The sequence below is a fragment of the Halanaerobium saccharolyticum genome (genome assembly GCF_004362045.1).
Taxonomy (GTDB): Bacteria; Bacillota; Halanaerobiia; order Halanaerobiales; family Halanaerobiaceae; genus Halanaerobium; species Halanaerobium saccharolyticum_C.
This window is the reverse complement of sequence record NZ_SNWX01000009.1, coordinates 1,083-98,587: the sequence shown is the minus strand read 5'-3', so window position 1 is coordinate 98,587 and position 97,505 is coordinate 1,083. Positions and strand designations below refer to the sequence as shown.

Annotated in this window: 89 protein-coding genes, 1 pseudogene and 1 riboswitch; of the genes and pseudogenes, 72 read left to right on the top strand and 18 right to left on the bottom strand. The window is 36.0% G+C overall.

Translation table 11 applies throughout. The annotated features are described in order from the left end of the window. Positions 1-119 precede the first annotated feature (119 nt). From DFR79_RS07575 to rplI, 11 genes are all read left to right on the top strand, one after another. Complete coding sequence (locus DFR79_RS07575) at positions 120-299, top strand: DUF951 domain-containing protein (RefSeq protein WP_133514902.1); 180 nt, start codon at positions 120-122, stop codon at positions 297-299. A gap of 23 nt (positions 300-322) precedes the next feature. Further along, positions 323-1,414, top strand: coding sequence for a redox-regulated ATPase YchF (gene ychF, locus DFR79_RS07570; protein WP_133514901.1), 1,092 nt, complete (start codon positions 323-325; stop codon positions 1,412-1,414). A gap of 407 nt (positions 1,415-1,821) precedes the next feature. After that, positions 1,822-2,325 (top strand): phosphatase PAP2 family protein, encoded by a 504-nt coding sequence (locus tag DFR79_RS07565; RefSeq protein ID WP_133514900.1) that lies wholly within the window; start codon positions 1,822-1,824, stop codon positions 2,323-2,325. A gap of 43 nt (positions 2,326-2,368) precedes the next feature. Next, complete coding sequence (locus DFR79_RS07560; protein ID WP_208107512.1) at positions 2,369-3,664, top strand: AAA family ATPase; 1,296 nt, start codon at positions 2,369-2,371, stop codon at positions 3,662-3,664. Further along, on the top strand, positions 3,645-3,944 hold the full coding sequence (locus DFR79_RS16235; protein WP_208107511.1) for a PD-(D/E)XK nuclease domain-containing protein: 300 nt from the start codon (positions 3,645-3,647) through the stop codon (positions 3,942-3,944). Before DFR79_RS07560 ends, DFR79_RS16235 begins: the two co-directional genes overlap by 20 nt. A 194-nt stretch (positions 3,945-4,138) precedes the next feature. Further along, positions 4,139-4,438, top strand: coding sequence for a 30S ribosomal protein S6 (gene rpsF, locus DFR79_RS07555; protein ID WP_133514899.1), 300 nt, complete (start codon positions 4,139-4,141; stop codon positions 4,436-4,438). Between the two features lie 24 nt (positions 4,439-4,462). Continuing rightward, complete coding sequence (locus DFR79_RS07550) at positions 4,463-4,945, top strand: single-stranded DNA-binding protein (protein ID WP_133514898.1); 483 nt, start codon at positions 4,463-4,465, stop codon at positions 4,943-4,945. Positions 4,946-5,653: 708 nt separating this feature from the next. Beyond that, the gene (gene ltrA / locus DFR79_RS07545; protein ID WP_133514897.1) at positions 5,654-7,498 is read left to right on the top strand and encodes a group II intron reverse transcriptase/maturase; all 1,845 of its coding nucleotides are present in this window, start codon (positions 5,654-5,656) and stop codon (positions 7,496-7,498) included. A 115-nt stretch (positions 7,499-7,613) separates the two neighbouring features. Continuing rightward, the gene (rpsR, locus tag DFR79_RS07540; RefSeq protein WP_005489213.1) at positions 7,614-7,829 is read left to right on the top strand and encodes a 30S ribosomal protein S18; all 216 of its coding nucleotides are present in this window, start codon (positions 7,614-7,616) and stop codon (positions 7,827-7,829) included. A 90-nt stretch (positions 7,830-7,919) separates the two neighbouring features. Then, on the top strand, positions 7,920-8,804 hold the full coding sequence (locus DFR79_RS07535; RefSeq protein WP_133514896.1) for a DUF2232 domain-containing protein: 885 nt from the start codon (positions 7,920-7,922) through the stop codon (positions 8,802-8,804). 23 nt (positions 8,805-8,827) lie between these two features. Beyond that, positions 8,828-9,271 carry a 50S ribosomal protein L9 gene (gene rplI, locus DFR79_RS07530; RefSeq protein ID WP_133514895.1) on the top strand — a complete coding sequence of 148 codons (444 nt, stop codon included), beginning with the start codon at positions 8,828-8,830 and terminating at the stop codon, positions 9,269-9,271. Between the two features lie 320 nt (positions 9,272-9,591). On the opposite strand, the gene DFR79_RS07525 is transcribed toward rplI, so the two are convergent. Then, a complete protein-coding gene (locus DFR79_RS07525) occupies positions 9,592-10,827 on the bottom strand; it encodes an IS110 family transposase (RefSeq protein ID WP_166638009.1) in 1,236 nt (411 codons plus the stop codon). A 364-nt stretch (positions 10,828-11,191) separates the two neighbouring features. Here DFR79_RS07525 and uxuA point away from each other — a divergent pair, with 364 nt between their 5' ends. The 9 genes from uxuA to DFR79_RS07480 all read left to right on the top strand — a co-directional run bounded on the left by uxuA (position 11,192) and on the right by DFR79_RS07480 (position 22,415). Beyond that, on the top strand, positions 11,192-12,232 hold the full coding sequence (uxuA, locus tag DFR79_RS07520) for a mannonate dehydratase (protein ID WP_133514893.1): 1,041 nt from the start codon (positions 11,192-11,194) through the stop codon (positions 12,230-12,232). Positions 12,233-12,368: 136 nt separating this feature from the next. After that, positions 12,369-13,988, top strand: coding sequence for a mannitol dehydrogenase family protein (locus tag DFR79_RS07515; RefSeq protein WP_133514892.1), 1,620 nt, complete (start codon positions 12,369-12,371; stop codon positions 13,986-13,988). A 167-nt stretch (positions 13,989-14,155) separates the two neighbouring features. Continuing rightward, entirely contained in the window at positions 14,156-14,956 is an 801-nt protein-coding gene (locus tag DFR79_RS07510) for a hypothetical protein (RefSeq protein WP_133514891.1), read from the top strand. A gap of 79 nt (positions 14,957-15,035) precedes the next feature. Beyond that, the gene (locus DFR79_RS07505) at positions 15,036-15,962 is read left to right on the top strand and encodes an AEC family transporter (RefSeq protein ID WP_133514890.1); all 927 of its coding nucleotides are present in this window, start codon (positions 15,036-15,038) and stop codon (positions 15,960-15,962) included. Positions 15,963-16,284: 322 nt separating this feature from the next. Further along, entirely contained in the window at positions 16,285-18,042 is a 1,758-nt protein-coding gene (locus tag DFR79_RS07500) for a glycoside hydrolase family 2 protein (RefSeq protein ID WP_133514889.1), read from the top strand. 119 nt (positions 18,043-18,161) lie between these two features. Further along, the gene (locus DFR79_RS07495) at positions 18,162-19,511 is read left to right on the top strand and encodes an ABC transporter substrate-binding protein (protein ID WP_133514888.1); all 1,350 of its coding nucleotides are present in this window, start codon (positions 18,162-18,164) and stop codon (positions 19,509-19,511) included. A 74-nt stretch (positions 19,512-19,585) separates the two neighbouring features. Beyond that, the gene (locus DFR79_RS07490) at positions 19,586-20,443 is read left to right on the top strand and encodes a carbohydrate ABC transporter permease (protein ID WP_133514887.1); all 858 of its coding nucleotides are present in this window, start codon (positions 19,586-19,588) and stop codon (positions 20,441-20,443) included. Positions 20,444-20,446: 3 nt separating this feature from the next. Beyond that, entirely contained in the window at positions 20,447-21,250 is an 804-nt protein-coding gene (locus DFR79_RS07485) for a carbohydrate ABC transporter permease (protein ID WP_133514886.1), read from the top strand. Positions 21,251-21,398: 148 nt separating this feature from the next. Next, the gene (locus DFR79_RS07480; protein WP_133514885.1) at positions 21,399-22,415 is read left to right on the top strand and encodes a LacI family DNA-binding transcriptional regulator; all 1,017 of its coding nucleotides are present in this window, start codon (positions 21,399-21,401) and stop codon (positions 22,413-22,415) included. A 119-nt stretch (positions 22,416-22,534) separates the two neighbouring features. Here DFR79_RS07480 and DFR79_RS07475 read toward each other — a convergent pair whose 3' ends face one another. The 4 genes from DFR79_RS07475 to DFR79_RS07460 all read right to left on the bottom strand — a co-directional run bounded on the left by DFR79_RS07475 (position 22,535) and on the right by DFR79_RS07460 (position 26,464). Then, entirely contained in the window at positions 22,535-23,290 is a 756-nt protein-coding gene (locus tag DFR79_RS07475; RefSeq protein ID WP_133514884.1) for a sugar phosphate isomerase/epimerase family protein, read from the bottom strand. Continuing rightward, complete coding sequence (locus DFR79_RS07470) at positions 23,287-24,312, bottom strand: Gfo/Idh/MocA family protein (protein WP_133514883.1); 1,026 nt, start codon at positions 24,310-24,312, stop codon at positions 23,287-23,289. Before DFR79_RS07470 ends, DFR79_RS07475 begins: the two co-directional genes overlap by 4 nt. A gap of 78 nt (positions 24,313-24,390) precedes the next feature. Further along, complete coding sequence (locus DFR79_RS07465; RefSeq protein ID WP_133514882.1) at positions 24,391-25,548, bottom strand: Gfo/Idh/MocA family protein; 1,158 nt, start codon at positions 25,546-25,548, stop codon at positions 24,391-24,393. After that, the gene (locus tag DFR79_RS07460) at positions 25,535-26,464 is read right to left on the bottom strand and encodes a sugar phosphate isomerase/epimerase family protein (protein ID WP_133514881.1); all 930 of its coding nucleotides are present in this window, start codon (positions 26,462-26,464) and stop codon (positions 25,535-25,537) included. The genes DFR79_RS07465 and DFR79_RS07460 overlap by 14 nt, the downstream gene beginning before the upstream one ends. A 160-nt stretch (positions 26,465-26,624) precedes the next feature. On the opposite strand from DFR79_RS07460, the gene DFR79_RS07455 reads away from it, so the two are divergent. The 13 genes from DFR79_RS07455 (at position 26,625) to DFR79_RS07395 (ending at position 37,810) form a co-directional block, all read left to right on the top strand. Continuing rightward, entirely contained in the window at positions 26,625-27,479 is an 855-nt protein-coding gene (locus DFR79_RS07455) for an AraC family transcriptional regulator (protein ID WP_133514880.1), read from the top strand. Positions 27,480-27,573: 94 nt separating this feature from the next. After that, entirely contained in the window at positions 27,574-28,035 is a 462-nt protein-coding gene (locus DFR79_RS07450) for a universal stress protein (protein ID WP_133514879.1), read from the top strand. A 261-nt stretch (positions 28,036-28,296) separates the two neighbouring features. Next, the gene (locus DFR79_RS07445) at positions 28,297-29,310 is read left to right on the top strand and encodes a cation diffusion facilitator family transporter (protein ID WP_133514878.1); all 1,014 of its coding nucleotides are present in this window, start codon (positions 28,297-28,299) and stop codon (positions 29,308-29,310) included. A gap of 112 nt (positions 29,311-29,422) precedes the next feature. Beyond that, a complete protein-coding gene (locus DFR79_RS07440) occupies positions 29,423-30,406 on the top strand; it encodes a Gfo/Idh/MocA family protein (RefSeq protein WP_133514877.1) in 984 nt (327 codons plus the stop codon). Positions 30,407-30,608: 202 nt separating this feature from the next. Next, positions 30,609-31,247, top strand: coding sequence for a TetR/AcrR family transcriptional regulator (locus DFR79_RS07435; RefSeq protein ID WP_133514876.1), 639 nt, complete (start codon positions 30,609-30,611; stop codon positions 31,245-31,247). Next, on the top strand, positions 31,234-31,923 hold the full coding sequence (locus tag DFR79_RS07430) for an ABC transporter ATP-binding protein (RefSeq protein ID WP_133514875.1): 690 nt from the start codon (positions 31,234-31,236) through the stop codon (positions 31,921-31,923). Before DFR79_RS07435 ends, DFR79_RS07430 begins: the two co-directional genes overlap by 14 nt. A 2-nt stretch (positions 31,924-31,925) precedes the next feature. Continuing rightward, entirely contained in the window at positions 31,926-33,161 is a 1,236-nt protein-coding gene (locus DFR79_RS07425) for an ABC transporter permease (protein WP_133514874.1), read from the top strand. A gap of 13 nt (positions 33,162-33,174) precedes the next feature. Continuing rightward, entirely contained in the window at positions 33,175-34,425 is a 1,251-nt protein-coding gene (locus DFR79_RS07420) for an ABC transporter permease (RefSeq protein ID WP_133514873.1), read from the top strand. 30 nt (positions 34,426-34,455) lie between these two features. Continuing rightward, positions 34,456-35,244, top strand: coding sequence for an outer membrane lipoprotein-sorting protein (locus DFR79_RS07415; RefSeq protein ID WP_243727737.1), 789 nt, complete (start codon positions 34,456-34,458; stop codon positions 35,242-35,244). 39 nt (positions 35,245-35,283) lie between these two features. Then, positions 35,284-36,372 (top strand): porin, encoded by a 1,089-nt coding sequence (locus tag DFR79_RS07410; RefSeq protein WP_133514872.1) that lies wholly within the window; start codon positions 35,284-35,286, stop codon positions 36,370-36,372. A gap of 223 nt (positions 36,373-36,595) precedes the next feature. After that, on the top strand, positions 36,596-37,003 hold the full coding sequence (gene mntA / locus DFR79_RS07405; protein WP_166638007.1) for a type VII toxin-antitoxin system MntA family adenylyltransferase antitoxin: 408 nt from the start codon (positions 36,596-36,598) through the stop codon (positions 37,001-37,003). After that, positions 36,996-37,412, top strand: a complete 417-nt coding sequence (gene hepT / locus DFR79_RS07400; RefSeq protein WP_133514870.1) for a type VII toxin-antitoxin system HepT family RNase toxin — start codon at positions 36,996-36,998, stop codon at positions 37,410-37,412. Before mntA (DFR79_RS07405) ends, hepT (DFR79_RS07400) begins: the two co-directional genes overlap by 8 nt. A gap of 80 nt (positions 37,413-37,492) precedes the next feature. Beyond that, a complete protein-coding gene (locus tag DFR79_RS07395) occupies positions 37,493-37,810 on the top strand; it encodes a PspC domain-containing protein (protein ID WP_133514869.1) in 318 nt (105 codons plus the stop codon). 18 nt (positions 37,811-37,828) lie between these two features. Here the strand turns inward: DFR79_RS07395 and hepT (DFR79_RS07390) are convergent, their stop codons facing one another. The 6 genes from hepT (DFR79_RS07390) to DFR79_RS07365 form a co-directional block, all read right to left on the bottom strand. Further along, the gene (gene hepT, locus DFR79_RS07390) at positions 37,829-38,266 is read right to left on the bottom strand and encodes a type VII toxin-antitoxin system HepT family RNase toxin (RefSeq protein ID WP_133514868.1); all 438 of its coding nucleotides are present in this window, start codon (positions 38,264-38,266) and stop codon (positions 37,829-37,831) included. Continuing rightward, positions 38,229-38,672 carry a type VII toxin-antitoxin system MntA family adenylyltransferase antitoxin gene (gene mntA, locus DFR79_RS07385; RefSeq protein WP_133514867.1) on the bottom strand — a complete coding sequence of 148 codons (444 nt, stop codon included), beginning with the start codon at positions 38,670-38,672 and terminating at the stop codon, positions 38,229-38,231. The genes hepT (DFR79_RS07390) and mntA (DFR79_RS07385) overlap by 38 nt, the downstream gene beginning before the upstream one ends. A 151-nt stretch (positions 38,673-38,823) precedes the next feature. Next, positions 38,824-39,018, bottom strand: a complete 195-nt coding sequence (locus DFR79_RS07380) for a hypothetical protein (RefSeq protein ID WP_133514866.1) — start codon at positions 39,016-39,018, stop codon at positions 38,824-38,826. Next, the gene (locus DFR79_RS07375) at positions 39,011-40,393 is read right to left on the bottom strand and encodes a replicative DNA helicase (protein WP_133514865.1); all 1,383 of its coding nucleotides are present in this window, start codon (positions 40,391-40,393) and stop codon (positions 39,011-39,013) included. Before DFR79_RS07375 ends, DFR79_RS07380 begins: the two co-directional genes overlap by 8 nt. A gap of 2 nt (positions 40,394-40,395) precedes the next feature. Further along, entirely contained in the window at positions 40,396-41,418 is a 1,023-nt protein-coding gene (locus tag DFR79_RS07370) for an ATP-binding protein (protein WP_133514864.1), read from the bottom strand. Positions 41,419-41,573: 155 nt separating this feature from the next. After that, on the bottom strand, positions 41,574-42,695 hold the full coding sequence (locus tag DFR79_RS07365; protein ID WP_133514863.1) for a DnaD domain protein: 1,122 nt from the start codon (positions 42,693-42,695) through the stop codon (positions 41,574-41,576). Positions 42,696-43,002: 307 nt separating this feature from the next. Between DFR79_RS07365 and purB the strand changes: the two genes are divergently transcribed. From purB to DFR79_RS07330, 7 genes are all read left to right on the top strand, one after another. Beyond that, positions 43,003-44,298: an adenylosuccinate lyase gene (gene purB / locus DFR79_RS07360; protein WP_133514862.1), complete on the top strand. Its 1,296-nt coding sequence runs from the start codon at positions 43,003-43,005 to the stop codon at positions 44,296-44,298. A 283-nt stretch (positions 44,299-44,581) separates the two neighbouring features. Continuing rightward, the gene (locus tag DFR79_RS07355) at positions 44,582-45,853 is read left to right on the top strand and encodes an adenylosuccinate synthase (protein WP_133514861.1); all 1,272 of its coding nucleotides are present in this window, start codon (positions 44,582-44,584) and stop codon (positions 45,851-45,853) included. Between the two features lie 23 nt (positions 45,854-45,876). Further along, positions 45,877-47,169: a phosphoribosylamine--glycine ligase gene (purD, locus tag DFR79_RS07350; protein WP_133514860.1), complete on the top strand. Its 1,293-nt coding sequence runs from the start codon at positions 45,877-45,879 to the stop codon at positions 47,167-47,169. A 188-nt stretch (positions 47,170-47,357) separates the two neighbouring features. Continuing rightward, the gene (gene cysE, locus DFR79_RS07345) at positions 47,358-48,014 is read left to right on the top strand and encodes a serine O-acetyltransferase (protein ID WP_133514859.1); all 657 of its coding nucleotides are present in this window, start codon (positions 47,358-47,360) and stop codon (positions 48,012-48,014) included. Positions 48,015-48,177: 163 nt separating this feature from the next. After that, positions 48,178-48,387, top strand: a complete 210-nt coding sequence (locus DFR79_RS07340; RefSeq protein WP_166638006.1) for a hypothetical protein — start codon at positions 48,178-48,180, stop codon at positions 48,385-48,387. 301 nt (positions 48,388-48,688) lie between these two features. Further along, positions 48,689-51,856: an alpha-mannosidase gene (locus DFR79_RS07335; protein WP_133514857.1), complete on the top strand. Its 3,168-nt coding sequence runs from the start codon at positions 48,689-48,691 to the stop codon at positions 51,854-51,856. A gap of 91 nt (positions 51,857-51,947) precedes the next feature. Further along, positions 51,948-53,066: an aldo/keto reductase gene (locus DFR79_RS07330; RefSeq protein ID WP_133514856.1), complete on the top strand. Its 1,119-nt coding sequence runs from the start codon at positions 51,948-51,950 to the stop codon at positions 53,064-53,066. Between the two features lie 112 nt (positions 53,067-53,178). Here the strand turns inward: DFR79_RS07330 and DFR79_RS07325 are convergent, their stop codons facing one another. Next, positions 53,179-54,282, bottom strand: coding sequence for a DUF362 domain-containing protein (locus DFR79_RS07325; protein ID WP_133514855.1), 1,104 nt, complete (start codon positions 54,280-54,282; stop codon positions 53,179-53,181). Positions 54,283-54,555: 273 nt separating this feature from the next. Further along, on the bottom strand, positions 54,556-55,467 hold the full coding sequence (cysK, locus tag DFR79_RS07320; protein WP_133514854.1) for a cysteine synthase A: 912 nt from the start codon (positions 55,465-55,467) through the stop codon (positions 54,556-54,558). 302 nt (positions 55,468-55,769) lie between these two features. Between cysK and DFR79_RS07315 the strand changes: the two genes are divergently transcribed. From DFR79_RS07315 to DFR79_RS07305, 3 genes are all read left to right on the top strand, one after another. Further along, positions 55,770-56,111 (top strand): phage holin family protein, encoded by a 342-nt coding sequence (locus tag DFR79_RS07315; protein ID WP_133514853.1) that lies wholly within the window; start codon positions 55,770-55,772, stop codon positions 56,109-56,111. Between the two features lie 48 nt (positions 56,112-56,159). Then, on the top strand, positions 56,160-56,792 hold the full coding sequence (locus DFR79_RS07310) for a hypothetical protein (RefSeq protein ID WP_133514852.1): 633 nt from the start codon (positions 56,160-56,162) through the stop codon (positions 56,790-56,792). Positions 56,793-56,922: 130 nt separating this feature from the next. Next, positions 56,923-57,747, top strand: a complete 825-nt coding sequence (locus tag DFR79_RS07305; RefSeq protein ID WP_133514851.1) for a YveK family protein — start codon at positions 56,923-56,925, stop codon at positions 57,745-57,747. A gap of 126 nt (positions 57,748-57,873) precedes the next feature. Here DFR79_RS07305 and DFR79_RS07300 read toward each other — a convergent pair whose 3' ends face one another. Beyond that, the gene (locus tag DFR79_RS07300; protein WP_133514850.1) at positions 57,874-59,133 is read right to left on the bottom strand and encodes a glutamate--cysteine ligase; all 1,260 of its coding nucleotides are present in this window, start codon (positions 59,131-59,133) and stop codon (positions 57,874-57,876) included. 280 nt (positions 59,134-59,413) lie between these two features. On the opposite strand from DFR79_RS07300, the gene DFR79_RS07295 reads away from it, so the two are divergent. Then, positions 59,414-60,580 (top strand): nucleotide sugar dehydrogenase, encoded by a 1,167-nt coding sequence (locus DFR79_RS07295; protein ID WP_133514849.1) that lies wholly within the window; start codon positions 59,414-59,416, stop codon positions 60,578-60,580. Positions 60,581-60,641: 61 nt separating this feature from the next. On the opposite strand, the gene DFR79_RS07290 is transcribed toward DFR79_RS07295, so the two are convergent. Both DFR79_RS07290 and DFR79_RS07285 read right to left on the bottom strand, forming a co-directional pair. Beyond that, positions 60,642-61,121, bottom strand: a complete 480-nt coding sequence (locus DFR79_RS07290; protein ID WP_133514848.1) for a hypothetical protein — start codon at positions 61,119-61,121, stop codon at positions 60,642-60,644. 37 nt (positions 61,122-61,158) lie between these two features. Next, a complete protein-coding gene (locus DFR79_RS07285; RefSeq protein ID WP_133514847.1) occupies positions 61,159-62,502 on the bottom strand; it encodes a DUF2330 domain-containing protein in 1,344 nt (447 codons plus the stop codon). Positions 62,503-62,645: 143 nt separating this feature from the next. Between DFR79_RS07285 and DFR79_RS07280 the strand changes: the two genes are divergently transcribed. From DFR79_RS07280 to DFR79_RS07200, 17 genes are all read left to right on the top strand, one after another. Beyond that, entirely contained in the window at positions 62,646-63,320 is a 675-nt protein-coding gene (locus DFR79_RS07280; protein WP_133514846.1) for a class I SAM-dependent methyltransferase, read from the top strand. Between the two features lie 175 nt (positions 63,321-63,495). After that, positions 63,496-67,026 carry a pyruvate:ferredoxin (flavodoxin) oxidoreductase gene (nifJ, locus tag DFR79_RS07275; protein WP_133514845.1) on the top strand — a complete coding sequence of 1,177 codons (3,531 nt, stop codon included), beginning with the start codon at positions 63,496-63,498 and terminating at the stop codon, positions 67,024-67,026. Positions 67,027-67,378: 352 nt separating this feature from the next. Then, positions 67,379-67,927 carry a transposase gene (locus DFR79_RS07270; RefSeq protein WP_133514844.1) on the top strand — a complete coding sequence of 183 codons (549 nt, stop codon included), beginning with the start codon at positions 67,379-67,381 and terminating at the stop codon, positions 67,925-67,927. 77 nt (positions 67,928-68,004) lie between these two features. After that, on the top strand, positions 68,005-68,433 hold the full coding sequence (locus DFR79_RS07265) for an MgtC/SapB family protein (protein ID WP_133514843.1): 429 nt from the start codon (positions 68,005-68,007) through the stop codon (positions 68,431-68,433). Positions 68,434-68,656: 223 nt separating this feature from the next. Continuing rightward, the gene (locus DFR79_RS07260) at positions 68,657-70,138 is read left to right on the top strand and encodes a glycoside hydrolase family 43 protein (RefSeq protein WP_243727736.1); all 1,482 of its coding nucleotides are present in this window, start codon (positions 68,657-68,659) and stop codon (positions 70,136-70,138) included. A gap of 61 nt (positions 70,139-70,199) precedes the next feature. Beyond that, a complete protein-coding gene (lnt, locus tag DFR79_RS07255; protein ID WP_133514842.1) occupies positions 70,200-71,585 on the top strand; it encodes an apolipoprotein N-acyltransferase in 1,386 nt (461 codons plus the stop codon). 248 nt (positions 71,586-71,833) lie between these two features. Next, positions 71,834-72,865: an HD-GYP domain-containing protein gene (locus tag DFR79_RS07250; protein ID WP_133514841.1), complete on the top strand. Its 1,032-nt coding sequence runs from the start codon at positions 71,834-71,836 to the stop codon at positions 72,863-72,865. 19 nt (positions 72,866-72,884) lie between these two features. Further along, positions 72,885-74,303, top strand: coding sequence for a cardiolipin synthase (gene cls, locus DFR79_RS07245; protein ID WP_133514840.1), 1,419 nt, complete (start codon positions 72,885-72,887; stop codon positions 74,301-74,303). Between the two features lie 69 nt (positions 74,304-74,372). Next, positions 74,373-75,527 (top strand): AfsR/SARP family transcriptional regulator, encoded by a 1,155-nt coding sequence (locus DFR79_RS07240; RefSeq protein ID WP_133514839.1) that lies wholly within the window; start codon positions 74,373-74,375, stop codon positions 75,525-75,527. 411 nt (positions 75,528-75,938) lie between these two features. Further along, positions 75,939-76,649 (top strand): hypothetical protein, encoded by a 711-nt coding sequence (locus DFR79_RS07235; RefSeq protein ID WP_133514838.1) that lies wholly within the window; start codon positions 75,939-75,941, stop codon positions 76,647-76,649. 205 nt (positions 76,650-76,854) lie between these two features. Then, complete coding sequence (locus DFR79_RS07230; RefSeq protein WP_133514837.1) at positions 76,855-77,451, top strand: hypothetical protein; 597 nt, start codon at positions 76,855-76,857, stop codon at positions 77,449-77,451. A gap of 83 nt (positions 77,452-77,534) precedes the next feature. Further along, complete coding sequence (locus DFR79_RS07225; protein WP_133514836.1) at positions 77,535-77,954, top strand: curli assembly protein CsgF; 420 nt, start codon at positions 77,535-77,537, stop codon at positions 77,952-77,954. A 62-nt stretch (positions 77,955-78,016) separates the two neighbouring features. Continuing rightward, positions 78,017-78,532: a hypothetical protein gene (locus DFR79_RS07220; RefSeq protein WP_133514835.1), complete on the top strand. Its 516-nt coding sequence runs from the start codon at positions 78,017-78,019 to the stop codon at positions 78,530-78,532. A gap of 90 nt (positions 78,533-78,622) precedes the next feature. Continuing rightward, entirely contained in the window at positions 78,623-79,441 is an 819-nt protein-coding gene (locus DFR79_RS07215; protein WP_243727735.1) for a CsgG/HfaB family protein, read from the top strand. Between the two features lie 154 nt (positions 79,442-79,595). Then, entirely contained in the window at positions 79,596-81,908 is a 2,313-nt protein-coding gene (locus DFR79_RS07210) for a sensor domain-containing diguanylate cyclase/phosphohydrolase (RefSeq protein ID WP_133514834.1), read from the top strand. 420 nt (positions 81,909-82,328) lie between these two features. After that, positions 82,329-82,529, top strand: a complete 201-nt coding sequence (locus DFR79_RS07205) for a hypothetical protein (protein ID WP_133514833.1) — start codon at positions 82,329-82,331, stop codon at positions 82,527-82,529. A 28-nt stretch (positions 82,530-82,557) separates the two neighbouring features. Beyond that, a complete protein-coding gene (locus DFR79_RS07200; RefSeq protein WP_133514832.1) occupies positions 82,558-83,178 on the top strand; it encodes an HD-GYP domain-containing protein in 621 nt (206 codons plus the stop codon). Between the two features lie 39 nt (positions 83,179-83,217). Here DFR79_RS07200 and DFR79_RS07195 read toward each other — a convergent pair whose 3' ends face one another. Next, the gene (locus tag DFR79_RS07195; protein ID WP_279512873.1) at positions 83,218-84,279 is read right to left on the bottom strand and encodes an IS3 family transposase; all 1,062 of its coding nucleotides are present in this window, start codon (positions 84,277-84,279) and stop codon (positions 83,218-83,220) included. A gap of 5 nt (positions 84,280-84,284) precedes the next feature. Next, positions 84,285-84,779 carry a transposase gene (locus DFR79_RS07190; protein ID WP_133514830.1) on the bottom strand — a complete coding sequence of 165 codons (495 nt, stop codon included), beginning with the start codon at positions 84,777-84,779 and terminating at the stop codon, positions 84,285-84,287. A 99-nt stretch (positions 84,780-84,878) separates the two neighbouring features. On the opposite strand from DFR79_RS07190, the gene DFR79_RS07185 reads away from it, so the two are divergent. The 11 genes and pseudogenes from DFR79_RS07185 to DFR79_RS16100 form a co-directional block, all read left to right on the top strand. After that, positions 84,879-85,454 carry an HD-GYP domain-containing protein gene (locus DFR79_RS07185; protein ID WP_166638005.1) on the top strand — a complete coding sequence of 192 codons (576 nt, stop codon included), beginning with the start codon at positions 84,879-84,881 and terminating at the stop codon, positions 85,452-85,454. A 141-nt stretch (positions 85,455-85,595) separates the two neighbouring features. Continuing rightward, positions 85,596-86,645 carry a CHASE4 domain-containing protein gene (locus DFR79_RS07180; RefSeq protein ID WP_133514828.1) on the top strand — a complete coding sequence of 350 codons (1,050 nt, stop codon included), beginning with the start codon at positions 85,596-85,598 and terminating at the stop codon, positions 86,643-86,645. Between the two features lie 20 nt (positions 86,646-86,665). Continuing rightward, positions 86,666-87,973 carry a putative bifunctional diguanylate cyclase/phosphodiesterase gene (locus DFR79_RS07175; protein ID WP_133514827.1) on the top strand — a complete coding sequence of 436 codons (1,308 nt, stop codon included), beginning with the start codon at positions 86,666-86,668 and terminating at the stop codon, positions 87,971-87,973. 17 nt (positions 87,974-87,990) lie between these two features. Further along, positions 87,991-88,419, top strand: coding sequence for a DUF4351 domain-containing protein (locus DFR79_RS07170; RefSeq protein WP_133514826.1), 429 nt, complete (start codon positions 87,991-87,993; stop codon positions 88,417-88,419). Between the two features lie 253 nt (positions 88,420-88,672). After that, positions 88,673-88,760, top strand: a riboswitch (cyclic di-GMP riboswitch). 227 nt (positions 88,761-88,987) lie between these two features. After that, positions 88,988-90,952, top strand: coding sequence for a methyl-accepting chemotaxis protein (locus DFR79_RS07165; RefSeq protein ID WP_133514825.1), 1,965 nt, complete (start codon positions 88,988-88,990; stop codon positions 90,950-90,952). 25 nt (positions 90,953-90,977) lie between these two features. Next, positions 90,978-93,365: a PAS domain S-box protein gene (locus DFR79_RS07160; RefSeq protein ID WP_133514824.1), complete on the top strand. Its 2,388-nt coding sequence runs from the start codon at positions 90,978-90,980 to the stop codon at positions 93,363-93,365. Between the two features lie 188 nt (positions 93,366-93,553). Then, the gene (locus tag DFR79_RS07155) at positions 93,554-94,444 is read left to right on the top strand and encodes a DUF4351 domain-containing protein (RefSeq protein WP_133514823.1); all 891 of its coding nucleotides are present in this window, start codon (positions 93,554-93,556) and stop codon (positions 94,442-94,444) included. An 89-nt stretch (positions 94,445-94,533) separates the two neighbouring features. Continuing rightward, complete coding sequence (locus DFR79_RS07150) at positions 94,534-95,139, top strand: pentapeptide repeat-containing protein (protein ID WP_166638004.1); 606 nt, start codon at positions 94,534-94,536, stop codon at positions 95,137-95,139. Between the two features lie 132 nt (positions 95,140-95,271). Continuing rightward, entirely contained in the window at positions 95,272-96,519 is a 1,248-nt protein-coding gene (locus DFR79_RS07145; RefSeq protein WP_133514821.1) for a sensor domain-containing diguanylate cyclase, read from the top strand. 46 nt (positions 96,520-96,565) lie between these two features. After that, positions 96,566-97,009, top strand: coding sequence for a DUF2975 domain-containing protein (locus DFR79_RS07140; RefSeq protein ID WP_133514820.1), 444 nt, complete (start codon positions 96,566-96,568; stop codon positions 97,007-97,009). Between the two features lie 82 nt (positions 97,010-97,091). Continuing rightward, positions 97,092-97,505 (top strand): annotated as a pseudogene (locus tag DFR79_RS16100) (hypothetical protein); the annotation flags it as partial.

Below are 97,505 nucleotides of genomic sequence, written 5' to 3'. Positions count from 1 at the left end.
AGGGGGAGGGATTCCTGCATTTAATGCAGATTTCTAACCTGACAACCATGATAACTATTAATATTTTTAAAAAAACTATTAGATTTGACGTAACGCAGAAATTTAAAGGAGGTCTTAAAATGCCAAAAGACTTTTCGGTTGGTGATCGAGTCGAGTTTAAAAAAACTCATCCCTGTGGGGGGAAGAACTGGAAAATTTTAAGAGTAGGCATGGATTTTAAAGCAAAGTGTGAGACCTGTGAACGAGTAATTATGCTTTCAAGAAATAAATTTGAAAAAAGCGTTAAGAAAAAACTTTAGTTATTAGGAAGGAAGATTAATTAATGAAAATAGGTATTGTTGGACTGCCTAATGTAGGTAAATCAACTCTTTTTAATGCATTAACAGAGGCAGGTGCTGATGCAGCAAATTATCCTTTTTGTACGATAGATCCTAACATTGGGGTTGTACCTGTACCAGATGAGAGGTTGGACTGGCTGGCTGAAAAATATCAACCAGAAAAGAAAACGCCGACAGTGATTGAATTTGTTGATATTGCTGGACTAGTAGAAGGTGCAAGCAGGGGAGAAGGACTGGGCAATAAATTTTTAGCACATATCAGAGAAGTAGATGCAATAGCCCAGGTAGTACGCTGTTTTGATGATGAAAATATAACTCATGTTGATGGTGAAATATCTCCCGATAGAGATATTGACATCATAAATACAGAATTGATGATGGCCGATCTGGCTCAGGTAGAAAAACGACTGGAAAAAGCCAGAAAACAGGCCAAAAGTGGAGACAAAGTTTATGTTAAAGAAGTATCTGCACTGGAGAAAATTGCTGGAGCTTTAGAAGAAGGTAAAAACATTCGTCAGTTAGAGCTTGCCGAAACTGGAGAACGCCTGGTTAAAGAATTACAGCTCTTAAGTGCTAAACCAATAATTTATCTGGCAAATGTAAATGAAGAGGACATAAATACCGGTCAAAATGAACTGGTCAAAGATGTAAAAACACATGCTGAGAGAGATGGAGCAAAAGTAGTAGAAATAAGTGCTAAAATCGAATCTGATATTGCTGAACTGGATGAGGACGAAAAAGAAATGTTTTTAGATGAGCTGGGGCTCAATAATTCGGGGCTGGATCGAGTAATTAAAGCCGGTTATGAATTATTAAATCTGCTTACTTTCCTGACAGCAGGGGAACAGGAATGTAGAGCCTGGACAGTAGAAAAAGGTTCCACAGCACCTGAGGCGGCTGGAAGAATTCACAGTGATATGGAAAAAGGATTTATTAGAGCAGAAATTGTTAGTTTTGAGGATTTAAAGCGGGTAGGTTCGATGGCCCAGGCCAGAGAAGAAGGGTTGTTAAGACTGGAAGGAAAAGATTATATAATGCAGGACGGAGATGTGTGTCACTTCAGGTTTAATGTCTGATCTTATTTGAGTTATAATTTACACACAATCTCCATTGACGGCTTCAATAGATAGCTGATTATTAATTATTTGAACTCCCTTCGGTCAAACAGCAAATAATTTTAACATAATCAGCTATATTTCAGCCTATTCCAATTGAAGTTGTAAATTATAACTCAAATAATCTAGTTGGTATAAAGCTTTAAACACTGATTTTTCTAATGTTTCTGTGTAATGTAGTTATATTTTGAAAAATCTTTTCGCATTTAATTTCCAAAAAAATCTACTTCGATTGAATTCATAAAATAAAGTGCTGATAATCTCTTGATAATATATTCCAAAAAAATTACTTCGATTGAATTCACAAATTAAACTACTGATAATCTCGTTTTAATATATTTCAGCCTGATCAAAGTTAGGATAAAACTATGATTAAAAAATTGGATCAAAAATTATTTTTAAAAATATATAATTTTACGCAGAAACGATCCAGGCTGGCAGCGGCAGCAGTTTTGATTACTAATTTTTCCTCTAAGTTCTTTTCAACTATCTATTTTGCTGCAGCAGTCTGGCTTATTTATACTAATGATGCAGGGCTAAAGCAGTTTGTTTTTGCTCCGGCAGTAGTGTATTCGCTGGCAAAAATCATTCCCTATCTATACAATCGAAAACGACCTTTTGCAGATTTAAAGGTCCAGAGTCTGGTTGAACAGAGAAATGATCATTCTTTTCCCAGCACTCACAGCAGCAGTTCTTTTATTATTGCACTGGCCTTTTTAAATCTTAATCTTTTAGCAGGGCTAATACTTCTTACTGCTGCTACTGCAACAGCTCTCTCCAGAGTAATGGTCGGAGTACATTATCCTCTAGATATTGTGGGAGCTGTAACAATAGCCTTTACAGTCCATTTTATAGTGATAAGTTTTGTTTAAATTTCAAATCAGCTCATGTCAAATTCCAGAAGGAGGTAGAATTTTGAAGAAAAAATTACCTGTCGGCATTGATGATTTTAAAAACATAAGAGAAGAAAACTATTATTATGTTGATAAATCACTTTTTATTAAAGAAATAATAGATGACGGAGCCCAGGTGATTCTTCTGCCTCGACCTCGCCGATTTGGAAAAACATTAAACCTGTCAATGTTAAAATATTATTTTGAAAATAATGAAGAAGATTATAGTTATTTATTTAAAAATCTAAAAATAAAGCAGACAGCGGAAGAATATCTTGCTAAACAGGGAAAATTCCCAGTAATAAATTTGACTTTTAAAGATATTAAAGAAAACAGCTGGCCCCAGGCCGAAATCAAGCTAAAAAGAATGGTAGCCCGTGAATTTAAAAGACATAAGTACCTTCTGGAGAGTGATGTTCTGGATCAATATGATAAGGAATTTTTTCAAAAGATATTATCTTTAAAAGCAGAAAATGCATTTTATGAAGAATCATTAAAAGATTTATCTGATTACTTAGCAGCCTATCATCAGGAAAAAGTTATTATCTTGATTGATGAGTATGATCAGCCTATTCAGGCGGCTTATTATAATAATTATTATGATAAAATGATAAATTTTATGAGAAATTTTTTAAGTGCAGGTTTAAAAAACAATCTTGCTCTGGAAAAGGGGATATTAACCGGTATTTTACGGGTGGCTAAAGAGAGTATTTTTTCTGGTTTAAATAATCCTGTAGTTAGTACTTTACTGGATAATGAATACAGCAAATATTTTGGTTTGCTAGAAAATGAGATTAAAGAGTTATTTAATTATTATGCTCTTGATTTTCAATTTGAAGATCTAAAAAACTGGTATAATGGGTATTATTTTGGTGAAAATATTATTTATAATCCCTGGTCAATAATTAATTGTCTCAGAAGAGAAGGCGAAATCGAGCCTTACTGGGCCAATACCAGCAGCAATGATATAATTAAAGATTTAATAATTAATAGTGAGAGTGAGGTCAAAAAAGACCTTGAAATTCTATTAAAAGGAGATACAATTAATAAAAAAATTGATGAGAATATTATTTTTTCAGAAATAGATAAAAAAGTTAATATTATCTGGAGTTTTTTGCTTTTAAGTGGGTATTTAACTTTTGTAGAAAAAGAAAGAAGAGAAATGTACCTTTATTGTGATCTGAAAATACCAAATAAGGAAATAAGATATATTTTTGAAAATATTATTACTCAATGGTTTGAAGAAAATCTCAGCAGCCAGAAATTAAATATTTTACTGAAAAGTTTATCATGCTTTTGTGCTTGGGCTTTTACTTAATTTAAAAGATAACTATCAGATTAAATCAAATAGAGAAAGTGGATTTGGGCGTTATGATATTATGATAATTCCCAGGAACAGAGAAAAGTCCGGAATTATTATCGAATTCAAAAAAATTAGTTCAAATAAAGAAGAAGCTCTGGAAAAGGCAGCAGCCGAAGCTTTAGAGCAGATAGAAAGAAAAAAATATGAGCAGGAGTTACTTAGAATTGGAGTTAAGAGGATTATAAAAGTTGCAATTGTGTTTTCTGGTAAAAAAGTTAAAATTAGAGAAGCTTAACCTGATTTTTAGTGAAAGCTTGATTGGTGTTAGTTTATTATTTTAAATTTCGACAAAAAACGACAAGTAAACGGTAGGTGTACGTAAAATAAAACTTGAATTTTAAGCTGAGAGCTGTTATAATTTAGATTGGTTAAAAATCCATGCTCTGCTAGCAGCAGGGCCATTAGTCCGTGTGGAGGAGGTGAATGTAAATGGAAGCAAGAAAAAGAGATTATGAAACAACTTTTGTACTTAAACCAGATCTTGAAGATGAAGAAAAACAAACTATCCTTCAGCGTGTAAAAGATGCTATTTCAGATCATGAAGGAGAAGTAACCGAGGTTGATGCCTGGGGTAAGAAGCAGTTAGCATATGAGATTAAAGATTATCGTTCTGGTGATTATACAATCTTAGAATTTAATGCTAAAACCACTGTAGTTAATGAGTTAGAAAGAATCTTTAAGATTATGGATGGTGTAATTCGTTATTTAGTAGTTAGAAATGATGCATAATATAAATTTAGGTGGTGAATACTCTTGTTAAATAGAATTGTTTTAATCGGCCGCCTGACACGAGATCCTGAACTTCGCTATACCAGCAATGGAACTCCAGTTTGTAATTTTACACTGGCAGTAGAAAGAAATTATACTAATCGTGATGGGGATAGAGATGTTGATTTTATCAACATTGTAACCTGGCGGGGTCTGGCGGAAAATTGTGCCCGTCATCTCGGAAAAGGTAGACTGGTTGGAGTTGATGGATCCTTACAGATTCGTAAAAGTGAAAACAACAACAGAACTTATATAAATCCTGAAGTTAACGCCGATAATGTGCGTTTTCTGGACTTCGGCAGCAGTAATAGCCGCAGTAATAATCAGGGACAGGCTCAAAAAAGTCAAAATAATAGTGATCAGCAGCAAAATAAATCTGCTCAGCAGAATAAGAAAAAGGAGCAGGACGATTTTGATGCTCAATTCGATGATAATTTTGATGCTGATGATTTTGATGTACCATTTTGAGCGAGTCGTTGCAATTTGAAAAGAATTGCCTAATATTATAACGAATATTAGAACTAAAAACTGAATCAGTCAAATGAGAGAGTAACGTCTTGAAGGGCTGTCGTTAATACTCCGAATTGCATTGATTTGATTAAGCGGATTAATGTAATAAGCTCGGTGAAGTCGGGTGAGAGTTACCGTAATTATACGAAAGTTATCTTAGTAGGATAATGTAACCTATAGCTCGGACGCCTGTAAAATTCATATGATAAGTATGTGGTAATTAGCCACTGACGAACCTCTGAAAGTACGGGTCTACAGCACGAATAACTAGAAATGGTTATCTCAGCAAAGTCTGAGGTATGTGAGGGTGAGTAAGATTAGAATGTATGAAAATCCTTATACATTTAAAGGATGTATTAAACATACAGGCTCATAGGAGGTATTTAACTGAATAATTAATTTCAGGATAAGTTTTTGGAACGATGAAAACCAACAGCATGGAGAGCTTAATATCTTTGAAGTGTAGATATGGAAAAGAATTAATTTCTATAACATATCATTATGTTGGTGATAGTGGTGGCACAGTACTGACGAAATTCTGATAATAAGGAATGGAAGGATAGCCACTAGTCATATTTTTAACTATCAGATATTTCATTTAAAATAAGGTTCTTGTAAGACTAATAGAGGCAAAAACCTTCTCGGTGGAAGGTGAATAACCGACTTATGACTGCTTTGAAAGAAGTTTGTGTAGAGAATAAGAAGAACAAATTGAAACACAATGAATATTATGGAACTCAAGAAATGTTTGATAAACTATATGAGAGAAGTAAAAAAGGTCATAAATTCAAAAATCTTTTTGAGAAAATAACTTCAAGAGAAAATATTTTATTAGCATATAGAACCATAAAAAATAATACTGGTAGTAAAACTAGTGGTTTAAATAATAAAACAATAACTGATATAGCTCAATGGAACACAGAATATATAATAGAATATGTTAGAAATAGACTAGAATATTATATTCCTCAACCAGTAAGAAGGGTTTATATACCGAAACCAGATGGTAGGAAGAGACCTTTAGGAATTCCAACCATTGAAGATCGGTTAATACAACAGTCAATAAAACAGGTTTTAGAAGCTATTTGTGAAGCTAAATTCTATAATCATAGTTATGGATTTAGACCAAATAGAAGTACCAAACATGCTATTGCAAGATGTATGAGATTAGTTAATAGGTCTAAACTGTATTTCACTGTTGATGTTGATATCAAGGGTTTCTTTGATAATGTTGATCATGGGAAATTAATGAAACAATTATGGACCATGGGAATACAAGATAAAAATCTCATATCAATTTTAGGTAGATTATTAAAAGCTGAAATTGAAGGAGAAGGTATTCCAACAAAAGGAACTCCTCAGGGTGGAATTATTTCACCCTTATTGGCCAATGTAGTTCTCAATGAACTGGATTGGTGGATTAGCAATCAGTGGGAGACATTCAAAACAGACCATAATTATAATAATGATAGTAATAAGTATAGAGCCCTTAAGAAAAGCAATATGAAACAAATGCATATTGTAAGATATGCAGATGACTTTAAAATATTTTGCAAGGATTATGAAACAGCAAGCAAAATAAAAATTGCGGTTTGTAAATGGTTGAAGGAAAGACTTAATCTTGAAGTTAGTAAAAAGAAGACTAAAATTACTAACTTAAAATCTAGTTATTCAAAATTTCTTGGAATAAAATTCAAAGTGTTTCAGAGAGCAAATAAATATATAATAAAATCTAGAATAACAAAAGAAACAAAAAGTAGATTAGCATACAAATTGAAGAAACAAATTAAGGTAATACAAAAAGAAAACACTCAAAAACAAATTGCAAAACTCAATTCAATGATTTTAGGTATGCAAAACTATTATTCAATGGCAACATTAGTTAGCCATGATTTTAGAGAAATTGCCTTTAAAGTTAATAGAGCTTTAGAAAATAGACTTTGGGCGAGTTTAAGTGAAAAAGGTAATGAGTCTAACTTATACAAAAAATTATATTCGGAATATAATTCAAAACCTTATTATGTAGCTGGATTAAGAATATTTCCGATTTCAGCTGTAAAAACAGATCCTCCTATGAACTTTTCACAGGAAATTTGCGATTACACTGTAAAAGGAAGAAAGAAAATCCATAAAAGGTTGAAAAATGTTTCACCATATATATTAAATTATTTAGTTGAGAATCCTATCAAGGGTGAAACAATTGAATATAACGATAATAGGATTTCCAGATATTCAGGACAGAATGGATGTTGTTATATTACAGGTAAACCTTTATTAATTGGAGATATTGAATGTCATCATAAAAAACCCCGCTGTAAAGGGGGGAAAGATAATTATAGAAATTTAATCTTAATTTCTAAAAACATTCATAAGTTAATCCATGCTAAAAACCAAGAAACTATTCAGAAATACTTAAATAAGGTAAATAAAATGTATTTTGATGACAAAGCCTTGAGTAAGCTAAACAAATTTCGCTCAAAAGTAGGAAATGAATGTATCAAAATAGTTTAAAAACGTGATGGAACGCCGTATGAGTAGGAAACTCTCGTGTACGGTGTGAAATGGGGGAAAAGTTGGAGATAATATCAAAAACTTACCTATCATTATAAAAAGGAGGTAAATTTTAATGCCTAGAGGTAGAAATAAGTCATGCCATTTTTGTGCAAATGAAGATAAAAAAATAGATTATAAAGACTTAAGAACTTTAAATAGATATCTTACAGATCGTGGAAAAATCATGCCGCGTCGTGTAACAGGAAATTGTTCCAAACACCAAAAATTGATTACAAAGGCAGTAAAAAGAGCTAGATCAGTTGCTTTACTGCCCTATGTAAAAGAATAAGTATTTAATTGGGGAGGCAAAATCTATGATGGCGCCTCCTTTCTTTAATAATAGCTGTCATTTTTGTCGGTAGATGAGGTGATAAATTAAATGGATATTAGAAGATATAAAGACAGTATTAGAACTCTGGCCTACATAATTTTACTGACTGCAGTAAATTATTTTATTCCGTTTTTATCGATGGCAGTTATGATACTCTGGCCGGTCCCAATAGTATATCTTGTTCAGAAAAAAGAAAGCAGTAGTGTAATTGGAGTAATTGTGATAGCTGCTTTAATAAACGGATTATTATTTGGAACTGTTATGGGTTTGATGACTGTAATTGGTTTTGGACTGGTGGGTTTTGTAATTGGTAATGTGATTAAAGAGAGAGTATCTCCTTTAAAAACGATAATTATAGCTGTGATTACAGTAATAATTTCACAGGGCCTGATATTTTATGTTTCTTCGGGAATGCTCAATTTAAATTATCAAACTCTCCTGCAGCAGGCAGTAGAGAGTTTAAGCAGCGAATTTGATCAGCAGTCTGTGGAACAGCTAATTACGGCCCAGATGAGTTTAATTAGAATGATTTTTCCAGCCCTGCTCGCTATTTCTGCAAGTATAACCGGTATTTTAAATTATTATGTTTCAGCCTGGTATTTGAGAAGAAAAGGCTTAAATATAGAATTATATAAAGCGGTCAGTAACTGGTATTTTCCCCGCTGGATAGTTTCACCTTTGATTGTGATTTCTCTTTTGTTAACTTCGAATCCGATTTTTTTGAATATCAATATTTTTATGTTTTTCCTGGCATTTCTACAGGGCTTTGCAGTTTTAATGTATTATTTGTCGCAAAAAAGCAGTTCTTTTTTACTTAAATCTTTTTTGATTTTTTTAATTTTTATTTTTCCACCTGTTCCAATTATCCTTGTTTTAATGGGATTATTGGATATGTGGTTTAATTTCAGAAAGCAGACCAATCAACCTGGTTAAAATGACTGAGGAGGTAAAAAATTATGAAAGTAGTATTAACAGAAGATGTTAAAAAATTGGGTTCTAAAGGTGATGTTGTAGAGGCAGCTGATGGTTATGCCCGCAATTATTTAATGCCGCGCGGCCTGGCAGTAGAAGCAACACAGCAGAAAATTAAAGAATTAAAAGAAAAAGAAGCAAAGAAAAATCGCCTGGAATCTGAAAAAAGAGAAGATGCTCAAAAGTTGAAATCTAAATTAGAATCAGAAAAATTTGTAATCAAAGTTAAGGCCGGAGATAACGGTAGATTATTTGGCTCAGTAAATACCAAAGATATTGCCGAAGCAGCCGCCGCTAAAGGTTATGATATTGATAAGCGGAAGCTTGAACTTGATGATTCTATTAAGTCTTTAGGTATGCATACTGTAGAAGTAAAATTATATGATGATATATCAGCTAATTTAAAGATTAATATAAAAGAAAAGTAAATAAAATATGAAGCTCAAACATTAGCTCAAGCTTATTTATGTTTGAGCTTCTTTAAATTTATTGTCTATTATATCTTTTTTTGTTTAGTTTTAAATTTATGCAGGAATTTTTAATTTGATGACGAATTAAATATATAAGAGATTAAAAGGAAAAAGATTTTTTTAATACTTTTGAAAACGCTTTCAAATTACTAAATAATCAAATAAAAGACGTCCTATGTCAAGTTAAAAATTTCCATGGTAGAAAATGGTATTGATTTTAAGCGTAAGGAGACCTAGGGATTAGATATTAGTCTTTAGAAAAATACTAAAAACTTAATTTAGCCAGCTTTATCAAGTACCTCATAGTCAATATTTTCTGGTAATCTGTAGGCAGATCTATCCCTCATCATGGCATATATGATATCAACTAAACGTCTTTCAAGACAGGTTAAGGCTACTTTCTGTGATTTACCTTCTTGAAGTTTTTTCTGGTAGTATTTGTAGGAAACAGGATTTTCAATCTTACCATGGATGCTGATACCAATTTGTTGGACTGCAAGTAAATGAAAAGCATGATTCAAATCACGACAGCCGTATTTTTTGTAACTCATATTTTTAGAAGTACCAGAACTGTGCTCCACAGGTGCCAGGCCTGCGTAACGTGCTAACTTACTGGCTGATTCAAATCTATCAATATTTTTGATATTGGAAATAAATAGTGCGGCCAGTTTAAAATCAATACCAGGCATAGTTGTCAGCTGATACTGGCTCTTTTCAACTGCTTTTTCAAGTTGACTATTGATTTTTTCAAGTGACTTAGAAAGCAATCTCAATTGCTTGATGATACCTATGATGATAGTATTTCTGGCTTCAGCATCCGCAGTTTTCTGTTTATCTTTATCTACCAGAGAAAGTATAGTAGCAGCCTTATCATTACCTATAGATTTGACCTGATCATTTAGAAAATCCTGGAGCCTGCTTTCTCCATAGTATTTAAGATCTGCGGGATGAGGGAACTTTTCATAAAAAGCCATAGAAGTTTTACCAAAGGGATCACTAAAAAATTTTTCGTATTCAGGATACTGCTGGTGAATTGTATTATGGAATCTGTTTTTAAGTTTAGTTCGTTCTTTAACTAAAGTTTGACGCTGGTTGTTTAGCTGTCTAATTGCCTTAAAATTAGCGTCATAGATAGCATCAGGAAGTTTATTGAAATCTACTATTAATACATTTGCAATGGCTTCAGCGTCAATTTCATCAGATTTATCAGGGTTTGGACTATGATGCCTTTCTCTTTTGGTTAGAGCGGGGTTAATTTCTTTAACAGTATAGCCCTGTTCTAAGAGCCACTGAGCTAGAGAATGACCGAGTCCCTGGGTATCTTCCAGTCCAAAGACCAGTTTTTTATCAGGAGATTTAGATGAATTAATATCCTGAATAAAACTCTCAAAATGGGCTGGATTATTGGGTGTTTGAATTATACCTAAATTTTCATGGAAACAGCTTAATACACAGGCAGTGTGCTGGTTTTTGTGAGTATCAACACCGACAAATACGTAGTTTAGTTGTTCCACAATGATCAGCTCCTTAGTTAGATTTATTTAAATTATCATCAGGCGTGCCCTATTGGATTAGCGTTGATTCGCAGCGTCCTATTTGACGTCTCTGATGATAGTAACAGGTGGATGGCAGTCTTTTAAAAAGCGTTACTCTGATAAGATAGACAGAGCCGCAAGGAGTGAACTAGCCCAATCCACCCATTATAAACAAATTTATAAAACAAAAAGGAACGGAGTACACAATGTTAGAGCGTTACTCTTTTAAAAGAGCCGCAATGTACTCCATCCCAGGTAAATTATATCAAAAGGCAAAATGAAGTACAAATTATTTAGTTTGATTAGTTTCTAAAATCTATAATAACACAATAGGAGTGATCTTATGAAACTATCTTTTCGCTGGTATGGTGATGATGACCCTGTAACTTTAGAACAAATCAGACAGATTCCTGGTATGGTGGGAATTGTGACAGCAATTTATGATATTCCAGCAGGAGAAGCCTGGCCTTATGAGAAAATCAAAGAATTAAATGATAAGGTTGAAGCAGCTGGACTTGAAATTACAGCTATCGAAAGTGTACCGGTACCTGAAGCAATTAAAATGGGTGTTGAGCCCCGGGACCGCTATATTGAAAACTACAAAGAAACCTTGAGAAATTTAGCGAAAGCGGGAATTGAAGTAGTAACCTATAACTTTATGCCTGTTTTTGACTGGACTCGCTCAGAGCTTGATCACAAATTGGATGATGGTTCAGAAGCTTTAATTTACAAAAAAGAAGAAGTAGACAAAATGGATCCTTTAAGTGGAGAACTTGATCTGCCCGGGTGGGATACAAGTTATACAAAAGATGAATTAAATGATTTAATGACAGCTTATCAGGAAATTGATGAGGAAGATCTCTGGGATAACCTGGAATACTTCTTAAAAGCAATCATTCCGGTAGCAGAAGAAGAAAATATCAAAATGGCAATCCATCCCGATGATCCACCATGGTCTATTTTTGGTCTGCCGCGAGTTGTAGTTGGCAAAGAAAATCTGCGCAGACTTCTAAATCTGGTTGATTCTCCAGCAAATGGACTTGATCTCTGTTCTGGTTCACTGGGAGTTAATCCTGAAAATAACATTCCGGAGATAATCAGAGAATTTGGAGATAGAATTCATTTTGCTCATGTCAGAAATGTTAAGATCACAGGAGAAGAAAGCTTTGAAGAATCAGCTCACTTGAGTGAAAAAGGTTCACTTGATATTTATGAAATAATGAAGGCCTACCATGATGTAGGTTTTGAGGGACCACTGCGTCCTGATCACGGCCGCATGATCTGGGGAGAAACAGGTAAACCGGGTTATGGACTTTATGATCGTGCTTTAGGAGCAACTTATATTAATGGTCTCTGGGAAGCAATTAAAAAAAGCAGCAAATAGCTTAAAATAAAGAATCCTCTTTTAAATTTGATAGTTTAAGTAGGGGATTCTTTTTGAAATTAGTTCAATTTATTATTGCAATTTAAGGTTATTTTAAAATTGAAATTTAAAGGAAGAAAATGAAAGGAGCTCAAAAATGCTGAAATTAAAAAAAGAAGAACTCAAAGATAAAGCTCAGTGGGAAGAAGCAGGGATTAATCCACCACAATTCGATTATCAAAATTTGATCGATAAGACAAAAGAAAATCCAGAATGGGTCCACTTTGGTGCAGGTAATATCTTTAGAGCCTTTATTGCCCGGCTGCAGCAGGAACTGCTCAACGAGGGAGAAGTAGAGACAGGTATTATAGCAGCAGAAGGCTTTGACTATGAGATTATAGATAAGGTGTATCAGCCGGCTGATAATTTAAGTCTGGTGGTTAAAATGTTTGCTGACGGCAAGTTAGAAAAAACTCTGCTGGCCAGTATTACAGAGGGTTTAAAAGCAGATTCTCAGTTTAAAGAGGACTGGCAGGAACTGAAAGAAATCTTTAGAAAACCCAGCCTGAAAATGGCCAGTTTTACTGTAACCGAAAAAGGTTATGCTCTGGATAATATGGAAGGCGAATTTTTCCCCTTTGTTCTGGAAGATTTTAAAGCTGGACCAGAAGGAAACTTAAACCACCTGATGGCCAAGGTAACAGCTTTAGCCTATGAACGTTATCAGGCAGGAAGTTATCCCTTTGCTTTTGCCAGTATGGATAACTGCTCTCATAATGGTCAGAAGCTTAAAGATGCAGTCTTAACTGTAGCGAAAAAATGGGTTGAAAACGAGCTGGTAGAAGAAGGATTTTTAGCTTATTTAAATGATGAATCCAAAGTCGGATTCCCCTGGTCAATGATTGATAAAATTACACCGGGACCGGCTCCAGATGTGCAGCAAAAACTTAAAGAATTAGGTTTTGAAAACACCGAGATTGTTAAAACAGATAAAAGTACAGAAATAGCGGCCTTCGTCAACTCAGAAGCACCGGAATATCTGGTTATCGAAGATAGTTTCCCCAATGGCAAAATACCTCTAGATAAAGTCGGGGCAATCTATACCGATCGGGATACAGTCAATCAGGTAGAGACCATGAAGGTCACAACCTGTCTTAACCCACTCCATACAGCAATGGCAGTTTACGGCTGTCTTTTAGGCCACACTTCGATTGCAGAAGAGATGGAAGATCAGGAAATCAGAGCCCTGGTAGAACAGATCGGTTACAAAGAAGGGCTGCCGGTAGTTGTAGATCCGGGAGTACTTGATCCTAAAGCTTTTATCGATGAGGTAGTAAAAGAAAGACTGGTTAATCCCTATATCCCGGATACACCACAGAGAATAGCCAAAGATACCTCACAGAAGGTAGCTATCCGTCTTGGTGAGACAATTAAATCCTATCGTGATGCTGATGACTTAGATCCGGCCGACTTAGTGGTAGTACCACTTGCTATTGCAGGCTGGTTGAGATATCTGCTGGCAGTAGATGATCAGGGCAGCAAGATGCCCTTAAGCTCAGATCCAATGTTAGATGAATTAACACCACAGCTGGAGGAAATAGAGTTTGGTAATCCAGATTCCGTGGGAGACAAGCTGCATTCTATTTTAAGCAGCGAAAAGCTGATGGGCCTGGATCTTTACGAAGTAGGACTGGGAGAAAAAATAGAAGGCTACTTTAAGGAAATGATTGCCGAAAAAGGGGCAGTCAGAGCTACTTTAAATAAATATCTGCTTTAAGCCAAATTGAACTTTTAAAAAGCCTGGTCTCTTTCCGATCAGGCTTTTTTCCATTTAATTAAGGAAGTAATTTAAATTAATTAGGCTCTCTACTTCATCTTAACAAAAATATATGGTATATTAATTTTGTAGTCTATCAAAAAAGCGTTAACTCAGAGGTGAAAATAATGGAGCAAAACATTTTAGAAATCAAAAATTTAAAGTTTGAAGAGCAGCTTAAAAATAAAGATTTTAATTTAAAAGTTCAAAAAAATAGTATTCACTCTATTTTATTTAAAAATGATCAGCTTAAAAAGCAGCTGCTGAACTTTTTAGTTGGGGAAAAGGTTGAGCCAGAGGCAGAGTTGATTTATCAGGGAACAGTTCTTAAACCCTCAGCTATTAAAAACCTTTATCAGGATCAAATATATTTACTTAATCAATATTCAGCAGTAAATCCAGACAAAGATCCGCTGGGAATTTTTAAGTTCAATAAAAAAGGAGAGGGAGAAAATAAATCAACTGTTTTTCCAGAGATGACTATAGCTGAAAATATATTTTTTGGCAGAGAACCGCTTAAAAAAATTTTATTCTTTAAATTAATAGATAATCAAAAAATGATCGAAAAAACAGCAGAATTACTGGAACTGCTGGAAGTAGAGTTATCTCCCGAACAGAAGATGTTGAAATTGAGTCCTTTAGAAAAACAGCTGGTAGAATTATTAAAAACTCTATCCTGTGGAGCCGAGATTATTTTAATTGATCAGGCTGTGATTGAGCTGCCGGCGGCGAAAAAGCAGATATTTTTCGACTTTATGCAGAAATTGAAGCAAAAAGGGATTACTATTATTTATTTTACAAAAGAAATAGAAGAAGTCTTTGCAGTTTCAGATTTTGTTAGTGTTCTAAAGGAAGGCCAAAATAAGGGAACAAGAAAAGTTTCGGAGATAGAATATAATGAGCTGGCTCTACTTTTGATGGGGAGATAGTGGATTATTAGAAAAAATTAAAGCAAATTTTATAATTCAGATAAATTTGAATTTGAGAAAGAAAAAAGGAGTTTATTTAATGACAGATTTTTATCCAGTTTTAGAGCAGTTATTATTAATGATAGTTTTAATAGCCCTGGGATATTATTTAAATCAATCAGGGAAAATCAAGCAGGAAGCAGAGAATGGAATAGCTGAGCTGACAATAGATATCGCTTTTCCCGCTTTGATTTTCACAAATATTGTCAAAGATTTTGATCTAAGTATGTTTAGACAGTATTTAATCGTCCCATTTTCGGCTTTACTTATTACGGTACTTTCAATCGCAATTATCATTTTTATAACCCGCAGTTTAAATTATTCCAGAAGAGAGCAGGAGGAGTTTGCTTTTGTCTCAGTTTTCAGCAATAATATTTTTGTAGGAGCCCCGATCTGCCTGGCTTTATTTGGAGCGCAGGGGTTGATTTTAGCAATTTTATATGATTTTGGGATGCAGTTAATTTTATGGACAGTCGGCATCTGGCTTTTAAAAGACAGCGGACAGAATGCAGAAAGCCATTTTCTGGCCAACATATTTTCTCCGCCAATTATTGGACTGCTGCTGGGTCTTCTCGTCGTATTTAGTGGTTTAAACTTACCACAGTCAGTGGTCAATATTACTGATAGTGTGGGTGCGATTACTGTACCGCTGGCCATGATTTTTATTGGGCTGCAGCTGGCTAAAAGCAGTTTTGGGGAAGTGATGGGAAATAAGAAGATTTATCTACTTTCATTTTTAAGGTTATTACTTTTTCCGGGGCTGGTTTTTTTAGGATTGGGTTTATTCGATATCTCTTCTTTATTGAGAGGAGTTATGACAATTGAAGCTGCAATGCCTGTTTTTGCTAGTTCTTCTGTGATTATGGAAAAGTACGGCCACAAAAGTGATTTTGCCTCGGCAGCAATTTTTGCCACCATAGCTTTTATGGGCTTAACTTTACCGATATTTATCTGGCTGGTTGTTTAGTTTGAAAATGTTTTCAAAGTATAAATTTAATTTAATATTCAAAATAATTACATGAACTCTTAATATTGGGGCTATAACAACCTGAATATTAAGAGTTATCTTTATTTTATAGTATATAAAGGAATTTAATATAAAATTTGTTACTTTAAGAGTTAAATAAAAAGCAAAATTTTGATTTATCTGAATATAAAGCAAGATTAGAAATTCATATAGCAAGAATTGCAAAGACTTTATGGGTTATATGTCTTATAATTATATTATAGAAAATAAAGTTTATAATTTATTTGAAAGGCTTTTCAAAAATAATTAGGGGGTATATCAGATGGCTAAAGATCAAAAAGAAGAATATTCTCATATTCATGATGATAATTTCATGGATAAGTATCAGGGTAAAGAATTAACTAATGACTTAAATTGTGAAGCACGAGATCCATTTATAACTTTAGATGGTGACTGGAATTACAGTATAGATATTTATGATTCGTTTTTAAGAGAAGAGTGGTATACTGGGGAAGCAGGTCATGAAGGTGGTCCTAAGGATTTTTCGTTTTCAGAATGGGAAACTATGGAATTGCCTGCATCCTGGAATAATGAAGCAGAAGAACTTTCATATTATGAAGGTAGTGTAATTTTCCATCGTGAATTTCAGCAGGTTAAAACAAATAATGACAAGGTTTTTTTAAGAATTGGTGCAATCAATTATGAAAGCTTAATATTTATTAATAAACATTATGTGGGAAAACATTCTGGAGGTTTTACTCCTTTTACAGCTGATATAACTGAATATTTAGAAAAAAATAATAAAATTCTTGTTTTAGTAAATAATGATAGAAAAAAAGATAGAATTCCCTCTCTAATTACAGATTGGTTTAATTATGGTGGTATTTATAGAGAAGTTGAAATTTATAAAGTACCTGAAAAGCAGATAAGTGATTATTTTTCTTATTTAGTTCCAGACGGCGAATATAATAAAATTAAAGTTAGTGTAGAAACCAATGGTAGCGAAGGAGAAAAAGTTGAGGTTAAGATCGGGAATTTAATTGATGATGAATTAAAGTTAAATTCGGAAGGAAAAGCTGAAAAAGTTTTTGAAGTTAAAAAACTAAAGTTATGGTCGACTGATAATCCGTATCTTTATAATATTACATTATCTTATAATGGAGATGTTATAAATGATCAAATTGGTTTTAGACAGGTAGAGGTTGAGGGGAATGATATTTTAGTTAATGGAGAAAAGATATTCTTAAAAGGTGTTTCTGCACATGAAGATAGTGTAAAGAATGGCAAGGCATTAACAGAGGCAGAGCGTTTAGAAACATTGAAATTAGCTTCTGATATGAATTGTAATTTTATGCGTCTTGCTCATTATCCTCATCATGAAAACATGTCTAAACTTGCTGATAAATTAGGCATTTTACTCTGGGAGGAAATTCCAGTTTATTGGTCAATTTCTTTTGACAAAGAGGAAGTATTAGCTAATGGGAAAAAACAGTTAAGAGAATTAATTAATAGAGATAAAAATAGAGCCAGTGTTATTATTTGGTCTGTAGGTAATGAAAATCCTGATACAGAAGCTAGATATAATTTTATGAGTTCATTAATAGATGAAGCGAAAAAAATAGATCCCAGCCGTTTAACCTCAGCAGCATGTCTTCTTAATTTGGATAAAATGGAGATTACTGATAGATTACAAGATAAAGTAGATGTAATAGGAATTAATGAATATTTTGAATGGTATTATGGAACATTTGATGATTTAGAGCATTTAGTTTCAACTGAAATAGATAAACCAGTTATAGTAAGTGAATTTGGCGGAAGTGCTGCTCCTGATAAACATGGTGAAAAAAACGAATTATGGACTGAAGAAAATCAAAAAAGAATTTATCAAAAACAGTTGGAGTTATTGACAGGTTGTGAGTGGGTAGCTGGACTGACACCCTGGATTTTATATGACTTTAAAACACCAAAAAGAATAAATAAATATCAGCAAATGTATAATTTAAAAGGTTTAGTAAGTAAAGATAAAAAATATAAAAAATTAGCATATTATGTAGTTCAAGAGTTTTATAATAAATTATAATGTTTATTATGAAACCAGGAAAGGGAAAGGGGTGGTAATTAAAAATATAATAATTAATGGCATTTTATATTTAAAAGTATTTAGAAATTTTAAATTCAAAAAACTACAGGAGGTATATTATGTTAAACAAAAAAAGCAAAGTTGTTTTATCTATTTTAATTACTTTATTATTCTTAGTTAGTGGTATTAGTATGGCTGCTTATCAACCAACACGAGAATATGAAGGAACAACTATCAGTTATTATTCTTTTCCCCATGGACCAGACTATAACAGAAATTTGAAGAAAGTATTAGATAAATTTAAGGAGCTAACAGGCATTGAGGTAGAAATAACCATGCTTAGTTGGGGAGAAGGTAATAGGAATATTCTATCAGCGATAGCTGCGGGTGATGCTCCTGATGTTATGTATACAACTCCATCAAGAGCTCTTCCAATAATAACTTTTGGAGACAATGTTATTGAACCTTTAGATGATTATATAGATAAGGAATTAAAGGAAGAGATAGTTTTTAATGAAGCTTTAGAAAATTACAAATTTGGAGGAACCACATATGCACTGGGTCATTATGGAGATCCCCATCAATTTGCAGCAAATCTAGATGTTTTAAGGGAGTCCGGTGTTGAAGAAAGTTATATTGAAAAAATGACTAATCCTGATAAAAAATGGACCTGGGATGATTGGATCTATATGATGGAAAAAGCAACACGAGATACAAACGGTGATGGAAATATTGACCAATGGGGTTTAAGCTATCCTGGTGGAGCAAATAACGCCAGTCCGTTTTTGCATTTTTACTGGAATACGGGAGGAAAAGTAGTTGATACAGAGGGTAATATAGGAATAGGCGGAGAAGAAACTTTGCTTGTGTTGAAATTCTTTGAGGAAATGTTAAATAAAGGTCTATTAATTGATGGAGTTGCAAATATGTCAGCTTCTGAATCAGATAATGCTGTATTTGAAAGTAAATCTGCTTTTAATTATACTTTCCCACCTGAAATTTATATAGCTAGAGATGAATCAGGGGAAGAACTTCCTGAGGTAGTACCTGTATATCCACCTGAATCACCAACAGGAAAAAGAGGTTCCTTTTTTGCCTGGAATGGTGTTATGATGAGTGCTCGCTCTGAAAATAAAGGTGCTGCCTGGGAATTGATTAAATATCTTACTATTAGTGATGAATATAAAGAAATGATAGCAAAAGCTACTGGTAAACTAACCCCAGTGACAACCGAATCTGATATCCAAGAATTAATAAAAGAAGAATATAGGGGGTTATTAAATATTGCTTTAGATGCTTCAAGCAGAGGTTGGTATTTAAGACATGAGCCAGCACATCCTGCATCTGGTAGAATTGTAAGAGCATATAATTCAGCAGTTCAGAATGTTTTATCTGGAAATATGAATGCTGAAGAAGCTACAAATTGGTTAAAAGAAGAAGCTAAAGCAGCAGTAGAAGAGGTTGAATAAAAAAATAAAACTAACAGAGCAATTAATTGCTCTGTTAGTTTATTTAATTATATTAAGAGGTGATAATATTGATTATGAGATTTTTTAAAGAATATAAATATGAACTTTTAATGATTTCCCCTGCAGTTTTAATAATTTTTATTTTTAAATTGATTCCAGTTATAGTTTCTTTTTCTATGAGTTTGACTAAGTGGAGAATTATCGATACCCCAGAGTTTATTGGTCTTGATAACTTTGTTCAATTATTTACAGACCCAAATTTTTGGAATGCTGTTTGGAATACTTTATTTTATGGTATTCTAATTATTCCTTCTGTATTATTAGGATCACTGGCAGTAGCATTAATTTTAAATGCAATAAGTAAAGGCTCATCTTTTTATAAAGCGGCTTACTATTTACCAATGACTCTTCCTTTATCAATAGCAGCAGTTATCTGGAGAGGAGGATTTTTTGGAACCTTTGGTTTTGTTAATAATATTTTAACGAAATTAGGTTTTAATTCAATACAATTTTTTTCTGTAGAATTGGCCAAACCTTCAATAAGTTTAGTTTATTTTTGGTGGACACTTGGCTTTTGTTCATTAATCTATTTAGCTGGCTTGAGAGGAATACCTCAGACAAGACTTGAAGCAGCTAGTATAGATGGTGCAAATACTATGCAGAAGATAATATATATAATATGGCCGTCATTGAAACCAATAACACTTTTTGTAGCTTTATATATTACTCAAACTACATTCAGAATTTTTTCAGCAGTTTATGCAATGACAGGTGGGGGGCCATCTAGAAGTTCTGAACCATTACTTTATTATACTTATAATTGGGGTTGGCAGAATTTTAGAATGGGATATTCTGCTGCAGCTTCAGTAATATTATTTTTAATGGTAATAAGTGTTTATTTGTTTCAATCTTATATTTTAAGGGAGGATTAAGTTATGAAAAAACAAGTTTTTTTGCATGTAATTGCGATTGGATTATTAATATTTATTATGATCCCAGTTCTCTGGACTTTTCGGCTGTCGCTATCGCAAACTTATTCAGCAAACGTACCTCTAATACCTAGTGAAGTTTCTTTTAATAATTTCAAAGTTTTATTTAATGATACTCCCTTTTTAACCTGGCTAAAAAATACCTTGATATTTTCTGTAATAGTTACGTTTTTGAATGTGTTATTTGCCCCCAGTGCTGGATATGTTTTAGCTCGGGGGAAATTACCAGGGAGCAAATTCATATTATTAGGGATAGTTTCAGCTTGGGTAATACCCTGGCTGACAGTTTTAATACCGCTTTATATTGCCATGTCTAAGTTGGGATTAGTGAATACCTTTCAGGGATTAATTTTGCCATTAGCAGTTTCTCCAATGGCTATTTTTCTTGCGAGGCAATATATTTCTAATATTCCAATTGAGATAGAGGAGAGTGCAATAGTAGATGGGGCCAGCAAACTTGGAATATTTTTCAAAATTATTTTACCCATGTCAAAACCAGCATTAATGATTGTAGCTTTAATGTCATTTATTCAAGCCTGGGGTAATTTTATATTGCCATTAATTATGATAACAAAAACTTCTATGAAAATGTTAACCATTGGTATTCCGCAATTACAGCAGCAGGGAGTAACTAATTGGGGTATTATTTCGGCTTCTTCCATTTTTGGAATCTTACCTGTAATTATTATTTTTGTTGCATTAAATAAATATTTTATGGAAGGTTTAGCAATGAGAACTGGTATGAAATAGAATTATTATCTTTAGTATAGACATTTTTTAATATTATTAAAAAAATTACGAGAAATAATTTTAACCAAGAAGCCCCATAAATTTTGAAAAGTCCGGAAGAAAGTATTATAATATAATATATAATATTATAATTAAAGAGGCGATTATATTGGTTTCAATTAATGATGTAGCAGAGAAAGCAAATGTTTCGATCTCAACAGTTTCACGGGTCATGAATAAAAATGCGAATGTATCTAAAGAAAAAGAGAAGGCAGTCTTAGCAGCAGTTGAAGAACTGGATTATATTCCAAACGGTTTGGCAAGAGGGCTGGTTACAAAAAATACAAACTCTGTTGGGATTCTAATAGCAGATATTTCTAATATGTATTATTCTAGCCTTGTTAAAAGTATTGAAGGTACTTTGAATCAGAAAGGGTATTATACAATTATTGGGAATACAGATTGGGATTCTAAGCGTGAAAATGATTATCTGCGCTATTTAATCCAAAAACAGGTAGATGGTTTTATTCTTGCATCTACCGCTCTTGATTATGAAACCATTGACAGATTTAGCAGAAAAGGAATTCCTATTATTGTTCTAGATAGAGAAATTAATTCTAAGAGAATAGATAAAATAAGGATTAATGATTATGAGGGAGCATATAAAGCAACCGAACATTTAATTGACTGTAATTATGATTATTTTGTCCATTTAAGAGGACCCGAAAATGCAGCTACGGCTATTGATAGATGTAGGGCGTTTAAACAGTGTTTAAAAGATAATGGGATTAGCTCAGATAAATATGAAGTCTTATCCGGCCGTTTTATAGAAGATAAAGCTCGAGAGCATATTTCCGAATTTCTTGCAAGATTTGAATTAAAGGGAAGAAGAGTAGGTGTTTTTGCAGCAAATGATGCAACAGCTTTTGGAATTTTGAAAGAAGTAAAAAATAAAGGACTTATAATACCAGATCAAGTTGGAGTTGTAGGTTTTGATGATGTTAATTTTTCGAGCTACACAGATCCTCCTTTGACAACTGTTAATAGACCGATTAAAGAAATTGGCAAAATCACTGCTAATACACTTATTGAACGAATAGAAAAAAAAGATGAAGAAATTTTTTATAAAAAAAATATCACAATGGATGTTAAATTAATTATCAGAGAAAGTACTAAAAAAGCTTAATCTCTTCATGTAATTTCAAATCTTTATTGAAAAAAGCTCCTTTCAGTTTAGCTGTATTTTAATTAATACTTTTAAATTGAAGAGGAGCTTTTTCAAATTTATTTTTTATCAGGATTTATTTATAATCCCATATCTTTTAAATTGTTCAAACTAATTTTGAGGCTCTCAAAAGGGTCACGCTGACAGACATCCTGTTCCACACAGGCCCACTCAACCTCGTTTTCCTGACAGGCTTTAATGATTCTAGGCCAGTTTAGATTACCTTCTCCTACCTCAGCCATCTGAGGATCCCAGCCGTCAACAGTCATATCTTTAAAGTGGACTACATTCATTCTGTTATTTACTTTTTTTATCCATTCAGCCGGGTCAGCTCCTCCGGCCTGAATCCAGTAGGTATCTATTTCAAAGTCAAAAAAATCTGGCTCACTTTCTTCCAGTAAAATATCCATTCCTGTTTGATCTCCGTATTTAGCAAACTCAACATTATGATTGTGATAGATAAACTGAAGCTCGTTTTCTTTCAACTTTTTTGCAATTGGGGCAATTTCCTGTAAAAACCTGCGGATGCCTTCTGCACTTTCTCGATATTTTTCCGGCATAATCCCGAGTCCTACCTGTTTACAGTTCCAGAGTTTATGTTCTTTAATTACATTATCAAGATCATTTTTTAGACGGTCAAAACTGATGTGGGTAGCACAGATTTCTAATCCAATCTCGTCAACTAAATCTTTTAATTTTTCTGACTCAATTGGACCAAAACCTGATACCTGAACTGCATTATATCCAATTTCTTTAACTTTTTTTAATGTTTTCTCAATAGCTGCCGGTGTCTGGGTAAAATCTCTGACTGTATATAATTGTGCTGCAATTTTCATCTTTTATCTACTCCTTTTAAGTAATATTTTTTTCTATTTTTTGAAGAAGAGTTAATAGCCGTAATTAGTTCCAGTGTTTTAATTCCTTCTTCTGCTCTGATGGTATTACTATGAGTGCTGTTCCTGAGATCCTGATAAAACCCATCGATTAGCCGCTGATGCCCATAGCCCCAGTAAGCTTTATAATCAGTATCACTATTTTCATTAAAATTATCTGTCTTATTTGCTGTTTTAACCAGCAGCTGATCCTCAAATAATCGCATACTTCCTTTTTCACAGTCGATTTCAATTTCGATCGGGCTGTTGCTGCTGAAAGCATTGGTGGCATAAAAAATTCCGTTAAAATCATCCTCAAAAAATAGGGTAGCATCTGCTGTATCTTCAACTTCAATTACATCATCTAAAACTCTGGTATCAACATTTCCGCTAACAGCTTTTATCGGACCTCCAAACCACTGGATCAGGTCCAGGGTGTGGATAGCCTGGTTAATCAGGACACCTCCACCTTCAGTTTCGTAAAATCCTTTCCATTCATCATTGAGATAATAGTCTTTGTCACGATGCCAGGTTACCAGACCTTTGATCCCTTTAATTTCACCCAGAGTTCCAGCCTCCAGTATTTTTTTGGCCCGCTGATTGTTTTCGTTAAACCTATTCTGAAAGGCTACTCCCAGATGAGAGCTGCTGTTTTTAGCCGTCCGGAGTAATTGTTTACCCTCTGCATAATTTAAAGCCAGTGGTTTTTCCACCAGAACATTAATCTCAGACTCAAGAAATTTGATGGCCATGGGACTGTGCAGAAAATGAGGGGTACAGATATGTACCACATCAATATCTTTATTTAAAAGTTCACTGTAATCCAGCAAATACTCACAATTATATTTTTCAGCTGCTTTTTGGGCTCTATTTTCTTTAATATCAACCATATATTTTAGTTCAACATTCTCTTTGCTGGCTAAAATATCTGCATGTACCGAATAGATATTGCCACAGCCAATAATGGCTGTCCTTAACTTTTTCATTGGTAAGTTCACCTTCTTAAAATTTAAAGTTTGACTGGTCGTGTAATATTTGTTTTTTCTTCTCAACTAATTTTTGAATTAAAATGTTCCTTCAACTTCCATAGGACCTTTTTCTGAGTTTTCTTTAACAAAAGTAGAATTTTCAATTTTTTCATCCAGTTTTTTCTTGAATAAGTCTTCGTCCAGGGGCAGTTCTACCCAGTCATCTGTCCAGGCTGAAAGATGCATGGCGTTGGAAATTGTTAAACCCTTAATCCCTTCTGCTCCCGGCGCGATCAACTCTGACCCATTCAAAATTGCATCAAGCCAGTTATTTAGAATACCCAGATGCTCAGGATTTCCACCTTCAACCGGAATTTTACATTCCCAGCATTCCGGACTGCCAAATCCTCCTTCAAAATTTTTGTTGAATTCTCTTTCGGGAGTTCTTAGTCTTCTGAAGGTTATTTTATTATCCTCTAAAATTAATTTTCCTTTATTACCTGTAATCTCGAGCCGGTTGGTCTCGGGAGCAATACCGGTGGAAGTAACAAAAACTCCGGTGGCACCATTTTCATATTCCACATAGGCTGTCACATTATCTTCAACTTCAATATTGTGGTATTTACCATTTTCAGCAAAAGCTCTGACTTTTACCGGCATCCCGCAGGTCCACTGCCAGATATCAAGTTGATGGGGGTCCTGATTTAAAAGAACTCCACCACCTTCGCCTTCCCAGGTTGCCCGCCAGCCGCCGTTATTATAATAGCTCTGAGAGCGGTACCAGTCGATAATCCAGTTGGTTCTTTTAATCTCACCCAGTTCTCCGGAGTCAATTAAGTCTTTCAGTTTTTGATAGATGGCCCGGGTGCGCTGATTGTACATAATTGCAAAAACTTTATCTGACTTTGCTGCAGCCTGGTTCATTTCGCGAACTGCTTTAGTATAGACCCCGGCTGGTTTTTCAATTAATACATGGAGATCTTTATTAAAACCTTCAATGGCTAAAGAGGGATGATCATAATGAGGAGTGGCAATGATAACTGCTTCAATATCAGCTCCGGCATAAAATTCTGCGGGAGTAGAATAACAGTCGATTTCTTCCTCCAGTGTATTTTTTGCCCATTCTAAACGCTGATCATCAATATCACAGACAGCTGTCAGTTTAGCTCCCTTAACTTTTCCCTGAAAAATATTTTGAGCATGACTGCTGCCCATATTTCCAATACCAATTATTCCTATTTTAACTTCGGACATTATTTGCCTCCTTGATTTCAGCTTTTATTTCTTCCATTAAATCCATAAAACGATTACCATATTCTAGATACGTATTATATTTTGCCTCTGCTTCGGAGTCAGCTTCCTGACTGTGGTAAACAGCTCCCATATGAGGTTCCATAGAAAAACCACCGTCATAGCCATTTTGGAGTAGATCCTTAACTATTTTTTTAACCTGACCACTGCCATCACCAGGGAAACGATAGTCCATTTCCGGGAAAATACCTTCTGTTTCTTTTAAATAAACACCATCTTTAATATGAACATAGCCTATTCTATCTTTTAGAGTTTGATAGGTTTCCCAGCTGTTCTGCTTTTGATAGGGTTCTTCTCCCATCCGGTTATCAGCCATCAGCGGATTACCTGTATCAAAAACTATTTTAAAGTTAGGAGATTTAATTTCTGCCAGCAGTATCTCCATGTGCTCATAGGACTGAGAAAAGTAGTTCATGCAGTTTTCATGGACATAGGTGATTCCTGCTTCTTCACACATTCCTACCATTTCTTTCAAATTCTTCAGTATTTTTTCTTCCAGCTCAGGATTTCTCGGTGGAAGATCATTAGGAATTCCAAAACTCATACCTCTAATCATTTTGGCTCCCAGTTTCTGCATGCGGTGAATGGCCCTTTTTAGTTCTTCCAGACTTTTTGTATAGGATTCTTCCTGACTGGGGTTCTTACCCCAGTTGGCGACTGCACTGCCAAAACAATTTATTTTGATACCGCTTTCTTTTAATTTTTCGTAAACTTCCTCAAACTTTTCTTCACTAATATCGGTAAGGTTTTTTCCATCAATATTTCGGGCTTCAATATACTGCCAGCCCAGTTCTTTAGTTACTTCAATCTGTTTCTCAATAGAATCAGCTGCTTCATCTGCAAAACCTGTATAGTACAATTATATCCCTCCTGAAAATTTAAAATTTCTAATTTTTCTATATTATATAACTATTATAGAACATAAATAAGTAAATATCATCTTAAAAATTGCTTTAAACATTTCAAATCTTGTTGTATACTTAAATTAATATCCATAGTCAGCTAAAGGAGGGGTTTAAATGTCAGGAATACATGAATTTTTTTCAAATCAAAACTTTAATGCTCATTATACAAAAGCAATGGTTGAAAAAAAGTATGAATTTTATGATGTTCACATCCATGATATGTTTGAAATATATTATTTTATTCAGGGTGATGTTAACTATCATATAGAAGGGCATGTTTATCAGGTCGAAGCTGGAGATTTATTGTTAATTAATAATAAAGAAATACATCGTCCGGTATTTAATTCTGATATATTATATGAAAGGATTACAATTCATTTTGCCCCCTGGTATTTTTCGAAGTTTAATAGTGAAGATTTTAGTATACTGGATTGTTTTGAAAATAGAGAACCCGGATATTATAATAGAATATCTGCAAAAAAAATTAAAGAAAACAATATTGACTATTATTTAAATAAAATTAAAGAGTTTTTATCTAAAAAAGAAAAAGGAAAAGAGATTATGATAGAAACTTATTTTGTACAGTTGTTATATCATTTAAATAAGATTTTTAATAAAGATGAAATTGAGCATCAGGAATCTATACAATACAATGAAAAAATAACCAAATTAATAAGATATATAAATGATAATTTAAACCAAAAATTTGATTTAGACACTTTAGCGAAAATGTTTTATTTAGATAAATATTATTTAGCCCATCTATTTAAAGAAAATACGGGTTTTTCTATTCTGCAGTATATAAATTACAAGAAAATTATGAAGGCTAAAGAACTTCTGGCTAAAAATTATACCTGTAGTCAGGTGGCAGATAAACTCAGCTTCGGTAATTATTCTAATTTCTATAAAACTTTCACAAAAGAAGTAGGGATGGCTCCTTCTAAATATCAAAAAGAAAACAGCTTATAAAGGCAGCTAAAATCAGTAATTTTTAATTTCAAAACTTTAAAAAAGGACTTTTTCGACAAATCTCGAAATATAATTATACGAGGAGGTCGATATTATGAAAAAAATTCTGGTAGCTGTCGATGGTTCTCAAAGTGCTCAAAATGCCGCCCAGAAAGCTGCAGAACTTGCTGAAGATTTAAATGCAGAAGTTACCTTGATCCATGTCTATACAGAGTCGGCTGAAATTCCAGTTAACCAGTTTAACGAAGTAGCCTCTTATCTCTCTGCTGAAACTCTAGAAAATATAATGGATCAGCAGGAAGATACAATTAAAGAGAAACGCCAGAGAATTCTTGATGATGATGCTGAGTTTTTTGAAGAAAAGGGTATTAGCCCTGATAAAGTGCTGCTCCACGGTGATCCTGCTGACACGGTCTGTGATTATGCAGAAGAAAATGATTTTGAACTGATTATAGTAGCTGATAAAGGTCACGGTAAGGTAGAGAGATTCCTGCTGGGAAGTATCAGTGATAAAATTGTCAGGCATGCTAAAACTTCCGTGATGGTCGTTAAGTAATTAATTTAAAGAAATAACAGGCAGTATTAGACTCCCCTTCTAGATGAACGGATTTATTGTTTTAAAATCTGTTTATTAAAGGGGAGTTTTTAGCTGGTATAACTATCTGAATATAATTACAGGAATTATCAGATTAGAAGTCTGCCGCCCAGATAAGTCATTTGAAAATTTAACAGCATAAGAATATAATGATAGTTAATCAAGGCGGAAGAAAATAATTTTTAAAACTGATATAAATTACAGAGATAAGGAGAGGTAGTAATGACCAAATCAGGGTCAAAGAATAATCAAAATGATAAACAAGAACAAAATAGAGAACAGGAAATGGATCTAGACTGTGGGGAAAAGACAGCCTACTATAATAGTCGCTGTATAGAAAGAGTAAGAACTGATGTCTCTGACTCTAAACGAAGCCGATTATATATCAAGGCAATCATTTTCGCAATTGGAGGGAATCTTTTATTAGCAGTCATTAAAGGGATACTGGCCTGGATTTCAGGTAGTAGTGCTGTCTTCTCCGATGCAGCAAACTCGTTATCAGATGCGCTCTACAGTATAATTATGGGAATCGGGCTCTATGTATCCCAGCGCCCGGCCGATGAGACACATCCTCAGGGTCACAGTCAGTTCGAACCCCTGGTCAGCCTTTTTATTGCGGCAGCCATGGCTTCTGCAGGAATTGCTGCAGTCTGGCAGAGCATTCAAAACTTTCTGGGGCAGGCAGAACCTACAGCTCTGGGCTGGACATCTTTTGTGATGCTGATTGCTATAGTTGTCAAATATATAATGTATTATCTGGTTTCCAGGATTGGAGAAAAAGTATATAGTCCTGCCATTCAGGCCAGTGCCCGGGATAATCTGGTTGATATTATTAGTACAGCTATTGCCCTCATAGGTGTCTGGGGCTCCCACTTTATTCATCCTTATTTAGATCCGATTGCTGGTCTTGTGGTAGCACTCTGGATTTTCAAAGCAACCTGGGAAATCACCTGGGAAAATGTAGGATATCTTATCGGTAGAGGAGCTGATCTGGAATTAACTGAAAAAATAGCTGAGTCTGCTTTTTCAGTAACCGAGGTTGCAGATGTCCACCGGATTGTAGCTGAATATGTAGGCCCTCAATTAAGGGTCGATATGCATATCAATGTCGATGGAGATATTCCGTTGAGTAAAGCCCACCAAATTGGAGAAGATGTGAGGAATGCTGTTGAAAGACTGGAAGAAGTCGATTTAGTTTATGTTCACATTGAACCGATCGGACATCAGGGTAAATAGAAGGAACTCTATAGAATATAAACTTAATTTATTAAAAGAGATTTTTAAGATTAAGATAAAGGATTTCAATAATATTCAGAGGGTGAGAACCCTCAAACGGAGGTAATTATAAATGAAAAAAGTAAAATGGGGAATTATTGGTTGTGGAGATGTAACCGAAAAGAAAAGTGGACCGGCACTCCAGAAAATAGAAGATTCAGAACTGGTGGCCGTTATGCGGCGGACGGGTGAGCTGGCAAAAGACTATGCAGAGCGCCACAATGTACCCCGCTGGTATGATAAGGCAGAAGATTTAATCAATGATCCGGAAGTTAATGCAGTTTATATAGCAACACCACCTTCTACTCATAAAAAATATACCGTAATGGCTGCTCAAGCAGGACTGCCTGTCTATGTAGAAAAACCAATGGCCACAAATTATAAAGAAGCTCAAAAGATGATTAAAGCCTGTCAGAAAAATGAGGTTCAGCTTCATGTAGCCTATTATCGTCGGGCTATGCCCAGATTTTTGAAAATCAAGGAGCTGCTTGAAGCGGGGGCTATTGGAGAAATCAGAACAGTAAATATTAGGCTGGCCCAGCCAGTAGAAGAAGCGGAAAAAGATGAAGCTAATCTGCCCTGGAGGGTTTTACCTGAAATTGCAGGTGGAGGTAAATTTTTAGATCTGGCTGCTCATACCCTGGACTTATTTGACTATTACTTTGGTCCGATAGAGTCGGCTTCAGGTTTTGCAATCAATCAGGGAGGCTATTACCCTGCCGAAGATAATGTGGTTATGAGTTTTAGATTTGAAAATGAGATTCAGGGAACTGGCAGCTGGACTTTTAATGGCTATTATGATCTGGATCAGAATGAAATTATTGGCAGCAGAGGCCGCCTCTTATTTTCATCATTTGATGAGGAACCAATAATTTTAGAAAACGAAGCTGGACGCAAGGAAATAGAATTTGCCTATCCAGAACATGTGCAGCAGCCGCTTCTGGAAAAAGTAGTAGCCAGCTTGCTCGGTCGAGGAGACTCTCCTTCCACCGGTAAAACTGCTGCCAGAACAACAGAGATAATGGAGAAAGTTATTGAGTCTTATTATAATAATTAACACTTGAGAGCGGCTGCTAATGATGCAGCAGCTCTTTTTTGGTTTAGTATGAATACCAGGAAAGTAAATCTTTTTTTGACCAGTAATTTATTTTTAAAAAAAGAGTTGACAAAAGAAAATTAAAAGCATATAATATGACTACAAAGTCACATGACCTTAAAGTCACAATATATCTGAAAATTAGAGAAATGAAGGTGAAAAGATGCCAAAACAAACTTTTTTTAATCTATCGGATTCAAAAAAACAGCGGATTATTGGTGCAGCAGTGGAAGAGTTTGCTGCATATCCTTATTTAAAAACAAGCATCAACCGAATCATTGAGCAGGCAGATATTTCAAAAGGAAGTTTTTATCAGTATTTTAAGAACAAAAAAGATCTCTATAAATATATACTTGATCAGGCAGCAGATGCCAAAATGAAGTTTCTCGGCCAAAAACTGGAGGACTATCAAAAATTGAACTTTTTCGATCTTTTAAGAAAACTTTTTATTGCCGGAATTCAATTTAAAAGAGAATATCCATTATTCTCCGAAATCGGAGATCAGCTTTTAAACGGTAATAATGAGAGTCTTAAAGAAGAGGTTTATTCTGAGAGCAGACCGAAAAGTAACGAATTTTTTGAACAGCTATTAGAAGAAGCTGTAGAAAAAGAAGAAGTTGACCCAGAGATTGATATTAAATTCACAGCATTTATGCTGACTGATTTTTCAATCAGTATTGTAAATTATTTTTTCGAAAACCATGATCCTAATAATTTGGATGAAATTATGGATTATGTTGACAAAATGCTCTATATAATTAAAAATGGTATGGCAGAGGGGGAGAAAAATGTCACTAATTAAGTTAAGAGGACTGGAAAAGACTTATCAGCAGGGTAAAATTGCTGTTCCGGCACTGAGAGGGATAGATTTAGAAGTTGAATCAGGGGAATTCACAACTATTTTTGGACCTTCTGGTTCGGGGAAAACTACCTTACTTAACATGATTGGCTGTCTCGATAAGTCAACAGCTGGAGAAATCATTTTTGATGAACATTCCATTAATGATTTAAATAGTAAAGAACTGGCTGAGGTCAGGCGCTATAATCTGGGTTTTATTTTTCAGAGCTATAATTTAATTCCAGTTTTAACAGCCTTCGAAAATGTAGAATTTGCAATTCGCCTGATTGAAAAACACAGTAAAAAAGAGCGGAGGGAGAGGGTAATGTCTCTGCTGGAGGAAGTTGGACTTGGTGAGATGGCTGACCGCAGGCCAAATGAACTTTCGGGAGGTCAAAAACAGCGGGTAGCAATTGCCAGAGCTTTAATCAAAGAGCCCAAGCTGGTTCTGGCTGATGAGCCAACTGCAAATCTTGATTCGGAAACAAGCAAAGAAGTCCTGGAACTGATGGAAGAAATGAATAGTGAACTAAATACAACCTTCATTTTTTCAACTCATGATCCCCAGGTAATGGATTATGCCCGGCGTCTGATTGAAATCAAGGATGGCAAAATCACTAACGATCAGAGGAGGGATTAGTCATGTTTTTTCTGAAAATGGCGTTCAAAAATTTGACACGTCATAAAAGAAGAACTCTCATTACTGCTTTGATCATTGCTTTCGCCATCTTAATTTATATCATGACTGAGGGTTTAATGATTGGAATGACGGAGATGTCTTTTAACAATATTATTAACTTAGAAAGTGGTCATCTTCAGGTAGCAAAAAAGAGCTACTGGGAGGACAGAAAAGAACTGCCTCTGGATAATTTAATTAGCCCAACTGAAGAACTGGAAAATAAAATTGAGAAAACAACAGGCTTTAAGGCGATGACAAAAAGGCTTAATTTTTCCGTTAGATTGAATAATGGAATCGATGAGCTGCCGGTGACCGGAGTCGGCATTGATCTGGGTCAGGATCGTAAAGTTTTTAGATTAAATAAATATCTAGTAAAGGGGAGAATGCCCCGGGAAGGCAGCAGCGAAATTATAATGGGGACTAAACTGGCAGAGTTAATGGGCTTTAAAAATGGTGATTATGCCATCCTGCTCTTTAGAACAGATGAAGACACATTTAATACAATTGATGGAGAAATTGTGGGTTTATTCAATACACCTCATCCCAGTTTAAATGAAAGCAGTGTTTTTCTGCCTCTGTCAACAGCTCAGAGTCGCCTGAATGTCGAAGATAAAATAAGCCACTACGCTATTAGATTAACTGAACAGGATCAGGCAATTCCTGCCGCAGAAGAGTTAAACAGCAGATTGAAAGATCCTTATCATGCTTATTCCTGGAAAGATGCAGCTCAGAGTCTGGTCACAATGCTTGAAATGCAGGAGATAGAAACTCAGGTGATTCTGGCAATTATTTTAACACTGGCAGCAGTAGGAATAATTAACACAGTTATTTTGTCAGCGCTGGAGAGAATGGAAGAACTGGGAATGATGAAAGCACTGGGGATGCACGAACGCGAAATTGTATACACCTTTATGCTGGAAGCTGCCGGTATCGGAATTATCGGCGGCAGCATGGGTATTATCATGGGAGTAATTGGACTGGCAATTTTCAATATTAATGGAATTGATATGTCGGCATTGACTGCTGGAGGAGATATGACTTATGGATTTCCTTTAAAAGGGACAATTTATGCTGGCTGGGAACTTAACTCCTTTATTTTTGTTTTTCTCTATGGAGTTTTTATTTCAATTCTGGCAAGTGTTTTTCCTGCCTTATGGGCAGCCCGAAAAGATCCGGTAAAAGCAATTTATCACCGCTGAGGAGGTTGAGGAAATGAAATTTTTAATGAATATTGCTTTTAAAAATATGTTTAGAAATAAATTAAGAACCATAGTTTCTATCCTTGCCATTGCCTTTGCAGTGATGATAATTGTTTTTGCAAGGGGCTTAATAGATGGCATGATTGAGGATACTTATTCCTTATATATTCATTATGATACAGGACATATTAAAATTATTGATCAAGAATATGAGCAGAAAGAAAGGCTGCTTTCCCTGCAGTATACAGTTAATGGAGTCGGAAATAAGTCATTTAGTGAGATGAAGGAGGATCTAAACAATCTAGAAGGAATAAAAATGGTGATCCCCCGTTTGAAATTTGGAGCAGCAGTTAGTACAGAGGAAGAACTGGTACAGATGCTGGCCTGGGGAGTTGTCGGAGCAAAGGAACTCCAATTTACAAATCTTGAGCGGCAGCTGGTAGAAGGCAGAATGGTTAAAAGTGGAAGAGAAGTGGTTATGGGTACAAAACTGCTTGCTAAGATTAATAAAAGTGTGGGCGAAGATGTGACAATGGTCTATACCACAGCTTTCAGTTCTTTTCAGGGAGCTACTTTTGAGATTGTGGGTAAAATTGAAAGCAATCTTCCTCTATTAAATGAACAGCTTGTCTTTATGCCTCTGGATACAGCTCAGAGATTACTTTATTTAAATAATGAAAGTACAGAGCTGCTGCTGGTGACAAACAATAGAGAACAGGCAAATGAATATCTGCCAGCTGTCAAAAATTATTTAGAAAAAAATGGAGGAGCAGATAAATATCTGGCCCAGAGCTGGAAAAATGGTAATTCCTTTATCCAGCTGTTAGAAGTCAGTGAGACAATTTATAATTTCGTCTATCTTTTCTTAGTTCTGCTGTCCTCTATTGTAGTAATTAATACTCTGGTAATGATCGTCAAAGAAAGAACTCAGGAAATTGGAATGATGAGTGCACTTGGACTAAAGAAAAAAGAAGTTATGCTGCTTTTTATGTTGGAAGGTTCAGCAATGGCAGTAGTCGGCAGCTTTTTTGGTGCACTTGCGGGAGGGGCCTTAAACTATTATCTGTCAGGAGTAGGATTTGACTACAGTGCTGCCTTTGAAGATATTGATGTTCTAATGAATCCAATTATCTATCCTACTTTTAAAATTGAGCATATGCTTTTTGCCTTTGCAATTGGAGTCATCGTTACAACTTTAACTGCTATCATTCCGGCGCGTAGAGCAGCTAAATTAGATCCAACAGAAGCCCTGCGTGAAATCTAGAGAAAACAATTATCTTGAAGGGGGTAAAAAATGATGTTTGCTTTGATGAGAAACTCTGAACGAAGTTATCAGCTTAAAATTTTATTAATTATTTCTCTTTTGTCAATTTTACTGGTGGGGATCACCTTTCTGGCCGCAGCTCAGGAATTAACCGCAGATGAAATAATTACCAGAAGAGATCAAAATGAATATGTGATCAAAGCTTATTCAGAATCAAAGATGATTATTAAAAATAGTGGGAGAACTATGGTTAAAACCATGCGCAGCTGGCAGGATGGCGAAAAAGCTCTGGTGGTATTTACAAATCCACGCGATAGAGGGACTAAGTTTTTAAAAAGAGGGGACAATCTCTGGATGTTTTTTCCCCAGGCAGAGGATTTAGTTAAAATATCAGGTCATATGCTGGAACAGGGAATGATGGGCAGCGATTTTTCCTACCAGGATATGCTCGAATCTGATGATCTAACTGAATTATATAATTTTAAACTTCTGGGTGAGGAAAAGTACAAAGGCCGGCCTGTCTACAAACTGGAGGGGATTAAGGTTCCGGGGAAAGAAGTAAGTTATTACCGCAGAGTTGTCTGGATTGATAAAGAAAGATTTGTTGGTTTAAAGGAAGAACTTTATGCAGAAAGCGGCAGGCTGTTAAAGGAAGCGGTTGTCTTAGAAGTAGATAAGATTGAGGGCCGCTGGTATCCAGTCCGGATGATTATGGAAAATAAGCTGCGCAAAAATACCAGCACAGAGTTTATTATTCAGAAAATAAATTTCAATCCGGAGCTTCCGGAGGATATTTTTACTTTAGAAAGATTAAGATAAATTGACAGATATTTACTTAAAGGGTGGTGAGCTGTTAGGATGAAAAATTCAAAGATTAGACAGGGCTTTTTAATAATTACAATTGTAATATTAACTGCATTAATTTCCTTTCCTGTAGCGGCGGAAATTGGTGGTGAAGCACGGTTAATCAGCAGCTTAAGTTATTCTGATTCTGAATTAAATAATAACCTGGCAGCAGAATTGGAACTGCAGTGGTATTTTCCCTATAATTTTCCTTTAAATATTCAAAACAGAGCAGTTATTTCTTTGAAGGAAGGTCGGGAAGATAAATTTGACCTCTGGTTTAAAAAATTATATCTGGAAAAAGAGCTGGGACCGTTCACAGCCTCTGTCGGTAGACAGCCTATTTCCTGGTCCTATGGTGCCTTAATTAACCCGGTTGATTATACGCTGGGAGCAGAAAATTTAGAGCAGGAAAGTCGGGCCAAATATGTTGATGGAATAGAAATATATTATCCGATTAACTGGGGTTCAGGACTAACTTTTGATATCTCAAATCTGGAAAATCAAAAAGAGCATAAATGGGCCTTAAGAGGTCGGACTACTTTTAGAGGCTATGACCTAACTGCCAGTTATGTGAGGACCCCTGTTTCTGCCAGTACTGACTTTGAACGTTATGGACTGACAGCCAAAGGTGATCTTGGCCCGGTTGGTGTTTATGGTGCCTATGGTCTCTGGCAGAGTGATGTGATTGACTATGATATTTATCAGCTGGGTACGGATTACAGTTACAATTTTCTGGCCGGCAGCCAGCTTTATCTGCAGGGCGAGTATTTGAGATTAGAAGGAGTAAAAGGGGATATTTCATCTTTTGATTTCTTTAATCTTGGAGCAGCTGCAGACCCTGAAAGTACTTCTGCTCTGGAAAACAATTTAGATTTTTTCAATACAAATCTAAGTTATGAGATTGATGATTTTTCTTCTATCGGGATTATGACGGTCAGTTATTTAGACGACGGCAGTACAGTTTTCATTCCCAATTATTCCTATACATTTGGAAGTAATCTGAAATTAGAACTGAGAGGAAGCATTGCCGCCGGAGCAGAAGAAGAAATGTTCGGTGGAGATGCAAAGGGTCTGGAGATAACTCTAAGCTATGTTTTTTAACGTACACCTACCGTTTACTTGTCGAATTTTGTCGAAAAACAAAATTTAATTCAGATATTTTCAAGTTTTTTAACAAAAAGTTTTTAGACCTCTGTTAATTGTGTCAGATTTGTTTTATAATAAATTTAAGGAGATTATTTAATTGAAATTTTAGCTGCGGACTTTTGCTAAACTGCTTTATAAAACTCAGATGCAAATATGTGGCTTCAGAGGAGCTGATATAATGGATCAGAAAATAATCGATAAGCTAAATAATATCGCAAAAGAATATAAGTTTATTCAGGCTGTCTATCTTTTTGGCTCCCAGGCCCGTGATAAAGCTGATCAAAATAGTGATATAGATATTGCAGTTCTTTTAGAGGCTGATTATAGCGAAAAAAGTGGAGAACTTAAAATTAAATTATACGAAGAATTAATCAAAGAGGGACTTGATAATATCGACTTAGTTATTTTAAATCAGGCTTCAGCTCTTTTGAAATATGAAGTTGTTAAAGAAAATTATTTGATCTATAAAAAAAATGACTTTGATGCAGCTTCTTACCAATCTTTAGTGATCAGGAAATATCTTGATTTTGAGTATTATTTAAAGAAAAACCAGCAGAAGTTTAAGGAGCGAATTTTAAATGGTTAAAAGAGAGATAATTTTAGAGAGATCTCAAAAATGTAATGAATATCTTGAACAGCTGGATAAAATAGTAAAAGACGTGGACTTTGAAGAATTTAATAATAATCCTCTTTTGTATGGCAGTGCGGAAAGATTTTTGCATCTGTCCATTGAAGCATTAATTGATATCGGAAACCATATAATTTCAGATGATAATCTGGGCAGAGTTGATGTTTATAGAGATATTGCAATAATTCTGGCAGAAAACGGTTATTTAGATGAAAAAGAAAAGAATTTATTTACAAGAATTATTGCTTTTAGAAATATTTTAGTACATGATTATCTGGATTTAGATAGAGATGTTATTTTTGATTTATTAAAAAACAATTTAGCTGATATACGAGGGATTTTAAAATCTTATCTAAAATTAGTTTGATTTGATAAACTAACATTTAAAAGCTTATTTACTTTGATCAGTTTGTAAATTTAGAATAAAAAATAAAGAGGTGAAAAAAAATGAAAAAACTTTATCGTTCCCGTGAACACAGAAAAATTGGTGGGGTCTGTGGTGGTATAGCAGAATATTTTGATTGGGATCCGACTCTGGTTCGGGTGGGAGCAGTGGTTTTAACTGTTCTCTGGGGGGCAGGGTTTTGGGCATATATCATAGCCTGGGCCATCATTCCCGAAAGGCCAGCCCATATTGATGTTGATTATGATGTCACTTCTGAGCCGGTGCAGGAAGACCAGCAGAAAAATCAGCAAAGAAATAAAACGAATTCTGGCCAGGATAACAGCAATAATGATGAGGATCCAAAATATTATGATATTTAGAAATGAAAAAGCTCCAGCTTAGCGGCTGGAGTTTTCGATATTTTTGAGGTAGTTTTCAATTTCTCTGATGTATTTTTTGTAATTATCAATAGTTTTTTGAATACTTTTGTAAACAATTTCATCATCTATTTCCTCATATTCATGAACCAGGCGGTTTCTCAATCCGGCTGAGGGTGCAATTTCTTCAGCAAATTTTTGGTCCACTATCTGATGCTCACTTAATTTAATAAAAGAAGTGAAATAGTCTGCAGGAGGCTTATGGCCTGAACTAACTATCAGATGGCCATTTATGTCCGCTGCAGTTTCAACTATCAGCTGGATTAACCTTTCTGCAGTCCGTTTAACAAAAAAATTATCAAGGTAATTTTCCAGTGTATATTGATTGACTTCTTCCAGCTGATCTAGATATTCTATCATCTTATTTAATTTTCGGCGCACGATGAGCGGATCTGTCATTAGACTGGCTCCTTTCTAAAAAATCTTCAATAAATTTTTTGTCAAGCTGATAAAATTTTCGGGCGTCATTATGTTCAGCGGCGGCTCTTACCTGAAATTTCTCAAAGAGGCCTTTTTCAGCTTGATAAAGCAGTTTACCCTCAGAAGCAATTTTGAATTTAATTAAAGGATCAGCATGATTTAATAAAACCAGATCAACTGGTATTTGATTAAAGAGAGCGGAAATTTTATTTAAAATATCTAACTGGTCTTTTTTTAGCTGCCCCACAGCTTTAACTTTTACTGCTAAATCAAGATCACTATTCTCATTAAAGTTATTACTTTCGTAGGAGCCAAATAAAATGAGGAGTTCAAGGCCAAAGTCTGCTAAAATATCCTTGATTTTATTAATTTTTTCTTCTTCCATAAAACTGACCTCCTATCCTACATAATTCGACATCAACTGACATGTACCGGGTAGTTGTCGATTTTTGTATAATAACCTAGATTGGTGTCGAAAAATCAGCTTTTTAGACATATTTCGACATAAATCGGGTGGTTCCCGGTAGGTGTACGCTTTAAAAATCACTTTCCGGGAAAATTTCGTGCAGCTTATTTTTAAATTCAGCTGGAGCAAAGTTCTGATAATTTTCCACCAGCTGCATCACCTCTTCCAGCTGTTGATCACTAATCTCCCCTTTTTCATTGAGGCGCCGATATGCATTAGCAAAGGAGAGCACCAGCTTTAAATCTAAACTATCCAGATTATCCATGAGGCATCGTTCCTTCCAGAGAGAGATTTTCGGGATCAACAAAACGGATAAATTCTTCCTCAAAAAAGAGTTTGATTGATCCGGTTTGACCGGTACGCTGTTTAGCTATAATAATATCTGTATCACTTTCGGTTCCTTCGGCTTCAGCTTCCTCACGTGCTTTAGCAGAGGTATGAGCATGACGGTAAAGGAAAATAACACCATCAGCAACCTCCTCAATATTACCGGAGTCTCTCAAGTCAGAGAGAACAGGTCTTTTATCTGTCCGGCTGGTAAAACTACGCGAAATCTGAGAAATTAAAATAACCGGGATATCAAGCTCTGAGGCCAGGTTTCTAAGCTGCAGCACAATCTGACCGACTGCCCGGGCAGTATTCTGTGCATGTTCTTCCGGCAGCTGAATCATCTGCAGGTAATCAATAATTGCCAGATCCATTCCATCCATCTGCGCCTTAAATTTACGCAGGCGGGCTCTAATTTGAGCAGTATTCAAACCACGCTCATCGGAAATCATCAGCGGCAGCTCATGTAAATTATCTAAAGCTTTGGAAACCCGCTGATCTTCCTCATCATTGGTCTCACCCTGAGTATACTTCCAGGCATTAACCTGTGATTCCTGGACTATCATTCTGTCTACAACCTCAGCTGCATCCATCTCAAGTGACATAATAGCTACTTTGGCCTTCCTTTTAAGCACATTTTTGGCGATATTAATTGCAAAAGCAGTTTTTCCCATCGAGGTGGAAGCCGCAATTACTGTCAGGTGACCGCGCTTAAATCCCCCAATTAAATTATCAAGAGAAATAAAGCCGGTGCGCAGACCAACATCAGCCTTTTTGTGTTTGCGGTCCATGTAGTTGGAAAAAGACTCCATTAAAACTTCTTCCATATTATAAATATGTTTTTCTAAGTCATTACTCTCACTTGTTGCCTGGAAAATAATTTCCTGGGCCCGGGCCTGATAGTCATCAATAGTCAGGTCATTAGCCTCAGTTAAATCCCTCAGTTTATTGGAGGCTCTTCGCAAAAGAGAACGCTGATAATCTTTTTTGATTAAATCAATAGTCGGTTTCAGTTCATCAACTGTATTAAAACCAGAAGTCAGACGTTCAATAATCTGTTCCGCTTCATCTACTGCATTCTGGCTCTGGAGATCAATTAAAAGTTTTGTCCGGGAAATTTGATTGTCCTGCTGATACTGTTTTAAAAGTTGATCAAAAATAATCGAAGCCTGAGGATCCAGAAAATGCTTTAACTCAAGCAGATCAGCAACTTCGTCAATTTTATCCGGATACTGCAGCAGGATGCCTAAAAGCTGGTATTCATTTTTGTTGTAGCGGTCGTCTTTTTTTACATTCGGTACTTCAGCTGCCATAATCAGGCCTCCTGTTGTTCTTCAATTTTTTTAACTCTAACATTACCTGCAAGTTCTAAATACTTATTCATTTCTAAAAGTCGCTGAAAAATTCGCTCTCCCATAACCGGAAAGCGGTTCTTTAAATTTTTAATTGAATAATTTGTTGATAAGATAATTGGTTTTTCCTCTCTGTAGCGGCGGTCAATTATTTGATAAAGGGTAGAGGAGGCGAATTCGGTTGCCTTTTCAGTCCCCAGATCATCAATTAAAAGTACCGGAATTTGCTGAACAGTGCTTAAAATTTGTTTTTCGTCAGTTTCGGGGTTGTTCTGATTGTAAGTACTTCTAATCTGCTGTAAAAGGTCAGAATAAACAATATAGCGGAACTGAATCCCTCTGTCAATTAAGGCATTGGCAATACAGCCTAAAAGATAGGATTTTCCGCTTCCAATTGGCCCTTCAATAATTAAACCCCGGCTTAGTCCTTCTGAGTTAAAGCGCTGAACAAAGGTAGAAGCAAGGCTGTAAACTTTCTGAGCATTCTCCCGATAATTCATGCCGCTGTCAGTTATTAAATCGGTTTCATAATAGTTGAGATTGGCATTGCTAAAGGTAGCATTCTGCAGGTGGCGCGGTAAATTGCCATTATGCTGTTTACGCTGTCTCAAATCATTTTTGGCACAGCTGCAGACTAAATATTGATTGTTGCGGTAAATGCGGCCGGTATCATGGCACTTTTCGCAGTCCCAGTCTGGTTCCTTATAATCAAGTGGAATATCATGTTTTTTTAAAAGCTGATGGTAGTGAGCTTCCAGATGATCAATTTCATTTTTTAATTCTTCTATCGAATTTTTTTCTGTTTCATCTTTATTAAACAGGCCGACCTTTAACATTTTGTATTCACGCTTGAGGGAATTTAAATAACTGTATGCCTGTTCAACATCAGGATACTCTTTGTGGATTCGAGATATTCTTTTTTCAGCTTCCATATATTTTTCGCGGGCCTTACCCTGATATTTGTTCGAATTAAACTGTAGTGGCATCATTAATCCCCTTTCTGGTTTTTAACTTACAGCTGCCGTTTACTTGTCGATTTTTGTTAAATTTTGGCGAAATAACTTTGGTGAAGGTGTTTTGTAAGTTTTCAAACATAAAATTACATATTTCGACAAGTAAACGGTAGGTGCACGCGTACATTTTATTCCTTATATTTATCAAAATCAATAAAAAAGTCCTTCCATTTATAATTGTCCTCATCATTTTTCTCATCGCTTTTACTATTTTTAGATTTAGACGCCTTACTTTTCTGCTTTTTATCTTTAGTACCAGAATCAGTTTGATCTCTGCTGTCAGCTTCCGAGGCCTGACCATCCATTTCTTTCTGCAGCCAGCGGCGAAAATCGGCCAGGTTATTGATGCTGAGCTCTTTAATCGGATTGATAAAATTATCCTCTACATATTTTAAAGAAGGCTGACCATCACGCTTGCGGCGCACAGCCTCTCTAATTGCAGCCAGAGCCAGTTCTTTGCTTAAAGCCTGTTCTCCGCTGAGCCAGCTCTGAAAAGTTTTGAGCTGGGCTGTATTGGAAGAAAAAGACCTGATGCCATAAGCCCGGGCCAGCTCTCTGGTCTCCCGGTGCAGTTTATCCTGTTCCTGCAGTTTTTCGTAAGTGGTAATTTCCTCCTGGTACCAGCTGTCGATAATTGCCCTGAGATAGGCATAAGCTCCCTGCAGGTGGTCACCACCACCCTGACGTTTGAGCCATTTGTCAACTCTGCGCACCAGTTCCTTGAGCATCTGAGGCTCAAAATCATTGAGCCAGCTTTTTATTTCTTCCCGGCGGTGGATATTTCGGGCTCCAGGCGGTAGAAAAGAAATTAAGGCAGCTGCAATTTCATTTTCAGAAGCAGAATTGCTTTTGATCAGCTGCTGTCTGACTTCTGCCCCGGTAGTAGAACTTGCTTCAGCCTTGCTGTGTTCCATATTTTTTGTTAAAACTGCTTCTAAACTTAGAAAACAGCGAAAATAGTTTTCTGCCTCTGCTGTCTGAGGGTTAATAATTCCTGTAGCAGCCAGATTATGGAGAGCGGTTTTTAATTCTTTAATTTCCATGCCCAGTGCTCCAGCGGCCAGCGGAAGTTCCAATTCTATTTCATTGGCTTCTTTAACGTGAGTTAAAAGATAGAGCAGAACCTTTGTCTGATCCCCGGAAAACTGCCGCAGAAACCCTTTTTCGATTAAACTGTCACCTAAGGTCAAAAGCTGTCGGCTTTCGGCTTCACTTAAATCTATAGACTTTTTATAATAATTATGTTTCATTTTATCACCTTTAACCCTTCAAAATTTAGTACATATTTTTATTATATCAGATCTCAGAGAAATTTTAAGAAAAATCCCAATAAATTTCTCAACTGCAGTTAATAATTATACGTGGAATTGCATCAAAATTCAACAGTAAGCCCGGGGACTTATCTTGACAGCACCCACTGCATCTGCTAATATTAAACTGAAAAAAAGAGAATATCAAAATTATCGGCCTATCAGCAGCTAAATTGCTGAAATAAGCCTGATATTTATTATTAAAGAAAATTAATCTAATTAAGGAAAAAAGAGAGGGAGATTATTTATGCTTTCAAGGTACAGCCGGGCAGAGATGGAAAATGTCTGGAGTGAGGAGAGAAAATATGAGATCTGGCTTGAGATTGAAATTGCTATTTTAAAGGCTAGAGCCGAGCTGGGAGAAATTCCAGATAGTGCAGCTGAGAAAGTTGAGCAGGAAGCGCAGGTAGATCTAAAGCGGATTAAGGAAATTGAAGCTGAAACCCGTCATGATATGATTGCCTTTATTGAGGGGATTTCGGAAAATCTGGGAGCTGAGTCCCGTTTTATCCACGAAGGAGTGACCTCCTCAGATATTAAGGATACTGCCCGGGCGATGCAGATGCAGCAGGCCTGTCAGTTAATTCTGGAGGATCTAAAGAATTTAAAGCAGACACTGGGCCAGAAAGCTCTGGCTGCTAAAGATACAATTATGGTTGGCCGGACCCACGGGGTTCACGCTGAGCCGATTACCTGGGGACTGAAAGTCTTAAACTGGTATCAGGAAATTGAGAGGCAGATTACTCGTTTTAAGCAGCTGGAGGAAGTTGTGGCTGTTGGTCAGATTTCGGGTGCTGTCGGTACTTTTGCCACCATTGATCCAGAAGTAGAAAAAAAAGTCTGTCAGATCCTGGGGCTTAAAAACGCAAAGGTCAGCTCCCAGATTCTGCAGCGGGACCGCCATGCAGATTTTATCGAAAGAATTGCCCTGGCAGCAGCTTCTATAGAAAAATTTGCGACTGAAATTAGAAACCTGCAGCGGACCGATATTCTGGAGGTGGAAGAAGGCTTCCGCAAGGGACAGAAAGGTTCTTCAGCCATGCCTCACAAAAAGAATCCAATTGTCTGTGAGCGCTTAAGCGGGCTGGCCCGGGTAATCCGCGGCAATGTAGTCCCTGCCCTAGAAAATGTGACTCTCTGGCACGAAAGGGATTTGACCCATTCTTCAGTTGAGAGGGTAATTCTGCCTGACAGTGCAGTTCTGCTGGATTATATGCTGCATAAATTTAAAGGAGTAATGGAAGAACTGGTAGTCAATGAGGATAATATGCAGCTCAATCTGGAAAAAACACTGGGACTCACCTTTTCTCAGCGTTTGATGCTGGCCCTGGTAGAAAAAGGTCTGCGCCGCGAGGAAGCATATGAGCTGGCCCAGCGGAATGCGATGACAGCCTGGGAAGAAAAAACAGACTACAGAAAGCTGATCTCAGAGGATGAAGAAATCACTGAATATCTAACTGAAGCAGAGCTTGACCAGATTTTTGACTGGCAGGCATATCTAAAAAATATTGATCAAATTTTTCAGCGGACCGGTCTGCTCTAAAGGGGGCTGGTTTTAGATAAAGCATGTTATTTGCTGGATATTAGCTAATTTTAAGCCGCCTAAACTGGTGCATCTCAAATTAAAGGATGCACTTCTGGTAAATATTTGTTAAACTATAGTTAAGAGCTGAGAAGTGGACAGCTAAAAACTAAATTATTTATTTAGATTAAATTGCTGACAGAGTTATTTCAAAATAGCTTAAAATAATTTGATAATGATAAATTGATTTAATGAGTAGAATTGAGAAGTTTTAAATTAATGAATATGTGAGGAGAGAAATTAAATGTCTAATAAGATAGTTGTTGGTGCACAATGGGGCGATGAAGGTAAGGGTAAGATTACTGATATGCTGGCAGAAACTGCTGACTTAGTTGTTCGTTATGGTGGTGGAAATAATGCCGGACATACAGTCATAGTAGATGATGAAAAATTCGAATTACATCTAATCCCATCCGGGATTTTATATGAGGATAAAAAATCTGTTCTTGGCGGAGGAGTGGTAATTGATCCCGAAGCCATGGTAGAAGAGATGGAAGGACTGGAAGATAGAGGAATTTCTCTAGCTAATTTATATATTTCGGAGACCGCCCATGTAATTATGCCCTATCACAGAATGATTGACGCTCTGGAGGAAAAGCGCAAGGGTGACAGCAAAATTGGAACCACCGGTAAGGGAATTGGCCCCTGTTATACTGACAAAACTGCTCGCCGGGGAATCAGAATTGCAGATTTGCTGGATGAAGGCAGATTTAGAGCCAAGCTGGAAAAGGCACTTGATTATCACAATGTATTATTAGAGAAAGTTTATGATGCAAAAACTTTGAAAGTAGAAGAGATTATTAAGCAGTATCAACCCTACATAGAAAAACTGAGTCCCTATGTGACAAACACCTCTCTGCTGCTCAATGAAGCCCATAAGCAGAATCAGAAAATATTTTTTGAAGGGGCTCAGGGAACATTACTCGATATAGATTATGGTACATATCCTTTTGTTACTTCTTCTAATCCGACTGCCGGTGGAGTCTGTACAGGAACCGGAGTCGGACCGACCACTATAGATGATGTGATTGGAGTTACCAAAGCCTATTTAACCAGAGTTGGAGCAGGACCCTTCCCGACAGAGCTGGATAATGAGTGGGGAGAATACTTAAGAGACAAAGGCCATGAGTTTGGTGTGACAACAGGTCGTCCCCGCAGATGCGGCTGGCTGGATATTCCAATTTTAAAACATGCAGTTAGAGTCAATGGTCTGACCGAGATTGCTTTAACTAAAATAGATGTTTTAACCGGGATTGAGGAGATTAAAGTCTGTACAGCTTATAAGCATGGTGAGGAAATTGTAGAGGAATTCCCACCTTATTTAGAAAGTGAGATTCCCTATGAGCCGGTTTACGAAAAATGGCCCGGCTGGGAAGAAGATATTACCGGTGTCAGAGATTATGATCAGCTGCCTGAAAATGCTAAAAGATATATAGAGAGAATAGAAGAGTTAATTGGAATTCCGGCCAGGATTATTAGTGTTGGCCCGGGCCGGAAACAGGCAATTAGAAGATAAATATACGATGAGGAGGATCGGTTATGAAGGTATTAATTGTAGGAGACGGAGGCAGAGAACATGCCTTAGCCTGGAAGCTTTATCAGAGCGAAAATGTAGATAAAATTTTTGCTGCTCCAGGTAATGATGGAATGTTAGAAATCGCAGAACGAGTTGATATAGACGCAGATGAGATAGAGGCTTTAGCTGACTTTGCTCAGGAAAATGGAATCGGTATGACTGTAGTTGGCCCCGAGGAGCCGCTGGTAGCAGGAATTGTCGATTATTTTGTCGAGCGGGGACTGCCGATCTTCGGACCGAAAAAACAGGCTGCTCTGCTGGAAGGCAGTAAAGCTTTTGCCAAGGAAATACTGGATAAATATAATATACCTACAGGTGAATATGAGGTCTTTACTGACCCGGATACTGCGCTTAATTATCTGGAAAATGCCAAATATCCACTTGTTGTTAAGGCAAATGGCCTGGCAGGTGGCAAAGGAGTAATTGTTGCTTCTAATTACCAGGCTGCCCAGGATGCTGTTGCTCGCATTATGGAAGATAAAGCCTTTGGAGATGCCGGGGATAGAATTGTAGTTGAGGATTTCATTGAAGGAGAAGATGTTTCGATTTTTGCTCTGACAGATGGTCAGACTATTTTGCCGGTAACCAGCACCAGAGAACATAAAGCTGTATTTGAGGGAGAAGAAGGTCCCAATACAGGTGGAATGGGTTCTTACTCACCCTCACCTTATGTAGATCAGGAAATGATGGAGCAGATCTGCCGGGAAATTTTAAGGCCGACTCTCCACGCTCTTAACAGTGAAGGTATTGATTACAGAGGGGTTCTGCATGTGGGGATTATTTTAACAGAAAATGGCCCGGAAGTAATTGATTATAATGCCCGTTTTGGGGACCCCGAAACTCAGGTTATTATGCCGCTGCTGGCAGAAGATCTGCTGGAGCTGATGCAGATGACAAATGATGTAAAATTGAAATATAAAAAAGAGATTGAAATTTACGGGAGTGACGCAGTCTGTGTGGTTCTTGCCTCTGCAGGTTATCCTTTAACCTATGCCTCCGGTTATGAAATCAAAGGTTTAGAAAATCTAAAATACCATGATGACTTACTTGTATTTCACTCCGGTACGCGTCTGGAAAACGGAAAATATTATACTGATAGAGGCCGTGTGCTGGGAATGACAGTAGTTGGAGAGGGTATACTGAGTGTTATTAATACTGTCTATGATTACATCGAGGAAGTGAATTTTAAAGATATGCACTACAGAACTGACATTGGATTTACTATCCCAGATGTCCCACAGGCTCCTGTTGAATAAATAATCCTTGCATTTATCGCTTTAAATTAGTATAATAAAGCTGAGTTTAAAACTCGGATTTAAAGACAGGGTCCGGTACGAATCTAATTATTGTATCTGACCCCGAATTTTTATAAAACCGACCGATATAAAACTGAAAGGTATCTGTTACCTCTCAACTATTCTCGTTCTCTGGGGGTGGGAAATTAATGTTTAAAAGATTAAAATGTGATATTCAGGCAATTTTTGATAGAGATCCAGCAACTGATAATTTGCTGGAGGTAATTTTAGCCTATTCAGGTCTGCATGCACTGCTGTTTCATCGTTTTTCGCACTGGCTGTACAGTAAAGGGCTGAGGACCATTCCCCGTTTGATTTCACAGCTGGCCCGTTTTTTAACCGGAATTGAAATTCACCCCGGAGCAGAGATTGGCTGTGGTTTTTTTATTGATCACGGAATGGGAGTAGTGATTGGAGAAACCACCGAAATCGGTGATAATGTAACTCTTTATCAGGGAGTCACCCTGGGAGGAACCGGCAAAGAAAGAGGCAAACGTCATCCTACTATCGGCAATAATGTTGTTATTGGCGCCGGGGCAAAAGTGCTCGGCTCAATTAAAATTGGTGATGATGCTAAAATTGGAGCTGGCTCTGTGGTTTTAAAAGATGTAGATGAAAATTCTACCGTTGTTGGTATTCCAGGCAGAGTTGTGACCCGTGATGGCCGCCGAGTTCATCCAGAAAGAGATCTTGCTCATGCCGATCTACCGGATCCAGTTCGCGATCAACTTTTAGAATTAGAGAAAGAATTTTCAAAACTAAAGCAAGAAATCTTAGATAAGGATTCATTTGAAGATGCAGGTTAAAATAGAGTTAATCTTAATGGCAGTCCCTCCGGGAGCTGTCATTTTTTTCTTATTGTGATATAATGAAGGTAATAGATTTTTGATCGCCCTAATATACAGAAAATTGAAAAAGAAAATGAGAATAATTTGCTCTGCAGAGAAGCTTACGAGAGTAAATATCAATTTGCAATTGAATTTAGAAACACCTTTCGCTTTTATTATTGAGAGGTCACTCAGAGAAATTTTAGGTGGAATCTCAATTTATAATATTAATCCATTATTATCTAAAAAAGCAACTCCAATAACTGGAAAAGCTGAGTTAGAAGAAGATGGTGAAAATCTGGCAATTGTATTGAAAAATATAATAGAAGATAAGAATAAAGCCTGGAACTGATTAAATATATTGATCTGCAGAATCTTTTTTTAGTCCATCGTGATCCAGACGGGTTTTCTAAAATCACAAAACCGGTAGAGAAAAAGGAAGTGCAGGTATTTTTAGATAATGATATGGGTATAGATGATTTATATATACAAAATTTGCTCAATTGAAACTGCAGTTCAAAAAAATGAATCAATTAATTATTTTTTAAATAAATTTACGAATATATTGTAATTTGAGTATTATAATTTTTATCAGGAATTTGTTGCCTCAGCCAATAAATATATATTAATCCCTACTAGAGGAAGTGATAACATTGTTTTTTAAAACAGGAAAAATTGAAAGATATTTAAAAGATTTAAAATCAGTCTTAAACCAGAAAGAAATAGCGATTGAGAATTTCAAAAAATATCCAGCCAGCATTCAGAATAAATCTCTGCCTGATTTTACAAAACTTGCAGGAGAAGATTTTAATGTTGGAGCAAGCTGGGGAGGAAAAGATAAAAGCTGCTGGTTTAGAGCCGGGATTGCAGTACCTGAAAGCTGGAAAGAACTGCAGGGAAATATTTATTTAGAAATCATACCCGGCCAGGGTCATTCCGGCGGTTTAAGTGGATCTGAATCCCTGCTTTATTTAAATGGCAGAGCTCTACAGGGGCTGGACCGCAATCATTCTCTGGTCAAGTTAAGCAGAAAAGAAATGGAAAATAATAGTTTAGAGATAGCAGTTAAAGCATTCAGCGGTCCCGGAACAGAAAAACAGCAGTTTAAAAAGGCGGCCCTTGTTTATAGAGATAAAAATGTAGAAGAATTTTACCGGCTGGCAGAGACACTCAAACAGACAATAGCAGCAGTGGCTGCAGGTGAAAACCTGAGACATAAACTTTTAAACAAACTTAATCAGGCTTTCAATATCATTGATTTCAGGAAGCCCGGTTCAAAAGAATTTCTGCAGACTGCAGCTGAAGCCAATCAATATCTCAAAGATTCACTGGCAGGGCTAAAGTCAGAATCAAATTTACCTCAGATAACCGCAGTCGGCCATTCTCATATCGATGTAGCCTGGCTCTGGCGGCTGCTGCACACAAGAGAAAAAACTGCCCGCACATTTTCTACAGTTTTAAAACTGATGGACGAATATCCGGACTACACTTTTGTCCAGTCAAGTCCTCAGCTATATAAATTTATCAAGGAAGACTATCCCGAAATCTATAAAAAAATTAAAGAAAAGATAAAAGCAGGAAAGTGGGAAGTTACCGGTGGAATGTGGGTCGAAGCAGACTGCAATCTTACTTCAGGTGAGTCTCTGGTCAGGCAATTTCTGCATGGACAGCGATTTGTTAAAGAAGAATTTGATCTGGACTGGAATATACTCTGGCTGCCTGATGTTTTTGGCTATTCCTGGGCCCTGCCCCAGATAATTAAAAAAAGCGGAATGGAGTATTTTATGACCACCAAGATCAGCTGGAGTCAGTTTAACCGGCCGGAATATGATACCTTTAAGTGGCGGGGCATTGATGGGACAGAAGTTCTGACCCATTTTATTACAACTCCCGAAGTTAATAATGACGAACCCTTCTATACTTACAACGGACTTTTAAATCCGGAGTCAGTCAAAGGCAGCTGGGATAATTATCAGCAGAAAGATATTAATGATCAGCTGCTCTTAGCTTACGGCTGGGGAGATGGTGGTGGAGGTCCAACCCGCAAAATGATTGAAACAGGCAAAAACATGCAGCAGATTCCGGGTTTACCCAAAATTAAATTTGGCAGTGCTGAAGCTTACTTTTCCCGGCTGGCAGAAAGAGTGAGTGAGAATAAGGATTTACCTGTCTGGGATGGTGAGCTCTATCTGGAATATCACCGCGGTACATATACCTCTCAGGCGGAAATCAAAAAAAATAACAGAAAAGCAGAAATTCTGCTCCATGACACAGAGTTATTCAGGTCTTTTGCAGCGTTAGAAGCTGAGCTGGATTATCCCGCTCAAAAACTGAGCGAAAACTGGGAAGTTCTGCTTAAAAATCAGTTTCATGATATTTTGCCCGGCTCCTCAATTAAGGAAGTTTATCAGGATAGTGCGGCGGAATTCAAAGAACTTTTCAATACTGCAGCAGCTGAATTAGACAGCGGTCTGAAAAAAATTGCAGCTCAGATAAAGGGTGAGGAAAAGAAACTGGTTGTTTTTAATTCTCTGCCCTGGCAGCGCTCGGGTTATATTGAATTTGATGGACGAGAAATCATGATTGATGATCTACCTGCCAGCGGTTATAAAGCCTATAATATTGTAGAAAGCAGTGAGGGCCTGAAACTGGAAGCTGAAATCGAGGCTCAAAAAGAAGCTGATTTCAAAAAAAGCCAGATCAATTATTTAACTGCCAAAAGTAAAGCTCAGGAAGTTGGTGAAGCAGGAAGAAAAAATCTGCTCAAATTAGAACCAGAAAAAAATCTAATTGAAAATAGGTATTATAGAATTAAGCTGAATGAGCAGGGCCAGATTATTTCAATCTATGACCGACAGTTCCGGCGGGAAATAATACCTGAAGGGAAAAAAGCCAACCTGCTGCAGGCCTTTGAGGATCGACCAATGCAGTATAATGCCTGGGATATAGATATTTATTATCAAGAAAAAGAGTATCCAGTTGACCAGCTGCAGAAGATGAAAATAGATAAACAAGCGGAGAGAATAGTGGTTAATTTAGAATGGAAGTTTTTAGATTCTACAATTTCACAGCAGATGATTGTTTATGCCAATCAGAGGCGAATAGATTTTAAAACAGATGTGGACTGGCAGGAAGAACAGATCCTGCTGAAAACTGCTTTCCCGGTCGATGTTCGCAGTACGACAGCTACCTATGAGATTCAATTTGGTAATGTTGAGCGGAGCACTCACTGGAATACAAGCTGGGATTATGCTAAGTTCGAAACTGTGGGCCAGAAATGGGTGGATCTTTCCGAAAGAGATTATGGAGTCAGTCTTTTAAATGACTGTAAATATGGACATGATATTAAAGATCAAACAATGCGGTTGAGTCTGATTAAATCAGGTATTGATCCCGATCCAGAGGCTGATCAGGGTCAGCACAGTTTTACCTACAGCCTTTATCCCCATGGTGGTGACTGGTTTGAGGCCGGGACCACAAAAGAAGCCTATGAGTTGAATTATCCTCTGAAAACTGTAATTGCTCAGAGCGAATCTGGTGAGCAGCCGCAGCAGAAATCATTTGTAGATGTTGATTCAGCCAGTACAATTTTGGAGACAGTTAAAAAAGCAGAAGCCAGTGATGATTTGATTTTGAGATTTTATGAATATGGCAGTCGCCGAGAAAAAGTTAGAGTTGATCTGGGGCGAGAACTGAAAGAAGTAAGCGAATGTAATTTGATGGAAAAAGAGACGACTAAAATTGCAGCAGAATCCACTTCCTTTGAGTTTGAAATAAAGCCCTACGAAATAAAAACATTTAAAGTAAAATTGCAGAACTAATTAAGACAAAATAATGGTTAAACTTTGATTTATCTAATTCATACTTATAAAAAATATTCAATTAAATTATTGTTAAGAGGGGGAAATTAAAATGAAAAAAAGAAGTCTGGGAAATACTGGTTTAGAAATTAGTCTGCTGGGGTTCGGAGGATTTCACTTAATAGAAATCCCTGCTGATCGAGCTGCTGATTTATTAAATACTTATTTAGATCATGGGGGTAATTATCTGGAAACAGCTGCTTCGTATGGTGATGGAGAATCCGAAAAGAAAATTGGAGAAATAGTAAAAAAGAGACGGGATGAGATTATTCTGGCCAGCAAGACCGGGGTCAGGGATGCCGGAGGTGCGATGGAGGAAATAGATCGCAGTCTAAAAAACTTACAGACAGATCATCTTGACATAATTTTTATGCATGGTGTAGGAGATAAGGCCGATTTAGAGTCAATATTAGCACCAGGTGGTTCACTGGAAGCGGCAAAAAAGGCGAAAGAGATGGGAAAAGTAAAACATATTGGGATTACCGGTCACGGCCAGCCGGATGTTTTAATTGAAGCTTTAAAAACAGGTGAATTCGAAGTGATGATGACCCATTTTAATTATTTTGATAACTTTAACTTTCCCAGATTAGAAAAAAAACTGCTGCCCTTAGTTAGAGAAAGGAATATTGGTACACTCTGTATGAAACCTCTGGCTGATGGGTTTTTGTGGCAGAATGTTGAAGATGCTTTTCGTTATGTTTTTTCGCTGCCGATAGATGCAGTTGTGACAGGGATGAATAGCAGAGAAATGCTCGAGATGGATCTCAACCTGGCAGCAGAATTTGAGCCAATGACTGCAGAGGAGAAGGAAGAATTATTTAAAAACGCAGAAGAATTGGGTGACTATATCTGCCGCCAGTGTGCTGACTGTAGTGTTTCGCGAAAATTTGGAGAAAACATAAAAGGCGTATTTAGAATGGAAGGCTATTATGACCGCCAGATGTATGATGGAAGGCCCAGGAATCCTGCTGATTATGCTCTGCGGGACCGCCTGCGTTTCTGGTTTGGCGATAAAAAACTGGCAGAAGAGAGATATCAGAAGCTGGAAATAAAAGCAGCAGATTTGTTAAAAAAAGCAGCTGAGTTTAAAGCCTGTAAATATGGTTTAGATGTAAAGAATAAATTGGAAATTGTCGATTATAAATTAGGAGAAAGTGAGATTATGCAGTAAGTAAAAAAGCAAAAAAAGGTCAGGCACCCGAGATGATTTGTCTAATTTTGCGCTGGCAGCATTTAACGGCTGCCTGCAAAATTCACGGGTGTCTGACCTTTCTGCTTAGATTTTACAGAGAAATCAATTCATATTCTTTTGAGCCCATTCCAATTTCTGCAGCATAGTCAATCTGCCTTACTCCTCCATCAGTATCTGGATGAACTGCTTTAAACTTATTTTCTCCAGGCTTTAAATCCTGGTCTGCAAGCATCCCCACCGGCTCAGCCTGGTTAACCAGATCCAGGGAAGCCTGCTCCAGAGCTACCGGATCTTTAGAAGCTAAAATTCCGATGTCATTAACGATTGGACGGTCACTCCAGCCGGCACAGTCACAGTCAGGAGAAACATTGGTGATAAAATTGATATAGACATTTTTTCTATCTTTAACAATACCATAAGTAAATTCTACCTGACGCTCTTCCATCCCTTCACTGGTGGACTCCCATTCCACAGCAATTGCATCTGTCGGACAGGTAACAACACATTCTCCACAGCCAATACAGATTTGATGATCGATTGTGCTCTCCTGATCATTGATAGTAATACAATCTACCGGGCAGTGTTTGACACACTGCATACATTTAATACATTCTGATTCTGTAATTTCCGGCAGGACTGCAGAGTGCATCATCTGCTTACCGGCTCTGCTGCCGAGACCCATCCCGATATTTTTAAATGTTCCACCAAAACCGGAGAGTTCGTGGCCTTTAAAATGAGCCAGACTGATCAGAACATCAGCATCCAGTATTTCCGAAGCAATACGAACTTTATCAAAATGTTTAAGATTAACTTCAACCTCAGTTGAACCCTTACCTTTGAGTCCATCGGCAATAATAATTGGTGCCTGGACGGTGGCATAACCAAAGCCGTTTGCTATAGCTGCATTTAAGTGGTCCACAGAATTTGAGCGCTGACCAGTATAAAGAGTATTCGCATCAGTCAAAAATGGTTTACCTTTTAATTTTTTTGAAATTTCAACTATCTTCCTGGCAAAAACCGGTCTGATAAAAGCGGTGTTGCCCGGTTCACCAAAATGCTGTTTAATCGCTACAAAATCATCTTCTGCAATTAATTGGTGGAAGCCGGCCTGATAAAATAATTTCCCCAGTTTATTTACCAGACTTTCGCTGCCAGATGAAGCCTTCATATCTGCCATAAATACTTTGCTTGCCATATTAATCTCCCCCTTTTTTAATTTACTAAACTAAAGTTTAAAAGTCCAGTTTCAATTATATGTTATTTTAGAACATATGACAAACCACCCAGTTAATTCGACAAAAACCGACAAGTAAACGGTAGGTGTACATATAAATGGAAATAGCCCGGTAGGTTGGGGGTCCTCCGGGCCTTTCACAGGGGAAATTCTTCTATATCAAATTATCGGGGTAAACTTTATTAAAAACACATAAAATTGGTTAAAATTGGCTGCGTAAACGGCAGCTGCACTTTAACCGAAGACTCCGGTTGAGAGGTAGCGCTCACCTGTATCAGGTGCGATTACTACAATTCGTTTATCTTTGCCTACTTCTTCAGCTAATCTAAGAGCGGCAGCAACTGCAGCTCCGGTTGAAATCCCGGCAAAGATACCTTCTCTGGCTGCTAGTTTTTTAGCAGTCGCAAAAGCTTCATCATTTTTTATTTTTTCGACTCGATCTATAATTTTGGTATTTAAAACCTCTGGTATAAATCCAGCTCCGATTCCCTGGATCTTATGTGGTCCAGGTTCACCACCGGAGATAACAGCTGAGTTTTCAGGTTCTACTGCTACTATCTTCAGATTATTAATTCTTTTTTTAAGTTCCTCACCGGCTCCAGTAATTGTACCACCGGTTCCTACTCCTGCTACAAAATAATCGATATTACCCTGAGTTTCAGTAATTATTTCTTTAGCAGTAGTTTTGCGGTGAATATCTGGATTAGCAGGATTGGTAAACTGAGAGGGAATAAATCCATCTCTCTCAGCAGCGATTTCTTCTGCTTTAGAGATTGCTCCTTTCATACCTTCGGAAGCTGGTGTTAAAATTAATTCTGCCCCATAGGCTTTAAGCATCTGCCTTCTTTCCTGACTCATGGATTCGGGCATAGTCAAAACAACCTCATAACCTTTAGCTGCTCCTACCATTGCAATTCCGATCCCGGTATTACCACTGGTCGGTTCAACTAAAACTCCGCCCGGCTCAATTTTGCCAGCTTTTTCGGCTTCGCTGATCATATTTAGAGCAATTCTATCTTTTACACTCCCGCCGGGATTAAAGCTCTCCAGTTTGAGAACAACCTCAGCAGAATTATCATTTACTAAATTATTCAGTCGAACCAACGGTGTATTTCCTATCAGTTCAGTTACATTATTAAAAATCATAAAATTACCTCCCAAAATCATTTTCGGATTAAAGCATTTAAAGTTGAGCACTTTACTTTGATTTATATTATAATACAGTATTTAGAAACTGTCAACTATATCACAAAAAACGAATATAGCGGGTGAGCAGACAAAAATAATTAACAGCTATAATTTTGACATTTTTTTCAAAAAAGGTATAATGTAATTATCAAAGGAATAAATAATAGTGGAATAAAGGCTAAAGTGAAATAAAAATTAAATGGATAATTAAAATAATGATAGCATATAACCTGTCAAACTTTCAAAAGGAGGAATTTAGTATGTCTCATTTTTTAGCAAAAGTAATTTCAACAATGGTGGCACTTTTAGTGGCTGCCTATCTAGTACCGGGAATTACAGTGACCGGAATCTGGGCTGGATTTTTTGCAGCAGTGGTTTTAGGTTTTGTTAATGGTTTTATCAGACCGATTTTTACAATCCTGACTATCCCATTTACAATCTTAACTTTTGGTCTATTTTTACTGGTGATTAATGCAATTATGCTGGCCTTAACTTCTGTTTTAGTTCCTGGTTTTGCAGTCAGCGGTTTCTTTTCGGCTTTAATTGCTTCGATAATTGTGAGTTTTGTATCCAGTATTCTGCACAGCATGTTTGAAGAATAATATTAATGACGGGGACTGGGACTCCGACCTTTATGATTGGGGGAAAAAATGAAAAATTATTTAGTTACTTTTATCCTGTTTTTTTTAATAGCATTCATGCTGAGCCCGGCTGTTTTTGCTGATCAGATTGTACTTCAAAATGGTCAGCAGCTGAGGGGAGATGTTCAAAATCCAAGTTTAACTCTGCAGACTTCTTATGCTGAATTAAATCTTCAGAGCCAGTATCTTAATAAAATAGAAAGAGCGAATGGGAATTTTGTTGTTAGAGCTTCAGCAAGTAATAGGTTCAGCGGTCAGCTGCTTTCAGATATTATTTTTCTGTCTAATGGCAGAGAGCAAACTTTTTCTGCTGCTGAAATTAGCAGTGTTGATTTTTCCAATAATGATGCTTTTAATGACAATACTCAGATTTCTGTAAGCTTAAGGAATGATGATTTTTTCTCTGCCAGTACGGTAGAAAATTCTATCAGGATTAATACCTCTCTGGGGAGTCTAAATATTAGTTATAACAATTTAAATGCTATTGAATATCTGAGGGGAGAGGACATTTATTTAATCAGGCGCAGGAATGCTTCTAATATTAAGGCAAATTTAAATGGACAGAGTATAATTGTCTGGCCGGCTGCTGGAGAGATTTTCAAACTTGGATTTGAGCATGTGAGTGAGATTGTTTTCAACTAAATATATTAACCAACTTTTTAAAGTTGATTATAAAAATATTTTGTCGGAATTTGCGTCTTGAAAAGTGGTTAATATTGTAATAATATTAATGTCAATAAGACGTTGAATAATACAATAAAGGGGGATTTTTATGGAAAATGAACCGGAGCCAAATTACTATGATGAATACGAAATTGATCTCAGGGAATACATAATGCTGTTGTGGGAAAATAAGTTTTTTATAATTGGACTGACCGCTGCAGCAGTTATTATCGCATTTTTAGTTAGTTCTTTTGTCATGGCTCCTACCTATCAAACCAGGGCAAGAATACAGCTTTCAAATTATGAGGGTTTATATAGTGAGCCGAGTACTGCAGTACAACTTTTGAGCAGTACTGATTTAATGCAAAACGTGATGTCAGGTTTGGGGATTGAGATGTCAGCGGCCAGGTTGAACTCATATATCAACAGCAATTTAACTGTAAGCCAAATTGGCAGCACTTCTATTCTTTCAATAACTGTAAAAAATAATGAGCCGCAGCTGACATTAAATATAGCAGAAGGAATTATTAATAATTTTGAAAGTGACTCTAATCAATATTTTCAAAATAAAATAGAAAATGAAAGAGAATATATTTCTGACTTAAAAGCTGATCTAAAAGAAATTAATTCAGATATAGAAAGAAATCAGGAATTAATTGCAGCAAGTAGAGAGGCTGGAGAATTAGAGACTGCTTCTTTATTGATTCAAGAAAATACCGCTTTACAAAATTCTAAAAGAGAATTAAGGAAAGCGATTGAAGAAAAAGAAACTAAATTATTGAATTTTTACCCACTTGAGGTTCTTGATGCTCCCTATTTACCCGAAAATCCAATCAGCCCCAACATCAGGCTAAATGTTGCTATCGCCGCAGTTCTAGCCTTAATGCTGGCAGTGTTTATAATCTTTTTTAAAGAGTTTATGAAAGAAGAATAATTGAGGATATTGTTTTTTTGCAAATGATCTTAAAATTAAATAGCAAATAATAACCCCGGCTGATTTCGAAAAAAGCTGATCCAGATTTAGAAGCTGGACCAGTAGAAATCGTCGGGGTTTAATTATTTAATTTAAAAGACACCAGTTGAGTGCTTTCTGTTTTCCCTGATCCAGATCAGCCAGGGTTTTAAATTTGAATCTGCCGTATTCTAAATATATTTTTTTTAGCTTCCCTAAATATTTTAATTCATTTCCACTTAAAGTATTTTCTGCCTGTTTGAATATATCTGCTATCAATTCTTCTCTTTTTATGCTTTCCTTATTTCTCAGAATTTCTTCTTTGTACTCCAGAAAATCCCGCTGGTTATATTTTAAAGATTCCTGGTAGAGATAATCAAGATGTTCCTGATTATAAAATAGAGCTTTCAGTAAGGCAGCAAAAGCAAAATTGTAGGGATAGGGAACTGCATCAGCAGACCTGATTTCTATGTATTTTTTGGTTCTGACATCTGGAAAGACCATAGAAATGAAATGTTCAACTTCCTCTAATTTATCATTTTGCATTACATCTTTTAAAAGCTGGTCCCCGGTATAGATTAATTCGCCTTCCTTTTTTCTGATAATGGGGGGGATATTTAAAAGGTATTCAGCATAATCACTGTAACCAAATTTTTTATCAAAAATGCCTTCGATAATTCCCGAACGCTGGCTGTCACAGTTGGTCCAGATTTCTTCTCTGATACTGGAATCCGCAGCTATCTCTCCTTCAAAAAACGGAGTGTTGTCAAAAAGATAATAGATTAAAGGAGACAAAAAGTAGCCGACCCTCATTTTTTTAATATAATCTTCTTCATTGATATAATCAATGTTCATCTGGACTGAGGCAGTACCCTTCATCATATGATGTGCATATTTACCGGTGGTTTTAAAATACTCATACATAAAATCGTAACGCTCTTTGGGCAGCAGAGCAAGGTCCTCAATTGAGCTTCTGGGCTGATAACCTAAAACAGCAAGTTTCTGATCTCGCTCATCTAAAATTTCGGTTAATTCTTCTATAAATTCAAGGTAAATTTTTTCGGTGTTTTCAAGCTCAGGGAAAGGAGCAATGCTGATTTCCAGCTGTCCACCTGGTTCCAGAGTTACAATTTTTTCGTCCCCTCTGAGCCCGATTAAATGTCCTTTTTCATAAACCTTTTTCCATTCGCCCTGGCTTAACTGCTGCAGCAGTGATTCTATTCCCTGCTCCTCATAATAACCCACAGCTGTGAGATCATTATTTAAAATTAGATGTTCAAATTCCATGCCAATTTTATGATTTTCTTTTTTGCTTTCAGCACTTTTAAAATAGTTGACAAATGTATCAATCTGTTTTTGGTAATCCATAATCTTTCCTTTCTTTTTGTATATTTATGTTCATTTGTTTTCATTTATGTTCACGTACCGGGTACCTTTAGCAGACTAAAGTTGATTAATCAGCTTATATATACTATTATAACTTAAATCTGCTTTTCCTGCATCTAAAATCAAATAATTTAAAAATAAACAGCTCTAAACAGCAAAAAATGTCGAGCTTTATGTTTGAATCTCGGCCATTTTTGTAATAAAATTAGAATTGAGAATTTATTCATCAACAACAAAATTTACATACAGGGAGAATGATAATATGAAAATTACAGTAGCAGGGGCCGGATATGTGGGGCTGTCCAATGCAGTTTTACTTGCTCAAAACCATGAGGTGACTGCTGTAGATGTGATTGAAGAAAAAGTGGAGATGGTCAACAGAAGAGAATCTCCAATAGTGGATCCAGAACTTGAGGACTATCTGGAAAATAAGGAGCTTAATTTGAAGGCAACAACTGATTCGCTGAAAGCCTATCGAGAGGCGGATTATGTGATTATTGCCACTCCAACCAATTATGATCCCGATCAAAATTATTTTAATACCAGAACAGTAGAGGCCGTTGTGGCAAATGTACTTTCTTTTAATGAAGATGCAGTCATGATCATTAAATCAACAGTGCCGGTTGGCTATACTGAAGAACTGCGGCAAAAATTTGACACAGAAAACATTATCTTTTCACCGGAGTTTTTGAGAGAAGGTAAGGCTCTATATGATAATCTTTATCCTTCCCGAATTATTGTGGGAGAGCGATCTGAACGAGCAGAAGACTTCGCCGACCTGCTGGTAGAAGGAGCCAAAAAAGAAGATATCCCGGTTTTATTTACCGATTCCACTGAAGCAGAGGCGATAAAGCTTTTTGCAAATACCTATCTGGCGATGCGGGTTGCTTTCTTTAATGAGCTGGATACTTATGCTGAGGTTAGAGATTTAGACAGCAGACAGATTATCGAGGGGGTTGGCCTGGATCCGAGGATTGGAGATCACTACAACAATCCTTCCTTTGGCTATGGAGGTTACTGTCTGCCCAAAGACACCAAACAGCTGCTTGCAAATTACAAAGATGTTCCCAATAATATTATGCAGGCGATTGTTGATGCCAATAGGACCAGAAAAGATCACATAGCGGAAATGATAGTCAAACAGCAGCCGGAAAAAGTCGGAATCTACCGCTTAACAATGAAGAAAAACTCGGATAACTTTAGACAGTCCTCTGTCCAGGGAGTTATGAAGCGGATCAAAGCCAAAGGAATAGAAGTAGTGGTTTATGAGCCGGCCCTGGAAGAGGATCAATTCTATAGATCAAGAGTTATTAAGGATTTAGACGAGTTTAAAGCTGAATCGGAGATCATCATAGCCAATCGAATGGCTTCTGAGCTGGAAGATGTAGAGGAAAAAGTTTACAGCAGAGATTTATTTAATAATAATTAACGTGCACCTACCGTTTACCGCCCGAATTATGTCGAAATTTGTCGACTGAATTCGGGCGGTTTTAAAATTCTACCCCTCCTATGATCAGAATACCGGCATCAGCAAAAGGTACAATATCCAGGCGGAAAGGTCCACGGTGCAGTCCAAAACTAAAAACTGCTCCCGGAAAAGTTCCCATATCATGCATCCAGGTATCATATTTACCATTTTCATCATCATAACCGTGGACAATCCCATAGGTAAATTTGGCAGTTATTTGAGTTTTGCCAATTGAAAACAGATTGTAATTTGTCCCTTTATAAAGATAAAAACTTTCCTGTTCATAGGTGTTGTCAAAAAAAGCAATACCATATAAATCATTATCTGAGAAGTGTTTTTCCAGCCCGATCAGCTGCTGTTCGTTATTTTGATAGTCTTTTTGACTGTAATGATGGGTATAAAAGCTTGTCTGGAAATAATAATTTTCTAATTCAGCTGCGATTAAAGGGTTTGTAAAAAATATAAAGATTAGAATAGACATAATTATAATTTTAAGCTTCATTTTAAAACCTCTCCTAAATTTATAGAGGGTATAACTTTTATCTGTTCTTTAACCAGAAACGTGTTCTTGTATTATTAAGCTCTCCCTCACCGCTCAGTGCAATACCAGTATAGGGAGTCCAGCCCACAATTTCTGTTACATAAAAGACATCTCTAATTCCCACCAAAACCGGCATTTTATCTATCGGATCCCGCATCCCAATCTGTCCCTGATCACTGCTGTACCCTTTAATTATAACATTTTCTCCTTCGGCTGCAAAATTATTAAGCAGCGCTCTGGTGCTGGCATTAAATAATACTTTGCCCTTGACCGAAGCAGCAATCCAGGGGTACATTCTGCTGCCCATTCTTTTCTCTATTTTTCCTTTAATTGTTTCTATTTCTTTTTGACTCGAATAGGGGTAATTAGCTTCTGCTTTATAATCCACAAAAGTAGTGCCCTGATAAACGAATTTGTTTTTTAGCAGTTCTTCCAGCTGCTGATCAACAAGCAGATCGGTATTAAAGTTAGCCAGATCATCTTTAATAGACCAGTTTAAAAGTTTAACCTTTTTATTATCTGCTTCTAAATCATTAATATTTTTGATAAATAAATCAGCGATACTGGTTGAAATATATGCAGTTTCTCCATAGCTTAATTTGACAGTTGGAGTTTTTTCTTTAATCCGACTCTGCTCAAGTCCGTTATAATTAACAAGGTTCTGGTCTGTTAAAATTAATAAGCTAATTTCACTGATACCGTGATCTGATTTTGTTATTTCCAGTGGATAATAGAGTTCTTTACTTTTAAAGTGATACGAAATAGCCTGGTTGAGTTCAGGTTCAGGTCCAACTTCAATTGTATCAAAAACAAAATAATTGTAGCCGCGATTAATATAATTATTGACTGTGTTTTTTAATGGCTCAGGTATTTGCGGGCTGCTTTCTCCTCTGTTTTTTAAATAATCATTAACCCAGCTGACAAAATAATCCTGATTTAAAACTTCAACTACGATAATATCATGAGAGCCAATAACCACTTCTTCTTTTATTTCAGCGGCCGGAGCTGATGGATCAGAACTCCTGAGAACCGGCTGCCGTAATTGATTAAATATTCCCTGAAAAGCAAATTCGTTAGCCCTTCTTAAAACATCACGGCTTGATTTTGTGACCTCAGGTTCAGCAGGCAGCGGTAATACCTGCAGGACTTTTGTTGGCTCTGAAGCAGATAATTCTGTCGAGAGAATGAGAATCTCCTCTTCACCATTCCAGGCAATTAAGGCATCCTGGCCCGGTTCGAAAATATTGACTCCAGGCCTGAAAGGTATTGAACCTCGATCGGCGCTGGCACCAGCAGAAAAAAGAAGCAGCATAATAAATAATACTCCAATAAATTTTTTCAATTTAATCTCCCCCCAAATAATTTTTGATATTATATAGTTCTTGTCTCTCATTTTTATTCCTGCCTGTAATTAGAAATTAATGCAGTCTGCAGCCTGTTAATATCTAACTTTTATGATATACTTATTCAAAAGAGGTGAAAATAATGGATTTATTTACTCTGGCAGCACCGATTTTCGATCTGGCAATGAAGATTTCCGGCCACAATGAGGTTTTAGTTGAACTGGGAAATAGAATTAAGAAAGATGAACTGAAAAGACATTCGAATGGAAATCAAAACTCGTTCAATTTAAATCAGGCAAAATTTAAAACAGAGCAGGATTCTAAAAAGGAAAAGTCATCAATAAAATTGCTTGATCTGGGAGGTGGAACTGGTGAGCTGGCCAATCATCTGCCCAAAAATGTGGAAGTTATAGTTGCCGACCCTTCAGAAGCAATGCTGGCTAAGGGCAGAGAAAAAGAATTCAGTCAGGAAGTAAAATTTGAGCTGGCTGATGGAGCTGAGCTCCCTTTTGCAGATAGTACTTTTGATTATATAACAATTTCGGATTCTCTCCATCATTTCAGGCAGGTGGAATCGGCCTTAAGTGAGGCGGCAAGGGTGCTCAAACCGGGAGGTAAATTATATATTTTAGAATTTGACCCCAATACTTTTTTTACAAAGGCAATTATTTTTTTCGAAAAACTGGTCGGAGAGCCGGTTAATTTTTTCGAAGCTCAAAAATTGGCAGAAATGACAGCTAAAACTGGACTAAAAACGGAGGCAGAATACCTTAATAAATCACTCTACATTATCTCGGCAAAAAAACCGCCTGGATAAAGCAAAATCAAGGTCTCGCTAATAGTGCGGTTATTTAAAGAATTCTAATAATTTCGAATACCAAAAAATACCCTTTAAAAGCTGTGAAATATTTGACAGCAGAATTGTAAAGTATTATACTTAAAGAGGAAATAAATAATAATAAATTACCTTATTAATAGGAGGGAAAGTTATAATGGCAAATCAAATGAAGACCATGGATGGAAACACTGCTGCAGCTCATGTAGCATATGCTTTTACAGACGTAGCAGCTATCTATCCTATTACTCCTTCATCTCCAATGGCTGAATTAGTCGACTCATGGAGTGCTAACGGTCGTAAGAACATTTTCGACCAGGAAGTGAAGTTGACTGAAATGCAGTCTGAGGGAGGAGCATCTGGTGCAGTACACGGTTCCTTGGTGGCAGGCGCTTTGACAACTACTTTTACAGCTTCTCAGGGTTTACTACTGATGCTGCCTAATATGTACAAAATCGCCGGTGAATTATTACCTGGTGTTTTTCATGTTAGTGCGCGTACTGTTGCTACACATGCTCTATCAATTTTTGGTGACCACTCTGATGTAATGGCTGCCCGTCAAACAGGTACAGCTATGATTGCTTCCGGAAGTGTTCAGGAAGTTATGGACCTAGCTGGTGTTGCTCACCTGGCATCCATTAAATCAAGTGTTCCATTTGTCCATTTCTTTGATGGTTTTAGAACATCTCATGAGTATCAAAAAATAGAAGTTTTAGATTATGATGATCTGGCAGAATTGGTTGACTACGGAAAGGTTAGCGAATTTAGACACAGAGCATTAAATCCTGAGCGTCCTGTAACAATGGGTACAGCTCAGAACCCTGATATTTTCTTCCAGGCTCGCGAAGCAGCAAACGGTTTCTATGATGCAGTGCCTGATATTGTAGAAGATTATATGCAGGATATTTCCGAATTAACAGGTAGAGAATACCATCCATTTAACTATGTAGGTGCAGAAGATGCTGAATACGTAATTGTGGCTATGGGTTCTGTAACTGATACTATCGAAGAAACAGTTAAGTACTTAGTTGAACAGGGAGAAAAAGTTGGTCTGATTAAAGTAAGATTATATCGTCCATTCTCCGAAAAATACTTCATGAAGGCTCTTCCAGAAACTGCTGAGAAGATTGCTGTATTAGATAGAACTAAAGAACCTGGTGCAGTAGGGGAACCACTTTATGAAGATGTAAGATCATTATTCTATGATCATGAAAAGCGTCCTGTTATTGTTGGTGGACGTTATGGTTTAAGTTCTAAGGATACAACACCTACTCAAATTAAGGCTGTATTTGATAACCTTAGAAAAGATAAGCCTAAAAATCAGTTTACTATTGGTATTAATGATGATGTTACCCATACCAATCTTGAACTTACTGAACATATTAATACTTCTCCAGCAGATACAGTGCGCTGTAAATTCTGGGGTCTTGGTTCTGATGGTACTGTTGGTGCTAACAAAAATGCTATCAAAATTATTGGTGATAATACAGATAAGTATGCTCAGGCATATTTCTCTTATGACTCCAAAAAATCTGGTGGTGTAACAGTATCTCACTTAAGATTTGGTAATGAGCCAATTAAGTCAACTTACTTAATTGATGAGGCAGACTATGTAGCCTGTCATAACGAATCTTATGTAGATAAATTTGATATGGTGCAGGATCTAAAAGACGGTGGAAACTTTGTTCTTAACTGTACCTGGTCAGCAGACGAATTAGACAAAAATCTTCCTGCAGAAATGAAGAAATATATCGCTGATCATGATATTAATTTCTATACAATTAACGCTGTAGATATCGCTCAGGAAGTTGGCTTAGGCCAGAGAATCAACATGGTTATGCAGACTGCCTTCTTTGAGGTAGCTGATATCATTCCTGTTGATGAAGCCATTGAATATCTAAAAGAAGCTATTCAGAAATCTTACGGCCACAAAGGTGATAAGATCGTTGAAATGAATAATAAAGCTGTAGATAAGGCTATGGATGCTTTAGTTAAAGTGGATGTACCTGCATCCTGGTCAAGTGCAGACTCTGTAGAGAAAGAGGAGGAAGATGTGCCAGAATTCGTTAAAAATGTAGTTCAGGTTGTTAATGCTCAAAAAGGTGATGACTTACCTGTAAGTACATTTGTTGGCCGTGAAGATGGACACTTCCCTCCAGGACTTTCCAAGTATGAAAAACGTGGTATTGCAATTAATGTACCTGACTGGTTGAGCGACAAGTGTATCCAGTGTAACCAGTGTTCATTAGCATGTCCACATGCTGTTATCAGACCTTTCTTACTGGACGAAGAAGAAGCTGCTAATGCTCCAGAAGGATTTGAAACTCTAGATGCACGCGGTAAGCAGTTAGAAGGTCTACAGTACAAGATTCAGGTAAGTCCTTATGACTGTACCGGTTGTGGTGTTTGTGCTGATGTATGTCCTGTTGATGCTCTAGAAATGACTCCATTTGCCGAAATGGCAGCCAAAGATGCAGACAACTGGGATTATGCTATTAACGAAATATCTATTAAAGATGATTTAATGGATCCTGTTAATATTAAAGGTAGTCAGTTCCAGGAACCACTACTTGAGTTCCACGGTGCCTGTGCAGGTTGTGGAGAAACAGCTTATGCCAAGCTTGTAACTCAGTTATTTGGAGACAGAATGTTAATCGCTAACGCTACAGGTTGTTCTTCAATCTGGGGTGGATCTGCTCCTGTATCTGTTTACTCTACTAATCCTGAAGGACACGGACCAGCCTGGGCGAACTCCTTATTTGAGGATAATGCCGAGTACGGTTATGGTATGTTCTTAGCTAATCAGCAGATTAGAGCTAAAATTGCTGACCTGATGGAAGAAGCAATTGAGCTTAACTTAGATGATGAACTAACCGAATTAATGAAAGAAATGCTAGATAACTATAATGACGGCGAGAAGACTCAGGAAATCAAGAAGAAAATGATGCCTTTACTCGCTAAATATAGTGAAAACGAAGTAATAGCGGAGATTGTTGACCGTAAAGAATTTATTACTAGAAAATCTCAGTGGATCTTCGGTGGAGACGGCTGGGCTTATGATATCGGTTATGGTGGTTTAGACCACGTTATCGCTTCTGGTGATGATGTAAATGTATTAGTCTTTGATACAGAGGTTTACTCTAATACCGGTGGACAGTCCTCTAAAGCTACTCCAACAGCTGCAGCTGCTAAGTTTGCTGCTTCTGGTAAGAAGATCAAGAAGAAAGACTTAGGTCAGATGGCTATGACTTACGGCTACGTTTATGTTGCTCAGATTTCTCTGGGAGCTAACATGAATCAAGCTATCAAAGCTATCGCCGAAGCTGAAGCATATGATGGACCTTCCATTGTAATTGCTTATTCTCCCTGTATTTCTCACGGACTTAAAGCAGGTATGGGATGCAGCGTGAGCCAGGAGAAAGATGCTGTTAAAGCAGGTTACTGGCACTTATTCCGCTTCAACCCAGAGCTTAAAGAACAGGGCAAGAATCCATTCAGCATGGATTCCAAAGAGCCTACAGAAAGCTTCAGAGATTTCTTACTCAGTGAGGTACGTTTCTCCTCCCTGCAGAAGACATTCCCTGATATTGCTGAAGAGCTCTTTGAAAAATCCGAAAAGGATGCAGAAGAACGTTATCAGTCCTACAAGAGACTGGAAACAGCTTATGCACCTCAAGATGAAGAGTAAGGCTAAAGAAAAAATAGCTTAAAAATAAATACGAGCAAGGATAAAAGACCAGCGGGACGCCGCTGGTCTTTTTGTATTGTGTGCACCTACCGTTTACTTGTCGAAATATGTAGAAATAAAAAGAAAAATAACTATTGATTTAATTGATTATGATATGTATTAACAATAAGGGATTTATTTGGATTATAGTTAAGCCTTAAAATTCCATTTAGATCAGTAATTAACTGCATATACTAGATTGATTTTCAATGATATTTATAATAAATAATTATATAAAATGTAAATATATTGAAATTATAACTAAAAAAGTATATAATTAAGTCACTATCTAATTATTGAAAGGGTGATTTAATTGACTTACAAGAGAAGAAAATGGTATCCGGGTGCCAAGTATCATATTACCTGTAGAGGAAATAGAAAAAATAATATTTTTTTAGACAAAGTGGATTATAAGATCTATCTAAGCATTCTAAGAGAAGTTAAAAGAGCAAAACCGTTTAAAATTTTGACTTACTGTTTAATGCCCAACCATGTTCATCTCCAACTAAAAACAGAGGTAACAGCAATCTGGACAATTATGCATGGAATTAATTGGCGTTATTCAAAATATTTTAATGAGCGTCATGATACGGTAGGACACTTATTTCAGGGGAGATATGCTTCTAAATTAATTGAAAATAATTATTATAATTTGACTGTTAGCCGTTATATTCATTTAAATCCTGTTAAAGATAAATTAGTAATCAGCCCAACTAAATATAAATGGAGTAGTTATGCTGGATATATGGGAGTCCAGAAGAATAATTTGATCGACGAAAACGAGATTTTAAGTTATTTTGGAGGAAGGAGAGAATTTTATAATCGTTATGTATTATTTGGAAAGAATTGTGGGAGTAAATAATTCGACAAAAAACGACAAGTAAACGGTAGGTGTACGTAGTAACAATATATGTTATAATGTGTTCGGAGGTGTATCTTTTGATTTTAAACTGGATTGGAATTTTCAGGCTAATTTTAGCTGCAGTATTGGCAGCTTTAATTGGATATGATAGAGAAAAGCAGAATAAGGCGGCAGGAATTAGAACAAATGTTATTGTAGCGGTTATTTCCTGTGTGATAATGATTTTATCAGTTGAGGTTGCCCGCTCCAGTGCTTCAATGAGTGGAGTTGAAGGTGATCCAGCCCGTCTGGCCGCTCAGGTTGTAAGTGGAATTGGATTTTTAGGTGCTGGTACTATTTTAAAACAGGAAGATAAGATCGAAGGACTGACAACAGCAGCCAGCCTCTGGGGAGTAGCAGGTCTCGGTCTGGCAATAGGCTATGGATTATATGATATTTCCATTGCAGCAACTATAATTATTTTCCTGAGTTTGCGGGTTGCGCCTTCACTTAAGAGGAGAGTTTAGTAAAAAAGTACAAATACCAACAAAATCCGCCTTAATTGGCGGTTTTTGTTATATGGACAGACTAGAATATATGAAATAAATATTATTTTCCTTAATCAGTTAAATTTCTAAGAATTATTTGACAATTGAGAATAGAGGCTGATACAATTTTAGTATAAATTAAATAATTATACTTTTAATTAAATGAAAAATAAAATTAAAATCCCAAAACAGGAGGGGTATTTTGAAAAAATTCAATTTCAAGTCAATGCTCTTATTAATTTCTTTAATTTTATTATTAACCGTAAATATCACAGCAGGAGCAGAAAACAATGAAGTAAAAGCGAAAATTACAGTAGAGCTGGATCCTGAAAGTGTTTCAGTCCATGATCCGATGATTATAGAAGAAAATGGTACATATTATCTTTTTGGTTCTCATCTGGCAGCGGCAAAATCAGATGATTTAATTAAATGGAAGCAGATTTCAGAAGACTGGGATGCTTCTAATCCAATTATTCCCCATCCGGAATCAGAATTGAAAAAAGCTCTAAAATGGCCGGAGCCAGATGCGGAAAGCACCTGGGCCAAGAGTCCAGTAAAAATTAAAGCAAAAGATTCAAATCGGTATCACCTTTACTTTAGCACAGCTCACTGGGAGTCAGAAAGGTCAACAATTTCTCTGGCAGTTTCAGATAAGATAGAAGGGCCTTATAAATTTGATAGAATTTTAATTCGAAAGTACGAAGAAGGTCAGTACAGTCATGAAGCCGGGAGAAATTTTAGCCATCTAAAAGATCCTGGTGTGATTGATCCCCATGTATTCTATGATAAAAATGATAATCTCTGGCTGCTCTATGGTTCCTATGCGGGCGGATTTCACATGCTGGAGATGGATGAAAAAACAGGATATCCAGAAAATTACAATCCGGAGACCAATTATTTAGAAGAAGGTTCCGGCTATGGCAAAGAGATTGCAGGGGGTAATCATTCACCAATAGAAGGTGGATATATTTTATATAATCCTGAGACCAACTATTACTATCTCTATCTGTCTTTTGGAACTCTGGCAGCAGATGGCGGCTATAATATTAGAGTGGCCCGCTCCAGGAATGTCGATGGTCCCTATCTTGATCCGATGGGAAATGACATGCGGGAATATGACAGCGGTGACTGGGCAGATGCAGTAAACTATGGAGCTAAATTAATTGGTAACTTTATTTTTGAAAAATCTGAGCTGGGATATTTATCACCGGGACATAATTCTGCTTACTATGATCAGGAAACAGGAAAAAGCTATGTGATTTTCCATACTCGTTATCCAGGCCAGGGAGAATACCATCAGGTTCGGGTTCATCAGACAATTTTTAATCAAAAGGGATGGCCGGTAATTACTCCCCACAGCTACAATGGCGAAAATATTTCAGATTACAGTAGAGAAGATATAATCGGTAGTTATCAATTTGTAAATCACGGCAGAGATATTCAAAATGGTTACCGCAATATTAATTATTCTCAGGAAATTAAATTAAATTCAGATGGCAGTATCAGTGGAGAAATAAAAGGCAGCTGGAAGCTTGTAGATAAGTATTATGCGGAAATAACTATTGAAGGAGAAAAGTATTATGGAAGCTTTATCAGGCAGTATGATCGGGGCCTGGAAAAGAAAGTCATGACTTTTAGTGCTCTTTCCGACCGGGGTATTACAATCTGGGGCAGTCAATATTAAAGTAAAACAGCTTTAGCTTTCAGTCAACTGAGATTTAAAGAAATAAGGAAAGGAAGAAAAAATGGGCCTTATTCTAACAGTCTTATCAGCAGCATTACTGACAGCAGCCAATTATTATGGGGAGTTATACTTTTTGAGCTGGGCCGCTCTGCTTCCTTTTCTCTACTATCTTTTTGTGCTTAAAAATGATGAAATAACTTACCGCAAAATTTTCCTTAACGGCTGGAATCTGGGCTTCTGGATTTTGATTTTTTCAGCTAACTTTTTATACCATTCTATTAAACTATATACTTCAGCTCCGATGCTAATTATAATTTTAATTCTCGTTTTATTATTTTCACTACTTTCTTTAAGCTATGGCCTCTTTTTTCTCTTTTATTTTTACCTGCAGAGCCGCTTATTTAGCCAGAATCAATTTAGACCTTTTTTATTTGCTTTCTGCTGGGCTCTGTTCGAGTTCAGCCGCCATTATCTGCTGCACTTTTTTCCGATCGCCAGTCCGGCCTATACTCAGGCAGAGTTTGTAAGCTTTATTCAGCTGGCAGAACTGGGAGGAATCTGGCTGCTGACCTTTGTTTTAATTCTGGTCAATGGCCTGCTTTTTCAGCTCTTTTTTCAGAAAAAGTTTAAAAATATTTTTATAATAGCTCTGATCTTTATAATAATCTTCAGTTTTGCTTATTCTCGTCAGCAGACAAATTTTGCTGCTGAGGGGGCAAAAGAAATTGAAATTGGAATCATTACAACTGAGATCGATCAGAAGAGAAAATGGAGTTCTGCTCAGCTTGATCAAAATATTGCTCTTGTGCTAAAAGCAGCTTCAGAATTAAATCAGACTCAGCTAATCATTGCTCCCGAGACAAACCTCACCTTTGATTTTCACTCAAATCAATATTATAGACGGCAGTTTCTAAATAAAGCTGCAGATAAATTTGAAACTCCAATTCAGATTGGATCCCTGGCAGCCGGGGATTCAGCCAGAGGTCGCTACAATAGTTCTTTTTTAGTCTCGGAGTCGGGAGAGATCGCTGCGCGCTATGATAAAAATCTACTTTTATATTTTGGTGAGACCTATCCCTACCAGAAAATCTTAAATAAATATACTCCTTACAATTTTTCTTCCTTAAAGGCTGGAGAAGATTCAAAAGTATTTAAAAACAAAAATTTAAGCTGGAAAACAGTGATCTGCTCGGAAATTCTTTATCCGGAATATGTGCAGACTGAAAGTGATATTGATTTTATAGTAAATCAGACAAATGAAGCCTGGTTTAATGAGAGCAGACTTTTAAAAAATATAATGTGGCAGGCAGCTGTACTGCGGGCAGTGGAAAATAGGGTACCGGTGATTAAAACCGGCAATCAGGCCCACAGCGGGATTATCTATCCTTCTGGCGAATACCAGAAAGTGAATCCATCGCAAAATTATCATATATTAAAATTTAAATAAATTGACAGGATGGTAATTACAGAAGAAGCTGCCTCATCCAGGATTAATATTTAGGATTATTCAAAAAAGCCCGGGCGATAGAAACCCGCTGCCTCTGGCCGCCGGGAAATGCAGAGGATTTAAATCTGTCAGTTTATTGTTGTTTTAGGGATAAAATGTTATAATATTGAATATACCAGGTAATCCTGAGAAAGGAGAGGGTTATTATTTCTGAAAACAAAGTAAAAGTAGAAGATTTAAAAAGTGGAATGATAATTGATGAGGAAGTACGAAGTGAGTTTGGAGGAGTCTTAATCCCTCCCGGGACTGAGCTTAACAGGCGTCTGATTGCACAATTAAAAAATATGGATATTAAAGAAATTAAAGTTAAAACAGAAAAAGAAATAAAAGAGAAGATAAATAAGAAAAAAATCGCCAGAGAAAAGTATCAGCAGAACCTGGAAGATTTTTCGGAAACTTATAAAAAAGCTTATTATATGAAAAAGGTTGACTTTAAAACAGTAAAAAGCCTCTCCGAAGAGGCAATGGAAATCTCTGATTATCTTGATCTGGAAGATACTTTAAAAATGACCCGTGATATTGATAATTATACATATTCTCATTCCTTACATGTGGGTATTTTGGCCAATAAATTTGGTAAATGGCTGCATTTAAATGAAGGCAGACTCAGCAACCTGACGACTGCTGCTCTGCTGCATGATATTGGCAAAAGTAAAATAAAAAAAGCGATTTTAAATAAACCAGAAGCTCTGACAGAGGAAGAATACGAAGAAGCAAAAAAGCATTCCCAGTATGGTTATCAGCTGCTTAAAAAAAGCAACCGCTTTTCCAAAAGTATTATGGCCGGGATTTTAACTCATCACGAAAGATATGACGGCAGCGGTTATCCCCTGGGATTAAAAGGCAAAAAAATTCCTCTTTTTGGGAGAATCATCGCCATCTGTGATACCTTTGATGCGGTAACTACCGATCGTCCCTACCAGAAATCAGTTTCACCTTTTGCCGCTGTTAAAATGCTGGAAGAAGATTTTAATTCCTTTGATCATAAGTTAAAATCACTTTTTATCGAAAAAATCCCTTATTCTTTAATCGGTGATCAGGTAGAATTGAGTAATGGAGAGAGAGCGGTAATTGTTTTTATCAACTCCCGGAATCCAGAATCACCAATTGTCAGGGTTGACGAAAATTATATTGATCTTAATGACGAAAGTGAACTGAGTATTATAAGCCTGGTTAAAGATGTTGAAGAAGCAGAAAAAGCTGTAAAATTAAAAGAATAAATTATTTTGAGGGGATTTTATGAATTTTTTATCTTTTTTACCAACTGGAATCTTAATTTTGAATATAATTTTTATAGTTCTGCTGATTTTTTTTGAAAGAAAGGATCCCACTGCAACCTGGGCCTGGCTCCTGATTTTAACTCTGATTCCGGTGCTCGGTTTTATACTCTATCTCTTTTTTGGGCTTACCCCTAAAAAAAGAAGGGTTTATCAGCGCAAACAGCAGGCAGATGAACTTAAAAATAATAGACTTAAATATTTTAAGCGGACTGCCGAGGAACAGAAGGCAGGATTTGATCATCTGGAACAGAGCATTATGAGGCTCGGTATTCAGAGTGATCTCCCGGCAGAAATCGGATATAATCAGCTTAAAATATACAAAAATGGAGAGGAAAAGTTTAAAGATCTTTTTCAGGATTTTAAAAAGGCAGAGAAATTTATTCATGCCAATTATTTTATAATCAATAATGATCAGCTGGGAAACGAATTTATGCGAATTTTGACTAAAAAGGCAGCAGAAGGGGTAGAAGTGAGGCTGCTCTATGATAAAATGGGCTGCCGCAATCTTTCACGTTATGCTATTGTCAATTTAGAAGATGCTGGCGGAGAAGTTGTTTCCTTTGCTCCTTTTGTGCTGGATATCAATTATAGAAATCACCGCAAAAATGTAATTATTGACGGTCAGGTAGGTTATCTCGGCGGAATTAATATCGGTGATGAATATCTAGGCCGTTCTAAACGATTTGGAGACTGGCGGGATACTCACCTAAAAATTAAGGGAGAGAGTGTTGACAGTCAGCAGTATCGTTTTTTGCTGGACTGGAATTTTGCCTCAGGTGATGATCTGCTGGCAGAGGAAAAATATTTTCCTGAAAAAAAATACAAAGGTGATTCTGCGCTGCAGATTGTAAGCAGTGGTCCTGACTCCAGAGAAGAAGAAATTAAGGCAATGTTTTTAAAGATGATTTATGAGGCAGAAGAGACAATTTATATTCAAACCCCGTATTTTATTCCTGACCAGTCAATGCTGGAGGCCTTAATGCTGGCTTCTCGTGCGGGAGTTGAGGTTAAAATTATGGTTCCTGACCGGGGGGATCATCCTTTTGTTTATGCAGCCAATAATTCTTTTGTCGGTCAGCTTTTAGAAGCCGGGGCCCGCTGTTATCACTATACTAAAGGTTTTCTCCACAGCAAGACAATCTGTATTGACGGTCGGGTGCTTTCAATTGGAACCACCAATATGGATGTCCGCAGTTTTAAACTCAATTTCGAAATCAATGCCTTTATTTATGACAGGGAAAGAGCCGAATATCACGACCAACTTTTTGAGGAAGATTTAAAGTATTCTCAGGAGATCACAAAGGAACTTTATGAAAATAGAGGCTGGACCATGAAGCTCAGGGAATCTGTTTCCCGGCTTTTGTCACCAATACTTTAAGCTTAAAATTGAATAAGTTCAAATTTTAACTACAGGATTGGGAACTGGAGAAGGCAGAGGGGGTAAGAGATGACTGTTCACTATCGTAAATTGTATATCTATACTCTGGGAAATTTTTTAGTCAGGGGAGAAAATGAGATTCTTTTCTCCGGGGAAAACAAGTATTTAAATAAAAGATGGCGATTATTTTTACATCTATTGTTTAACAAGGGGAATAAGGTGACTGATAATGAGTTGATTAAGGAGCTGGATCTGGAGGAAAATGTTGAACCACACCAGTCTTTACGGGCTCTTGTCTATAGGCTGCGCAAAGATTTGAAGTTTACAAACAGCAAATTTATTTTGAGTGATCAGGGAGGATATCTTTTTAATCCCCAGAGTCATTTCTGGCTGGATACTGAATATTTTAGTGGGATGATCAAAAAAGCAAAAGGAGTGAAGGAAAAACATAGTTCTTTAAATTTTTATCAGGAAGCGGTTAATTTATATAAAGGTAAGTTTTTAGAAAATCAGCAGCTGACAAATGTTAAGATCAATAAACTGCGAGAAAAGTATCAGGAATTGTACAAGGAAGCTGTGACTCAGGCAGGAATGATTCTGATGGAGCAAAAAGATTATGAGAGAGCAATTGATATCTATGAAGAAGCTCTGCAGCTTAATCCTCTCTGTGTTGATTTTTATACAGGTCTAATTGAAGGCTATAAAAAATCAGGTAGACCTGATCTGGCCTTAACGAAAACAGAAGAGGCTATGCTCTATCTAAAAAATACCAATTTGCCGATGCCTGAAAATTTAAATACCGAAATTAATAATTTTTTTCAGGCAGATATCAGCGAAAATCCAGCTGATATACTGGAAAACAACAAACTGTGTCGAGGTGAAACTTTTGAATGCGGCCCCATGACTTTTTCCAGTATTTATTCTCTGGAAAAAAGGAGAAGCAAGCGCACAGATAAAGACATTTACCTTGTTCATCTTAAAATCAATGGGACTCAATCTCCCGCAAAGTTAACTAAGGCTGAAAAAATACTGCGGAATACGATTAATAAAAACCTGAGAGAAAATGATGTGGTTACCTGCTGGAAACCCCGCTATTATTTAATTTTGCTGGTGGACATAGTTCCAGAAGCAGTGGATAAAATTTTAAAAAGGATCAGAAAAGTCTATAATGATAATTTTTCTCCTGCTGAAACCAGTATTAGCTACAGCTATCAAAAAATTTAATATTTGACTTCAATTATCATTGAAATGCCGCCTTTGAGCGGTGTTTTTTTATGCCTAAATTAGGACTTAATTAAGGTATAATCAAATGACATTTACCGTGATATTTAATTAGAACAGTTATTATTATTGCTAAAAGTTGAGTAGATTGCTATAGTATAAATAACGACAAACAACAAAAAAATAGAAAGAGAAAAATATTTAGGAGGTGGTTAAAAAAGCAGTTCCAAAATGATCCAAAATACTAGCTTAAAGAAACACAAGTTTCAGAGGAGAAGAGTAGAAAACGAGTAGGGAAAAGTCTTTTTTTTGGAGATGCTGATCCGCTGTTTTTTAACTGGTCACCAATGGAGTGGCGGGGAGTCAGGGTGAAACCGACCAAAAAGGCAACAAAACCAAAAAGGAGGAAAAAAAATGAAACTTAATAAAAGATTTTTTGTATTAGCTTTAGTGGTATTTTTAGTAGTAGGTATGGGTTCAGCTGTGATGGCTCAGGATAATTATGGAGATGTTGATCAGGAAGGAAGCAACAATGGAGCCTATATCATGCAGGATTCAGATAATAAAGCATCTTATGATCAAGGCAACCACTATGGTACTATTTTCCAGTCTGGTAATTCAAACCTGGCAGGACAGGAAGCTTATGGTGCCAATAGTGTTTTAACAATAAATTCAGAGGGTTCTTATAACAAGGCTTATCAAACTCAAGGTCTCTGGGGGGTTGGTTCTGGTAGTACAGGAGATATTGATCAAACTGGAAACGGCAACTTTGCTGCTCAGTCATTTGGTCAGCAGGGTCAATATGCCAGAATTTATCAAGATGGAAATTATAATACTGCAACTCAGAATATGGACGAGGGTGTAGTTAATGAACAGCGTGCTTATCAGTATGGGGAGTGGAATGTATCTCATCAAAAAGCAACTGGTAAATATAACTTTTCTCAAGTAACTCAAGCTGGAGATTCCAACTTTGCGTTTGTTATGCAGTCTGCTGAGCATAATAATGCTGATGTTGTACAATCTGGTTTTGGAAATGCTGGTTTTGTTAACCAGTCAAGCAACAATAATGATGCGAATATAACACAATCAGGTAATAATAACGGAGCAACAATTATTCAAAATTAATATGATTAATCATTAGCTATTAAATTACTGGTCAAATATCTCGGGGATATATATTCCCGAGATCCAGTAATTTATTAGTCTAGATTAAGTTTATTTATTAAATTGTAGAAGTTGTCTGGATATATTAGCTAAATAAATATTCAGGCTTTTTTTAATTATTAATTATGTTTTACTAGTGATTATGTTCTATGCAGGAGGTGTTTAAATGTTAGATAATAATAAATTAATCATACTTGCCGTGATAATGACGGCGGTAATGATTTTAAGTGGTATTGCTCTAGCCCAGGCTCCACCAGGAAATCCAGAGGTAGAGTTCGAATATCCCGGTCAGGGAGAATTTAACGGCAGCTATAATCCTTTTTTAGACGAAGGAGAAGATAATCCCGGACAGGATAATGGATCTGGTGGAGAAGCTGGCCCGGGTTCTGGATATTTCGAGATGGATCAGGAAGCCTATATTTATCAATACGGAAGCCATAACCAGGGTGCAATTTATCAAAGTGGTAGAAATAGAGCAGGAATCAAACAGTTTGGCAGCAGTAATACTGCAGAGATTAACCAGCACGGAGAAAATAATATAGCGCTGATCAAACAGTTTGGCTCTGATAATATTAATGACATTGATCAAGATGGATTTAACAATATGGCTTTCAGTGCTCAATATGGTCAAAATAACTCAAGCCAGATAACTCAAAATGGTGATCACAATACTGCCGGTGTTTTACAGATCGGCGATAATAATCAGGCTAATATTGAACAGTATGGTAATGGTTTAGATCTAGAAGTTATGCTGGGATTATAGCAGTAAAAAGTAGTATCTTAGCTAAAACCGCTGTAAAATTTACAGCGGTTTTAGAAAAGATTCTTAAAGAAGGAGGAATAAAAATGAGGAGAAATAAGATTATCATCTTAACCTTAGTGACCATTTTATTTTGGGGAGGGTTTGCATCAGTCCAGGCTTCCCAGTATACAATGAGCTGGAGCTTCAGGACTTTTAACAATCCCAATGCCCGTCAGGTAGCAATTAATACAGCAGAAAAACAGGATGGTCTGGTAGAAGAAGATGAAGACCCAATAGAAAGGTTTAAAGAAAGCTTTGAGAGAAGGCTGATGAGTACTATGCAGCGGGAATTAATTGACCAAATCACAGGTGAGGAGTCTGTAATAGAAAAAAGTTATCAGACAGAAAATCTCGATATTTCTGTTATTGAAGAGCCTAATGGAGATGTAACATTAACAATTACAGATCTTAATACAGGAGAAACTTCTATTGTAACCTATTCTGCTGACGACTATTACTATTAATTTTCAGAAAAAAATAGATTTATAGGATTTAAGTAACGGAAAAAGAAAAGGGGGATAATATTATGAGAGTAAAATTAATTTTTATTATTATAGTTTCAGTTCTAGTTTTATCAGTCAATCCAGTCCAGGCACAGTCAGATCTAGATAGTAGACTGGCTTTAATTGAGGCTTCTCAGCAGCTGGAGGCAGAAAACGCAAAGGAACTAGGGCCGCGAAAACATAAATTTGGAGTTACTTTAAGTAATTTCAGTTCTGAAGGTAATCTGCTAAATCCTGGTTTTAGACTGGAAAACCAGCTGACAGGAACACGAGGAAGGGGCCTGAAGCTGATTTCGGAAGCATATTATCTGCGAGAAGAAGATGACTTTGCAGGATTTATTTCACTCGCCTTTGAGCCCCATCCACTTGGTTATTTTGGGGCCGGAGCAGAAGTAACAGGTAGAGCCAATTATCAGGTTTTTGCCGGGGTAAATATAACCGAAAATATTTTTGCAGAAGTTAAAGGAATCAATCCTGAAGAAAATGGTTCTGAGGAGACTGAAATCTACTTTGGCACCGGTTTTATGATCGGTTTTTAGTTCAAACACTTTAAAATCCAGTTTAATTCGAACAATTAATTATAGAAAAAAATATTATAGGAGTTAATTTAAATGAAGGAGGTTTAGAAAATGGGGAAATTAAAAAACAAATTTATTATTTCATTTTTTATTATATTTTTTCTGGCCGGAACTTTGCTGATTATTAGTTCTGCCGCCGTATTGGGTAGTGAGCATGGTGAAGATCTAGCGGCAGAAAAATCGGAAAAGCTGATGAAAGAAATTCTGGCAGATTATCAGTCGATTCTTTCTTCCACTCCCAATGTGACTCCTGCTACTCAGCTGCTGGCTGCTCTTCCAGAGCGAGAAGACAAACCAGCTGTAGCAGTTTACTCAATTGCTGACCGGACCGGACAAATTAAGGAGGAAGGTTCAGCGGTAGTTACCCAGGGTGCTACAGATATGATGATCACCGCTCTAAAAAGATCCCGCCAATTTAAGGTGCTGGACCGAGTTAACTTTGGAGATTTTATGAATGAGCAAAATTTAAAGACAAATGAAAGACTTGCCGGAGATGAAGGTCCCGGTATTGGTCAGATGATAGGCGCTGATTATATTATTCAGGGTGCAATAACAGAATATCAGGTTGATAGAAATACTGGTGGACTTGGCCTCAACATCGGTGGTTTAGGTGGCATCAAAGAATATGCTGTGGCCACTACAGCTGTTGACATCAGAGTACTTGATTCTACTACTGGAGAGGTAGTCTGGTCAGAGAGTTTAAAAGGAAAAATTGAAGGAGAACGAGTTGGAGTTCAGGCCTTTTCCTTTATGGGCAATAACATTGTAGAATTCGAAACCGGGCGTGGTAAACAGGAAGTTATTAATCTAATTATAAGAACCCTGTTAGAAGAAGCAGTATTCAAAATTTATCAGCAGGGAGTAATTTGATTTGCTGACAATAAAATATTTATAGAATCCTGATTTTCTTTTAAAGAGATCAGGATTTTTTGCTATTATAAAGCAACAAATACTGCAAAAATCTTAAAAAAATGTTACAATAAAGGAGATAATCCATAAATTTTGGGTAGAGGAGGATGTGAAAATGCGAGCTCAGGTTTTTTCAAGGGGAGAAAACAAACTTAAAGAGATCGAAATTACTGATCTTAACAAACCGGAGATAAACGAAAAATTTGTTAGTAAATGGCAGAACATTTTAAACTTAATTACCGATATGATAGAGGTGTCGGCTGCTTTAATAATGAAAATAAATGCGGAATCGATAGAAGTTTTTCTAAAGAGCCAGAATGAGTCAAACCCATATAACACCGGGGAAGAAAATATAATAGGTGATGGCCTGTACTGCGAAACAGTTCTGGCAGAGAATAAAGAACTCTATATTAAAAATGCTCTAAAAAATAAAGTCTGGAAGGATAATCCTGATGTGGGGCTGGATATGATATCTTATTACGGCCTGCCTATAAGCTGGCCGGATCAAAAATCATTTGGAACAATCTGCATTCTTGATAATAAGAGTCTGGAGCTGCAGAGTAAAGATAAAAAATTGCTGCAGGAATTCAAAAGAATTATTGAAGAAGATTTGGAGCTGCTGATTAAGCAGACAGAGTTAAGTGATCAGAAAAAACTTTTTGAAAATTTATTTAATAAATCTCTGGAAGGTATACTTCTGATGGATCAGGACTATAATGTGCTGAAGGCAAATCCAAAATTTGAAGAAATCTTTGGTTATTCCGAAGACGAGCTGTTAGCTAATAATATTGAAAATTTTATAATTCCTGAATCCGAAAAAGAAGATTTCTATAAATATAAAAACCAGGTATTAAAGAATAAGAATGTAGAAGTAGAAGTCAAAAGGAAGACCAAAACTGGAAAAATCAAATATTTTTCTTTGCATGTAATTAAAGTTGAATTACTGACTGGTAAAGTAGGGATTTATGCAGTTTATGATGATATAACTGCGAGAAAGAAAAAGGACAGAGAAATTAAAGAAATCAAAGAAAGACTGGAACTGGCCATCAGAGGCGCAAACGTAGGTGTCTGGGACTGGAATTTTAAGACTGACGAACTTAATTTTAATGAAAACTGGGCCAATATGTTAGAATATGATTTAGAAGAATTAGAAAATGATGTTAAAACCTGGCGCGATCTAGTTTTTGCTGAAGATAAAGAAAATATTGATAGAAGTTTAAAAGAACATTTTGAAGGAAGAAAAGAATTTTATGAAAATGAGCATCGCATCCAGACTAAATCCGGAGAGTTAAAATGGATAAGAGGTATTGGCAAAATAGTGGAACGTGATCAGGAGGGAAATCCGCTGAGGCTGGTCGGGATCCACCTGGATATTAATGATCAAAAACATCAGGAAAAGCAGATTAAATATCTTCTCTACAAAGATTCTCTAACAGATTTATATAACCGGAGATTTTTTGAAGAAGAAATGAAAAGACTGGATACCGAACGGCAGCTGCCAGTAAGTATTATTATGGCTGATGTTAATGGGCTTAAAATAATTAATGATAGTTTTGGTCATCAAAAAGGTGATGAACTGTTAGTTAAAACAGCTGAGATTTTGAAATCTTCCCTGAGAGATGAGGATATTTTAGCCCGCCAGGGTGGAGACGAATTTGCAATTATTTTACCACAAACAAGCAAAAAAGATGCTCAAAATATAATAAACAGGATTAATGAAAAATGTGAGAACACCGAAAATGATGAACTGACAGTGTCAATTGCCCTGGGCCTTGCTGCCAAGCAGAAACCGGAACCGGATCTTACAGAGATTTTAAAACAGGCAGATAATGAGATGTATCAAAATAAATTATCGGAGAGTAGAAGTACGAAGAGTAAAATAGTAAAAAGCCTGGTTAATACCTTAAATGAGAAGAGTAATGAAACAAAAGAACATTCCGAAAGAATGAGTGGGTTAGCTTATAAATTTGGAAAGTTTTTAGAATTAAATAATTCCCAGCTGCACAGATTATCGCTGCTCGGAACCTTACATGACATCGGAATGATCACAATACCGGAATCGATATTGAATAAAGCGGGGAAATTAACAGAGATCGAATGGGAAGTTGTAAAAAAGCATCCTGAGACAGGATTTGAAATCGCTTCTTCATCGGAAGAGTTTGTGACTATAGCTGAGGATATTTATGCACATCATGAACGCTGGGATGGCAGTGGTTATCCCCGCCAGCTGCAGGGGGAAAACATTCCTTATCTGGCCCGGATTATTACAATAGTAGATGCCTATGATGTTATGACTCATGCTGCTCCCTATAAAGAGGCTGTTTCAAAAAATGAGGCTCTGGAAGAAATAAGAGAGTGTGCCGGCAGTCAGTTTGAGCCAGAGTTAGCAGATGGTTTTATTAAATTTATGGAAAATGATTTAATTTAGGAAGGAAAATATTGCATAACAATAGTAAGGATTATCATTAAGCCAAGTCACTTAAACTGAAGGAGAGAAAGTTTAAATATATGCTGTAGTTTGGAGGTTAATTGGGGCTATTCAGGTAGCCTCAATTTTTAAATTAAATAACAAAAAAAGGTTTTATTCAATAAAAGCAGAAATAAACTAGTATAGAACAGTTTTGTGGTTGGGAAGTATTGGCCTGATGATTATTTAGCTTTTGAGTGTTATATTTTTGATATTAGTGAAGAAAAAAATAATGAGAAAAAATTACGGCAACAAAAAATAGAGTTAGCTGAATCTAACCAGCAGTTTGGATAGTGATTTTGATATAATTAGAGCCAATAAATATTTTTTAGAGATGTTTGAGTTTGAAACTATGGATATTATAGGGAAGAATTATCAGCAATGAAGATAACAGATATAAATACTATGAGTAAAGAGGAAGTAAAGGAAGAAATGAAAAGTGCAAAATCTAAAGATAAGCTATATTTTAATTTTAAGCACAAAATCTCAACTGGTGAGGTAAAAGAGGTTGAAGTATACAGCCAGCCGATACCTTTTGTCGAAAAAGATTATCTTTATTCAATAATACACGAAGCTAAATAATTGATAAATTGAAGGAGCTATATCAAATATGCAATTTAATTTAAAGCAGTTTTTAATATCAATTTCTTTTGTCTTAGATTATATTGAGATTGATATCTTAGATGATATTACCAATCACAGTAAACGAGTGGCTTATATAGCTTTAAAATTGGGAGAGATGTTTAATTTAACGGAAAAAGAACAGTTTTCATTATTGGCCTTTTCAATAATGCATGATATAGGTGGAGTTGAAAATAAAAAAGGGGTAAGTAAATCAGAATTGGAAAAAGCAAAAAGCCACTGTGTGATTGGCGAAAAAACAATTAATAAATTTCCGCTGATCAGTGAATATGAAAATATTATTTTATATCATCATGAAAACGTAGATGGTAGTGGCTTCTTCAACAAAAAGGGCAATGAAATTCCTTTGTTTTCTCAGATCATTTCTTTAGCTGATTTTTTCGAGCTAAATTATGATGGGGATCCGGATCGAAGTGTTTTAGTTTCTCAGGTTAGTGAACAAATAGACATAAGATTTTCAAAAAGGATGATCAATGCATTTAGGCAGATAATTAAGCAGGAAAATTTTTGGCTTAACTTAGAAGATATATTTATATTAGATGCAGTAAAAGAAGAAAGCGGTGTTTGTCAAGAAAGTTGTCGCATTTAGTTAAAAATTTCTTTGAATAACACTCCTGCAGAAGCTCATTTAAGAGCTCTGCTGGTTGAGATATTTTTCTACTTCAGCAGTATCCATTGGATTTAAAGTTACATATTCTGGCAGGGTCCAATCTCTAATATCCCCTGACCATCTTTCTGGATGTTCTGCTTTAGCTTTTAAATATGTTTCAGTTCTCTTTTTCATGATCTCTATATCAAGCCCGTAATGTCTTTGGTAGGGCGTTAAAAATTTAATTCCGCTATGCAAATGCTGATGATTATACCAGCGGACAAAATCAGCTACCCATTCTCTGGCCTCACTTAGGTTTTTAAAGCCTTTGTTAGGATAAACTGGTCTATATTTCATTGTCTTAAATAATGACTCAGAATAAGGATTATCATTACTTACTCTTGGTCTTGAAAAGGAACTCTGTACTCCCAGTTTCTCCAGTGTCGCTAGAAATGTTGCTGCTTTCATTGGACTTCCATTATCAGAGTGTAGTACAAGAGGTTTATCTTTTGCTGCTATGCCCTGAGACAGGGAAGCTTTTCTGATCAGTCTTTTAGAATACTCAGCATTTTCTGTTTCCCAGACTTCATAAGCTACTATCATTCTGCTGAACATATCAACGATTAAATAGAGCTTAAAGAAACTGCCTTTAATCATCGCATTCAACCAGGTGATATCCCAGGTCCAGACCTGGTTAGGAGCAGTAGCAATATGAGTAGGAGCTTCTCGTTTTACAGGTTCTTTGCTTTTAGCTCGATGCGTATTCATTTTTTCCTTATCTAAGACTCGAAAAAAGGTGGATTCTGAAGCTATATATTTACCCTGACTAGCAAGTTTAGGAACAATTTGAGAAACTGGTAAGTCTGCAAATTCTTTGCTGTTTGAAACTTCAACTATTTCTTTTCTTTCAGCTTCAGTTAATTTGTTTTTGGGTTCTGGTCTTTCAACCAAAGGTCTCTGATCTTCTTTAACAGTACCATCTTTAGACCATCGTTGATAGGTCCTCTGTGATATATTCAGCTCCTCACAGGCTTTAAATTTTCTGCAGCCATTTGCATGTGCTTCATCGATTAGTTCTACTGCTTTTTTGCGATCTGAAATTTCTATTAGTCGTCCTCTGGGTCCCCCCAGATCGCTCGGGCCTTTTTTCTGAGCACCAGTAATGCTGCAGTTTCAGCAAGAGCTTTTTCCTTTTCGCGAAGTTCTTTTTCAAGTTCTTTAGCTTTCTTTTGTTCTTTTTTAAGGTTATCTTTCAGTTCTTTAGGATCTTCAAATTTGTTTTCATTGGCGTTCTGACACTGCTTAATCCAGCTTTTTAGTTCTTCGACATGGATGCCTTTTTCACGGCAGTATTTAGCTGTTTCAAGTTCTGAGAGACTTGCCGTTTCTAAAACAGCCTGAAACTTATCTTTGGAAGTCCATTTTCTTGCTTTTTTATTACTTGTTGGATTACTCTTTAAAACCTTAGATCTCCAGGTGTAGAGGGTATTAACTGGTATATTAGTTTCTCTAGCTATATCAGGTGCTTTTTCAGCATTAGGTGGAGCCAGTCTTTTAAATATGGATTCTTTCAATTTTTTGGAATAAACTTTTCTTGGCATTGTAATTCTCCTTAGGATTTATTGTCGTTACTCTATTATACACAGATTTTGTGCCCCACGACAACTATCCTAACACATAGGGAAAGTCCTGATTACTTAGTGGATTATTCATATCAAGATTTACATAAAATAACAGCTATATTTTCTGAGATTATTGACTCTAAATCAAAGTATACCAGACACCACTCACAACAGTTAAGTGAAAAGGCAAGTATAATTGCTGAACATTATGGTTTTAGTGAAGAAAAGAGGCAGCAATTAATTGTTGCTGCTGATCTACATGATCTGGGTAAATTGGCTATTTCTAATTCAATATTAAATAAACCAGGGAGACTAACCAAACCGGAATATCAAAAGGTAAAGGCTCATAGTTTTTATACCAGAAAAGCTTTAGAACAAATAGAAGGATTGGAAGAAGTAGCTAGATGGGCCGGGAACCATCATGAAAAAAATGATGGCAGTGGTTATCCGAAAGGATTGAAAGAAGAAAAACTTGATTTTCCTTCTCAGATACTAGCAGCTTTAGATATTTATCAGGCGCTGAGGGAGAAAAGACCGTATAGAAATTGTTTAAGTCATCAGGAAGCTGTGGAGATATTAAATAGAATGGCTGGAGAAGGAAAACTAAATGTCAGAGTAAGCAAAGATATAGATAAAATCTTTAAATCAAATTAGATAAGTGAGGTCTGTTATATGAAACTGAAAATAATTTTTTTAAAAGCAGCTGTTATTTGCTGCTGATCTGCTGCAAAATATATTGAAGAAGACAGGAAAAATGTAAAGAGATTAATAATATTATGTAATGGAGGAACAGGTATGAATATTCGTAAAAAAGCACTTAAAATAATAATGATAACTGTACTTGTTCTGCTGGTAGTATTATTACTGATGAGTAGAGTTTTAATATTAAATGAATTTAAAGAAATTGAGAAAAATCAGGTGGAAAATGATATTAGTCTTCTGCAGATGATTTTAAATCAGGAGTTAGAAAGAATTAATACAATAAATGGTGACTGGGCTCCCTGGGATGATACATATCAATTTATTAATGATCGCAATAATAGGTATATTGAGAACAATTTAGGTGATGAGACTCTCAAAAATCTGGACCTTAACTTTATGGTTTTTGTTGATAGTAATAATAATTTAGTTTATAGTAAGCAAGTTGACCTGCATCAGCAGGATGCAGACAGCTTAAGTAAAGGAATGCTGGATTATCTGCTGGCTAAAAACAGCAAAATAGAATTTAGTGATAATCGGGATTATACTGCCGGAGTAATTATTTATCAGGATCAACCATACTATATTTCTTTCCGACCAATATTAAAAAGCGAATTTACAGGAGAACAGAATGGTGTTTTAATTATGGGAAAACATCTGGATTCTCACTTTCGCAGCAATCTGGCAGAAAGTTTGAATATGACTGTAGAAATTAAAGTAACTGATTCTGCTAACAAACCTGGATCAAATTACAAAAAGGTACCCGACTCTTCAATTTTAAAAGATGGGATAAGCCAGATAAATCCAATTAATAGGGAGTATATAGCCGGTGATCTGGTGGTTAAAGACCTTTCCGGTAACTATCGCTTAAGATTTAGATTAATAGAACCAAGAAATGTATATGCTCAGGGTCTAAAAAGTTTGTATTATCTAATCTTTGTATTTTTATTAAGCAGTGCTTTATTTTCTTTTGTAATTTTTTATCTTCTAAATAAAACAATATTTATCCATAATGATGAACAGCAGGTTTTGCTAAACACCATACCGGCCCGGATTTTCTTAAAAGACAGGGACCTAAACTATATCTCAGCAAAAAATGGATTTCGGCTTCTCATGGAGTCTATCGGGATAATTCCGGCAATATAAAAGGGCTGGTTGGTATAATTATGGATATTACCGAGCAGTACAGGCTTAAGGTGTTGGCCTATCAGGATTATCTGACAGAACTGCCCAATAGAGCAAGGTTTATTGAGTATTTCGAAGAACTGGTAAACAAAGATAAAAAAACTTTCAGTATCATTTATCTGGATCTTGATCGTTTCAAACTGATTAATGATTCTTTTGGCCATGATGCCGGAGACAAATTTTTAAAAAATATTGCAGCAAAAATGAAGGACTTAGTGGGCCCGGAAGATATGGTCGCCAGATTTAGTGGGGATGAGTTTGCTTTTGTTTTTGTAGACTTAGAAGATCTAGAACAAATTAAGCAAAAATGCAGAGAAATTTTAAAAGCCATAGAAGAACCGTGGGAATATTTTGATCAGGAATTTCAGATTAAAGCCAGTGCCGGGATTGTCAATTATCCTGATGATGGAGAAAACATCAGTATATTATTGAGAAATGTAGACCTTGCAATGTACTATGCTAAAGAAAATGACCTGGATTTTAAGGTCTTTACTGACAATTTAAGCGAAAATTTTATAGAGCAGTTAACTATGGAAAATGATCTCAGAATGGCTGTCGAAAAGAATGAACTGGAAGTATATTATCAGCCATTATTGACTTTAGATACTGGTAAGATAAATACCATGGAGGCTCTGCTGCGCTGGGAATATCCCAAACAGGGATTTATTTCTCCGGCTCAGTTTATACCACTGGCAGAAAAAAGTGGCTTGATTATTCCAATTGGAAAATGGGTTTTAAGACAGACCTGTCAGCAGATAAAAGAATGGAGTAGTTCTTATAATAAGGAAATGAGAGTAGCCGTAAATATTTCCAGTATCCAGATTGAACAATTAAAATTTATTGATGATGTCCGGAGTATAATTAAGGAGACAGGTGTTGATCCCTGCCGGTTGGAATTTGAAATTACCGAAAGCGTTTTGATGATTGAACCGGAATTAGTGCTGGCAAAATTAAACAAACTCAAAGAGCTGGGGATTAAAATCTCACTCGATGATTTTGGAACTGGTTACTCCTCACTTAGTTATCTAAAGAAATTCCCAATTGATAAACTAAAAATTGATAGGTCATTTATTATGGATTTAACTGTTGATAATTATGAGACAGGTATTGTAAAAGCCATCCTGGACCTGGCTAAAAACATGGAACTAACGGTAACGGCCGAGGGTGTAGAAACACTTGCCCAGCTGAATCTTTTAAAGAAGCTTAAATGCGATAAAATTCAGGGTTACTATATCAGCAGACCAATACCTGCCGCAGAATTTGAACAGGAATTTTTAAAAAAGGAATAAGTGGGCGGATTCCGCTGATGAAGAGTGACCAGAAGATGGTTAAACGGGTTAAAGAAACTATTGAACTGGAAGATAAGCTGGATGCCGATCAAAAATTCAAGAATAATTTGGCTGCATTAACTATAGTGTTATGTGACAAATTTTTAAGCAGTGAAAATATGATAGAACTATGGAGGGATCGCAAAATGGTAAAATTTTTTAAATATGTAGAAGAGCAGGGCAAGAAAAAAGGGAAAGAAGAAGGAAAAATCGAAGGCAAGATTGAGGGTAAACAGGAAGAAGCAAGATTAATTTTGATGAGGCAAATTAAGGCTAAATTTGGTGATACAGATAATGAAATCATTAATTTAATTAATGAGGCTGAGCTGAGTAAAATTGAAGATTTAAGTGAAAAAATAGTAACTACAAATTCGGAGTCAGAACTAATAGATTTTTTAAAGCATTAAATAGCAGCAAGTAAATTAACCGGCCGGGATTAAAACCTCAGCCGGTTTTATTTTGCTTCAGGAGTTTATGTTTTTACCGGAATGTGGATATTTTGTAGAAAAAATTATGAGCGAAAAACAGAATTTGGAACTTAAACTTTAAACAGACGATGTTAATTGGTAACAATCTGTCGAAAAATGATTTATTATGTAAGAATTTAGAAGTATAATTTTAATTATATATGTGATATAATTAACATAATAAACAAGTCAACTAAATATTTGGCAAAATCATTGAAAAATGGTGACGCAAAGCTATGGGTCTAAGGGATTTTAATATCTATGACTGCCAGGCTGCCTGTGATAAATTATTATCATCGTATTGAATAAATACTAAGGCAGAAGAGCTTAAGTATTTATTTTTTTTATTAATACAGGAAAATTATTACTTTTATTAATAAAGATTACTGATTAAATTATAGTTTATTTAATTACCAGTAACTTACATTTTAGATAAAAGGATAATCATTTGAGTTAAAGTAGATTAGTGTCAATATTAGTTAACTAAAACATTCAAGGGGGAGACTAAATGTTTAAAAGCTTAAAAGGGAAAATGATACTTATTATTGCGGTTATGATTCTGATTCTAATGGTGGGCAGTTCAGCAGCATTTAATAATTTTATTAGTGAGCTTATTCAGGATTCAACTGCTGATAGTTCATTAAACAGCGCGGAGCAGAACGCAAAGATTGTATTCGAATGGCTTTCTGGTTTAAAAGCTCAGATGGAGGATTTTGCGAATGCCGAACGGGTAAAGTCAATGAACTGGTCAGAGCAGAGTGATTTTTTATCACAATTTAATAATCCTGATATCGAATCAATTTTGATAGTGGATACTACCGGTAGTGGTAATATTTTAAATGGTGGCAGCATAGATATTTCTGATCGCCAATACTTTCAGGAAGCAATTTCAACCGGGAAAACAGCAATTTCTATTCCGATGACAAGTAGAATTTCGGGTGATAAGGTTATAGTTATTGCAGTTCCCATAATCGAAAATAATAACCTGGTGGGAGTGATGGGGGGGACAGTAAAAAGTGAATACTTACAGTCTTTAATAAATGAGATGGAGATTGGTGGTTTTGGCTATGGCTGGATTATAGATCAACAAAAAAGAACAATTGCCCATCCAGGGGACCAGTATATAGGTAATACAGATATTTTAACGGGACAGCCTGATCTGCAGAGTCTAACCGAAAAAATGGTCCAGGGTGGTTCTGGAACAGGAGAATATACATATAACGGAGTCGAAAAAGAATTAGCCTATGCCCCTGTGGGACTGGCAGGCTGGGTTGTGGCTATGACAGCAGACGAAAGTGATGTGCTGGCAGAATTAGTTACTTCCAGAAATATGAGTATCTGGATAGCAGCAATTGCATTACTTATTGGAATTATTATAACTTATTTTATTGCCAGTTATATTGCAAACCCCATTCTTAAAGCGGTTAAAACGGCTGACAGTATTGCCCAGGGTAACCTGGCAGTTGACGATCTTGAAATAGATAGAAATGACGAAATTGGATTGTTAGCTTCATCTTTAAATAAAATGAAAGAAAATCTAAATGAAATACTTTCTAAATTTGCAAATATTGCCGAAAATCTTTCTGCTTCCAGTGAAGAATTATCTGCCTCGGGAGAGGAAGTAGCTACCGCCGCCACTCAGGTAGGACAGTCTATTCAGCAGGTTGCATCTGGTGCTGAAGAACAGTCAGCCCAGGTAGAGGAAACAACCAGTAAAATTGATGAGCTTATAGATCAGATAGAAAATGTAACCTTAATGTCCAGAGATATGGAAAAACAGGCAGATCATGTTATGAATAATATTGAGGATGGAAATGGATCAATAGATAATTCTGTTGCTCAGATAGAAAACGTAAAGGGAAACACTAAAGAAATCGCGAATACTATCAATAATCTGGGAGACTTATCAAATAAAATTGGTGAGATAGTAAACTTGATTAATAATATAGCAGCTCAGACCAATCTTTTAGCTTTAAATGCTGCTATTGAAGCAGCCAGAGCAGGAGACGCCGGCCGTGGATTTTCCGTTGTTGCTGATGAGATAAGACAGCTGGCAGAAGAATCAGAAGATGCTACAAATCAAATTGGAGGACTGGTAAGAGAAATCCAGAGTGGAGTTGGCAGTGCAGTAACCAGGATGGACGCTACCGAAGAAGTTGTAAATGGCAGTGTTGATGCAATTAGAAATACAGGTAAGTCATTCGAAGCAATTAATTCAGCAGCCTTAAGCTTGAGAGATTTAATTGAGAATATTAATGATCGCTCAGAAAAGGTAAGTGCCAATGGTAAAGATGTCGAAGCAACAATAAAAGAAATTGCTTCAGTAAGTCAGGAAGCAGCCAGCAATGCAGAAGAAGTAGCAGCAGCCAGTGAAGAACAGAGTGCTTCTACAGAAGAAATTGTAAGCGCATCTGAAGATTTAACAAGAATGGCAGTTGAATTAACAGAAGTGATTAAGAAATTTAATCTGTAAGAGCTTAAAAAGGAAGTGTTATTCAGTGAGTGATTATGACAGGAATATATCTAAAAACATGTCAGAAGAGTATTTTGATTTTCTTGATCAAGCTCCTATAGGAATTTTTAGAACCACTTTTAATGATAAAATCGAATATATTAATTCTAGTATGGCTGAGATGATGGGAGCTGAGAATGTTGAACAAGTTTTAGTAAATTATCAGTGTCTCAGTCAGGACTTTTATGTTGATTCAGAAAAAAGAAATGAATTTTTAGAAAAATTAAAGAAACAAAATGAGCTTAAAAATTTTGAATATCAGGCATATAAAATAAATGGAGAAAAGTTCTGGGTAAGTATGAATGCCAGAGTTGTCTCTTCAAAAAATAATGATGAAAATAAAATTGAAGGTTTTGTGATCGATATTACTGAGCGAAAAGAGCAGGAGATAGAGCTCAGGAACCAGAAAGAAGAACTGGCTGCCTCAAATGAGCAGCTTTCAGCCTATAACGAAGAAGTTATTGCAATGAATGAAGAACTGGAACAGTCTTTTGCCGAAATAAATAATCTAAATCAAAGATTTGTAAATATGATAGAGCTCGTATCTAATATGGAAAATAAGACCTTTATGAGTGAAGAAGATTTTTTCTCAGATCTTCTGCAAAATGCAATTGAAATAGTTCCTGAAGCAGATTATGCTAAAATGGTGATTGTTAATCAAAATGATAATTATGTTTTTATTGATGCAGTCGGACATGAGATAGAATTATTAAAAAAGTTAGAAATAGAAAAAGATTTATTTTACAATTTTAAAGGGAAGGATATCTACCAGACCAGAGACTACTTTTTAAATGTTGATAAAATGGAAACATCTCAGAGAGAAATTTTAAAGCAGGCTTTAAAACCGATAAAAGATTCCCTGTATATAAATATTGATGTTGACAGCCAGGTTGTGGGGAGACTGGCTCTTGATATTAAACAGGGCAGCAGCAGAGAATTTAGTGATACAACCAGAAAAATCCTGGAATCTTTTTCGACCCTGGCCTCTGTTTTTTTTGCCTTTAAAAGATTTGATAATCTGCAGACTAACTTTACCAGAGAATTGATCACTTCAATTATCAAAATAATGGAGATTTATGACCTTTACACAAAGGGCCATTCGGAAAATGTAGCCGAAATCGCTTCTGCTATCGCCAGAGAAATGGATCTTCCTAAAAAAACAATCAAAACCACCTACTGGGCAGGACTTGTCCATGATATTGGTAAGTTACTAGTGCCGCTGGATATTATTAATAAAAAGGGTAAATTGTCTGAGCGCGAATATCAATTGATTAAAAAGCACCCGGTCTGGGGTAGTGAAGCACTTTCTAAATCTGAGTCCTTAAAATCTATTTCAGAATATATCTTATATCATCACGAAAAATGGGATGGCAGTGGTTATCCAGAAGGAATTGCAGGAGATAAAATCCCGATCATCTCACAGATTCTGGGGGTAGCAGACGCCTGGGATGCAATGTTATCTAAACGAGCATACCGTGATCCTCTAAGTATTGAGACCGCTTTAGAGGAAATACAGAAAAATAAGGGAAGTCAATTTTCACCACAGGTGGCGGAAGCCTTTATCCAGATTGTAAAAAGCAACAGAATTGACAGTCTGAAAAAAGATGTTTTAAAAGATGAGATAAATAGTTCGCAAACCGAAAAATATTCTCTGGATAAAAAAGAATACTTTGAGGATTTATTTGAAGAATCAAAGGAAGGAATTGTAATTTTAGATGTTGACTTTAATATCATAAGGGCAAATGATTATTTTCTTGAAATGTTTGAGTACAGTAGAAAAAAGATAATTGGAAAAAATATTAAACAGATAGTTCCGGAAACCAAAAAGCTGGAAACAGAAATATATATTGACAGACTGCTCGCAGGACAAAGAGTTAGTTCCCGCAGTATTAGAGAAAAATGTGAAGGCGCAAAAATTGAAGTTTCAATCCAGGCTTTTCCGATTTCTTTAGCAGGAGAAAATGCCGGTTATTATGTTATTTATAGAGATTTAACTGAGCTGGAAGATACAAAAAGAAAGTATGAAAATATTAAAGACAGATATCAGGCGCTTTTCGAAAATGAGTTCACAATAATGCTGATCATTGATCCTGACACTGGGAAAATTGTTGATGCAAATCCTGCAACGATCCAATTTTATGGCTGGAGTAAAGATCAGCTGACTTCAATGGAAATCACAGATATTAATGTACTAAAAAAAGATGAGGTAATCAGAGAAATGAAGGAAGCCAGGCAGAAAAATAAAAATTATTTTATTTTTAAACATAAACTTTTTAATGGTGAGATCCGGGATGTTGAGGTTTACAGCCAGCCAATTCTTTTTGGAGAAAAAGAATATCTTTACTCGATTATTTATGAGTCGAGGGAGGATTGATTTTAGGATTAAAGTGGAAATGCTGTATCAGCAGAAATTTGCAGGTAGATGTTAATTTAAAGTATTTTTAACCGTCCTTTTTTCGGGGCGGTTTTTTTATTCAGCTTTTTATTAATTTTTAACTTTATTTCCAAATTATTCTATGATATACTTTAATTAGTATAAATATTAGAAATGGAGGAAAATTAATGCAGGAACAGTTTGATGTTACAGCTCATAACTATGATTTTGTTTTTAAAGACTCTTTTAATCTTTTTAAAAATGATATTGGCGATTTCTTAAAGGTGGAGCTGCCTGGAATTGATTCTTATTTGGAGACTGAATTTGCTGAGATTGAAACAAATACAGAGAGGATGGATTTGAATTTCAAACTGGAAGATGGATCAATCTTACATTTAGAAGAAGAAATAGAGGTTTCGGTTGATGATCTGATTCGTTTTGCTTCCTATGACTTAAAGTTGTATAATAGATATAGAGACAGGATTCGGACCATAATTTTATGTATTAAGGGATATCCTGCTTCAGAGGCAGCTTTTGATGCCGGCAGTCTAGGGTATAATACAATTGTTGTTAACATGTCTGATAAAGATGGTAAAGAAAAGCTGAAAGAATTAAAAGAAAAAATAGAAAAGAAGGAAAAGATTAATTATCTTGACTTAATATTTCTTCCGCTAATGAAGAGTGATCAGAAGATGGTTAAACGGGTTAAAGAAACTATTGAACTGGAGAAGAAACTGGAGATAGAAAAAAATTTAAAAAATAATATTGTTGCTTTGACATTTGTATTATGTGATAAATTTTTAAGTAAGCAAGAAATCTCAGAAATATGGAGGGATTACAAAATGGTTAAAATATTGAAATATGCAGAAGAACAGGGCAAGATAGAAGGCAAAATTGAAGGGAAACAGGAAGAAGCACGATTAATCCTGATGAGGCAAATCAAGGCTAAATTTGGTGATACAGATAATGAAATTATTGCTCTAATTAATGAGGCTGAGCTAAATAAAATTGAAGATTTAAGTGAAAAAATAGTAACTACAAATTCAAAGGCAGAATTAATAGACTTTTTGAAACATTAATTTGAATATAAAAATATTAATTACACCGGTTGGAGTTAAAAATTCAGCCGGTTTTATTTATTAAAGAGAAAATGAAGGGGCAAAAGCCAGTGAAATTAAAGGATAAAACAGAATATGTAGAAGAGATATTTGATAACAGATCTATAAGTGAGATAACCATCAATAAAAGCAAATTTAATAACTGCAGTTTTAAAAATACCCGCTTAAAAGAAATAATGACCAGAGAATGTAATTTTGTCGAATGTGACTTTTCCAATTCTTATTTAAATGCCTCAGTTCATGAAAATTCAACCTTTTTAAATTGTAACTTTGAGGGAGCCAAGTTATTTAATGCAGACTTTGTAGACTGTAGAATGGTTGGTGCAGACTTAATTGGTGCTGATTTGACTGCACTAAAAATAATTGGTGGAGACTGGTCCTATGTTATATTTAGACATAATAATCTGTCGGGATTTGATTTAAGGGGAATAAAGTTTGCTGGCGCAGATTTTTATGGCTGCAATTTAAAAGAAACTGATTTTAGAGAGTCTGATTTAAGTGGTGCGGTTTTAACAGAAGCAAAAATTAGTGGGTCCAATCTGCGGGAAGCTAAGATTGCTGGTATTGATTTTAAAAACATAGATTTAAAGAATGTACATCTAGATTATATGCAGGCAGGGATAATAGTTGAATCTCTGGGAGCTTTGATAGAATAGAATATTGCAGAAAGTTTAAAGCCGGGATCTTGATATAAGATTCCGGCTTTTTATCCAGTATAATGCAGGAATACAAAGTCTGATGTATAATATAAGTATTATCACTATAATGATGTCTGAGGTGAACAAACTATGGGAAGAGATGATCAATTAATGGAGACTTTAATCGATAAATTATCAACATGGGTTGTAATAGTTGATCAACAGGGCCAGCTTTTATTTACCAACCAGACTATTAGAGAGATGACTGGATATACAGAAGCTGAAATTAAAACAATGGAAGACTGGTACAAAAAGGCTTATCCAGATCCAGAATCTAGAGAAAAAGTCAAAAAACATTTTCAATATGATATAGAAAATAATATTAAAGATAGAACCTATAAGATTACAACTGCTGCTGGTGATTATAAATATTTCAATTTCCGTTATTCTAACTTAGATGATGGGAAAATACTCTTTGAGATTATAGATATTTCGCATCGGATAAAGCAGAAACAGGAATTAAAAGAGCTTAAAGAAAGATTGGAACTTGCTCTAGAGGGTGGTAATATTGGGATCTGGGATTGGAATCCTGCTAATGATACAGTACATTTCAATGATAATTGGGCCCAAATGTTGGGATATGAGCTTTCTGATCTGGATAATAACCTTAATACCTGGCTGGATTTAGTTCATCCTGATGATAAAGATCAGGCCTTAAAGGATGTCAAAGATCATCTGGAAGGTAAAACCAATAAATATCAGAATGAACATCGTGTTAAAATTAAGTCCGGAGATTGGAAGTGGATCAGAGATATTGGGAAGGTAACAGAAAGAGATGAAAGTGGAAATGCTGTCCGGGTTGTAGGAGTTCACATAGATATAGATCAGGAAAAAAGAGCTGCAGAAGAAATAAAACACCTTTCCAACCATGATGAATTAACAGGACTGTATAACAGAAGATTTTTCAATGAAGAGCTTAAGCGATTGAATAATTCCAGAAAATATCCGATCAGTATTATTGTTGGAGATATGAACAGGTTAAAAGAAATTAATGATAATTACGGTCACAGCATGGGTGATAGGTATATTAAAAGAGCTGCCGAGGCAATCCAAGACTCCGTCCGAACTGAAGATATTGTTGCCCGAATTGGTGGAGATGAGTTTGCAATCATCTTGCCTGATACCAATTATTCCAGGGCAGAGGATGTTGTTGATAGGATATTAAAGAGGCTTGAAGAAGACAATAAGATTGAGGAGCTGCCGATACCATTGACTATCGCGTTGGGCTCCGAGACAACAGATGGTAATAATCAGAATCATAGCGTTAAAGATATTAGAAAATGTTATAATAAAGCTGATGAAAAAATGTATGAACAGAAATTTTCGGGTAGATATTGAGAGTTTTACTGGTTTTAATAAAAATTAGATAAGTGAGGTCTGTGATATGAAACTAAAAATAATATTTTTAAAAGCAGCCGTTGTTTTCACCGGGATTATAGTCTCAATTTTATTATTATTTTTTCTGGCAGCAGTTTTTAGTGATGGAGGAGCAGGGAGTACCAAAATGGCTTATGTACTCTATGGTATTGCGACAATTATGACTCTCAGCTTAATTCCATTTATTGCTGTCTTATATCAGATGTTTAAACTTTTAAGTTATGTCGACTCAGAAAATGTTTTCTCAAACTCAGCAGGGGAGAGTTTAATTAAGATAAAAAAATATGCCTATATAATCAGTATAATGTATGCCCTGATGATGCCTCTGGTCTTTATTGTGGCAGAAGTTGATGATGCTCCTGGTGCTATATTATATGGGATGATCCTGGTTCTGGCACCACTAGTTATTGCCTTTTCTGCTGATGTGCTGCAAAAGTTATTAAGAAAGTAATTAGTATGCTTATCCAAAACTATAATATTTAACTTTATTTCCAAATTATTCTATAAAGTGTTTTGCTTCCTATGACTTAAAGTTGTATAATAGATATAGAGACAGGATTCGGACCATAATTTTATGTATTAAGGGATACCCAGCTTCAGAGGCAGCTTTTAATGCTGGCAGCCTGGGGTATAATACAACTGTTGTTAATATGTCTGATAAAGATGGCAAAGAAAAGATGAAAGAATTAAGAGAAAAAATTGAGAAAGGGGAAGAAATTAATTATCTTGAATTAATATTTCTTCCGCTGATGAAGAGTGACCAGAAGATGGTTAAACGGGTTAAAGAAACTATTGAACTGGAGAAGAAACTGGAGATAGAAAAAAATTTAAAAAATAATATTGTTGCTTTGACATTTGTATTATGTGATAAATTTTTAAGTAAGCAAGAAATCTCAGAAATATGGAGGGATTACAAAATGGTTAAAATATTGAAATATGCAGAAGAG

Excerpts from the sequence above, each read along its gene's own strand:
- DFR79_RS07240 (WP_133514839.1), top strand. The coding sequence starts at position 74,373 with ATGACTGTTCACTATCGTAAATTGTATATCTATACTCTGGGAAATTTT.
- DFR79_RS07145 (WP_133514821.1), top strand. The coding sequence starts at position 95,272 with ATGGGAAGAGATGATCAATTAATGGAGACTTTAATCGATAAATTATCA.
- DFR79_RS07365 (WP_133514863.1), bottom strand. The coding sequence starts at position 42,695 with ATGAAACATAATTATTATAAAAAGTCTATAGATTTAAGTGAAGCCGAA.
- DFR79_RS07455 (WP_133514880.1), top strand. The coding sequence starts at position 26,625 with ATGTCAGGAATACATGAATTTTTTTCAAATCAAAACTTTAATGCTCAT.
- DFR79_RS07250 (WP_133514841.1), top strand. The coding sequence starts at position 71,834 with ATGATAATTGATGAGGAAGTACGAAGTGAGTTTGGAGGAGTCTTAATC.
- DFR79_RS07215 (WP_243727735.1), top strand. The coding sequence starts at position 78,623 with ATGGGGAAATTAAAAAACAAATTTATTATTTCATTTTTTATTATATTT.
- DFR79_RS07165 (WP_133514825.1), top strand. The coding sequence starts at position 88,988 with ATGTTTAAAAGCTTAAAAGGGAAAATGATACTTATTATTGCGGTTATG.
- DFR79_RS07415 (WP_243727737.1), top strand. The coding sequence starts at position 34,456 with ATGATGTTTGCTTTGATGAGAAACTCTGAACGAAGTTATCAGCTTAAA.
- DFR79_RS07140 (WP_133514820.1), top strand. The coding sequence starts at position 96,566 with ATGAAACTAAAAATAATATTTTTAAAAGCAGCCGTTGTTTTCACCGGG.
- DFR79_RS07475 (WP_133514884.1), bottom strand. The coding sequence starts at position 23,290 with ATGAAAATTGCAGCACAATTATATACAGTCAGAGATTTTACCCAGACA.
- DFR79_RS07220 (WP_133514835.1), top strand. The coding sequence starts at position 78,017 with ATGAGAGTAAAATTAATTTTTATTATTATAGTTTCAGTTCTAGTTTTA.
- DFR79_RS07425 (WP_133514874.1), top strand. The coding sequence starts at position 31,926 with ATGTTTTTTCTGAAAATGGCGTTCAAAAATTTGACACGTCATAAAAGA.
- DFR79_RS07515 (WP_133514892.1), top strand. The coding sequence starts at position 12,369 with ATGCTGAAATTAAAAAAAGAAGAACTCAAAGATAAAGCTCAGTGGGAA.
- DFR79_RS07235 (WP_133514838.1), top strand. The coding sequence starts at position 75,939 with ATGAAACTTAATAAAAGATTTTTTGTATTAGCTTTAGTGGTATTTTTA.
- DFR79_RS07445 (WP_133514878.1), top strand. The coding sequence starts at position 28,297 with ATGACCAAATCAGGGTCAAAGAATAATCAAAATGATAAACAAGAACAA.
- DFR79_RS07410 (WP_133514872.1), top strand. The coding sequence starts at position 35,284 with ATGAAAAATTCAAAGATTAGACAGGGCTTTTTAATAATTACAATTGTA.
- DFR79_RS07470 (WP_133514883.1), bottom strand. The coding sequence starts at position 24,312 with ATGAAAAAGTTAAGGACAGCCATTATTGGCTGTGGCAATATCTATTCG.
- DFR79_RS07395 (WP_133514869.1), top strand. The coding sequence starts at position 37,493 with ATGAAAAAACTTTATCGTTCCCGTGAACACAGAAAAATTGGTGGGGTC.
- cysE (WP_133514859.1), top strand. The coding sequence starts at position 47,358 with ATGTTTAAAAGATTAAAATGTGATATTCAGGCAATTTTTGATAGAGAT.
- DFR79_RS07420 (WP_133514873.1), top strand. The coding sequence starts at position 33,175 with ATGAAATTTTTAATGAATATTGCTTTTAAAAATATGTTTAGAAATAAA.
- DFR79_RS07440 (WP_133514877.1), top strand. The coding sequence starts at position 29,423 with ATGAAAAAAGTAAAATGGGGAATTATTGGTTGTGGAGATGTAACCGAA.
- DFR79_RS07225 (WP_133514836.1), top strand. The coding sequence starts at position 77,535 with ATGAGGAGAAATAAGATTATCATCTTAACCTTAGTGACCATTTTATTT.
- ltrA (WP_133514897.1), top strand. The coding sequence starts at position 5,654 with ATGACTGCTTTGAAAGAAGTTTGTGTAGAGAATAAGAAGAACAAATTG.
- hepT (WP_133514870.1), top strand. The coding sequence starts at position 36,996 with ATGGTTAAAAGAGAGATAATTTTAGAGAGATCTCAAAAATGTAATGAA.
- DFR79_RS07330 (WP_133514856.1), top strand. The coding sequence starts at position 51,948 with ATGAAAAAAAGAAGTCTGGGAAATACTGGTTTAGAAATTAGTCTGCTG.
- DFR79_RS07170 (WP_133514826.1), top strand. The coding sequence starts at position 87,991 with ATGAAGAGTGACCAGAAGATGGTTAAACGGGTTAAAGAAACTATTGAA.
- cls (WP_133514840.1), top strand. The coding sequence starts at position 72,885 with ATGAATTTTTTATCTTTTTTACCAACTGGAATCTTAATTTTGAATATA.
- DFR79_RS07485 (WP_133514886.1), top strand. The coding sequence starts at position 20,447 with ATGAAAAAACAAGTTTTTTTGCATGTAATTGCGATTGGATTATTAATA.
- DFR79_RS07230 (WP_133514837.1), top strand. The coding sequence starts at position 76,855 with ATGTTAGATAATAATAAATTAATCATACTTGCCGTGATAATGACGGCG.
- DFR79_RS07565 (WP_133514900.1), top strand. The coding sequence starts at position 1,822 with ATGATTAAAAAATTGGATCAAAAATTATTTTTAAAAATATATAATTTT.
- mntA (WP_133514867.1), bottom strand. The coding sequence starts at position 38,672 with ATGGAAGAAGAAAAAATTAATAAAATCAAGGATATTTTAGCAGACTTT.
- cysK (WP_133514854.1), bottom strand. The coding sequence starts at position 55,467 with ATGATTTTTAATAATGTAACTGAACTGATAGGAAATACACCGTTGGTT.
- uxuA (WP_133514893.1), top strand. The coding sequence starts at position 11,192 with ATGAAACTATCTTTTCGCTGGTATGGTGATGATGACCCTGTAACTTTA.
- DFR79_RS07180 (WP_133514828.1), top strand. The coding sequence starts at position 85,596 with ATGAATATTCGTAAAAAAGCACTTAAAATAATAATGATAACTGTACTT.
- DFR79_RS07190 (WP_133514830.1), bottom strand. The coding sequence starts at position 84,779 with ATGCCAAGAAAAGTTTATTCCAAAAAATTGAAAGAATCCATATTTAAA.
- DFR79_RS07205 (WP_133514833.1), top strand. The coding sequence starts at position 82,329 with ATGAAGATAACAGATATAAATACTATGAGTAAAGAGGAAGTAAAGGAA.
- DFR79_RS07495 (WP_133514888.1), top strand. The coding sequence starts at position 18,162 with ATGTTAAACAAAAAAAGCAAAGTTGTTTTATCTATTTTAATTACTTTA.
- DFR79_RS07200 (WP_133514832.1), top strand. The coding sequence starts at position 82,558 with ATGCAATTTAATTTAAAGCAGTTTTTAATATCAATTTCTTTTGTCTTA.
- DFR79_RS07465 (WP_133514882.1), bottom strand. The coding sequence starts at position 25,548 with ATGTCCGAAGTTAAAATAGGAATAATTGGTATTGGAAATATGGGCAGC.
- DFR79_RS07505 (WP_133514890.1), top strand. The coding sequence starts at position 15,036 with ATGACAGATTTTTATCCAGTTTTAGAGCAGTTATTATTAATGATAGTT.
- ychF (WP_133514901.1), top strand. The coding sequence starts at position 323 with ATGAAAATAGGTATTGTTGGACTGCCTAATGTAGGTAAATCAACTCTT.
- DFR79_RS07435 (WP_133514876.1), top strand. The coding sequence starts at position 30,609 with ATGCCAAAACAAACTTTTTTTAATCTATCGGATTCAAAAAAACAGCGG.
- mntA (WP_166638007.1), top strand. The coding sequence starts at position 36,596 with ATGGATCAGAAAATAATCGATAAGCTAAATAATATCGCAAAAGAATAT.
- DFR79_RS07310 (WP_133514852.1), top strand. The coding sequence starts at position 56,160 with ATGAAAAATTATTTAGTTACTTTTATCCTGTTTTTTTTAATAGCATTC.
- DFR79_RS07370 (WP_133514864.1), bottom strand. The coding sequence starts at position 41,418 with ATGCCACTACAGTTTAATTCGAACAAATATCAGGGTAAGGCCCGCGAA.
- DFR79_RS07210 (WP_133514834.1), top strand. The coding sequence starts at position 79,596 with ATGCGAGCTCAGGTTTTTTCAAGGGGAGAAAACAAACTTAAAGAGATC.
- DFR79_RS07380 (WP_133514866.1), bottom strand. The coding sequence starts at position 39,018 with ATGGATAATCTGGATAGTTTAGATTTAAAGCTGGTGCTCTCCTTTGCT.
- DFR79_RS07490 (WP_133514887.1), top strand. The coding sequence starts at position 19,586 with ATGAGATTTTTTAAAGAATATAAATATGAACTTTTAATGATTTCCCCT.
- purB (WP_133514862.1), top strand. The coding sequence starts at position 43,003 with ATGCTTTCAAGGTACAGCCGGGCAGAGATGGAAAATGTCTGGAGTGAG.
- DFR79_RS07175 (WP_133514827.1), top strand. The coding sequence starts at position 86,666 with ATGGATATTACCGAGCAGTACAGGCTTAAGGTGTTGGCCTATCAGGAT.
- rpsR (WP_005489213.1), top strand. The coding sequence starts at position 7,614 with ATGCCTAGAGGTAGAAATAAGTCATGCCATTTTTGTGCAAATGAAGAT.
- DFR79_RS07535 (WP_133514896.1), top strand. The coding sequence starts at position 7,920 with ATGGATATTAGAAGATATAAAGACAGTATTAGAACTCTGGCCTACATA.
- DFR79_RS07430 (WP_133514875.1), top strand. The coding sequence starts at position 31,234 with ATGTCACTAATTAAGTTAAGAGGACTGGAAAAGACTTATCAGCAGGGT.
- rplI (WP_133514895.1), top strand. The coding sequence starts at position 8,828 with ATGAAAGTAGTATTAACAGAAGATGTTAAAAAATTGGGTTCTAAAGGT.
- DFR79_RS07575 (WP_133514902.1), top strand. The coding sequence starts at position 120 with ATGCCAAAAGACTTTTCGGTTGGTGATCGAGTCGAGTTTAAAAAAACT.
- DFR79_RS07315 (WP_133514853.1), top strand. The coding sequence starts at position 55,770 with ATGTCTCATTTTTTAGCAAAAGTAATTTCAACAATGGTGGCACTTTTA.
- DFR79_RS07290 (WP_133514848.1), bottom strand. The coding sequence starts at position 61,121 with ATGAAGCTTAAAATTATAATTATGTCTATTCTAATCTTTATATTTTTT.
- DFR79_RS07325 (WP_133514855.1), bottom strand. The coding sequence starts at position 54,282 with ATGGCAAGCAAAGTATTTATGGCAGATATGAAGGCTTCATCTGGCAGC.
- lnt (WP_133514842.1), top strand. The coding sequence starts at position 70,200 with ATGGGCCTTATTCTAACAGTCTTATCAGCAGCATTACTGACAGCAGCC.
- DFR79_RS07300 (WP_133514850.1), bottom strand. The coding sequence starts at position 59,133 with ATGGATTACCAAAAACAGATTGATACATTTGTCAACTATTTTAAAAGT.
- DFR79_RS07155 (WP_133514823.1), top strand. The coding sequence starts at position 93,554 with ATGCAGGAACAGTTTGATGTTACAGCTCATAACTATGATTTTGTTTTT.
- DFR79_RS07355 (WP_133514861.1), top strand. The coding sequence starts at position 44,582 with ATGTCTAATAAGATAGTTGTTGGTGCACAATGGGGCGATGAAGGTAAG.
- hepT (WP_133514868.1), bottom strand. The coding sequence starts at position 38,266 with ATGACAGATCCGCTCATCGTGCGCCGAAAATTAAATAAGATGATAGAA.
- DFR79_RS07510 (WP_133514891.1), top strand. The coding sequence starts at position 14,156 with ATGGAGCAAAACATTTTAGAAATCAAAAATTTAAAGTTTGAAGAGCAG.
- DFR79_RS07375 (WP_133514865.1), bottom strand. The coding sequence starts at position 40,393 with ATGGCAGCTGAAGTACCGAATGTAAAAAAAGACGACCGCTACAACAAA.
- rpsF (WP_133514899.1), top strand. The coding sequence starts at position 4,139 with ATGGAAGCAAGAAAAAGAGATTATGAAACAACTTTTGTACTTAAACCA.
- nifJ (WP_133514845.1), top strand. The coding sequence starts at position 63,496 with ATGGCAAATCAAATGAAGACCATGGATGGAAACACTGCTGCAGCTCAT.
- DFR79_RS07450 (WP_133514879.1), top strand. The coding sequence starts at position 27,574 with ATGAAAAAAATTCTGGTAGCTGTCGATGGTTCTCAAAGTGCTCAAAAT.
- purD (WP_133514860.1), top strand. The coding sequence starts at position 45,877 with ATGAAGGTATTAATTGTAGGAGACGGAGGCAGAGAACATGCCTTAGCC.
- DFR79_RS07305 (WP_133514851.1), top strand. The coding sequence starts at position 56,923 with ATGGAAAATGAACCGGAGCCAAATTACTATGATGAATACGAAATTGAT.
- DFR79_RS07295 (WP_133514849.1), top strand. The coding sequence starts at position 59,414 with ATGAAAATTACAGTAGCAGGGGCCGGATATGTGGGGCTGTCCAATGCA.
- DFR79_RS07280 (WP_133514846.1), top strand. The coding sequence starts at position 62,646 with ATGGATTTATTTACTCTGGCAGCACCGATTTTCGATCTGGCAATGAAG.
- DFR79_RS07500 (WP_133514889.1), top strand. The coding sequence starts at position 16,285 with ATGGCTAAAGATCAAAAAGAAGAATATTCTCATATTCATGATGATAAT.